This is a genomic window from Thalassospira sp. Z349TD_5 (genome assembly GCF_056173045.1).
The window spans coordinates 2,907,191-3,022,533 of sequence record NZ_CM149654.1 but is presented as its reverse complement, the minus strand read 5'-3'; the positions used below and the strand labels follow the sequence as shown (position 1 = coordinate 3,022,533).

The 115,343-nt window shown below is 52.6% G+C and carries 106 protein-coding genes, 2 tRNA genes, 1 other RNA gene and 2 pseudogenes (2 of these 111 running past the window's edge); 59 read left to right on the top strand and 52 right to left on the bottom strand.

The genetic code is table 11. The features are described 5' to 3' along the window. Together AC0VXT_RS14045 and AC0VXT_RS14040 are read left to right on the top strand one after the other, a co-directional pair. Window positions 1-293 carry the final stretch of an SDR family NAD(P)-dependent oxidoreductase gene (locus AC0VXT_RS14045; RefSeq protein ID WP_101304121.1) on the top strand. It extends 469 nt beyond the left edge of the window, so 293 of the gene's 762 nt are visible here — the last part of the coding sequence; its start codon lies off the left edge, out of view; the stop codon is at window positions 291-293. A 68-nt stretch (window positions 294-361) separates the two neighbouring features. Beyond that, window positions 362-2,524, top strand: coding sequence for a dihydroxy-acid dehydratase domain-containing protein (locus AC0VXT_RS14040; protein ID WP_475545918.1), 2,163 nt, complete (start codon window positions 362-364; stop codon window positions 2,522-2,524). 75 nt (window positions 2,525-2,599) lie between these two features. On the opposite strand, the gene purU is transcribed toward AC0VXT_RS14040, so the two are convergent. Beyond that, window positions 2,600-3,484 carry a formyltetrahydrofolate deformylase gene (gene purU / locus AC0VXT_RS14035; RefSeq protein WP_475545917.1) on the bottom strand — a complete coding sequence of 295 codons (885 nt, stop codon included), beginning with the start codon at window positions 3,482-3,484 and terminating at the stop codon, window positions 2,600-2,602. Between the two features lie 390 nt (window positions 3,485-3,874). On the opposite strand from purU, the gene AC0VXT_RS14030 reads away from it, so the two are divergent. Beyond that, window positions 3,875-4,567, top strand: a complete 693-nt coding sequence (locus tag AC0VXT_RS14030) for a dienelactone hydrolase family protein (RefSeq protein ID WP_475545916.1) — start codon at window positions 3,875-3,877, stop codon at window positions 4,565-4,567. 74 nt (window positions 4,568-4,641) lie between these two features. Here the strand turns inward: AC0VXT_RS14030 and argE are convergent, their stop codons facing one another. Both argE and AC0VXT_RS14020 read right to left on the bottom strand, forming a co-directional pair. Beyond that, the gene (argE, locus tag AC0VXT_RS14025) at window positions 4,642-5,826 is read right to left on the bottom strand and encodes an acetylornithine deacetylase (protein ID WP_475545915.1); all 1,185 of its coding nucleotides are present in this window, start codon (window positions 5,824-5,826) and stop codon (window positions 4,642-4,644) included. Next, window positions 5,823-6,590: an NAD kinase gene (locus tag AC0VXT_RS14020; protein WP_028791691.1), complete on the bottom strand. Its 768-nt coding sequence runs from the start codon at window positions 6,588-6,590 to the stop codon at window positions 5,823-5,825. The genes argE and AC0VXT_RS14020 overlap by 4 nt, the downstream gene beginning before the upstream one ends. Window positions 6,591-6,793: 203 nt before the next feature. On the opposite strand from AC0VXT_RS14020, the gene AC0VXT_RS14015 reads away from it, so the two are divergent. The 3 genes from AC0VXT_RS14015 to AC0VXT_RS14005 all read left to right on the top strand — a co-directional run bounded on the left by AC0VXT_RS14015 (window position 6,794) and on the right by AC0VXT_RS14005 (window position 9,915). Continuing rightward, a complete protein-coding gene (locus tag AC0VXT_RS14015) occupies window positions 6,794-7,516 on the top strand; it encodes a TetR/AcrR family transcriptional regulator (RefSeq protein ID WP_475545914.1) in 723 nt (240 codons plus the stop codon). 155 nt (window positions 7,517-7,671) lie between these two features. Continuing rightward, entirely contained in the window at window positions 7,672-8,595 is a 924-nt protein-coding gene (locus AC0VXT_RS14010; RefSeq protein WP_475545913.1) for a sulfurtransferase, read from the top strand. Between the two features lie 108 nt (window positions 8,596-8,703). Next, window positions 8,704-9,915, top strand: coding sequence for a YeeE/YedE family protein (locus tag AC0VXT_RS14005; protein ID WP_475545912.1), 1,212 nt, complete (start codon window positions 8,704-8,706; stop codon window positions 9,913-9,915). A 165-nt stretch (window positions 9,916-10,080) separates the two neighbouring features. Here AC0VXT_RS14005 and AC0VXT_RS14000 read toward each other — a convergent pair whose 3' ends face one another. Next, the gene (locus AC0VXT_RS14000; RefSeq protein WP_475545911.1) at window positions 10,081-10,374 is read right to left on the bottom strand and encodes a hypothetical protein; all 294 of its coding nucleotides are present in this window, start codon (window positions 10,372-10,374) and stop codon (window positions 10,081-10,083) included. 390 nt (window positions 10,375-10,764) lie between these two features. Here AC0VXT_RS14000 and AC0VXT_RS13995 point away from each other — a divergent pair, with 390 nt between their 5' ends. The 5 genes from AC0VXT_RS13995 to AC0VXT_RS13975 all read left to right on the top strand — a co-directional run bounded on the left by AC0VXT_RS13995 (window position 10,765) and on the right by AC0VXT_RS13975 (window position 14,898). Further along, the gene (locus tag AC0VXT_RS13995; RefSeq protein ID WP_475545910.1) at window positions 10,765-12,369 is read left to right on the top strand and encodes a DEAD/DEAH box helicase; all 1,605 of its coding nucleotides are present in this window, start codon (window positions 10,765-10,767) and stop codon (window positions 12,367-12,369) included. A gap of 68 nt (window positions 12,370-12,437) precedes the next feature. Continuing rightward, window positions 12,438-12,605, top strand: coding sequence for a hypothetical protein (locus AC0VXT_RS13990; protein WP_475545909.1), 168 nt, complete (start codon window positions 12,438-12,440; stop codon window positions 12,603-12,605). 58 nt (window positions 12,606-12,663) lie between these two features. Next, complete coding sequence (locus AC0VXT_RS13985) at window positions 12,664-12,873, top strand: cold-shock protein (RefSeq protein WP_008892034.1); 210 nt, start codon at window positions 12,664-12,666, stop codon at window positions 12,871-12,873. A gap of 268 nt (window positions 12,874-13,141) precedes the next feature. After that, window positions 13,142-14,380, top strand: coding sequence for an MFS transporter (locus AC0VXT_RS13980; RefSeq protein WP_475545908.1), 1,239 nt, complete (start codon window positions 13,142-13,144; stop codon window positions 14,378-14,380). A gap of 44 nt (window positions 14,381-14,424) precedes the next feature. After that, the gene (locus AC0VXT_RS13975; RefSeq protein WP_475545907.1) at window positions 14,425-14,898 is read left to right on the top strand and encodes a YaiI/YqxD family protein; all 474 of its coding nucleotides are present in this window, start codon (window positions 14,425-14,427) and stop codon (window positions 14,896-14,898) included. A gap of 170 nt (window positions 14,899-15,068) precedes the next feature. On the opposite strand, the gene AC0VXT_RS13970 is transcribed toward AC0VXT_RS13975, so the two are convergent. The 6 genes from AC0VXT_RS13970 to AC0VXT_RS13945 all read right to left on the bottom strand — a co-directional run bounded on the left by AC0VXT_RS13970 (window position 15,069) and on the right by AC0VXT_RS13945 (window position 21,162). Continuing rightward, a complete protein-coding gene (locus AC0VXT_RS13970) occupies window positions 15,069-16,526 on the bottom strand; it encodes an aldehyde dehydrogenase (RefSeq protein ID WP_475545906.1) in 1,458 nt (485 codons plus the stop codon). 54 nt (window positions 16,527-16,580) lie between these two features. Beyond that, complete coding sequence (locus tag AC0VXT_RS13965; protein ID WP_475545905.1) at window positions 16,581-17,297, bottom strand: ABC transporter ATP-binding protein; 717 nt, start codon at window positions 17,295-17,297, stop codon at window positions 16,581-16,583. Then, on the bottom strand, window positions 17,290-18,024 hold the full coding sequence (locus AC0VXT_RS13960) for an ABC transporter ATP-binding protein (RefSeq protein WP_475545904.1): 735 nt from the start codon (window positions 18,022-18,024) through the stop codon (window positions 17,290-17,292). Before AC0VXT_RS13960 ends, AC0VXT_RS13965 begins: the two co-directional genes overlap by 8 nt. Continuing rightward, window positions 18,021-18,992, bottom strand: coding sequence for a branched-chain amino acid ABC transporter permease (locus AC0VXT_RS13955; protein ID WP_475545903.1), 972 nt, complete (start codon window positions 18,990-18,992; stop codon window positions 18,021-18,023). Before AC0VXT_RS13955 ends, AC0VXT_RS13960 begins: the two co-directional genes overlap by 4 nt. Then, window positions 18,989-19,861 (bottom strand): branched-chain amino acid ABC transporter permease, encoded by an 873-nt coding sequence (locus AC0VXT_RS13950; RefSeq protein ID WP_475545902.1) that lies wholly within the window; start codon window positions 19,859-19,861, stop codon window positions 18,989-18,991. The genes AC0VXT_RS13955 and AC0VXT_RS13950 overlap by 4 nt, the downstream gene beginning before the upstream one ends. Before the next feature lie 83 nt (window positions 19,862-19,944). Then, entirely contained in the window at window positions 19,945-21,162 is a 1,218-nt protein-coding gene (locus tag AC0VXT_RS13945) for an amino acid ABC transporter substrate-binding protein (protein ID WP_475545901.1), read from the bottom strand. 317 nt (window positions 21,163-21,479) lie between these two features. Here AC0VXT_RS13945 and AC0VXT_RS13940 point away from each other — a divergent pair, with 317 nt between their 5' ends. Next, a complete protein-coding gene (locus AC0VXT_RS13940) occupies window positions 21,480-22,466 on the top strand; it encodes a helix-turn-helix domain-containing protein (protein ID WP_475545900.1) in 987 nt (328 codons plus the stop codon). Between the two features lie 148 nt (window positions 22,467-22,614). Further along, window positions 22,615-23,436: a DUF3750 domain-containing protein gene (locus AC0VXT_RS13935; protein ID WP_475545899.1), complete on the top strand. Its 822-nt coding sequence runs from the start codon at window positions 22,615-22,617 to the stop codon at window positions 23,434-23,436. An 86-nt stretch (window positions 23,437-23,522) separates the two neighbouring features. Here the strand turns inward: AC0VXT_RS13935 and AC0VXT_RS13930 are convergent, their stop codons facing one another. Then, on the bottom strand, window positions 23,523-24,032 hold the full coding sequence (locus tag AC0VXT_RS13930; protein WP_475545898.1) for a TspO/MBR family protein: 510 nt from the start codon (window positions 24,030-24,032) through the stop codon (window positions 23,523-23,525). 185 nt (window positions 24,033-24,217) lie between these two features. Between AC0VXT_RS13930 and AC0VXT_RS13925 the strand changes: the two genes are divergently transcribed. Next, window positions 24,218-25,891 carry a methyl-accepting chemotaxis protein gene (locus tag AC0VXT_RS13925; protein ID WP_475545897.1) on the top strand — a complete coding sequence of 558 codons (1,674 nt, stop codon included), beginning with the start codon at window positions 24,218-24,220 and terminating at the stop codon, window positions 25,889-25,891. 60 nt (window positions 25,892-25,951) lie between these two features. On the opposite strand, the gene zigA is transcribed toward AC0VXT_RS13925, so the two are convergent. Both zigA and AC0VXT_RS13915 read right to left on the bottom strand, forming a co-directional pair. Further along, entirely contained in the window at window positions 25,952-27,172 is a 1,221-nt protein-coding gene (zigA, locus tag AC0VXT_RS13920) for a zinc metallochaperone GTPase ZigA (protein ID WP_475545896.1), read from the bottom strand. A gap of 139 nt (window positions 27,173-27,311) precedes the next feature. Next, complete coding sequence (locus AC0VXT_RS13915; protein ID WP_475545895.1) at window positions 27,312-28,004, bottom strand: glutathione binding-like protein; 693 nt, start codon at window positions 28,002-28,004, stop codon at window positions 27,312-27,314. A 153-nt stretch (window positions 28,005-28,157) separates the two neighbouring features. Between AC0VXT_RS13915 and AC0VXT_RS13910 the strand changes: the two genes are divergently transcribed. Next, window positions 28,158-28,850 carry a glutathione S-transferase family protein gene (locus AC0VXT_RS13910; protein WP_475545894.1) on the top strand — a complete coding sequence of 231 codons (693 nt, stop codon included), beginning with the start codon at window positions 28,158-28,160 and terminating at the stop codon, window positions 28,848-28,850. An 82-nt stretch (window positions 28,851-28,932) separates the two neighbouring features. On the opposite strand, the gene AC0VXT_RS13905 is transcribed toward AC0VXT_RS13910, so the two are convergent. Next, window positions 28,933-30,147: an MFS transporter gene (locus AC0VXT_RS13905; RefSeq protein WP_475545893.1), complete on the bottom strand. Its 1,215-nt coding sequence runs from the start codon at window positions 30,145-30,147 to the stop codon at window positions 28,933-28,935. Between the two features lie 112 nt (window positions 30,148-30,259). Between AC0VXT_RS13905 and AC0VXT_RS13900 the strand changes: the two genes are divergently transcribed. Continuing rightward, on the top strand, window positions 30,260-31,180 hold the full coding sequence (locus AC0VXT_RS13900) for a LysR family transcriptional regulator (protein ID WP_475545892.1): 921 nt from the start codon (window positions 30,260-30,262) through the stop codon (window positions 31,178-31,180). A gap of 70 nt (window positions 31,181-31,250) precedes the next feature. On the opposite strand, the gene AC0VXT_RS13895 is transcribed toward AC0VXT_RS13900, so the two are convergent. Next, the gene (locus AC0VXT_RS13895; RefSeq protein ID WP_475545891.1) at window positions 31,251-32,591 is read right to left on the bottom strand and encodes an MFS transporter; all 1,341 of its coding nucleotides are present in this window, start codon (window positions 32,589-32,591) and stop codon (window positions 31,251-31,253) included. 449 nt (window positions 32,592-33,040) lie between these two features. Here AC0VXT_RS13895 and cyoA point away from each other — a divergent pair, with 449 nt between their 5' ends. From cyoA to AC0VXT_RS13865, 6 genes are all read left to right on the top strand, one after another. Beyond that, window positions 33,041-34,174, top strand: coding sequence for a ubiquinol oxidase subunit II (gene cyoA / locus AC0VXT_RS13890; protein ID WP_475545890.1), 1,134 nt, complete (start codon window positions 33,041-33,043; stop codon window positions 34,172-34,174). A gap of 91 nt (window positions 34,175-34,265) precedes the next feature. Further along, window positions 34,266-36,272: a cytochrome o ubiquinol oxidase subunit I gene (gene cyoB, locus AC0VXT_RS13885; protein ID WP_276653943.1), complete on the top strand. Its 2,007-nt coding sequence runs from the start codon at window positions 34,266-34,268 to the stop codon at window positions 36,270-36,272. A 10-nt stretch (window positions 36,273-36,282) separates the two neighbouring features. Continuing rightward, window positions 36,283-36,903 carry a cytochrome o ubiquinol oxidase subunit III gene (gene cyoC, locus AC0VXT_RS13880; RefSeq protein WP_475545889.1) on the top strand — a complete coding sequence of 207 codons (621 nt, stop codon included), beginning with the start codon at window positions 36,283-36,285 and terminating at the stop codon, window positions 36,901-36,903. Next, window positions 36,900-37,280, top strand: a complete 381-nt coding sequence (locus tag AC0VXT_RS13875) for a cytochrome o ubiquinol oxidase subunit IV (protein ID WP_276653941.1) — start codon at window positions 36,900-36,902, stop codon at window positions 37,278-37,280. Before cyoC ends, AC0VXT_RS13875 begins: the two co-directional genes overlap by 4 nt. Before the next feature lie 105 nt (window positions 37,281-37,385). After that, window positions 37,386-38,186, top strand: coding sequence for an SURF1 family protein (locus AC0VXT_RS13870; RefSeq protein ID WP_475545888.1), 801 nt, complete (start codon window positions 37,386-37,388; stop codon window positions 38,184-38,186). A gap of 159 nt (window positions 38,187-38,345) precedes the next feature. Then, window positions 38,346-38,984 (top strand): glutathione S-transferase family protein, encoded by a 639-nt coding sequence (locus AC0VXT_RS13865; protein ID WP_475545887.1) that lies wholly within the window; start codon window positions 38,346-38,348, stop codon window positions 38,982-38,984. Window positions 38,985-39,076: 92 nt separating this feature from the next. Here AC0VXT_RS13865 and AC0VXT_RS13860 read toward each other — a convergent pair whose 3' ends face one another. The 4 genes from AC0VXT_RS13860 to AC0VXT_RS13845 all read right to left on the bottom strand — a co-directional run bounded on the left by AC0VXT_RS13860 (window position 39,077) and on the right by AC0VXT_RS13845 (window position 41,912). Beyond that, complete coding sequence (locus tag AC0VXT_RS13860; protein ID WP_475545886.1) at window positions 39,077-39,634, bottom strand: peroxiredoxin-like family protein; 558 nt, start codon at window positions 39,632-39,634, stop codon at window positions 39,077-39,079. A gap of 161 nt (window positions 39,635-39,795) precedes the next feature. After that, a complete protein-coding gene (locus AC0VXT_RS13855) occupies window positions 39,796-40,377 on the bottom strand; it encodes a TetR/AcrR family transcriptional regulator (RefSeq protein WP_475545885.1) in 582 nt (193 codons plus the stop codon). A 216-nt stretch (window positions 40,378-40,593) separates the two neighbouring features. Continuing rightward, entirely contained in the window at window positions 40,594-41,118 is a 525-nt protein-coding gene (locus AC0VXT_RS13850) for a dihydrofolate reductase (RefSeq protein WP_475545884.1), read from the bottom strand. Then, complete coding sequence (locus AC0VXT_RS13845) at window positions 41,118-41,912, bottom strand: thymidylate synthase (protein ID WP_475545883.1); 795 nt, start codon at window positions 41,910-41,912, stop codon at window positions 41,118-41,120. The genes AC0VXT_RS13850 and AC0VXT_RS13845 overlap by 1 nt, the downstream gene beginning before the upstream one ends. A gap of 129 nt (window positions 41,913-42,041) precedes the next feature. Between AC0VXT_RS13845 and ssrA the strand changes: the two genes are divergently transcribed. From ssrA to AC0VXT_RS13830, 3 genes are all read left to right on the top strand, one after another. Continuing rightward, window positions 42,042-42,417: a transfer-messenger RNA gene (gene ssrA / locus AC0VXT_RS13840) on the top strand. 154 nt (window positions 42,418-42,571) lie between these two features. Continuing rightward, window positions 42,572-43,111: an SspB family protein gene (locus tag AC0VXT_RS13835; protein WP_101304173.1), complete on the top strand. Its 540-nt coding sequence runs from the start codon at window positions 42,572-42,574 to the stop codon at window positions 43,109-43,111. A 200-nt stretch (window positions 43,112-43,311) separates the two neighbouring features. Beyond that, window positions 43,312-44,928, top strand: coding sequence for a fumarate hydratase (locus AC0VXT_RS13830; protein WP_475545882.1), 1,617 nt, complete (start codon window positions 43,312-43,314; stop codon window positions 44,926-44,928). A 35-nt stretch (window positions 44,929-44,963) separates the two neighbouring features. Here AC0VXT_RS13830 and AC0VXT_RS13825 read toward each other — a convergent pair whose 3' ends face one another. Continuing rightward, a complete protein-coding gene (locus AC0VXT_RS13825; RefSeq protein WP_475545881.1) occupies window positions 44,964-45,782 on the bottom strand; it encodes a hypothetical protein in 819 nt (272 codons plus the stop codon). A gap of 168 nt (window positions 45,783-45,950) precedes the next feature. Here AC0VXT_RS13825 and AC0VXT_RS13820 point away from each other — a divergent pair, with 168 nt between their 5' ends. Beyond that, entirely contained in the window at window positions 45,951-46,871 is a 921-nt protein-coding gene (locus AC0VXT_RS13820) for a DMT family transporter (protein WP_475545880.1), read from the top strand. A gap of 243 nt (window positions 46,872-47,114) precedes the next feature. Next, entirely contained in the window at window positions 47,115-48,545 is a 1,431-nt protein-coding gene (locus AC0VXT_RS13815) for a methyl-accepting chemotaxis protein (RefSeq protein WP_475545879.1), read from the top strand. Window positions 48,546-48,577: 32 nt separating this feature from the next. Here the strand turns inward: AC0VXT_RS13815 and AC0VXT_RS13810 are convergent, their stop codons facing one another. Then, on the bottom strand, window positions 48,578-49,723 hold the full coding sequence (locus AC0VXT_RS13810; protein WP_475545878.1) for an AbrB family transcriptional regulator: 1,146 nt from the start codon (window positions 49,721-49,723) through the stop codon (window positions 48,578-48,580). A gap of 286 nt (window positions 49,724-50,009) precedes the next feature. On the opposite strand from AC0VXT_RS13810, the gene AC0VXT_RS13805 reads away from it, so the two are divergent. Beyond that, the gene (locus AC0VXT_RS13805; protein ID WP_475545877.1) at window positions 50,010-50,969 is read left to right on the top strand and encodes a glycosyltransferase family 2 protein; all 960 of its coding nucleotides are present in this window, start codon (window positions 50,010-50,012) and stop codon (window positions 50,967-50,969) included. Beyond that, window positions 50,959-51,594: an alpha/beta family hydrolase gene (locus AC0VXT_RS13800; protein ID WP_475545876.1), complete on the top strand. Its 636-nt coding sequence runs from the start codon at window positions 50,959-50,961 to the stop codon at window positions 51,592-51,594. Before AC0VXT_RS13805 ends, AC0VXT_RS13800 begins: the two co-directional genes overlap by 11 nt. A gap of 97 nt (window positions 51,595-51,691) precedes the next feature. Here the strand turns inward: AC0VXT_RS13800 and AC0VXT_RS13795 are convergent, their stop codons facing one another. Continuing rightward, entirely contained in the window at window positions 51,692-52,129 is a 438-nt protein-coding gene (locus tag AC0VXT_RS13795) for a VOC family protein (RefSeq protein WP_475545875.1), read from the bottom strand. A 123-nt stretch (window positions 52,130-52,252) separates the two neighbouring features. Between AC0VXT_RS13795 and AC0VXT_RS13790 the strand changes: the two genes are divergently transcribed. From AC0VXT_RS13790 to AC0VXT_RS13775, 4 genes are all read left to right on the top strand, one after another. Further along, window positions 52,253-52,957 (top strand): helix-turn-helix transcriptional regulator, encoded by a 705-nt coding sequence (locus AC0VXT_RS13790; RefSeq protein ID WP_022733285.1) that lies wholly within the window; start codon window positions 52,253-52,255, stop codon window positions 52,955-52,957. Further along, window positions 52,941-53,345, top strand: coding sequence for a TfoX/Sxy family protein (locus AC0VXT_RS13785; RefSeq protein ID WP_475545874.1), 405 nt, complete (start codon window positions 52,941-52,943; stop codon window positions 53,343-53,345). The genes AC0VXT_RS13790 and AC0VXT_RS13785 overlap by 17 nt, the downstream gene beginning before the upstream one ends. A 230-nt stretch (window positions 53,346-53,575) precedes the next feature. Beyond that, window positions 53,576-55,486 (top strand): putative bifunctional diguanylate cyclase/phosphodiesterase, encoded by a 1,911-nt coding sequence (locus tag AC0VXT_RS13780; protein WP_475545873.1) that lies wholly within the window; start codon window positions 53,576-53,578, stop codon window positions 55,484-55,486. 165 nt (window positions 55,487-55,651) lie between these two features. Then, window positions 55,652-56,296 (top strand): hypothetical protein, encoded by a 645-nt coding sequence (locus AC0VXT_RS13775; RefSeq protein ID WP_475545872.1) that lies wholly within the window; start codon window positions 55,652-55,654, stop codon window positions 56,294-56,296. A 54-nt stretch (window positions 56,297-56,350) separates the two neighbouring features. On the opposite strand, the gene AC0VXT_RS13770 is transcribed toward AC0VXT_RS13775, so the two are convergent. Both AC0VXT_RS13770 and AC0VXT_RS13765 read right to left on the bottom strand, forming a co-directional pair. Beyond that, entirely contained in the window at window positions 56,351-58,435 is a 2,085-nt protein-coding gene (locus AC0VXT_RS13770) for a SpoIIE family protein phosphatase (RefSeq protein WP_475545871.1), read from the bottom strand. A gap of 3 nt (window positions 58,436-58,438) precedes the next feature. Next, a complete protein-coding gene (locus AC0VXT_RS13765) occupies window positions 58,439-58,744 on the bottom strand; it encodes an STAS domain-containing protein (RefSeq protein ID WP_475545870.1) in 306 nt (101 codons plus the stop codon). A 169-nt stretch (window positions 58,745-58,913) separates the two neighbouring features. Between AC0VXT_RS13765 and AC0VXT_RS13760 the strand changes: the two genes are divergently transcribed. Beyond that, window positions 58,914-60,521 carry a sigma-54-dependent transcriptional regulator gene (locus AC0VXT_RS13760; RefSeq protein ID WP_475545869.1) on the top strand — a complete coding sequence of 536 codons (1,608 nt, stop codon included), beginning with the start codon at window positions 58,914-58,916 and terminating at the stop codon, window positions 60,519-60,521. 11 nt (window positions 60,522-60,532) lie between these two features. Here the strand turns inward: AC0VXT_RS13760 and cobD are convergent, their stop codons facing one another. Then, window positions 60,533-61,630 carry a threonine-phosphate decarboxylase CobD gene (gene cobD / locus AC0VXT_RS13755; RefSeq protein WP_475545868.1) on the bottom strand — a complete coding sequence of 366 codons (1,098 nt, stop codon included), beginning with the start codon at window positions 61,628-61,630 and terminating at the stop codon, window positions 60,533-60,535. 155 nt (window positions 61,631-61,785) lie between these two features. Here cobD and AC0VXT_RS13750 point away from each other — a divergent pair, with 155 nt between their 5' ends. Further along, window positions 61,786-62,676 carry a phytanoyl-CoA dioxygenase family protein gene (locus AC0VXT_RS13750; RefSeq protein WP_475545867.1) on the top strand — a complete coding sequence of 297 codons (891 nt, stop codon included), beginning with the start codon at window positions 61,786-61,788 and terminating at the stop codon, window positions 62,674-62,676. A 35-nt stretch (window positions 62,677-62,711) separates the two neighbouring features. Further along, complete coding sequence (locus AC0VXT_RS13745) at window positions 62,712-65,252, top strand: hybrid sensor histidine kinase/response regulator (protein WP_475545866.1); 2,541 nt, start codon at window positions 62,712-62,714, stop codon at window positions 65,250-65,252. Between the two features lie 86 nt (window positions 65,253-65,338). On the opposite strand, the gene AC0VXT_RS13740 is transcribed toward AC0VXT_RS13745, so the two are convergent. Then, window positions 65,339-66,490, bottom strand: coding sequence for a M24 family metallopeptidase (locus AC0VXT_RS13740; RefSeq protein WP_475545865.1), 1,152 nt, complete (start codon window positions 66,488-66,490; stop codon window positions 65,339-65,341). A gap of 288 nt (window positions 66,491-66,778) precedes the next feature. Between AC0VXT_RS13740 and AC0VXT_RS13735 the strand changes: the two genes are divergently transcribed. The 4 genes from AC0VXT_RS13735 (at window position 66,779) to AC0VXT_RS13720 (ending at window position 70,670) form a co-directional block, all read left to right on the top strand. Beyond that, a complete protein-coding gene (locus tag AC0VXT_RS13735; RefSeq protein ID WP_276653920.1) occupies window positions 66,779-66,979 on the top strand; it encodes a hypothetical protein in 201 nt (66 codons plus the stop codon). Window positions 66,980-67,106: 127 nt separating this feature from the next. Further along, window positions 67,107-67,832: a glycerophosphodiester phosphodiesterase gene (locus AC0VXT_RS13730; protein WP_475545864.1), complete on the top strand. Its 726-nt coding sequence runs from the start codon at window positions 67,107-67,109 to the stop codon at window positions 67,830-67,832. 201 nt (window positions 67,833-68,033) lie between these two features. Further along, window positions 68,034-69,173 carry an ABC transporter substrate-binding protein gene (locus AC0VXT_RS13725; RefSeq protein ID WP_475545863.1) on the top strand — a complete coding sequence of 380 codons (1,140 nt, stop codon included), beginning with the start codon at window positions 68,034-68,036 and terminating at the stop codon, window positions 69,171-69,173. 45 nt (window positions 69,174-69,218) lie between these two features. Next, window positions 69,219-70,670: a GGDEF domain-containing protein gene (locus AC0VXT_RS13720; protein ID WP_475545862.1), complete on the top strand. Its 1,452-nt coding sequence runs from the start codon at window positions 69,219-69,221 to the stop codon at window positions 70,668-70,670. A gap of 81 nt (window positions 70,671-70,751) precedes the next feature. Here AC0VXT_RS13720 and rodA read toward each other — a convergent pair whose 3' ends face one another. The 6 genes from rodA to AC0VXT_RS13690 form a co-directional block, all read right to left on the bottom strand. Continuing rightward, window positions 70,752-71,915 carry a rod shape-determining protein RodA gene (gene rodA, locus AC0VXT_RS13715; protein ID WP_475545861.1) on the bottom strand — a complete coding sequence of 388 codons (1,164 nt, stop codon included), beginning with the start codon at window positions 71,913-71,915 and terminating at the stop codon, window positions 70,752-70,754. Between the two features lie 4 nt (window positions 71,916-71,919). Continuing rightward, window positions 71,920-73,836 carry a penicillin-binding protein 2 gene (gene mrdA, locus AC0VXT_RS13710; protein ID WP_475545860.1) on the bottom strand — a complete coding sequence of 639 codons (1,917 nt, stop codon included), beginning with the start codon at window positions 73,834-73,836 and terminating at the stop codon, window positions 71,920-71,922. A 165-nt stretch (window positions 73,837-74,001) separates the two neighbouring features. Then, complete coding sequence (mreD, locus tag AC0VXT_RS13705) at window positions 74,002-74,517, bottom strand: rod shape-determining protein MreD (RefSeq protein ID WP_475545859.1); 516 nt, start codon at window positions 74,515-74,517, stop codon at window positions 74,002-74,004. Beyond that, entirely contained in the window at window positions 74,514-75,557 is a 1,044-nt protein-coding gene (gene mreC / locus AC0VXT_RS13700; protein WP_475545858.1) for a rod shape-determining protein MreC, read from the bottom strand. Before mreC ends, mreD begins: the two co-directional genes overlap by 4 nt. Window positions 75,558-75,640: 83 nt before the next feature. Continuing rightward, the gene (locus tag AC0VXT_RS13695) at window positions 75,641-76,681 is read right to left on the bottom strand and encodes a rod shape-determining protein (RefSeq protein ID WP_022733266.1); all 1,041 of its coding nucleotides are present in this window, start codon (window positions 76,679-76,681) and stop codon (window positions 75,641-75,643) included. Between the two features lie 182 nt (window positions 76,682-76,863). Continuing rightward, on the bottom strand, window positions 76,864-77,646 hold the full coding sequence (locus AC0VXT_RS13690) for an alpha/beta hydrolase family protein (protein ID WP_475545857.1): 783 nt from the start codon (window positions 77,644-77,646) through the stop codon (window positions 76,864-76,866). 310 nt (window positions 77,647-77,956) lie between these two features. Between AC0VXT_RS13690 and AC0VXT_RS13685 the strand changes: the two are divergent. Next, window positions 77,957-79,193: pseudogene (locus AC0VXT_RS13685) on the top strand (IS3 family transposase). A gap of 46 nt (window positions 79,194-79,239) precedes the next feature. On the opposite strand, the gene AC0VXT_RS13680 reads toward AC0VXT_RS13685, so the two are convergent. Beyond that, entirely contained in the window at window positions 79,240-80,790 is a 1,551-nt protein-coding gene (locus tag AC0VXT_RS13680; protein ID WP_475545856.1) for a 2-isopropylmalate synthase, read from the bottom strand. 602 nt (window positions 80,791-81,392) lie between these two features. On the opposite strand from AC0VXT_RS13680, the gene AC0VXT_RS13675 reads away from it, so the two are divergent. The 3 genes and pseudogenes from AC0VXT_RS13675 to AC0VXT_RS13665 all read left to right on the top strand — a co-directional run bounded on the left by AC0VXT_RS13675 (window position 81,393) and on the right by AC0VXT_RS13665 (window position 83,999). After that, the gene (locus AC0VXT_RS13675) at window positions 81,393-82,016 is read left to right on the top strand and encodes a LysE family translocator (protein ID WP_475545855.1); all 624 of its coding nucleotides are present in this window, start codon (window positions 81,393-81,395) and stop codon (window positions 82,014-82,016) included. Between the two features lie 131 nt (window positions 82,017-82,147). After that, complete coding sequence (locus AC0VXT_RS13670) at window positions 82,148-82,465, top strand: hypothetical protein (protein ID WP_475545854.1); 318 nt, start codon at window positions 82,148-82,150, stop codon at window positions 82,463-82,465. A 118-nt stretch (window positions 82,466-82,583) separates the two neighbouring features. Then, window positions 82,584-83,999 (top strand): annotated as a pseudogene (locus AC0VXT_RS13665) (IS1182 family transposase). Between the two features lie 152 nt (window positions 84,000-84,151). Here AC0VXT_RS13665 and AC0VXT_RS13660 read toward each other — a convergent pair. Together AC0VXT_RS13660 and AC0VXT_RS13655 are read right to left on the bottom strand one after the other, a co-directional pair. Further along, a complete protein-coding gene (locus AC0VXT_RS13660; RefSeq protein WP_475545853.1) occupies window positions 84,152-85,186 on the bottom strand; it encodes a hypothetical protein in 1,035 nt (344 codons plus the stop codon). 197 nt (window positions 85,187-85,383) lie between these two features. Further along, complete coding sequence (locus AC0VXT_RS13655) at window positions 85,384-86,415, bottom strand: GGDEF domain-containing protein (RefSeq protein ID WP_022733259.1); 1,032 nt, start codon at window positions 86,413-86,415, stop codon at window positions 85,384-85,386. Window positions 86,416-86,762: 347 nt separating this feature from the next. Here AC0VXT_RS13655 and AC0VXT_RS13650 point away from each other — a divergent pair, with 347 nt between their 5' ends. From AC0VXT_RS13650 to AC0VXT_RS13635, 4 genes are all read left to right on the top strand, one after another. Continuing rightward, window positions 86,763-87,458 carry a hypothetical protein gene (locus AC0VXT_RS13650; RefSeq protein WP_475545852.1) on the top strand — a complete coding sequence of 232 codons (696 nt, stop codon included), beginning with the start codon at window positions 86,763-86,765 and terminating at the stop codon, window positions 87,456-87,458. A gap of 588 nt (window positions 87,459-88,046) precedes the next feature. Then, the gene (locus tag AC0VXT_RS13645) at window positions 88,047-88,526 is read left to right on the top strand and encodes a hypothetical protein (protein ID WP_475545851.1); all 480 of its coding nucleotides are present in this window, start codon (window positions 88,047-88,049) and stop codon (window positions 88,524-88,526) included. Between the two features lie 201 nt (window positions 88,527-88,727). Next, the gene (locus AC0VXT_RS13640) at window positions 88,728-88,934 is read left to right on the top strand and encodes a cold-shock protein (RefSeq protein WP_022733220.1); all 207 of its coding nucleotides are present in this window, start codon (window positions 88,728-88,730) and stop codon (window positions 88,932-88,934) included. Between the two features lie 127 nt (window positions 88,935-89,061). Next, a complete protein-coding gene (locus AC0VXT_RS13635) occupies window positions 89,062-89,733 on the top strand; it encodes a 5-formyltetrahydrofolate cyclo-ligase (RefSeq protein WP_475545850.1) in 672 nt (223 codons plus the stop codon). A gap of 14 nt (window positions 89,734-89,747) precedes the next feature. On the opposite strand, the gene AC0VXT_RS13630 is transcribed toward AC0VXT_RS13635, so the two are convergent. From AC0VXT_RS13630 to AC0VXT_RS13615, 4 genes are all read right to left on the bottom strand, one after another. Beyond that, the gene (locus AC0VXT_RS13630) at window positions 89,748-90,140 is read right to left on the bottom strand and encodes a GFA family protein (protein WP_475545849.1); all 393 of its coding nucleotides are present in this window, start codon (window positions 90,138-90,140) and stop codon (window positions 89,748-89,750) included. 199 nt (window positions 90,141-90,339) lie between these two features. After that, window positions 90,340-90,414: transfer RNA gene (locus tag AC0VXT_RS13625), tRNA-Glu, on the bottom strand. Window positions 90,415-90,464: 50 nt separating this feature from the next. After that, window positions 90,465-90,809: a GIY-YIG nuclease family protein gene (locus AC0VXT_RS13620; protein WP_475545848.1), complete on the bottom strand. Its 345-nt coding sequence runs from the start codon at window positions 90,807-90,809 to the stop codon at window positions 90,465-90,467. Between the two features lie 118 nt (window positions 90,810-90,927). Beyond that, a tRNA-Gln gene (locus AC0VXT_RS13615) sits at window positions 90,928-91,001 on the bottom strand. A 247-nt stretch (window positions 91,002-91,248) separates the two neighbouring features. Between AC0VXT_RS13615 and AC0VXT_RS13610 the strand changes: the two genes are divergently transcribed. The 5 genes from AC0VXT_RS13610 to AC0VXT_RS13590 all read left to right on the top strand — a co-directional run bounded on the left by AC0VXT_RS13610 (window position 91,249) and on the right by AC0VXT_RS13590 (window position 97,240). Next, window positions 91,249-92,439 carry a Ppx/GppA phosphatase family protein gene (locus AC0VXT_RS13610; RefSeq protein WP_240626496.1) on the top strand — a complete coding sequence of 397 codons (1,191 nt, stop codon included), beginning with the start codon at window positions 91,249-91,251 and terminating at the stop codon, window positions 92,437-92,439. Between the two features lie 72 nt (window positions 92,440-92,511). Next, a complete protein-coding gene (locus AC0VXT_RS13605) occupies window positions 92,512-93,318 on the top strand; it encodes an RlmE family RNA methyltransferase (RefSeq protein ID WP_022733213.1) in 807 nt (268 codons plus the stop codon). Between the two features lie 207 nt (window positions 93,319-93,525). Beyond that, window positions 93,526-94,050, top strand: coding sequence for a PAS domain-containing protein (locus AC0VXT_RS13600; RefSeq protein ID WP_475545847.1), 525 nt, complete (start codon window positions 93,526-93,528; stop codon window positions 94,048-94,050). 185 nt (window positions 94,051-94,235) lie between these two features. Then, window positions 94,236-95,702: an IMP dehydrogenase gene (gene guaB, locus AC0VXT_RS13595; protein ID WP_475545846.1), complete on the top strand. Its 1,467-nt coding sequence runs from the start codon at window positions 94,236-94,238 to the stop codon at window positions 95,700-95,702. Between the two features lie 200 nt (window positions 95,703-95,902). Next, window positions 95,903-97,240: an RsmB/NOP family class I SAM-dependent RNA methyltransferase gene (locus AC0VXT_RS13590; RefSeq protein WP_102783057.1), complete on the top strand. Its 1,338-nt coding sequence runs from the start codon at window positions 95,903-95,905 to the stop codon at window positions 97,238-97,240. Window positions 97,241-97,473: 233 nt separating this feature from the next. On the opposite strand, the gene AC0VXT_RS13585 is transcribed toward AC0VXT_RS13590, so the two are convergent. Next, complete coding sequence (locus tag AC0VXT_RS13585) at window positions 97,474-97,830, bottom strand: hypothetical protein (RefSeq protein ID WP_475545845.1); 357 nt, start codon at window positions 97,828-97,830, stop codon at window positions 97,474-97,476. 290 nt (window positions 97,831-98,120) lie between these two features. On the opposite strand from AC0VXT_RS13585, the gene guaA reads away from it, so the two are divergent. Next, window positions 98,121-99,674 (top strand): glutamine-hydrolyzing GMP synthase, encoded by a 1,554-nt coding sequence (guaA, locus tag AC0VXT_RS13580; protein WP_475545844.1) that lies wholly within the window; start codon window positions 98,121-98,123, stop codon window positions 99,672-99,674. Between the two features lie 102 nt (window positions 99,675-99,776). Here the strand turns inward: guaA and AC0VXT_RS13575 are convergent, their stop codons facing one another. After that, complete coding sequence (locus AC0VXT_RS13575; RefSeq protein ID WP_475545843.1) at window positions 99,777-100,502, bottom strand: NAD(P)H-dependent oxidoreductase; 726 nt, start codon at window positions 100,500-100,502, stop codon at window positions 99,777-99,779. 123 nt (window positions 100,503-100,625) lie between these two features. Between AC0VXT_RS13575 and AC0VXT_RS13570 the strand changes: the two genes are divergently transcribed. Then, window positions 100,626-101,513 (top strand): LysR family transcriptional regulator, encoded by an 888-nt coding sequence (locus AC0VXT_RS13570; protein WP_475545842.1) that lies wholly within the window; start codon window positions 100,626-100,628, stop codon window positions 101,511-101,513. Window positions 101,514-101,544: 31 nt separating this feature from the next. Here AC0VXT_RS13570 and AC0VXT_RS13565 read toward each other — a convergent pair whose 3' ends face one another. From AC0VXT_RS13565 to AC0VXT_RS13540, 6 genes are all read right to left on the bottom strand, one after another. After that, on the bottom strand, window positions 101,545-101,697 hold the full coding sequence (locus tag AC0VXT_RS13565; RefSeq protein WP_475545841.1) for a hypothetical protein: 153 nt from the start codon (window positions 101,695-101,697) through the stop codon (window positions 101,545-101,547). A gap of 7 nt (window positions 101,698-101,704) precedes the next feature. After that, the gene (locus AC0VXT_RS13560) at window positions 101,705-102,457 is read right to left on the bottom strand and encodes an SDR family NAD(P)-dependent oxidoreductase (protein WP_475545840.1); all 753 of its coding nucleotides are present in this window, start codon (window positions 102,455-102,457) and stop codon (window positions 101,705-101,707) included. Between the two features lie 172 nt (window positions 102,458-102,629). Next, window positions 102,630-103,046 (bottom strand): MAPEG family protein, encoded by a 417-nt coding sequence (locus AC0VXT_RS13555; RefSeq protein ID WP_475545839.1) that lies wholly within the window; start codon window positions 103,044-103,046, stop codon window positions 102,630-102,632. Window positions 103,047-103,187: 141 nt separating this feature from the next. Further along, complete coding sequence (locus AC0VXT_RS13550) at window positions 103,188-103,463, bottom strand: hypothetical protein (RefSeq protein WP_475545838.1); 276 nt, start codon at window positions 103,461-103,463, stop codon at window positions 103,188-103,190. A 134-nt stretch (window positions 103,464-103,597) separates the two neighbouring features. Continuing rightward, window positions 103,598-103,804, bottom strand: coding sequence for a helix-turn-helix domain-containing protein (locus AC0VXT_RS13545; RefSeq protein WP_475545837.1), 207 nt, complete (start codon window positions 103,802-103,804; stop codon window positions 103,598-103,600). After that, complete coding sequence (locus AC0VXT_RS13540; protein WP_475545836.1) at window positions 103,804-104,358, bottom strand: DUF2975 domain-containing protein; 555 nt, start codon at window positions 104,356-104,358, stop codon at window positions 103,804-103,806. The genes AC0VXT_RS13545 and AC0VXT_RS13540 overlap by 1 nt, the downstream gene beginning before the upstream one ends. Before the next feature lie 247 nt (window positions 104,359-104,605). Between AC0VXT_RS13540 and AC0VXT_RS13535 the strand changes: the two genes are divergently transcribed. Both AC0VXT_RS13535 and AC0VXT_RS13530 read left to right on the top strand, forming a co-directional pair. Further along, window positions 104,606-105,064 carry an ArsR/SmtB family transcription factor gene (locus AC0VXT_RS13535; protein ID WP_101304253.1) on the top strand — a complete coding sequence of 153 codons (459 nt, stop codon included), beginning with the start codon at window positions 104,606-104,608 and terminating at the stop codon, window positions 105,062-105,064. A 187-nt stretch (window positions 105,065-105,251) separates the two neighbouring features. Continuing rightward, entirely contained in the window at window positions 105,252-107,657 is a 2,406-nt protein-coding gene (locus tag AC0VXT_RS13530; protein ID WP_475545835.1) for a heavy metal translocating P-type ATPase, read from the top strand. 382 nt (window positions 107,658-108,039) lie between these two features. Here the strand turns inward: AC0VXT_RS13530 and AC0VXT_RS13525 are convergent, their stop codons facing one another. From AC0VXT_RS13525 to AC0VXT_RS13510, 4 genes are all read right to left on the bottom strand, one after another. Beyond that, window positions 108,040-109,176, bottom strand: coding sequence for a DUF1513 domain-containing protein (locus AC0VXT_RS13525; protein ID WP_475545834.1), 1,137 nt, complete (start codon window positions 109,174-109,176; stop codon window positions 108,040-108,042). A gap of 59 nt (window positions 109,177-109,235) precedes the next feature. Continuing rightward, complete coding sequence (locus AC0VXT_RS13520) at window positions 109,236-110,366, bottom strand: imelysin family protein (RefSeq protein WP_475545833.1); 1,131 nt, start codon at window positions 110,364-110,366, stop codon at window positions 109,236-109,238. Window positions 110,367-110,431: 65 nt separating this feature from the next. Continuing rightward, window positions 110,432-111,895 (bottom strand): di-heme oxidoreductase family protein, encoded by a 1,464-nt coding sequence (locus AC0VXT_RS13515; RefSeq protein WP_475545832.1) that lies wholly within the window; start codon window positions 111,893-111,895, stop codon window positions 110,432-110,434. Window positions 111,896-111,995: 100 nt separating this feature from the next. Beyond that, complete coding sequence (locus AC0VXT_RS13510; RefSeq protein WP_475545831.1) at window positions 111,996-113,264, bottom strand: imelysin family protein; 1,269 nt, start codon at window positions 113,262-113,264, stop codon at window positions 111,996-111,998. Window positions 113,265-113,566: 302 nt separating this feature from the next. Here AC0VXT_RS13510 and AC0VXT_RS13505 point away from each other — a divergent pair, with 302 nt between their 5' ends. Beyond that, window positions 113,567-114,292, top strand: a complete 726-nt coding sequence (locus AC0VXT_RS13505) for a cytochrome b/b6 domain-containing protein (protein WP_475545830.1) — start codon at window positions 113,567-113,569, stop codon at window positions 114,290-114,292. Window positions 114,293-114,446: 154 nt separating this feature from the next. Here the strand turns inward: AC0VXT_RS13505 and AC0VXT_RS13500 are convergent, their stop codons facing one another. Next, the gene (locus AC0VXT_RS13500) at window positions 114,447-114,911 is read right to left on the bottom strand and encodes a c-type cytochrome (RefSeq protein ID WP_101304279.1); all 465 of its coding nucleotides are present in this window, start codon (window positions 114,909-114,911) and stop codon (window positions 114,447-114,449) included. Window positions 114,912-115,108: 197 nt separating this feature from the next. On the opposite strand from AC0VXT_RS13500, the gene AC0VXT_RS13495 reads away from it, so the two are divergent. After that, window positions 115,109-115,343: the beginning of an NAD-dependent succinate-semialdehyde dehydrogenase gene (locus tag AC0VXT_RS13495; protein ID WP_475545829.1), read on the top strand. It continues 1,295 nt past the right edge of the window; only the first 235 of its 1,530 coding nucleotides appear in the window; its start codon is at window positions 115,109-115,111; its stop codon lies off the right edge, out of view.

Here is a 115,343-nt window from a genome sequence, read left to right as displayed (position 1 = left end):
TGGTGACCTATGAAACGGCAAAGGCTGGCATTATTGGCATGACCCGAGCACTGGCCCGCGACTGGGGGGCGGATGGCATTCGGGTCAATACGGTTATTCCGGGCTGTATCATAACCCAACGGCAACTTGATCTCTGGATAACACCCGCCGACGAAGAACGCATTCAGGAACAACAGTGTGTGAAACGTCGTCTTGTCGGTGATGATGTTGCGCAGATGGTTCTGTTTTTGGCGTCTGACGTTTCATCGGCCTGTTCGTCGCAAAGCTTTATTGTCGATGGCGGTCTTGTCTGATCCGCGATAATCTGACAGCTATACATGCCAAAGTTCCGCATTCTTGCCCCGATTGAGATAGACCCACCATGTCACCGACCAATCTGCCTGCCCAGCCCGTCATTATTGACGAAAAAGCCAACCCGTACCGTGATTGTATTCAGGGGTTAGCCAATCAACCGATCACAGTGATCAGTCTTTTGCGTAGTGCGGTAAATGAAAATCCGACGGTTGCGCGCGACCGGGATTTTTCCGTGCCTGAAATAAAGGATGTGGTTGGTCGTCTGGTGGAAAACCGTCCGCGTATTGCGATCATTGCCGGTGCGCCCGACCATCCGGCCCATCTTCTGGATCGGCCACAGGCGTTGATGGCGGCCATCCGGATCTGGGAAATGGGCGGGGTGCCGTTCCTGTTTCATGTGCCGGTGATTTGTGATGGCACCGCGCAAAACAATATCGGGCAAAGCTATTCACTGGCATCGCGCAATCATACGGCTGCCGCAGTCAACATCACCTTTGAAGGTCATAGCTATCACGCAGCCTATGTCATTGCCGGTTGCGACAAATCGCCAGCCGCCGTGGTGGCCGGGCTGGCATCAGCAGATCATGCGCGTGCCTATCGTGGTGATCAGGCCCCGGTCTGGGCGGTGTTTGCGCCATCCCACGTTTTAAAGGGCGGCGAAATCCCAGATGGGACGCGCCGGTTGCTTGATAAAATTGCATCCGATGCCGATCATGCCGGGCATGATGACCTTGGCGGCGATATCCGCGAAAACATGCGTTATATCCTGCAATGCACATCGGATGAGGCCTTCGCCGGATTGCTCGAACGGGCACGTTTGCTGGGATTGATTGACGGGGCGATGGAACGGCGCGTCTTGGATGAGCTGGCAACTGCGACTTGTGATTCCAAGGGCGGTATTTGTGCCTTTAATGGCACGGGGAATTCATCGCGCACCATGCTGGCAGCGTTTGGTTTGACGCCGCCGGAACTGGAATTGCTGACCGATGTTCCGCCTTTTGCGGCGGTCGCCGCCGGAGTGGATGCACTGTTTGGTGTGTTTAACAAACCGGAATATGCGATTGGCAATTTACTTAAGGCCAATTTTGCCAATTTCGTGCGTGTTCATAATGCCACCGGGTCCAGCAGTAATATGCTGCTGCATTTGCCGTTCATGATGCGTTATGCCGGATTTGATGTGTCGATTGATGATTATCAGGATGTCCGAACCAAAACCCCGGTGCCGGAAATCTTCGCCCATAGCTTGACTGAAAATCGCGACACGTTCGTTTTGGCCCAGCAAATGGCCGAAGGCAAAAATCGCGGCATGGAAAGCATTTATCGCATACTCAGTGATCTTGGCGTGGCGATGGACCTTGACGCGCCGACGGTTCTTGGCAAGACATGGGGTGAGCGCATTGCCGGACTAGATAATCCGATTGATGTCACTCTTGGTGATGCATCGGTGATCCGGGCAACGCCGGTTCGTCAACGATCCGGCGTTGATGTGATTACCGGCAGTTTCTTTGAAAACTGTGCGGTCAAGACATCGGGAATGAGTGACCGGTTATTATCGCATTTTGACGATCATGTTTTCATCGTGCGCTATTACGAAAATGAACATGTTTGTAATGGTGATTTTGCATCACCCGATCTGGTCACCCGCCTGATGGAAACTGATGGTGTCAGCGAAGAACTGATTGCCGCAGTTGTCCGCCGTAATGGCGGCAACCGTGTTGATATGGATGCGCCCAAGGACATGTTTGAACAAGGGCATCTGTCGTTTGCCTTTGTCATTGGTGGGCAGGGTCCAGAAGCCTATGGCATGCCGGAAATGTTTTCACCGTCCCAGAACTTGCGGCATCACCGCATCCTTGAAGCATCCTCGATGCTGATTACCGATGGCCGCTATTCCGGTGTGACCAAGGGGGCCTGCATTGGGCATATGGTACCCGAAGCCTTCGCGGGCGGTGGAATTGGCTATTTGTGTGACGGGGATGTTTTGCGTCTTAATCTGACGTCGCTGACCCTTGATTGGCTTGATCCAAAGGCCTTTATTGAAGGGCGCGAATTACCAGCCGATCCCAAGCTTCAGGCTGATCGGGCTCAAATGTTTGACGCGCGGTTTAAACGCATGGAATCCCGTCAGTGCGATATTGCTGCGAGTAATGTGCTTGATGGTATTGGAAATGCCGCGCGTGGGATTGTTCCACCTGCTGTCGACCGGCGGGCTGTTAAAGACTGGCGTTGATCGGCTAACAACATCAGGCTCGGAATCCAAACATGAAAAAGCCCCGGTCTTTAGAAGGCCGGGGCTTTTTTTGAGTTATCCCATCCGCTCGGATGCGTAGCTTCCCGGGCTTGGCGGGAAGACGATGGTGCGATTGCCGTTGATGAAGGATCGATGATGGATGTGGGCATGAACCGCGCGCGCCAGCACTTGACTTTCAACATCACGTCCGATGGATACGTAGTCGGCAGAGTTTTGCGCATGGGTGATGCGGGCAAGGTCCTGTTCAATGATCGGGCCTTCGTCGAGGTCCGCGGTCACGTAATGGGCGGTGGCCCCGATTAGTTTCACACCACGTTCATAGGCCTGACGATATGGGTTCGCACCCTTAAAGCTTGGCAGGAATGAATGGTGGATATTGATGATCCGGCCACTCATTTTCTTGCAAAGATTATCGGAAAGAACCTGCATGTAGCGGGCTAGAACGATCAGTTCGACGTCTCTATCGGCAACCAGATCAAGAAGCTTCTTTTCGGCTTCGGGCTTGTTGTCCTTGGTCACCGGGATGTGGTGGAATGGAATGTCGTGGTTAACAATGACCTTTTGATAATCGAAATGGTTCGACACCACGCCGACAATATCAATTGGCAAGGCACCGATTTTCCAGCGATACAAAAGATCGTTCAGACAATGACCAAAACGCGACACCATCAGAAGAACGCGCATCTTATGATCGCTGTCGTGGAACTGATAGTTCATGCCAAGTTTGGTCGCCGCACCATCAAAGCCACGTGACAGGGTTTCCTGATCAACACCTTCTTCGCTGACGAAGGCGACCCGCATAAAGAACAGACCGGTTTCCATATCGTCGAACTGGGAGCTGTCGGTAATGTTACAGCCATGTTCAGCCAAATAGGCGGAAATAGCGGCAACGATCCCGCGCTGGGAGTCACAGGTGACTGTCAGAACGTAGCTTTTCATCTCGTTCGGCCTTCAATTAAACAGTTATTAAAATTGCCCGACCCGGTCCATCGGGGAATGTCGCAGGGGCGGGCAGAAGCATTAAATATCAAGTGTATTTTCACGTTCCCAGAGCGAGAAATGCGAAACATAAGAATTCCACTCTTTCTGCTTGAGGTGCGCTTTTGAAACATGATGCTCCGAAGTTCGCCGCAACGTCCAACAAATGGCAATCGAATTCAATTAGATAATACGAGATATCAATCTTAGTTTGCGCAATTGATTGTTGAAATGTGTTTTTTGGTGACCAAACCTTGTGGTTCCGTGATCTTGGCATACTTCATTGACCAATGATCTGCGGGCGGCTTAAGGCCTGTGGGATTTAAGATCAAATCAAGGAGCCTTATCACGATGACCAAGCTGAATGTCACCACCCCGGACGGTTCATTTGATGCCTATGTCGCCATGCCAACGACATTGCCCGCACCTGTTGTCGTTGTTATTCAGGAAATATTTGGCGTCAATGCGGTAATGCGTGACATTGCCGACGATTATGCCAAGCAGGGCTATATCGCCGTCTGTCCCGATCTGTTCTGGCGGATTGAGCCGGGCATCGACATCACTGATAAGTCCGAAGCCGAATGGAAGCGGGCATTTGGCTATTATCAGTCGTTTAATGTTGATAAGGGTGTCGAAGACATTTCGGCAACCATGAAGGCCGCCCGCAGCCTTGAGGGGGCGAATGGCAAGGTTGGTGTGGTTGGCTTCTGTCTTGGTGGGTTGTTGACGTTTCTGTCGGCAACACGCACCGATGGTGATGCGTTTGCGGCCTATTACGGTGGCGGCATGAACAATTACATGAATGAAGCGGACAACATCAAAAATCCGCTGATTGTTCATCTGGCTGGTAATGATGAATTTATCCCGGCCGAGGCACAGGACGTTATCAAGGAAGGCCTTGGGGATCATGACCTGACCGAGCTTCATTTTTATCCGGGCCGTGATCATGCCTTTGCCCGTAAGGGTGGGGCGCATTACGACAAAACCGATGCCGATATCGCCAATGCCCGGACAGCAGAATTCTTTGAAGCCAATCTGGCTTAAACACGTTACATGCAACGCAAGAAGGGCTGCGATTTTCGCAGCCCTTCTTTATGTCTGATGCCCATGGAAGCGGCTTACTTCACAAGTGCGCCGATCAGTTTATCAAGGAACACTTCGCAGCGGCCAAGCTGATCAAGTTCGATAAATTCGTCGGGTTTGTGGGCCTGTTCAATGTTGCCTGGGCCGCATACCACCGTGGGAATTTCGCCCATGGCAGAAAAGACGCCGGCTTCTGTGCCAAAGCTGACCTTGCCGGTTGTGTTCGCACCGGTTAGCGCCATGACCAGTTTGGTGACTTCTTCGTCATCGCCGGTGGCAAGGCCGGGCATGTCGGATACGACTTCGATTTCAACGCCAACATCGTCGTAGTTTTCGCGCATTTCCGGGATGAGGGTGTTGTCAAGATAATCGAAAATCTGTCCTTTAAGTTCCATGCGGTCATGGTTGGGCAGATTACGAAATTCGAAATCAACAAAGCAGTTTTGCGGGATAATGTTGAGCTGCGTACCACCGTTGATCACGCCGGAATGAAACGTGGTGTGATTGGGCACGAAATCATCATCATGCGGGCCTTCATCGCGGCATGTCCGGCCAAGCTGGCGCAGGAAAACCACGAATTGGGACGCAAACTCGACAGCATTAACGCCTTCGCCCGGAAGCGACGAATGCCCGGACCGCCCGGTGAAATGCGCACGCGCCGAATATTTTCCCTTATGCTGGGTAATGACCTTCATTTCGGTCGGTTCACCGACAATGCACATGGCAGGTTTGTGCGGCAGATTATTTATTGCCTCTACCAAGCTGGGCACACCAAGGCAGCCGACTTCTTCATCGTAGGTGAACGCCAGATGGATGGGAACGCGAAGATCGGCATTTTTAAAGGTTTCGGCCTTGGCCAAAAGACAGGCTAGAAAGCCCTTCATGTCACATGATCCACGGCCATAAAGCCGATCATCGCGGATATTGATGGTATAGGGATGGGATGCCCAATTCTGGCCTTCGGTCGGGACCACGTCGCTATGCCCAGATAGGATCACACCGCCATCAACCTTTGGCCCAATCGTCGCATAGAGATTGGCCTTGGTGTTGCTATCATCGCGCACGACAAGGCAATCATAACCAAGCGGTTCAAGATATGCTTTGACCTCTTCAATCAGGGCCATGTTTGGGGTCATGCTGACCGATGGGTGGGCAATCAGTTTGCGGCACCAGTCAAGGGTGGCTTCTGACGGGGCAAGGGTGTTGGGGGCGGTGGTCATTCGACGAATTGTTCCTTTAGGATGCGTTCTTCAAGGTTATGTTCCGGATCAAACATCAGTCTGATTTTCATGCTGCGGTCTTCGACGATCTTAACGCGCGAAACATCGCGGACCTCGGTATAGTCGGCCACGGCTGAAACCGGGCGCTTTTCCGGATTTTGAACTTCAAAAACAACTTCAGCACCATGGGGTAAAAGTGCACCGCGCCAGCGACGCGGACGAAACGGACTGATCGGGGTCAGTGCCAAAAGGCCGCTTCCCATCGGCAGGATCGGACCATGCGCCGACAGGTTATAGGCCGTACTGCCTGCGGGGGTGCACACCAAGGCACCATCACATACCAGTTCGGCCAGTCTTTCAACCCCGTCGACCTTGATGCGCAATTTTGCCGCCTGACGGGTTTCACGCAGAAGCGAGACCTCGTTAATTGCAAGCGCACACATGCTTTCACCACTGACGGTATGAGCTTCCATTTGCAAGGGGTGGAGCTCGACCGTTTGGGCTTCTGCGATGCGTTCGGGCAGATCAATTTCCCGAAATTCGTTCATCAAAAAGCCGACCGTTCCACGGTTCATGCCATAGATCGGCACCTTGCGACCCATGTAACGGTGCAGGCTTTCGAGCATGAAACCGTCGCCACCAAGGGCAACGATGACGTCTGCCTTGTCAGGCGGGATATGGCCGTAACGGTGTTTCAGCCGATACATCGCATCTTGGGCGATTTTGGTTTCGGCTGCGACAAAGGCGATGGAATCCGTTTGCATTTGCTTCCCGACGGGTAATTCACGCAAAACCCCAAGGGGCTATCGCCAACAATAGAGTACGCTTTGCTTTGAATTGCAAGGGTCTGCGTGGTGCAACGGGCCATGTGACGTGTGGTGGTTCACCTTATGAACAAGCTGGTTGATCTTGGCGGGAAAACAGAGGAACCTGAGATTCTTGTTCATTTGCCAAGTTAGTATGTCGTATGACCAAATCGCCCTTTAGCATTTCATCTGCTCTTTCGCGGATTTCCCGCCCCGACAACAGTCAGGATGACGCGGGCACGGCACTTGATCTGATGCCTGAGACGGCTCTTGTGCCAAAACGGGTGCGTAATCCCGATGAAACCCGGCAAAAGCTTTTGGATGCGGCGTTTGGTGAAATCCGTCGCGCCGGGTTTGGTGGGGCTTCAATCAATAATATTCTTGATCATAGTGGTGTAACCAAAGGTGCGCTGTACCACCACTTTTCCGGCAAGGCCAAGCTGGTAAATGCCGTGATCGAGGAATGCCTTCCGGGATATGTTGATACGGTCTGGCTGAATGAGCTTGAAAACGCCGAAGATATTTTACCCATCCTGATGGAGCAGGTTGACCGGCTTAGCGGTGATAATGCCCCAGAGCTTCTTGAAGGCGGCTGCCCGCTCGCAAGGCTGGCGTCGGGTGCGGGGGAGCTTGATGAAAGTTTACGCAAACGTATTGATGGTGTGTACCGTTATTGGCGGCGCGGGCTGGCATCTCATATCGGCAAGGCACAGTTTAACAAAACCGTGCGAACGGATGTTGAGCCGTCGTCTGTGGCAGAATTCCTGATTGCTACCCTGCATGGTTTCCTGACCCGGCCCCCGGCCTTACGAAATCTTGAAACCCAGGATGCCTTTGCGCGCGAATTTGCCCGTTATCTGAATAACCTGCGCCCGGCGGGATGATTCCCTGATTTGAATGCAGTAGGGATGGCAGGGTTTCGTTGACATCTAAATTAAACAAAAATAAAATGTATAATTAGTTTTATTGACATTTTTATCCGCGTGATTACATCTCTTCTACAGATTTATGACACTCTTGAAATATGGAGACAGGCCCCATGCGTTCTCTCATTCTTTCTGCGGTTGCCGCAGCCGCATTTGTTTTTGCCGGTAGCGCTGCTCAGGCTGAGCGTCTGACCGAAAAGCCACTGGTGGATTCCAACTGGGTTGAAGCAAACCTTGATAACCCGTCGCTGGTTGTTGTTGATATCCGTTCAATGACCAAAGAGGGTAGCCCCTATGATGCCGGCCACATTCCCGGTTCGGTTTATGCGCCCTATGGTAAATTTGGTTGGCGTGCGAAGGTCGACAATGTTGTTGGTATGCTGCCGCCCGTTGACGTGATTTCAGGTCGTATTGGCGCACTTGGCATCGATAACGACAAACAGGTTGTTGTCGTCCCTGCGGGGCAGAACAGCTCCGACTTTGGTGCTGCGACACGTGTGTATTGGACATTTAAGGTGCTTGGTCATGATGCTGTGACCATTCTTGATGGCGGCCAGCGCGCCTGGCTTGCTGCGGGGAAGGCTGTGTCCAAAGACGCTGTGGCACCGACCAAAGTTGCCTTCAATGCCAACTTCCGTCCGGAACTTCTGGCATCCGCTGATGACGTTGCCAAGGCGCAAGCCAATGGTGTTGCCCTGATTGATGCGCGACCAGAGTCACAGTTTAAAGGGGATGCAAAAAGCGGTGTTGTTGCCCGTAGTGGCGCCATTCCGGGGGCAAAAAACATTTCCCAGTCGAAGTTTTACAGCGATCAGGACGGTGCCTTTGTCGCATCTGATACGATTGCGCAACTGGTCGGTGATGCCGGTGTTTCGTCCGATGCCAAGGAAATCACCTATTGCAATACCGGGCATTGGGCATCGGTTGCATGGTTCGGTCTTTCCGAAGTGATGGGCAATAAGAACACAGCCATGTATGATGGTTCCCTGACCGAATGGGCTGCCGATCCAAGCCGTGAAATGGTGATCCCGGAATAATCGGGATTTTTCAGGCACTGCTATTGGCAAGATCATGTCGGACGGAACCGGGCAGGCCCCGGTTCCGTCCGCATTTGTGGAATTCATTTAACGTTATTGAGCGTCACCATGTCTGAAACGACACTTTCTGCGCGCCCGGCCAAACCGGGTTTTGATTTTGACAGGGGCCCCGCCTTGGTCACGGCCATCCTGTTTATCCTTGCAGGCGTTGCTATTGCGCAAGCGGTCGATCTGCATCAGGCCGTGCTTTACGGTCTTGGCGGGCTACTGGGCGTTTCGCTATACCATGCATCCTTTGGCTTTACAGGCGGTTGGCGCCGTTTTTCGGTCGAGAAGCGCGGACGTGCGATGCGCGCGCAGCTTTTGATGGTCGGTGTTGCAGCGGCGGCCTTTATCCCGATACTCGCCCTTGGAAGCCCGCTTGAAAATCCGATTGTTGGCGCGGTTGCGCCTGTTGGCACCTCGGTCTTGATCGGGGCGTTTATGTTCGGTCTTGGCATGCAGCTTGGGGGTGGTTGCGGGTCGGGCACATTGTTCACCGTGGGCGGTGGCAGTGCGCGCATGTTACTCACCCTTGTTTTCTTTATCATCGGTGCAGTGGTTGGCACCGCCCATTTGCCGATGTGGCTTGAACTGCCATCCTTGCCTCCGATCAGCCTGGGCCGTGAATTTGGTGTTGGTGGTGGGCTTGCGGTGACGTTTGCCGGTTTGGCACTGATCGCCCTTTTGACGGTGATTGTCGAAAAACGCGCACACGGGTCACTTGAAGCAACGCCAACCGCAAAGCTTAGCAATCTTACCCGCCTTTTCCATGGGCCGTGGCCGATGGTTTGGACCGGGTTGCTGTTGGCGGGGCTTAATGTTGCAACCCTTTTGATTGCCGGTCATCCGTGGTCGATCACGTTTGGTTTTGGCCTTTGGGGGGCTAAGATTGCCCAGTTCGCCGGGGTTCCGGTGGAAACATGGGAATTCTGGAATTGGGCAGGCCCGGCACAGGCGTTGGGCAATTCGGTTCTGGCCGACAACACATCGGTGATGAATTTCGGCATCGTTATCGGGGCGGCCTTTGCCGCCGCTCTTGCCGGTAAGTTTGCGCCGAAAGTCAGCGTGCCGTTGGCGTCACTTCTGGCGGCGGTCATCGGCGGGTTGCTGATGGGGTACGGTGCGCGTTTGGCGTTTGGTTGTAACATTGGTGCGTTCTTTAGCGGTATTGCATCGGGCAGCCTGCATGGCTGGTTATGGTTTGTGCTGGCGTTTGCCGGAAGTTGGGTCGGTATTGCCCTGCGTCCCGTGTTTGGAATGGATGGTTTTCGGAAATGAGCGAGAAAAACACACTTCTGTTTGGTGCGGTCTTCCTTGCTGCGACAGGTGCGGTCGCACTCGACCATTACAGCCATACAGCAAATATCCCAGCGATCGCCAACCCGGCCCCGGCCAAACATCCGGCCGCGGGGAGCAATCCGTGTGCGGTCAATCCGTGCGGCGCTAATCCTTGTGGCGCGTCGCCATGTGCTGCAAGCCCGTGTGGCGCCAATCCTTGCGGTGCGGGATATAATCCTTGTGCGGCGGCGCCGTGTGGGGCGAATCCCTGTGCCGCGTATAACCCGTGTTCGGCGGGAAATCCGTGTTCCGTGGCAAATCCATGTGCGGCTTATAATCCGTGCGGTGCGAACCCGTGCGCAGCTGGTGCGGTAAATCCTTGTGGTGCGAATCCATGCGCGGCGAGCCCGTGTGGGGCAGGGAATCCATGTGCTGCTTATAGCCCTTGTGCGCCGTCATCGGCCAATCCGTGTGCTTCTGCCAACCCATGTGGGGCATATAATCCATGCGGCGCGGCAAATCCGTGTTCGGTGAATTAGCGGTTGAATGCTATGGTTTGTGCGCCCGGCGCGCTGTTGCGCCGGGTCGAAACGCATAAAACTCTGTTCTTCCATGAATATGACGTTTGACAAGCGGTAAAAACTCTGTGCATGGTGTCTTCAATATTTGATCGCTCCAGAGGCGTAGAGAGAATGAAAGTTCTCCACTGTTGAGTGATTATCGGAAGAACGTATTGAGGTGGCCAGCTACGCGGACATCTCCTGAACTACAAGGCGCAGACCTGAATACTTTATTATACCTAACTTGGTCTCAGCTGTCTGCTGCCACCCAATTACGAGTTACCTTTATTTGACAAAGTTTTCCGAACTCGGCCTGGCCGAGCCGGTCCTTCGCGCCTTGGCGCATGAGGGCTATGATGCGCCTACCCCTATCCAGGCGCAGTCCATTCCGTCCCTGCTGCAAGGCAAGGACCTGCTTGGTATCGCTCAGACCGGTACCGGGAAGACGGCAGCTTTCGCGTTGCCGATTCTTGATCGCCTTTCAAAATCCGAAGGCCGTACTCCCAAAGGTTCCTGCCGTGTGCTGGTGCTGGCCCCGACGCGCGAACTTGCTGCGCAGATCGGTGACAGCTTCCGTGCCTATGGCCGTTTCCTCAACGTCCGCGTCGCCGTGGTCGTTGGTGGTGTGTCGCCGGGTCCGCAGCTTAAACAAATCGCACCGGGTGTCGAGGTGCTTGTCGCCACGCCGGGTCGTTTGCTTGACCACGTTGATAGCGGAAAGCTTAGCCTTTCGCATGTTGATGTGATTGTCCTTGACGAAGCGGACCATATGCTTGATCTCGGCTTCTTGCCGCCGATCAAACGCATTATCAAAATGCTCCCCAAAAAGCGTCAGAACCTGTTCTTCTCGGCAACCATGCCCGGCCAGATTGGCCAGTTGGCAGGTGATATGCTGTCAGATCCGGTGAAGGTATCGGTAACCCCGGTTTCCACCACGCAAGAGCGTGTCGAACAATCGGTTTACCTGATTGAGCGCACCCGTAAGCGTCAGCTTCTGGCCGAGCTTCTTGATAATCCCGCATTCAAACGCACGCTGGTCTTTACCCGGACCAAACGTGGTGCCGATCGTGTTGCCCGCCATCTTGAGGCAAACAAGATCAGTGCTGCTGCCATTCACGGGAATAAAAGCCAAAATCAGCGCGAACGTGCCCTGAACGCCTTTAAGGACGGTCAGATTGGTGTGTTGGTCGCAACCGATATTGCTGCACGCGGTATTGACGTTGATAGCGTTACCCACGTTGTTAACTTTGAGCTGCCGAACGTGCCGGAAAGCTATGTCCACCGTATTGGCCGTACGGCCCGCGGTGGGGCCAGTGGTTCGGCAATTGCATTCTGTGATGCCGAAGAACGTGGCTTGCTGCGTGACATCGAACGCACCACCCGTCAGTCGATCCCCGTCATTGATCGTCGCGATGCCAAGTTGGCCGCCGAACAGGCCGCCGACCCGGATGATACACGTGATGCAAATCGCGGTCGCCGTTCAAGTGGTGGTCAGTCACGTGGCAATGGTGGTCGCAATGCGGGTGCCAATGGTCGCGGAAACGGTCGTTCGAATGGTGGTGGTAACCGTCAGGCTGCTGGTGGTCGGAATGACCGTACCGAGCGTGCCGCTGCACCGCGCCGCGAACGTGATGATGCCCGACAGGATACCCGGCCGGCAAAACCACGTCGCGATGTTGAAGCCACCAGTGCGGCACAATCAGCTGACAAAGCCCCGGTTAGCCCGGCTTTGGAAAAATCAAAAAGCCGTTACAAAGGTGGGATTAAATCCCAATCTGCGAATGGTAATAGCAACGGCACTGGAAACGGTGCTGCGAAAACAGATAGCCGTAAGCGCCCAGCCAAAAAAGGTCGATTCCAACGGGAATGTCCGCGATGGCGCGCAGAACGGTAATTCGATTTCTTCTGGGTTGTCCTTTATGGGCAGTTCGGAAGAACGCCGCGCGAATGGTAACGGGGCCAATGGCCGCGGAAACGCCAATCCGCAAGGCAAGCGCGGCGGTGCGAACCGCAATCGCAATCAACGTGGCCCACAATCTGGCGGGCAGCCAGGTGGTGCAGGCCGCAATAGACCTTCCGGTGATCAGAGAAGTCGCGACCGCGCCTGATTTGATCGTCGAACAAAGATAGGCGCACCCAAGCGGGGTGTGTCAAAACGCCAATCAATACTCGATAAGGAGATTTAAAGATGGCAACAGGTACCGTTAAATGGTTCAACGCAACTAAAGGTTTTGGTTTCATTCAGCCGGACGAAGGCGGAAATGACGTATTCCTGCACATCAGCGCCGTTGAACGCGCTGGTATGGGTCACCCGCAGGAAGGCGACAAAATCAATTACGAACTGCGTACCGACTCACGTTCGGGCCGCGTTTCGGCTGACGACCTGACGGCTGCTTAATTCGGCTTGCCATTCCTTGTGAATGGCACCGTGTTAAACGAAGTTAAGTGAAACCCCCATCCGGGAAACCGGGTGGGGGTTTTGCTTTTTGTGACTTTCATGTGCGCGGGCCAAACCTTTCGAACTTTCATCCTTTCTCGATGGAGTAACCTGATCTTGACTGTTCCAGTTTTATGACATTTTCCCCGTAGTACTGTGATTATGGTAACAATTTTAAGTTGAAGCGATAAAAGCATCCTGTAAGTGACCAAAGGCGAAGGGATGTGGGATGCGCGATCATATTGCAGACGGTAATGGCACGGGCGGGCGTCAGCCTGTGTCGAGTGTCATCGCGCTTTTGGATCGTTATCCTTTCCTTGTTCTGGCATTGCTGTTGGTTGGGGCCTTCGCATCATCAAGTGCGGCGCCTTTGGCCGGTCTTTATGTCGTTGAAGGCCTTGGCGAGCCACCATGGAAGATCAGCATGGTGGCGATTGTGCAGGTCTGCGTTACCCTTCTGACCAACCGGGCTTTTGGTCGGGCGATTGATCGCGGGGTGCCGGTTAAACTGTTATTGGTGACCAGTATCCTGTGTTTTGTCAGCGGAATGGTGATTCTTGGCGCTGTTCAGGTTTACTGGGTTTATCTGTGTATCGTCTCGATCTTGCTTGGGGTGGGATCGGGCGCATTGTCGGTCATGTATTCTTTTGGCCGACTGTTTGCCGAACAGACCAACCGCGACATTGCCAAGTTTAACGGATTTCTGCGCATGCAGACCTCGCTCGGCTGGATGGTGGGACCGGCGGCGTCGCTGTCGGTGTTTGGCGCATTTGGTTTTGCGCCAACATATTATGCCATCGCAACGGTGGCGGCTGTCTGGTTTGCTGTCTGTCTTTTGATTGTGCCAGCGGCCTTTAAAACCCATCATCCGGGCCGTTTAAAGCCGGGTGAAAAGGTGCCTTTTAACGTTGGTTTGATCATGGCCTGTATCCCGGTTTTCTTTATCGGGGCAGCGAACGTTGTGTTTGTGTCGGCCATGCCAATTTACTTTTCGACGGAACTTGGCCTTGTTGCGTCAGCGGCAGGCTTTGCCCTGACGGTGAAATGCTTTGTCGAAGTGGTGGTGATTTACTTCTGTGCGTCTCTTATCCGCAAGGTGGGCGAGCGCAAAGGAATGCTGATCGCAGCGGTTTTGGCCGCGGTCTTCTTTGGCTTGATCTATCAGGCAAGCAGCCTGCGTGACGTTCTGGTTCTTGGTGCGCTTGATGGCATGTACTACGGGATTTTTGCCGGGATCAGCATGACCTTTGTGCAGAACTACGCCCCCGAACAACCCGGTGTTGCCACCAGTTATTATGTCAGCACCCTTTTTGTTGGCGGGCTGATTGGCAATCTTTTGACGGGACTTGTCGCAAGTGCCTATGACTTCCAAAGTACGGTCTTGGTTGCAGGTGGCTTTGCGCTAATGGGCGGTGTTGTCTTGCTGATGATGGGCAAGTCCGTTCGAAAAGAATCCGCAAACGCGTAAACCTGATGTCTTGACTTTGGTGGCTGTCTGCGGATGATCGCGCCATGACCGACAGTAATGAAAAGAACCGCCCGCGTTTGTTTGTTGATGCCGATGCCTGTCCGGTAAAGGCCGAATGCGAACGTGTGGCTGAACGCCATCGGATCGAGATGATTGTGGTGTCGAACGGTGGCATTCGCCCATCGCGCAATCCATTGATCCGAAATGTGATTGTGCCGCCAGAACCCGATGCGGCCGATGACTGGATCGCCGAAAATGCCCATGCGGGGGACGTGATTGTTACCAGTGATATTCCGCTGGCATCGCGCGGGCTTGAAATTGGCGCGCGGGCTCTGAAAGCCAACGGGCAGGAATTCACCGAAGCCAATATTGGCAATGCACTTGCCGGGCGCGAAATTGCCGCCCATATGCGCGAAGTCACGGGTGAGCAGGGGCGCAATGCGGCCTTCACCCAGAAAGACAGATCAAAGTTTTCCAGCGCCCTTGAAGTGATGATACAGGCCGTTTTGCGCGGTTAACTTCTCCCCTTAAAAGCTGCGGGCCGCCCAAGCACTTGGCATTGGGCGGCCCGCACACAGGTCCTGATTTGTAAAGGAACTCAGTACAAATCAGGCTTCCCCCCTGCGTAACTGAAGATGCGACGAGGTCGCCGGGCGAAGGTTCCGCCGGCGTGTTTGGATTTACCGGTTTAGAACGGGTAGTGGCGTTTGCCGCTTTGGATGGTGATCCAGCGCATTTCGGTGAATTCATCAATCGATGCTCTTGATCCGAAACGGCCATACCCCGAAGATTTAACCCCGCCAAATGGCATCTGGGCTTCGTCCTGAACGGTTGGGCTGTTGATGTGGCAAATGCCGCTTTCAATGCGTTTGGCAACGTCCATCGCACGCGGGATGTTGGTTGAAAAGACCGCAGACGACAGGCCATATTCGCTGTCATTGGCAATGCGAACTGCTTCGTCTTCGTTACCCGCACGAATGACGACACAGATCGGGCCAAAGCTTTCTTCGGAATAGATTTTCATCGCAGGCGTCACATGATCCAGAAGGGTGGCATCCATCAGTACGCCCTCTTTGGCCTTGCCAGAGCCCGCAACCAGTTTGGCGCCTTTCGATACAGCGTCTTCAACCAGTTCTTCGATGCGTTTGACCGCCTCGACGCTAACCACGCCGCCAAGGATATTTTCAGCCTTGGCCGGGTCACCCGCTGTAAGGGTTTTGGTCTTGGCAGCCAGTTTGGCAACAAAGTCATCGGCAACCGCATTGTCGACAATCAGACGTTCGGTCAACATGCAAATCTGGCCCTGATTCATATAGGCGCCAAAGGCCGCACCATTGACCGCCTCGTCAAGGTCGGCATCATCAAGGACAAGGAACGGTGCCTTACCACCAAGCTCAAGCAGAACCGGTTTAAGGTGTTCAGCGCCGAGTTTGGCAATGATGCGCCCAACACGGGTGGAGCCGGTAAAGTTGATGCGACGGACTGCTGGATGGGCAATCAGGGCTTCGACGATTTCCGGGGCATCTTCCGGGGCATTGGTGACGACGTTTACAACACCGGCCGGTGCTCCGGCTTCGACAAGGCACTGCCCGATGAGGTGATGCAGGGCCGGGCACAGCTCGGACGCCTTAAGGATCACGGTATTGCCGCAGGCCAGAGGCATGGCAATGGCACGTGTGCCCAGAATAACCGGGGCATTCCACGGGGCGATCCCCAGAACCACGCCAACTGGCTGACGGATGCCCATCGCCATCAGGCCCGGAGTGTCGGACGGAATCAAATCCCCCTGAATCTGGGTGGTCATGCCACCGGCTTCGCGGAGCATGTTGGCGGCCAGATGGGCGTTAAAGCCACCCCACATGCGTGTGCTGCCGGTTTCATCAAGAACCAACTGGGCAAATTCATCGCCCTTGGCTTCCATAATGTCAGCTGCTTTAAGCAATATCTTGCGGCGCGCACCCGGGCCCATTTTTGACCATTCAGGGAAAGCGGCGGCAGCAGCATCGGCGGCCTTGCGGGCATCAGCGGCATTGGCTGCGGCCGCAACCGTTGCAGTTTGCCCGGTGACGGGGTTTTTGCGTTCGAACGTACGGTTGTTCGATGCAGTGACGTCTTCGTTGTCGATCAACAGTTTGACATCATTCATGGCGTTACTCCTGACTTTCTCATGTTCTGCTGTGTGGTGACGAAAGGCGGTTGATTATGCCGCCCCAAGACCCAGAAAGGCCTTTTGTACAGCAGGGTCCGACTTCAGGGCCTTGGCAGTATCCTGCCCGGTGATGGCCCCGTTCTCGATCAGATATCCCCGATCGGAGATGGCAAGGGACTGGTGTGCGTTCTGTTCTACCAGAAGAATCCCAACCCCGGTTTTACGAATTGCAGCAAGGGCCTTGAACAAATCGCCAGTCATGATTGGCGATAAACCAAGCGATGGTTCATCAAGCAAAAGAATATCCGGGTTGGACATCAACGCCCGCCCGATAGCGACCATTTGCTGTTCTCCGCCGCTCATGGTGCGCGCGGCCTGTCCTAGGCGTTCGGATAGTTTGGGAAACAAATCGATGACGCGTTCAAGGTTTTGCTTTTCAGCGGCACGGGCGCGTTTGGCAAATGCGCCGAGTTCAAGGTTCTCGCGTACGGTCAGTTCGCCGAATATACCGCGACCTTCGGGCACCAGTGCCAGCCCTGCCTCGACGATCTTATGCGCGCTCAGGTCGGTTAACTTAGTGCCTGCAAGGCTGATGCGGGTGTTGTCATGGGCGGTGACCAGTCCGGCACAGGCTTTTAACAGGCTGCTTTTGCCGGCCCCATTGGCCCCAAGTATGACAACGATTTCACCGCGATCAACGGTAAGTGAAATATCACGAAGAGCGGTATGCTTGCCATAGGACACAGACAGGTTTTTAATTTCAAGCATGGCTGTCTCCCAGATAGGCGCGGATAACTTCCCCATCAGATAGCACTGCGTTGGGACTGCCATCGGCGATTTTGGCCCCGGCATTCATCACGACACAACGGTCGCAGAGGCTTCTGATGGCATCCATGACATGTTCGACCATGATGATGGTAAGCCCTTCGTGTTTGAGCTTACGCACCAAGGTAATGCCGTCCTGAAGTTCGGACGGGTTTAACCCCGCCAGCCATTCATCAAGCAATAACAGCTTGGGCTGCAAGGCCAAGGCACGCCCGAGTTCAAGGCGCTTTTGATCAATATAGGTCAGATCCTCCGCCGGAGTATGGGCATGCTTTTCAAGGCCGATCCGTTCAAGCAATTCATAGGCGGCCGTGTGGGCATCATGTCCCCAAAGCGGTTTGGTGCGGTAAGCAAGGCCCGCTTCGATGTTTTCGATACAGTCAAGATCGGGCAGGATGCGCACCAACTGGAATGTACGGGCAATTCCGGCATGGCTGATTTTATGAGCGGGCAGGTTGGTGATGTCCTTACCATCCAGAACGACTTTGCCATCATTGGGTGAAAGCGCACCGGAAATCAGGTTCATCACCGTGGTTTTTCCCGATCCGTTGGGGCCAAGCAGACCGACAATTTCGCCTTCACAGACATCAAATTGCATCTGATTGACGGCGATTAGACCGCCAAATGCCTTATGCAGACCGGAAATCGACAAAAGAACGTGCGATGTCATGCTGGTGTCTCCCCGGACCTGGTGCTGTTTGGGGTGTGTGAGCGTTTCTTGGGGGGACGGTACTTTTCGTACAGCCCGATAACGCCATTTGGCAGAAGATAAACAATCACCATGAAGACACAGCCCAGAAGAATGCTGAAATGGTTGGGGAAGTTTGCTGTCAGGACCTCAAACAACAGGGTCAGTGGAATAACTCCCAAAAGCGGCCCCAGCAAACGACGCGGTCCGCCCAGAAGCGCCATGATCACGACCTGAAACGACAACATCGGATTAAACGCAATCACCGGATCAATATAGGTCCAGCGTGGCGCCATGATGGCACCGGTCAATGTCATGAACAGAGCAGACAGGACAAACAGGGCGACCTTGATACGGGTGACATCAATACCGCAATGTTTGGCGACGGTCTCGTCCTCGCCAATGATGCGAAGCGCAAAGCCAAGCCGCGACCGGCCAAGGATAAATCCGGTCAACAGCAGGACGGCGAACAGGGCAAGAAGTTGCCAGTAAATGTCATTCTGGGTGATATCAAGAAAGACATAGCGGCCCATTTCACGGGTGACATTGACCTCGTACCAACTGACAACCTGACGGACCAGTTCGGTCAGGCCAAAGGTAAAGACCACGAAATAAACCCCGGCCAGACGCAGGGTTGAAAATCCGACCAGAAGGGCAATTAGGGTCCCGGCAAGACCAGCACAAACCAGAACAAGCGCGAAGGGCATTAGTTCGCCCAAAACAGCAACGGTATAAGCGCCAATGCCAAAGAACACCACGGTCGCAAGCGAGATATAGCGCGTCGGGCCTGAAAACATCGACCATGCGGTGGCAAGGACGGCAAAGCTCGCGACACTGATGGCAAGCGACATATAGTAGTTGTCAACCAGTGATGGCAAAAAGGCCAGGGCCGCAAAGATCACGGCACCAATGGCAATCGGTTTGAGGGTGTCGGCTGTAAGGATGCTCATGATGCGGACCTCCCGAACAGGCCGGATGGTTTGATCAAAAGAACCAAAAGGAAGATCACATAGGTTACGGCAATCGTCAGGCCTGGGTCAACATAGGTTGCGACCAGACTTTCGGCAACGCCAAGGATAAATCCGGCAACCAGTGCGCCCAGCATGTTGCCAACCCCGCCCATGATGACAACGATCAGAGCCTTCATGGTAAATACAACCCCCATCGAGGTGGAGAATGTCAGAAACATACTGACCAGAACGCCTCCAACGGCGGCCATGGCACCACCCAGCGCAAAGGCGAAACAGGATGCGAAATTGACATCAATGGCGACAAGCCGTGCCGATGTCGGATCAACTGCAACAGCGCGTAGGGCCGTGCCGATGCGTGTTCGCGTCAGAATAAGATAAAAACCAAGCCCGATGACAACCGCAAACCCCAACGCGACAAGGCGGTTGGCCGCAATGGCAGCGCCAAATACATCAACCGCGTTATTCATGAAATCATAGCTGTAATAATTGCCACCAAACCAGACCAGCAATATGCCCTGTACGATAAACAGCAGGCCAAAGGTCGCAAGGATGCTGTCAACTTCCAGCATGCCTCGGCTTTTCGCACGCGCGACCAGCGGGGTCAGCAGGATGCGGTAAATAATCCAGTTGAGCGCAAAGCTGGCCGGAATGATGATCAGAAGACCGACAACGGGGTTAATGCCAAGCGTGGTCATCAGGATATAGGCGACAAAGGATGCAACGATCACGAGTTCCCCATAGGCGAGGTTCATGATCCGCGATACCCCGTATTGCAGGGTCAGTCCCATGGCGACAAGCGCATACATGCCGCCAAGGGTGATTCCCGAAAAAACTGCGTAGCTAAACATTTATTTCTTCCAAGTGGCGTGCCGAGGTTCACCTGCGATCAATAAGATGCGGGGGAACCTCGACATGTCCAAGTTGGGAGCGCTTATTGCGCGCCCTTCCAGGCAGGTTTCGGGAAGACAAGGTCCTGTGCGCCTTCCATGCTGGTCGGGGCAACACCGACAAATTTGCCATCTTGCCACTGGCCAACCTGCCAGAAGTTCTGATCACCCGGTTTATAGGTGCCAAGAATGGTGTCAAATCCGCCTTTGCCCAGCTCGGCATTTACCGCTTCACGCTCGGTGGAACCGGCACGCTCGATAGCCTGTTGCAGCGATTGAAGCGATGCCCAGTTGACGATAGATGCCCAGCGATCGGGTTCACGGCCGGCAAACGCAACGTGGCGTTCGATATAATCGGCAATCTTCGGATCGTTCTCACTGGCTCCACCAAGGCTGATAACGCCCTGCGCATCATCGCCGAACCGGTTTTTATATAGCGGGAAGGCCGTGCCGACACCGGAATAGAATACCTTCGGATTGAATTTAAGGATGCGTGACTGTTCAGTCAAACCAAGGGTGCCCGGCGGATAGGAAAAGGCAACAAAGGTGTCAACACCAAGCGATTTAATTTCATTGACGATGGTTGCCAGGTCCTGCGATCCCAGTGGATAGGTTTTGTCATAGACCAGTTCGAAATCACGATCTTCAAAGGCCTCGCGACCGGCTTTGGACAGCTCAATGCCAAAACCGTCGGCAACGGCGATCATGGCGACCTTGTCATTGATTTTACCGTCGTCTTTCAGGCCTTTGAGGAACTCGGCCAATTCAACCGCATATTGTTCACCCGTGCCAAGCAACCAGTAAGAATTGGTCCAGCGTTTGGCAAGTTGCGGAGCCTTATCTGTTACTGCCGTCCCTGCGATATGGGCATAGCCAGCACGATCAAGGATCGGTGCAACGGCAAGGTTAATGCCCGTGCCCCATGGGGAGAGGATAAAATCAACCTTGTCCTGATTGATCAGGCGCTCAATCGCGCGCACGGCTTCTTCGGAACTCGAACGGTCATCATATTCGACAACTTCAATCGGGATCTGTTTGTCACCGACCTTAAGGCCGCCGGCATCGTTGATTTCCTTGACCCACATTTCATAGTTGGGCGTGGTGCTGGTGGCTGCCCCCGGTGCGCCAGGTCCGGTTTTCGAAATGGCATAGCCAATGCGATAGGTTTCCTGGGCGTTGGCACCAAACAGCGTCGCGGTACTCATGAGCGCGGTGGTGGCCGCAGTCAGGGTCGCGATGCGCAGTCTTTTTGAAATTTGCATGCTTTTCCTCCTGATCTCTTTTTCAGAGACGGTTTTCCCGTTAGTGCGTTGTTTTCAGGAGAGTAGACAAAGAGATATTGTTATCTACTTTGAATTCAAAGTAGATCTCCGGCGTATCCTCCCGCCCATTAGTTCGCAGTTGCAAAACAATGGAAACGCAAATTCGATTTGTATTGTTGTTTTTGCGGTTCTTCTGACCGTCAGACTAGTAAGCGACGGAAGCTTTCTAATGTAAAGGCAGCTAAATTGACATTTTAAGACGAAAAATTGTACATTTATACATATAACTATTTGGAATATCACCGGGCGAAAATGGCATGAATAACGGTTCTACCCAATTTGCACCTGTTTCCAGTGTTGTAGATCTGGTCGCGGCACCTTTTGTCGATCCCGTGCCGGTGACAAGTCAGGCCATGATAGACAGGTTTGATCGTAGTCTGTCCGCCCAGCAATGGGTGATGAATGATCCGGGCCGTCGGGACCGGTGCTATGGCGTGTTACTCCTGTCCGGGCGCGCGCAAATCCAATTGCGCCAAGGCACAATTGAGGCAAAAGCACCTGCATTAATCTGGTTGCCGCTTGGCGAGACGCAGGCAGTTTTGGTGACGGCGGGGGCCGATGGGTATGTGCTATCGGTCGCGGATGACCTTGTCGCGCGTTCTTGTGGGGCTCCGGGTGGGGGTGTCGCAGGGGGCATGGGATCAGTCGGCGGCGGATTGCCGTTGCGGTTTGCCGCCGATACCGTCCATGTGGTTACCCCGACTGACGTCAAACGTGACCTTGCACTTTTAAGCAGTAGCTTTGAGGCGATCAGATCCGAACTGATGCATAATGCGTTAGGGGCCGGTGTGGTGGTCGGAGCACAGCTTCAGGTTATTCTGACGATGGTGGTACGTCTTGCGCAGGGGGTGATGGAACGACAACGTCATCAGCATGGTCCGGGCTCCATTACCTTTCAGCGGTTTTTGCAGGTTCTGGAATTGCATTTTCGCGAACACTGGAATGTTGCCGATTATGCTCGCGCCCTTGGCATCAGTGAAAGACGACTTGGATCGGCGGTTCTGCGTGCGACGGGCAAGCCGCCACTTACGATCGTGCATGAGCGGGTCATTCGTGATGCCTGCATGCGGCTGGAACAGTCCCCGCTGGGCGTGGCGCAGATTGCATATGGTTTGGGGTTTCGTGATCCGGCCTATTTCAGTCGGTTTTTCAAGCGCTACATCGGGGAGGCACCAGGGGCATATCGCCGCCTACGCCGGGCCGAAGAACGGGTGCCCGATAATACCTTTGCTGCTTGGCCATAAGGTGTTTGTCGTGAAAATGTATCGGCGTCTCACAGGGTTTTGAACGACCTGCTGACTTGCTATGCCATTTTTTGATCTTATTTCTCGTCTGTCATCGTACCAGTAAAGACAAAACGTAATCGCAGTTGAATTCAGACAGGATTATTTGGTGAAAAAAGGCAGAACCCTACTTCTTGGCCTTCTGGCAGTACTTGTGTTGCCGTTCGGGATCAGTTTGGCTGAAGACCCGCCGGGCGAGAAAACCAAAGAAAAATACACATGGCGCACGGCACCGCGCCACTCATCAGGCGTGGCACCAGATCCGGTAGCCCTTAAAAATCAGGCCGTCATCATGGTTATGGCGGCCAATACATTCGGGTGGCGTGGATATTTTGCCGTTCATCCGTGGGTGATTTTCAAACGCGCCGGTGAAACCAGTTATAGCCGCTATGACGTGGTGGGCTGGGGCGGCGGCAATGTGGTGCGCAAGAATTATGCGCTGCCTGATGGGCTTTGGTTTGGTTCCAAACCGCAAGTGCTGGTTGATCAACGCGGCGAGGCGGCCGCGCAATTGATCCCACAGATCGAAGCCGCCATTCAAAGCTATCCGTTCCCAAGCACCTATCGCAGTTATCCAGGCCCCAACAGCAACACCTTTGTTGCCCATATTGGTCGTGAAGTGCCCGATCTGGACCTTGATATGCCAGCCAATGCAATTGGCAAGGACTACCGACGGATCACAAACCCAGTCGGGATGTCATCAAGCGGTCAGGGTTTTCAGGCAAATCTTCTGGGTGTGTTTGGGTTTTCTGTCGGGTTGGAAGAAGGGATCGAACTTAATCTTCTTGGATTGAATGTCGGGATTGATTTTAACCGACCTGCCTTTCGCCTGCCTTCTATTGGCCGTCTTGGCATGGACAATGTTGCCCAACCTGAACTCGATGCTGGCGCGGAGACAGCTGAGGCTGACGGGACGAAGGTCGTGCAATAATTGCGATCATGCGTGGACACAAAAAAGCCCGTAGGCCGAAAGGTGCTACGGGCTTTTTTGTGTGCGCTTGTCAGTGCATTTAAACGTCAGGCATTTAGAAAATAAATCGATCCGTTCAAAAGCATGGCAAAGCTCACCCAGAGTGTATAGGGCACCATAAGTATACCGGCCAACCGATCTATTTTCCAAAATATTACAGTGTTAGTAATGATCAGGATCAAAAGTGGAATGATGTCAATCAGGCCAAGAAGCGGGGATTGAGCCCCAAAGAACAGGAATGACCAGGCAAGGTTCAGCAAAAGCTGAGCACCATAAATCCCAAAGGCGACCTTGGCATTCGCAATCCCGCCTTTAAGCCATACCCGCCAGCCACTAAAGGCAATCATGAAATAGACAACTGTCCAGACCGGGGCAAACAGCCAATTGGGCGGGTTGAAAAACGGCTTTTCAAGTGTCGTGTACCAGCCTTGCACGCTGGTTGCCGTTGCCGCACCACCCGCAGCGGAAATGATCAGGCACAGCACCATAAATGCAATCAGGGCAAAGATTTTACTGCGTTGATTTGGCGCACAGCCCGATGGGTCCGATTGGGTCATTTGTATTCCTGGTTGTGTTTTGGGTGATGTTGCTGTCTATGATCTTGTTTGGAAACACGTTTTTCTAGGGAGTGGGGTAAAAATAACTTTTTACCCCACTTGTAAGGGCAGTTTTCGATCAAACATATGCACTTCAATAATAGCAACTATTTAGGGTTGGGAACAGAATGCTTAGATTAAGTTCCATGAAAATCGGTACACGCCTGATGATAATCGTGGCGGGCGCTATTCTTGCTGCTTTGCTGGTTGGGGCGTTCGGTTTAACCGAACTGCGCTATAACATGCTCGAAGATCGCAAGGCGAAAACGCAAAACCTTGTTGATTCGACAATTTCCCTCATCAATCACTTTCATGAGCTTGAGAAATCCGGTGCTCTAACAAAAGAGCAGGCGCAGGATGCGGCCAAGGGTGCCGTTGCGGCATTGCGCTACGATGAAACCAACTATTTCTTCGTATTCGATTATACGCCGGTGGTTCTCATTCATGACATTAAACCCGATCTTGTGGGTAAGAACCTTATCGACGCCAAAGATGGTGCAGGCAAATTCCATTACCGCGAGTTTGCACGCGTTGCCAAAGAAGATGGTCAGGGCTTTGTCGATTATACCTACAAGGTTCCCAATGGGGACGCCACCCGTCCAAAGCTTTCGTTCGTAAAGGCGTTTAAGCCTTGGGGATGGATTGTTGCAACCGGCATTTATATCGATGACGTCAACGCGGTCTTTATGAAAAGCCTGATGGTGATGGCCGGTGTTGCCGCGGCTGTTTTGATTGCAGTCGTTGGGGTTTCACTGATGATCAGTCGCGGGATCACGGTCCCTCTGTTTGCCATTTCCGACAACATGATCCGTCTGTCTGGCGGGGATCATAAGATCGACGTTCTGTATACCGATCAGAAAAGTGAAATCGGTGATCTGGCAAGGTCGATGGAAATCTTCCGTGACAAGACCATTGAAATGGAAGAAATGCGCGTTCAGCGTGAAGAACAGGAACGCCGGTCCGAGATCGAGAAACGCGAAGCCTTGCGTAAAATGGCAGACAATTTTGAAGCCAGTGTCGGTCAGGTTGTTGCCAAAGTGATTGATGCATCGGCAAACATGCAATCTTCTGCCGGTGCGATGTCAGAAACAGCAAAGCAGGTTGGTCAGCGTTCATCGGTGGTGTCGGCCGCATCACAAGAAATGTCGAGCAATGTGGAAACGGTGTCGGCTGCTGCAGAAGAACTGAGCGCATCTATTGCTGAAATCAGCAATCAGGTCGCGCATTCAGCCGAGATTGCAAATGGCGCTGTGCGGACGTCCGAGGATACGCATCAGAAAATCGAACTGCTGGCAGAAGCCGCAAACCAGATCGGCGAGGTGGTCTCCCTGATTACCAACATCGCCGAGCAAACCAACCTTCTGGCCTTGAACGCGACGATCGAAGCCGCGCGTGCCGGTGACGCAGGTAAAGGCTTTGCTGTTGTTGCCAACGAAGTTAAAAACCTTGCCAATCAAACGGCGAAGGCAACCGATGATATCCGAACACAGGTTGAGGGTATTCAGGTTGCAACATCCAATGCGGTTGATGCGATTGCCGAAATTGCCGAAACCATTCGTCAATTGGATGGATCAAGCACAACCATTTCAGCCGCGGTTGAAGAACAGGGTGCCGCCACTCAGGAAATCGCCCGAAATGTTGAACAGGCATCCCATGGTACACGGGATGTTTCGGAAAACATTACCGGCGTGTCGAGTGCCGCTGATGAGTCTGAAAAGCTTTCTGGCGAAGTGCTGGGTCTTGCAAAGGGCCTGGGACAGCAAGCCAATGAGCTGAACGAGGCTGTTGAGGCGTTCCTAAAAGAAGTTCGCAGCGCCTAAGTACGAATGGATGCAACGCAAAGAGCCGCCAGCTGATTGTATCGGCTGGTGGCTCTTTTGTTATGTGCCCCAGTGAGGAAATGGATCGGGCAGGCCCTGATAGCGGTCGGGTATAAACTCTCCGCCGATCACTGTTTCGTCTTCATCAATCAGGCAGGAGGCAAGTCGCGCGCGCAGGGCCGCTTCATTCATGTGATCTGAAAGACCAATAAAGACAATTTCCTGTCTTCTGTCGCCAAAGACCGGATCCCAGTTTGATAAGACCCGGTCACGCCATTCATTGTTGTCAGGCCATCGTTCACGCGGCACCGCACTCCACCATGTGCCCAATGCCTCGTTCTTTACTGCGGAACCAGCTTGGCTGATTTCACCAATCCAGCTTGGGCGCGTTGCGATCCAGAAATGACCTTTGGCGCGAACAACGCCTGGCCACTCACTGTTTATAAAGTCATGAAAGCGTTGGGGGTGAAACGGAAACGGCGTGCGAAACGTGAAACTTGTGATGCCGTATTCTTCGGTTTCGGGAACATGATCAGCAAAACCATAAAGTTCCTTTGCCCACAGGGGATGGTCCTGAGCGCGTTCGAAATCAAACAAACCAGTGTTCAGGATATGTTTCGGATCAACCTTGCCATGTTCTGCTTCGAGGATACGCGCATCTGCATTTAGCGCGCGAATAATGCCAAGAACAGTTTTGCGCTCCGATGGATCAATCAGATCCGTTTTGTTCAAAACAATGACATCGGCAAATTCGATTTGATCGACCAGAAGGTCAACGATGCTGCGGTCATCTTCTTCGCCCAGACTTTCGCCACGATCATTGAGAAAATCGGTCGAACTGTAGTCGGCGATCATGCGTGCGCCATCAACAACCGTGACCATGGTATCAAGTTTTGAAATATCGCCCAATGATTTGCCGTTTTCATCACGAAAATCGAAGGTGGCAGCGACGGGAAGCGGCTCTGATATGCCTGTTGATTCAATCAGCAGGTAATCAAACCGCCCTGTTTCGGCAAGACGGCGTACTTCCGCCAATAAGTCATCACGTAATGTGCAACAGATACAGCCATTGGTCATTTCGACAAGTTTCTCATCCATCGCCGAAAGTTCCGCACCACCCTCGCGTATGAGGTCAGCATCAATATTGACCTCGCTCATGTCATTTACGATCACCGCGACCTTAAGACCGTCGCGATTGTTTAAAACATGGTTTAGCAATGTGGTTTTGCCTGCACCCAAAAAACCAGACAGCACCGTGACCGGAAGGCGGTTGTGCGTCATGCTGCGATCTCCTCAGTATATGTTATGTTATAACGTAACACATATTTGGTTCGTGTTTCTGATGCAATCAGTTTTCTGCAAAAGAAAACCCCGCCGGTGGGGCGGGGTTAACATTAGAACGGTTTGCCGGATGTGTTGGTTAAGTCGTTTTTGACGTTTGGCCAAACAGAACCTTTTTGTCTGCGTCGCTCATTTCGCCGGACCGCAATCCTTCTCCGGCTTTATAGGCCGCAATGGTCGCTGGGCGCGACCCGATGTTTTCAAACCAGTGTTTTAGGTTCGGGAAATCATTGAGGTCCTGTTGCTGTTTTTCGTGGCTGACGATCCACGGATAAGATGCCATATCGGCAATGGTGTAATCGTCGCCAGCAATGAAATCACGGCCTTCAAGGCGCTTGTTCAGCACCCCATAAAGGCGGTTGGTCTCATTGACATACCGTGTGATCGCATAGGGGATTTTTTCTGGCGCATAGCTGCCGAAATGATGGTTCTGTCCGGCCATCGGGCCAAGGCCACCCATCTGCCAAAACAGCCATTCCATCACTGTTTTTTTCGCGCGCACGTCGGTTGGCAGGAACTTGCCGGTCTTTTCCGCCAGATACTGCAAGATTGCGCCGGATTCAAATACCGTAATCGCGTCACCGCCATCGGCAGGATCATTGTCAATAATGGCGGGCATACGGTTATTGGGTGAGAAGGCGAGGAATTCGGGTTTGAACTGGTCACCCGCACCGATATTGATCGGGTGGATTTTATAGTCCAGCCCGGCTTCCTCAAGAAACAGCGTGATTTTATGACCGTTTGGGGTCGGCCAGTAATAAAGATCAATCATGGAAGGTGGCTCCTTCAATTCTTTGTTTGGGGGCAATTTCGATAATCAGAGCTTGCCAATTACGAACCTTTCGGTCAATTTAAAACGATCATTCCATAATGCAATATCCGGTCACAGCTTTGTGTAAACAAGCTGGCCTGTCAGGAGACTTTGATGATCCGCTTTTATTTTCACCCGACGCCGAACCCACAGAAAATCTCGATGATGCTCGAGGCTTCCGGCCTTGCATACGAGGTGCTGCCGGTTGATACCCGCAAAGGTCAGCAACATGATCAGGCGTTTCGCGCGATCAACCCAAATGGCAAAGTTCCCGCCATTGTTGATACCGACGGTCCGGGTGGCAAGGAAGTCCGGGTTTTTGACTCGAACGCTATCCTGCTGTATCTCGCCGAAAAATCCGGCAAGTTCCTTGGCAAAGCCGAAGATCGCGGCGAGTTCCTGTCGTGGCTGATGTTCATTGCCACCGGTATTGGTCCGTTTTCCGGGCAAGCAGTTCATTTTCAACATGTCGCTCCAGAAGGCAGCGATTATGGTGTGAACCGCTATCGCAACGAAATTGCGCGCCATTATCAAGTTTTAGAAGATCACCTGAAAGGCCGTGACTTCATCGTTGGTGATGAGATGACGATTGTTGATATCTCAGCTTGGGGCTGGATCGATAAGGCACCGTTCGTTCACAAGAACCCGGATGTGATGGATAAATATCCAAACATCAAGCGCTGGTTCGACAAGATAAATACACTGCCTGCAGCGATTAGCGCGCGCGACGTTGGCAAAGGCCACAGCTTTAAAACTGAAATGGACGAAGACGCCAAGCGCGCGATGTTCCCGTCGAACTACAACTGATTTCGGCTCATCACGCCAGAAACACTTTAAAATAAAAAAGCACCCCGGCAGGAAATTGCCGGGGTGTTCTTGTCTGATGATATTACTGGCTGCTATGTGCCCGAAAACGAATGATCAGACTTATAAGCCCGGCGACGATGCCCAATCCAATGACTGCCTGATACCCGGCCATGGCAAACAGTTGGGTGCCAAGTGCCGACCCCGATGCCATGCCGATGAACATGACTGTGAATAGTACGGCATTTAGACGGCTGCGCGCTTCTGGTGCAATTCGATACACGATGGTTTGGTGTGACACCAAAGCTGCCTGCATGCCAAGGTCAAAGCCAATCGTCCCAATTGCCAAAAGGATCAACTGGGCGGTCGTGCCGGGCAGGAACGGAACAAAGCCCATTGCAACGAATGATGCGATCAGAAGGCTGGCCCCCAGTCTGGTGACCATTGCTGGGCCATGGTGGTCTGAGAGAACGCCTGCATAGCGTGCCATGAGTGCACCGGCAGCGCCGAGAAGGCCAAAGGCACCTGCAACATCACTGCCCAACTGGTAATGCTTATCAAGGATCATCGACAGCGTTGACCAGAATGCGCTGAATGCGACGGCCAGGAAGGCTTGCGCAAGTGCGGCACTCCTTAGTTCGGCGTGCTGTTTCCAAAGATGGGCAAGCGACAGCAAAAGTCCGCCATAGCTCATCTGCGCGTGGATTTTGAACTTTGGCAAAATTTTCCACAAGGCAAGTGCAACAATCAGGATATCAACAGCGGCAAGTTGAAAAACCAAACGCCAGCCAAATTGATCAGCAATAAAGCCACTAATGGTCCGTGACAGCAAAATGCCAACAAGCAAACCCGTCATTACCGTGCCGATGGTTTTTCCTTGCCGTTCTTTAGGGGCAAGGATCGCAGCCGCCGGAACGATATCCTGCGCCAGAGTTGCAGCAACCCCGATCATCAAACCCGTTAGCAATAATGAGTTGAGGCTGTTCGATAAGCTGCCAAGAAACAACATCGCGGCGAGAAAAATGCTTTTGAGGACAATCAGCAGGCGTCTGTCGTAACGGTCACCCAGCGGAGACAGAAACAGGATGCCAAGCGCATATCCCGTCATGGTCAGGGTTGGGATCAACCCTGTTGTGCCAAGGCCGATATTAAGCTCTGAGCTGATAAGGTTCAAAACGGGTTGTGTGTAATAAATCGATGCAACCGCCGAACCTGCACCAAAGGCAAGGGCGAAAACAATTGTCCGCGATGGTGTCGGTGTCTCGTCGGCTTGCGCGATAATTTTCTGTGCAACAGACATTGTAAACTCCGGTGAAACGAAATGTATGATGCACAAAATACCCACTACGAACTGGCGCGGTAGACGGTTGTCAGGTACAACAGTCATACGTAATGCGTATGAAAGGTGATAAATGTCTGCCGTTGATCGTATGGAGTTGATGCAGACCTTTGTGCGGATTGTCGATAGCGGTAGCCTGTCCGCAGCCGCTGCACATCTTGGGACAACTCAGCCCACCGTCAGCCGACGGTTGCGATCGCTTGAAAATTTGCTGGGGGTTGAGCTTCTTTTGCGAAGTACCCATGCGCTTAAGCTGACCGACGATGGTGAGCGGTGCTATGGGCATGCACGCCGTCTGATGGAAGGCTGGGCCGCGCTCGAAGAAGAGATCAAGGGAGCCGGTGCCGAACCCGTTGGGCGATTGCGGGTTAAAGTGCCGCACGCCTTTGGTCAGGACCAACTGGTTGGTCCCCTGGTGTCATATTTGAAACGTTACAACCAGGTCAGCGTTGACTGGATTCTGAATGATCGTCCACCCGATTTTATTACCGAAAACATCGATTGTGCCATTCATGTCGGGCCGGTAACCGGGCCATCCCATGTTGCGGTCCTGCTTGCCGAAATACCGCGTATTGTTGTGGCTGCTCCTGAGCTTGTTGACCACACAAAGCTGACCCGGGTTGAACAACTTGCGGATCTGCCTTGGGTGGCGCTTAGTACGTTTTACATGCATGAAATCGCCTTGCAGAGTACGGATTTCAAATCAACAGTCAGGTTCCCGGTTTCACCCAGGATGAGTTCCGACAGTCTGTTCGCCATTCATAGAGCGGCACTTGATGGTTTGGGTGCTGCTATTGTCTCAAGCTGGATTGCCGATGATGATCTGAAAAACGGACGCTTGGTTAATCTTTTTCCTGAATGGCAAGCTCCGTCACTTCCGGTTTATCTTGTCTATCCCTATGCCAGCCATTATCCGGTCCGAATGCAAAAGTTCTTTGAGGCCATGCGTGACTTTATGCCGGGGTTGGTTGGTGTTCGACCCCGGCATCGGTAATAGACGTGAAAAAAAAACACCCCCGACCGTTGGCTCGGGGGTGTTTTGTCTGCCAGATATTTTTTCGCAATCAGTCGGTGGTTTTGGCACCAAACTGTTTGTTGAACTGCAGAACCAGCAGGGTCACAACTGCACCGGACATCAGATACGCACCGACACCCGGCAGACCAAACTTGTCACACAGATAAAGTGCAATCAGTGGGGCAAAACCCGCACCGAGTAGCCATGCCAGATCCGATGTAAGGGCTGATCCGGTATAGCGGTATTCGCGCTTGAAGTTTGATGCCAGTGTTCCTGCCGCCTGACCAAAGCACAGGCCAAGAACCGCAAATCCACCCAGAACAATCATGCCTTCATTGATGATGTTATAGGTATAAAGAAGCGGTGTGAGGATCGCACCAGCCAGGATGATCCCGGCACTGTAGCCCAGCAGGCGACGGCGACCGAGCTGATCGGCGATGAAACCCGATGCAATGATGCCAAAGGCACAAAGTACCGCACCCACACCCTGGGTCAGCAGGAACTGGCCTGCATTGCCTTCGGAATAAAGATACACCCAGGTAAGCGCAAAGACAGTGACCAGATGGAACAGCGCGTAGCTAACCATCGGCACAAGCGCGCCGAGCAAAACGGTACGACCGTTATGTTTGAGCGTATCCATGACACGGGCAGCATGCAATTCGTTCTGTTCAAGAAGATGACCAAATTCGGAGGTTGCCACCAGACGCAGGCGGGCAAACAGTGCGACGACGTTAATGGCAAAGGCAACGAAGAACGCATACCGCCAGCCAAAGGCCAGGAAATCATCAGGATGCAAGGTCAGGATCAGATAGGCAAACAGCGAAGATGCCAGCATAAAGCCAAGCGGCGCGCCCAATTGCGGGATCATCGCATACCAGCCCTTGCGGTTATCAGGGGAGTTGAGTGCAAGAAGCGACGAAAGTCCATCCCATGCACCACCCCAGGCAAGTCCCTGTAAGAAGCGGAAAGTACACAAAAGATAAATGGCAAAGACACCGACTGAGTCAAAGCTCGGTAAAAAAGCCATTGCAGCAGTGGAACCACCGAGCATGAACATGGCAATTGTCAGTTTAACCCCGCGACCATAGGTGCGGTCGACGGTCATAAAGACAAGCGATCCGACAGGTCGGGCGATAAACGCCAAAGAGAAAATGGCAAACGAATACATCGTCCCCGTAAGTGCCGATTCAGCAGGGAACAGCAACTGCGGGAACACCAGTACCGATGCAATGCAGTAAACAAAGAAGTCGAAAAATTCCGACGTACGGCCAATGATCACGCCAAGCGCGATCTGACCAGGGTCATGTGCATCGCCGGCAGATTGCTGGCGTGCGTCGCGTTCCAAACCTGACGAGGTGGCGGTCGCGTAGTTTTCTGTTGTTTGGTTCACGCCTGTCTCCCTTATTCTATTGTCGGGCCTTGTGGGGCCTAAGCACTTTATAATTGGATCAAAAAACGCCGCTCTGATGACGGAAGAATTCTGGATCGAGTTTAGTATAGACATGTGAATTGTAAACGTCAGTGTCAATTATTGTACTGCATCGCACAACGCACAGTTTACGCGGGCATGACAATTGTCATTAAGACCCTGCTATGCATGGCGGGTAGCTTGACATTGCTGCGATGCAGCTATAGCAATTGCGCCAACTTCCCAGCTTGGCAGGTTTTGTAAAAAATTTGCTGTTTTTGTGCTCTTTTCGTGGATGTTTAGGATGATACTTCCTATATGCCGTTGCGGAGGGGTACGACGTGTGACGATCTTCACTGGATCGTTATGCGGCTTGCAGGCATATGGTTGTCTGTGAGAACAATTTCCAGAAACTGACAAAGTACAAGCGCATGCTTTCAAAACTTGCACGCGGCGTCGCAATGGCTTCTGTGGTTATGTTGCTTACCGGATGTAATCTGGTGGTGATGAACCCGTCTGGTGATATTGCGTCTCAGCAAGCCGATCTTATTGTTGTTTCCACGATCCTTATGCTGATCATCATCCTTCCGGTGATGGCATTGATTGTTTTCTTTGCCTGGAAATATCGCCAATCCAACAAAGATGCCGAGTACGATCCTGAATGGCACCATTCCACCAAGCTGGAAATTGTCATCTGGTCTGCGCCACTGGCGATTATTATCGCATTGGGCGCGATCACCTGGGTCAGTACGCACACGTTGGATCCTTACCGCCCGCTTGATCGCATTGACGCGGATCGCCCGCTGGCAAAAGGTCATAAGCCGATGGTGGTCGAAGTCGTTTCCCTCGATTGGAAATGGCTGTTCCTGTATCCTGAGCAAGGGATCGCGACCGTCAATGAGCTGGCGGCCCCGCTTGATACGCCGATCCAGTTCAAGATCACGTCTTCGGGCATCATGAACTCGTTCTTTATCCCCGCACTGGCAGGTCAGATTTACTCAATGGCCGGTATGGAAACGAAACTCCATGCTGTGATCAACGAAGAAGGCATCTATGATGGCTTCTCGGGGAACTATAGCGGTGAGGGTTTCTCTCATATGCGCTTTAAGTTCCACGGTCTGAGCCAAGAAGGCTTTGATGATTGGGTTTCGAAGGTTAAATCCAACGAAAACTTACTGGGCCGTCCTGAGTATCTTCAGCTTGAAAAGCCAAGCATTGATGAGCCGATCCACTATTTCAGTGACGTGGACCCGGAACTGTACAATGCGATCCTCAACATGTGCGTTGACCAGTCGAAAATGTGCATGAACGAGATGATGGCGATTGATGAAAGTGGCGGTGGCGGTCTGGCTGGCATCTATAACGTTATGTCATTGACCTATGATGTTCCGCAGATGCGCGGCAGTCAGCCAATGCCCGATAGAAAGTCATATGTGGCGACTCTTTGCACGACCCCGGAAGGTGGTTTTGCAGGTGATTTGAATGCATTGCCGTTGTTTAGCAACGAGCAGACATCGGATCGGGCCATGAGTTTTGCGCCGTCTGGCGTTTCGACAGGGTTCTGAAGCAGTGCCGGTTGGATGAAACCAACCGGCCCTTCGCAGTTTTAGCACCGGCCAGCCGGTGTCTTGCTGCTTTTAAAAGAAGAGTAATCCGATGTTCTCCAATCCGGACCTTTTGAATTTCATATTTGGCCGGCTGTCACTTGATTCACTCCCGTTCCACGAACCGATCCTGGTGGTGACGTTCGCGGCCGTGGCTTTGGGTGGTATTGCTGTTGTTGGCGGTATTACTTATTTCCGCCTCTGGGGATATCTCTGGAACGAGTGGATCACGTCGATTGACCACAAAAAAATCGGCATCATGTACATCATTCTGGCAATCATCATGCTGCTGCGTGGTTTTTCCGATGCCCTTATGATGCGTGCCCAGCAAGCGATGGCCTTTGGCGGGTCGGAAGGTTTTCTTCCGCCGCACCATTATGATCAGATCTTTACCGCCCACGGCGTGATCATGATCTTCTTTGTGGCGATGCCGCTGGTGACCGGTCTAATGAACTTTGTTGTGCCGTTGCAGATCGGTGCACGTGACGTTGCCTTCCCGTTCCTGAATAATTTCAGCTTCTGGATGACTACATGCGGTGCAGCACTGGTGATGGTGTCATTGTTTGTCGGTGAGTTTGCGACGACCGGCTGGCTGGCGTATCCGCCGCTGTCTGACATCGTGTACAGTCCGGGGGTCGGGGTCGACTATTATATCTGGGCCCTGCAGATTGCCGGTGTCGGGACGTTGCTGTCGGGTGTGAACCTGATTGTGACCATTGTTAAGATGCGTGCACCGGGCATGAGCATGATGAAAATGCCGGTCTTTACCTGGACCTCGCTTTGCACCAACATTCTGATTGTTGCCGCGTTCCCGGTTCTGACGGCTGTTCTGGTTCTGCTCGGACTTGATCGCTACGCCGATACCAACTTCTTCACCAACGACCTTGGCGGCAACGCCATGATGTATATCAACTTGATCTGGATCTGGGGTCACCCAGAAGTTTACATCCTGATCCTGCCGGCGTTTGGTGTGTTTTCCGAAGTTGTGTCAACCTTCTGCCGTAAACGTTTGTTTGGCTATAGCTCGATGGTGTATGCCACCGTGGTTATTACCATCCTGTCTTACATCGTTTGGCTGCACCACTTCTTCACCATGGGTTCAGGTGCCAGTGTGAATGCCTTCTTTGGCATTACCACCATGATCATTTCGATCCCGACCGGTGCAAAAGTCTTCAACTGGTTGTTCACCATGTACAAGGGCCGCATCAGCTTTGATGTGCCGATGCTGTGGACAATCGGGTTTATGCTGACGTTTGTGATCGGTGGCATGACCGGCGTGATGCTCGCGGTTCCGCCTGCTGACTTCGTCCTGCATAACAGCCTGTTCTTGATTGCGCATTTCCACAACGTCATCATCGGTGGCGTGGTATTTGGGATGTTTGCAGGGATCGTTTATTGGTTCCCCAAAGCGTTCGGCTTCAAGCTCGATGAATTCTGGGGTAAGATGTCGTTCTGGCTGTGGACCATTGGTTTCTACTTTGCCTTCATGCCGCTATACGTTCTTGGCCTGATGGGGATTACCCGCCGTATGAGCCAGTTTGACGATCCGTCGCTTCAGATCTGGTTCATCATTGCCGCTTTTGGTGCGCTTTTGATTGCCGGTGGTATCGGTTCGTTCATCATGTCGATTGTTGTTGCGGTAATCAAACGTGACAAGCTTCGCGATGAAACCGGTGACCCGTGGGGTGGGCGTACGTTGGAGTGGTCGACGTCGTCACCGCCTCCGGCTTACAACTTCGCCTTTACACCGGTTGTCCATGACCTCGATGCATGGGCCGACATGAAAAAACGCGGTTATGTCCGTCCGACGGATGGCTTCCTGGATATCCATATGCCGAAAAACACCGGCGCTGGATTTATTCTGGCTGCGATTTCACTTGTCCTTGGTTTCGCGTTGATCTGGCATATCTGGTGGCTTGTGGTTGCAAGCTTCATTGCACTGATCGGCGGTGCAATTGCGCATACCTTCAACTACAACCGTGATTACCATATCCCGGCTGCTGAAGTTGTGGAAACCGAAGCCGAACGAACAGCCCTTCTGGCAAAGCAGCAGGCGTAAAGGAATGACAATGGCGAATAATACTGCCGCACAGACCGAAGCGCCGGTCTTTTACCTGAAGGAAGAGCATCACCCCGAAACCGGGACGATGCTTGGCTTCTGGATTTATCTGATGAGCGATTGCCTCATCTTTGCGATCCTGTTTGCAACCCATGGCGTTCTCGGTCGCAATTATGCGGCCGGGCCATCGCCGACAGACCTGTTTGATCTTGGTCTGGTGGCGATCAACACATCGATGCTGCTGTTCTCCTCGATCACCTATGGCTTTGCCATGCTGGCGATGGCGAAGGGCAAAATTGCAGGGACACAGATTTGGCTGGCAATCACCGGCCTGTTCGGTGTGGCCTTTGTCGGGTTGGAAATTTATGAGTTCCATCACTTGTGGCACTTGGGGGCAACCCCGATGCGCAGTGGTTTCCTGTCGTCCTTCTACACGCTGGTTGCGACCCATGGTCTGCACGTGACGTTCGGTATTATCTGGCTCGTGACCCTGATGGTTCAGGTGTCCAAGCATGGTTTGATCCCGGCAAACAGACGTCGCCTGATGTGCCTGTCGATGTTCTGGCACTTCCTTGACGTGATCTGGATCGGTGTCTTCTCTGTTGTATATCTTCTGGGAGTTCTGGGATGAGTGCACATACCCAAGCACATGACGATCACCACGGCGACGGGGCTTCTCACGGCTCTTTCAAAAGCTATCTGATTGGGTTCATCCTGTCGGTTATTTTGACCGCTGTCCCATTCTGGCTGGTGATGGACGGTGTTCTTGACAGCAAGATGGCGACCGCCCTTTGGATCATGGGACTTGGTGTGATCCAGATCGTGGTCCACATGGTCTGTTTCCTGCACATGAACACCAAATCCGAAGGTGGCTGGAACGTGCTGGCGTTGATCTTTACCCTTGTGATCGTTGCGATTGCCATCGCCGGGTCGCTGTGGGTGATGCATCACCTTAATACCAACATGATGCCGCAGATGGATCATGACATGATCAAAAGCTTCGGCTAGATCAAAGCTTGATATCAATAGGGGGCGCGATACTTTAACTGGTATCGCGCCCTTTTTTGTTCGCACCGGATGCCAGTTTACACCACCGTTCTGAAAGACAGCGCCATGACGCAAAGCCACGTTTCTGAAAACCGGCATGACCGATCCACAAAGGGTCCGTCGATGGTCACACGTGCGGTGGTGGTATTGCTTGCGGTGGTCCTGTTTTCAGGTTTCTTTGGCCTTGGCTACTGGCAGGTTGAACGCCGGGCGTGGAAGCTTGATCTGATTGAGCGGGTTGATGCCCGTGTGCAGGGTGATCCGGTGACCGCTCCGGATCAGGACGACTGGGGAAATGTCACGCGTGATCGCGATGAATATCGCAAGGTCATGGTGCTTGGAACCTATCGCAATGACCTTGAAAGTCATGTCTACGCCGCAACCGATTATGGGGCTGGATATTGGGTGATTACGCCGATGGCGCGTGTGGACGGGACAATCATTATGATCAACCGTGGCTTTGTTCCCTCGGACCACCGTGATCGCGCCACGCGACCTGAAGGCATGATTGAAGGTCAAACCCGCGTCACCGGTCTTTTGCGTCTGGACGAGCCGGGCGGTACCTTTATCCGTGATAATGTGCCGCAGGAAGATCGGTGGTATTCGCGCGATGTGCGGGCAATGGCGATCAAGCGCGGCCTTGATCCGGACCGTGTGGCACCTTACTTCATCGACGCCGATGGCAAGAATAATCCAGGAAAACTGCCGGTAGGGGGCTTAACCAAAATCAGTTTCCCGAACAACCATTTGATGTATGCCCTGACATGGTTTGGCATGGCTGCCCTAACATTGGTTGGGGCATGGCTGGTGTTACGCCACCGTAAAGGCGATGGTGATGACATGGATTTGGACGCCCGAAAGAACTGATTATTTGTTGGTGCGCAATCTTATGCGTTTCTGATGGCGTCCTGACATACTGCTGTCAGGAGCCTGCGTAGCACACTGTTTACATTGCGTTTAAACGGGCTGCACTATGCGGCCAGCAAGCCACGTTTGAACCCGACAATATGAGCAGGAGCCTCAGGAATGATATCAGACCGCAAGCTGACATTTTATCATGCTGTCCCGTCACGCAGCAGCACGGTGCACTGGATGTTACTCGAGCTTGGCATTGAGTTTGATGTCAAAATGCTCGACCTCCGTAAGGGCGAAGGACAGACGTCAGAATACCTTGCGATCAACCCGCTGGGCAAAGTGCCAACCATCGTGCATGGCGATACGGTCGTGACCGAGGCGGCGGCAATTTGCTGTTATCTGGCGGATGCATATCCAGAGGCCGGATTGGCCCCGGCGGTTGATGATCCGATCCGTGGGGACTATCTGCGTTGGTTGTTCTTTTCACCCGCCACCATTGAACCGGCCTTTATCGACCGGGTCCGTCAGTATGAAGCAGAAGATTGCAGTCAGAATTCCTATCGGAACTGGGAAACGCTGATGCCGATCCTGCTTGATGTTGTGGGCAAAGCCGATCCGTGGGTGCTTGGTCAAAAATTCACGACAGTTGATGTTGTGTTAGGCGCAACGATCCGGTTTGGGTGCATGTTTGGTATTCTGCCAAAGGATCCTGTCTTTGAGGCCTATATCGCCCGGATTGATGCCCGCCCGGCATACCAGCGCGCGCAGGAACTGGACGCGCCATATTTTGCGGCAGCGATGGCGGGATAATCATTTCAACGTAATTGTATGATGAATAAAAGGGCCGGTTCCTGCGACATGGAACCGGCTCTTTGTGTTTTTAAGACCGTTTTGGTGCGCGATCAGGGATTAGTATGATCAATAACTTCGCCGCGTGCCGGATAATTTTTGGCAATGACGAAATCAAGTGCGCCAAGAATTTCGGCAAAGGCCGGACGGGCGAATGGCATGGTCTGGACCGTGCCGAAATAAAGCGTTCCATCCGGGCGGACGAGGAAAAGGCCCGGCTCGGAAAACAATGCGGGTTCTTCAAAACCCGAAGACGTCACACCGTTTGAGGTCGAGATGTAAAGACCCCATTCCCGTGCTTTCTCAAGGCTTAGACCATATCCAAGATCAACATTCTCAAGGCCCCATTTTTCCTTGGCTGTGATTGCGCGGTCTTCGGCGTCCGAGGACAACACCACAACATTCACGCCCCGTTTGGCAAAATCTTCGAGCTTGTTATCAAGGTCCTTAAGATATTTGCCGCAGATCGGGCAATGCAGACCACGGTAGAAGACAACCATGGTGAAATTTTCCGGGCTCTGATCCGCAAGGGACCAGGTGCCACCACCAACCAGTGGTACGGAAAGGGACGGGACTTTTTGGCGCGGAACAAGCGGTGTGATTACAGACATTTTCGGTCCTCATAACGGATATATTTGATTGATGGGGTTTATACTGGAATGATCGTTTAAAAACGGCAACCAGAATTTCTTGCCATCACTCAACCGTGATCAGTCTGATGTGAAATCACTGGGGTTTGTTATTCTGGCGTTCGCAACTTGGGCACAACAGATCAGTCGAGTACGGCCAGAATGGTATCGGTGTAATCTTCGATTGTTTCACGGTCGGCACCCCGGCGGGCCATCAAATGCACGCCTTGTATCGAGCCTGCAAAAAAGCGTGCCAGTGCGCGGACGTTTTTATCGGCTGAAATCGTGTCGGCATTTATGCCGCGCTTCAGTGCGTTGGCGAACATGTCTTCGACCCGGCGAAAAGCCTGCTGGGCGATTGCCGCCGTTTCGGCATCATGCGGGGCCAGCTCCATGCCAGAATTAACCATCAGACAGCCTTTAAGATGGCCATCTTCACAACTGTGTCTGGTGGTGTCTTTGAAGGTTGTGACAATTGCCGCCCGACCATCCTCGGTTTCACGCAGCTTGGCAAACCGCTTGGAACTGATTTTCAGGCTGTAATGATCAAGCACACGCAGGAAAAGCGCCTTCTTGTCGCCAAAGCTTGAGTACATGCTCGCACGGTTGAGCCCAGTCTCGTCGACAAGGTCCTGAACCGAGGTTGATTCAAATCCCTTGCTCCAGAAAATGTTCATGGCGTTATCAAGAACGCTTTCTTCGTCAAACGCGCGTGGGCGAGGCATGGCAGTTCCTTGGTTGCGAGCTGTCTCTGGAACAAGTGTTCTGTAATACAGAGAAAGATGTAACTTGTGGTGCTGAAAATCAACTCTGCGCTGATGGTATCAACTCAGTCGGGATAGGTTAAGCATATAGCTGGCAAAAGAAAACATGCCGCCAATCAAGCTATCGACATGTGATAATTGAAAAATTCCAGATGTCAGGGTGATGGCATGCCGTCATCAATTTGTCGTGCGATCAAGGGTGACAAAGCTGTAGTCCGGGCCATCCGGATTATTGATTTTATGTCGGCTCGATTCTTGCCACTGATCGGCAGGCAGCGGATCAAGGAAGGTGTCGCCGTCAATATCAGCATGGACCTCGGTCAGCTCAAAGCGCGTCGTATAGGGCAGGGCAAGATGATAAATCTGCGCACCCCCGGCAATGATAACTTCGTTTACACCATCGGCTTTGGCGATTTCGTCGCCCAGCTTGATGGCACTTTCGACATCGTGACAAACGCGCACGTTTTCATGATCAAATGACCAGTCAGTGTCACGCGTGACAACGATGGTGACACGTTTAGGAAGGGGACGCCCAATGGCTTCAAATGTCACACGTCCCATGATCATCGGCTTGCCAAGGGTCAGCGCCTTAAACCGTTTCAGGTCGTCGGGCAATTCCCACGGCATCCAGCCATCTTTGCCAATCGCACCATTGGCGGCCGCGGCCACCACGGCAACGCGTTCGATCTTTTGATCCGTCATCACACCGCAACCTTGCCGGCAATATGCGGGTGCGGGTCATAGCCGACCAGTTCAAAATCATCAAACTTGAAATCAAAGATCGACTTCACATCGGGATTGATCTTCATGGTCGGAAGCGGGCGCGTTTCGCGCGACAGCTGCAATTCGACCTGTTCAAGATGGTTGGTATAAAGATGCGCATCGCCCAGCGTATGGACGAAATCGCCAACTTCAAGGTCGCATACTTGCGCAATCATCATGGTCAAAAGCGCATAGGACGCGATGTTGAACGGCACGCCAAGGAAGATATCCGCACTGCGCTGATAGAGCTGGCATGAAAGCTTGCCGTCCGCGACATAGAACTGGAACAGGCAATGGCACGGCGGCAGCGCCATGTTTGGCACATCGGCAACATTCCATGCTGAGACAATCAGGCGTCGGGAATCGGGATTGTTTTTGATCTGGTCAATCAGGCCGGTGATCTGGTCAATGGTCTGTCCGTTTGCGCCCTGCCATGACCGCCACTGTCCCCCATAAACCGGGCCAAGATCGCCGTTTTTATCGGCCCATTCGTTCCAGATGCGCACCCCATTGTCTTGCAGGTATTTGACATTGGTATCGCCGTCAAGGAACCACAGTAATTCGTGAACAATGGATTTGAGATGCAGCTTCTTGGTGGTGACCATCGGGAAACCTTTGGAAAGGTCAAACCGCATCTGGTGACCGAAGACCGATATCGTGCCAGTTCCGGTACGGTCTTCCTTGTGCGTGCCAGTGTCGCGCACCATCCGCATCAGATCGAGATATTGCTGCATGCTGTGTCCTGTTCTTCGGAATCGTGTTTGGGGCAGCATAGTCAGGTACAGGCAGCTCGGCAAGCCGTGCAGACACAGGTGGATCGGGCGGCCGATTTCGCGTTGTTTGCTTAAAAAAAATTGCCAATTCCCCTTGTGTGGCAAGGGGTGAATGACCTATATAGGGGCTGTCGGGGCAACCTGACTATGGCGTTACACGACTTGGCAGAATAGACATTACGGACCCGGGGGCGGTACCCGGCGGCTCCACCAACTTTCAAACTTTGACTTCGTCCGACTCAGGCGAAGATGTTGGGGCCGAAATAGGATCGACGTGTGTAGTAAAAGCCTCTGTTGGCGCTCGGCATGGTACCACCGTTATCGGGCTAATGTTTGTAAATGCAAACGACAACAATGCTCCGGTAGCTGTTGCTGCGTAAGCGGCACTAGCACCAAAGCGAAATTCCGGTTGCCGGGAGCGGTAATTTGGTGGGGGACGGGGCACCTAGCAACAGAACGCCCCACTCTTGTATTTCTTTCCCGCTTCGTTATGAATAGAGTTTAGGGATCAAACCCTGATCGAACACGTTGTGATATGTATACAGCGTGATCTAATGCTATATTATAATGACGGGATGGACCGCACTTCGGCGGTGCGCCCGCCAGATACAGGATTACTGATGCAGAAACCGGAAGAATTTCGTTACGATCTTATGGTCGATCAGGCGCTGCGCGGCGTGGTGAAAGAAATCCTTGCGCGCGTGGCCGAAGAAGGCCTTTTCGGCGAGCATCACTATTACATCACCTTCCAGACCAATCATCCCGGCGTTGCCCTTCCGGAAGGTCAGCGCAAGGCACACCCTGATAACATCACGGTTGTCTTGCAGCATCGTTTCTGGGATCTGAAGTCTGAAGACGATCATTTTTCGGTCGGCATGAGCTTTGATGGCATGCCAACGACTTTGGTTGTTCCGTTTGATGCGATGCTGGCCTTTGTCGACCCGTCCGCCAACTTCATGCTGACCTTTAGCGTCGAAGAAGAAATGGACGATGCGGATTTCGATTATGACGAAGACGATGATCTTGATGCCGACCTGATCGAAGACGATGGTGGCGCACCAACATTGGTCGCCGAACCGTCCAAATCGCGCAAAAAACCGAAACCCGACGCAAGTGAAACGGGCGAAGTCATCGCATTGGATGCGTTTCGTAAAAAATAAGAATTCCCAAAAGGGGCAGGTTCATTTCTGCTCCTTTTTTCTTTGGCGCCGTTCGGGACATATTTTCCGGTTTGATTTCCCGTAACCTGGATCCTGTGTTGTTAGGCGAATGTATCGTGGAATTTTTTCACGATTGGCGCTATGAAATGCCCAAATAAAAATAGACCCACCGTGTTTTTGAGAGAGACGAGAACCTTCCCATGAATGATTTTGTCTATAAACCCATGTTCGATCTGGGTAAGGACACCACCCCGTACCGTAAAATCGGGGATGAAGGTGTTTCGACCGTTGATGTTAATGGCGAGACCTATTTGAAAGTCGAACCCGAAGCGATTGAAAAGCTAACGCTTCAGGCATTTTTTGATTGCTCGCACCTTTTGCGTCCGGGGCACCTCGCACAGCTGCGCAAAATCCTTGATGACGACGAAGCCACCCCGAACGACAAATTCGTGGCCATGGATCTTTTGAAAAACGCGTCTATCGCATCCGGTGGTGTTTTGCCGATGTGTCAGGACACCGGTACCGCGATTGTCATGGGCAAACGTGGTGGCAAGGTCATCACCGATGGTTCTGATGAAGAAGCCCTGTCAAAGGGCATCTGGCAGGCCTATCAGAAACACAATCTGCGTTTCTCGCAGGTGTCCCCGCTTAATATGTTCGAAGAAAAGAACACCGGGTCGAACCTTCCGGCACAGATCGACCTTTATGCGACCACGGGCGATGAATATAAATTCATGTTCATGGCAAAGGGCGGCGGTTCGGCCAACAAGACCTTCCTGTTTCAGCAGACCAAGGCACTTTTGAACCCGGAAGGCCTGCGGAAGTTTTTGGACGAAAAAATCCGCACTTTGGGCACGTCAGCCTGTCCGCCGTATCACCTGTCGATTGTGATTGGCGGAACCTCGGCTGAGGCCTGCCTTAAGACCGTGAAAATGGGTTCGGCACGCTATTACGACAGCCTTCCGACCGAGGGCGGCGACCATGGTCAGGCCTATCGCGATCTTGAGTGGGAACAGAAGGTTCTTGAGATGACCCGCGAAATGGGCATTGGCGCACAGTTCGGCGGCAAGTATTTTTGCCATGATGTGCGCGTCATCCGCCTGCCGCGCCATGGTGCAAGCTGCCCGGTCGGGCTTGGGGTTTCGTGCTCTGCCGACCGTCAGATTTTGGGTAAAATCACCAAGGACGGTATCTTTATCGAGGATCTGGAACATGATCCGGCGAAATATCTTCCGCATGTGACGGACGAACATCTTGAAGACGAAGTGGTCAAGGTTGACCTGAACCGTCCGATGGATGCAATCCGTAAACAGCTTTCGGGTTATTCGGTTAAAACCCGTCTGTCGCTCAGCGGTACCGTGATTGTTGCGCGTGACATCGCGCATGCCAAAATCAAGGAACGCCTTGATGCCGGTGAGGAAATGCCAGAATACCTCAAAAACCATCCGGTTTATTATGCAGGTCCGGCCAAAACGCCCGAAGGCATGCCATCCGGATCGTTCGGTCCGACCACGGCGGGTCGTATGGACGCCTATGTCGAACAGTTCCAGGCTGCGGGTGGTTCGTTCGTTATGCTGGCAAAGGGGAACCGGTCCAAGCAGGTTAAAGATGCCTGCAACAAATATGGCGGGTTCTACCTTGGCTCCATCGGTGGTCCGGCGGCCCGGTTGGCACAAGACTGCATTAAAAAGGTCGAGGTCCACGAGTATCCCGAACTGGGTATGGAAGCCGTTTGGAAAATAGAAGTCGAAGATTTCCCGGCCTTCATTGTGATTGATGATAAAGGCAATGACTTCTTTGCCGAATTTGGCATATAGGATTGTTGAAGGATCACTGAGTTTCTTGAAGAATTTCAGTGATCCTTGTCTCGCAGAAGCGGAAATCTATTAAATGCTTCTTCCCGAATCTGTTTTTCTTGAGCGACGTCGCAACTGTAAAGTGCTTCATGGATGTGTTCTGCTGTTGGCGTAAGAGGTTCACCATTTTCTAATGGGGCGCCGCGCGCAACTTCAAAAAGTGCAATGCATCTGCTTTGCAGTATCACATAGTCTGTGACTAGACTCTTGAGCATTCCTAGCTTTCGCGTGTTATCGTTGTTATTGGCACTTTCAGTTCTCATCGCTAGCAGATCAACGAGGCGCTGCAATCGCGCGGCTGTAACCTGAATTTCGGAACCAATCTGAAGGACTGCGGTTTGTATGGTTGGTGGCTGGTGAAGAATAATTTTCCCAAGACGTTCCGGTAGTTCGAAGGACAATTCTTTGGGACGATCTATAGATATTGGTTTCTCAAAGTCATATTGCAGATGGTGTAGTAGAGGCTTTAATTCATAGACTACTTCACTGCAATGTCGGGTTAGTTCGGATAGAGCTAAGGGAAGGTTTATCAGATCAACCTTTGCGCGAACATTCCGGTCAGTTTTCTCTCGCTCGATCTCTTCTTCTCTTTGGCGACTTTGTTGCGCCAAGGTCCGGTCAACATTGCGGATAGCAATCATAATACCAGCCAACGCAATCAAAGGTGTTGATGCTTGCATTGCTAGGGCAACCAGTTGTTCGGTTTCTATCTGGCTTGACCAAATCAAAGTAGCTGTCGCGCCACAAATTGTTCCGGTCAACAGAAGTATGAACGGATTGAGGTGATCTTTACCAAGTTTTTCAATAGGTGACATAAGCGTTCCAAAAAGAATTTGAACAACACGCGTAACTATAACTGTTTCATCGACACATAAGAAGTGTACGCAACTGTGCATAGCTGACCCGTGGTCAAAGGGACTTGCAGATATTGGGGGTGCGTGGTCTGATTTGGTCAAAATCAACCCCCTATCGGGAACAGTGATATGTCTGAAACTTCTGCGCTTTCTGCTTCTGGCGCGACAGAAAGCCGTATGGTCGGTGTAACGTCTGCATTGGCGACGGTGTTTATCTGGGCCGGTTGGCTGATTGCGACACGTTATGCAATGACGTCAAGCTTTACTGCCGTTGATATTGGGCTTTTACGCTTTGTCGTACCTTTTGTCCTGCTCTGCCCAATCTGGATCAGAAAGGGCATCTGGCCAAAGGGATTGTCCTTGATCAATGGGCTGTTGATGTTGATCGGGTCTGGTGCATTTTACACCCTGATGGTTGCCAGTGCATTACAGTTCGTTCCGGCAAGTCATGTCGGGATTTTGTTGCCCGGTGTGATGGCGATCTGGGCGGTTTTAATCGCGATTGTCCTGTTTGGCGAACGGCCCGGCCGTGTCCGACTTGCCGGATATGGTGCGGTGATTGTCGGGGTTATGTTGCTTGTGGCTCTTAAGCCGGGCGGCGATGCCAGTACTGATATGCTGTATGGCTATGGCCTTGTGTCTGCCGGGGCATTGATGTGGGCATCTTATACCCATGCGATGCGCCAAAGTGGCCTTGGTGCGCTTGAAGCGGCAAGTTTTGTCGGCTTTTGGTCCTTTGTCATTATTGCGGTGATCGCCCTTTTCACTGGCACACATATTCCCGATGCGCCAATGGGCGATGTTTTGATGTTGCTGGTGACACAGGGGCTTCTGGCCGGCTGTGTTGCCGTTATTACCTATGGCCTTGCTGTACGTCACATCGGATCGACCGGGGCATCGGCATTTGGGGCCATGACTCCGGCACTCACCGCCCTTGGCGGCGTGTTTCTTCTGGGTGAAGAAAGCAACCTTGCCTTGGTGGCTGCCGTCGCATTGGTGATCTTTGGCGTGATGGTGGCATCTGGTGTGTTTCGCCGGGTGTTGCGGTAATCCGTATTGTCCGGACAGCCAAACAGTTGTGCTGTGGTGATACTTGGCTGCAATTGAAGATTGAATAAATTTTGCTGCATGCGCGAATTGCCCTTTTCGCGTATGCAGTATTACGCTAATGTAACAGTGGATGACGGCAACGGCGCCGTATCTTTCCCATCTTGATCGGCAGGCAACGAGGCTTGCGCAACCTTCTGGTTCTTTCGTTTGAAAGGCCAGCTTGTTTTGCCTCGGAGTTTTGTCATGTTTGCCGGTTTCATCCGTTCCATATCCCCAGAAAATGACCAAGGTCTTTCGCCGCACAAAGATGCGGGACTTGCTGATGTTTTGCGACTTCTACGCAAAGTTGGGGCTGTCGCAGACGAGGCATCCGAACGTGATGGTGCGATCTTGGCAATCCTTACGGCGGTATGTGATTACTGCGCATGGCCGATTGGGCATGCCTATGTGCGCGATGGCGATCATTTGTCATCTGCTGGTATCTGGTCGATTGATGGAAACATTTCGACGGCTGATCTTGCTGAATTTCGCACGCAGTCAGAAGAAACGGTATTTGCACTGGGCCAAGGACTTATTGGAACGGTCGCGGTGCGCGGTGAACCTGTTTGCATTGAAGATGTCACGCAAAAGGATGGATTTCTGCGCGCTACAAGCGCGGCCCGAAACGGATTGCGCGGCTGTTTTGCCTTGCCGGTGAAACTGGGTGGTCAGACCGTTGCCGTGATCGAGTTTTTCAGCCCCGAGATTGCCAAACTTGATGCCGAACTTCTTGAACTTTTGGGGTTCGTCGGTGGGCAGGTTGCCCGGGTGATAGAGCGCGATGATGTTTTGAAATCGCGCGAAAAACTGGCATCGGACTTTGAAAGTCAGGTGCAGGGCACAGTTGGGATGCTGGGGGCTGCCGTCAGTCAGATGCGCAGTGCGCTTGATGTTCTTGGCAATAGTAACAAAAGAACTGAATTCTGCGGAACGGCAATCGATCAATCCGCAAGCAGTGCGTTGTCCAACATCGAAAATGTCGCCGATCACATGGAAACCTTGCAGGGTGAATTGGCCAACGTTGGTCGCGACGCCGGGGAAACGGTGAAAACCACCCATGTCATTGGTCAGCAAGCACGCGATATGCGTGATGGTTTTGCCGCCTTGCAGGACCGCGCAGCTGATGCCGGAAAAATGCTGTCGAGCATTGCGGCCATTGCAGCCCAGATCAAAATGCTTGGACTAAATGCCTCCATCGAGGCGGCCCGTGTGGGCGAAGCAGGCAAGGGGTTTTCCATTGTCGCCAAAGAGGTCAAGGCGCTGGCCGGGCAATCGGCCACTGCAACAGAGGAAATCGCCCATTGGATGCATGGCATGACAGATGCCATTTCCAAAGCCGGGGGTGATATTGAACATATCGCCATTGCCATGGACGGGTTGCAGCACCGCGCCGAAGCAACAGCTATTCAGACCGACAAGCAGGCAGAAATCTGCATGTCGGTTGCACGTGATGCCGATGCTGCCGTGGCAGAAGCACGCAAGGTCGGCGACAGTGTTGTGGAAATTAACCAAGCCATCCATCACGCGACCACGGTTTCGACCGAGCTTGGTGAGGCTGCGATCAATCTCGAAGGGCAGGGAGCCGAACTTAGTGCGCGGGTCGAAGGGTTTGTTGGCAAGATCCTTGTGATGTGAGACTTCATCCGCTGTTTGTGCTGGGTTGTTGTTTAGGACAGCGGTACATCCGGGCCGGGGGTGAATTTGGCGGTGCGCCGCGCAATCAACCGCGCAAGCGGTGGGCCAAGTGCAAGCACCATGAAGAAACGTGTGGCTTGCAGGACCAGAATAAATGACAGATCGACATTGGTGCTGGCGGCGATAATCGCTACCGAATCAAGTCCGCCGGGACTGGTTGCCAGATACGCCGTGAGCGGATCGACATCCATAAACAGCACCAACAGGACTGAAATACTTGCACAGAACGCAATCAGGACAGTGATTGACAGCAGGATTTTGGGCAGGGCATATGCCGCATGTCGGATTACTGCGGGCGTGAATTTCAATCCGACAGCCCAGCCGATGGCGGCATAGGCCAACCCAAGAAACCATTCGGGCAGAACGATATCGACCCATCCGTTGATGTGAAGGATGGTCGTTATAATGATCGGAAGCAAAAGCGGACCCGATGGCAGCCGTGAATAGATGCCAGCCACACACAGGCCAACAACCAGTGCAAGGGTAATGGCAAACTGGCCGTAATCAATGGCCGGAAACCAGTCATAGGTGCCTGCTGCGGCAGCGAGTTCCGGATCGACCCAAAGGTTGGCAATCGATGACGCAACTGCAACCACAATCACCACCCGAACATATTGCATGAAGGCAACAAGCCGGGCATCGGCACCAAACGCTTCGGCCATGATCACCATTGCGGAAGCCGCACCGGGGGATGATCCCCAAATGCCGGCGGTTCCCGGAAGAACCTGACGCACACAGAGTATCCAGCCAAGCAGACTGCTTGCGATCATGGTTAAGGCCGTGACCCCAAGGATCAGCGGCCAGTCATGGGTAAAGGATGTCAGGATGCCGATGGACATTGATCCACCAATCATGACGCCCAGGACCGATTGGGCACCAAGATAAATTGGTTTTGGCGTAGCAATGGTCGCACCATTGGTTCCCATAATGATGCCAATGATCATCGGGCCAAGCAGCAAGGCCGCAGGCACATGGAATTCATGTAGAAGAACCGAGAACCCCAGTGAGACCGTTACCATCAATAACCATTGCAGGCTTTTGGGCAGGCGACCGATGCGTTCGTTCGGGGTAGTTTCGGGCGTGTTTGGAAAATCAGACAGATCAGAATCAGATGACACGGGCAGTCGCCTCATATGGTGGCAAAAGGCAGGTCGTCCGCGTGGTGGCGCGGATTGCATAGCTTATGGCGTTCGTGGGGGAACGCCATAAGCTGTACGCGCGCAGTATAACCCGAAAAAAGTCGAATAATCGAGGGGTTAGCAATCATATCGCAGTTGGGCGCTTGGAGGACTTGATTGTGCTTGGACAGAGCATGTGAAGTTTCGTATTAGTCATTGATTGGCCTAAAGTTAGCGGTTCGCAACATTCATGTTGCGGATTAGCGTGCGAAGTTCGGGGGAAAAATTGACCAAGATATCCTATGTCGTAACGGTCTTTAACAAGGCCCCGTTCTTGCCATCCGTGATTGACAGTTTGCGCAATCAAACCGGATCGTTTGACCGCGAATTCATTTTCATCGACGATGGGTCAACGGATAACTCAATCGATGTCATTCGCAAGGCGACGTCCGGTATGGATGATGTTCGCATTGTCACACAGCCAAACCATGGTCCGGCTATTGCGACCAATAATGCGGTTTCAATTGCAACGGGTGACTGGATCAAGCTTGTTGATTCTGACGATGTTCTTGCGCCTTATTGTTCAGAACTTCTTCTGGGTAATGCTCTGGCGCATGATCTTGATTTCATCTTCGGGTCTGCTGACTACTATGACATGGCAACCGGGCCTGTATTTCCCAAAACCGATATTGCGTCACTTAAGACCATTTTATTTGATGACCCACTTTCGACGGTGCTTGATCGTGGTTTCGCGCGCGTCAGTCATTGCCTGTTTAAAAAAGATCTATTTGATCGGGCGGGAGGTTGTGATCCACGAATTTTCTCGCAGGACCATAGCCTTTTCATTCGCCTGATGTCACACGGCAAGTTGGGGCAGATCAAGCATGTTGTCTGTTTGGGTCCCGAGGACGAGCCGGGTCGGATCATGAATAATCAGGCGCAGATCATTCATGATGCCAGTATTGCGCTTGCCTATTTCTTTGCCGATCATCCGGGAATTACAGCAGACAAGCGCAGATTGATTACGAAAAAGGTGCTGTCGCGCGTTCGTAAATGGGAAAAGAAGGAACTGGGCAAGGGCGTATTTGGGCAAGCCAATCGATACTACATACTCGCGCGCCTTGGCGTGGCGGTCAGCGGTGCGACGTTGGTATCTTTGTGTAACGTCATTGGCGATGGTCAGAAATTGCGTGTTCCAGCCAAAACGGATTTACCAGTCTTACAGGATATCTCCTATGAGCCATGAAAACATTCAGGTCATTTTTGATGGTGATGAAAATGCCCCGCTGACCATTGTTTTGGCCCATGGGGCGGGTGCCCCGATGGACAGTCCGTTTATGGATCAGATGGCGGGTGAGTTGGCCGGGCTTGGCTGTCGCATTGCGCGGTTTGAGTTTCCCTATATGGCTAAACGTCGGCTGGATGGCAAAAAGCGGGGACCTGACCGTGCACCAGTTTTATTGGAGTTCTTTGGCGATGTTGTTGATCAGTTGGGCGATCCGGACAAGTTGGTGATTGGTGGGAAATCCATGGGTGGACGCATGGCCAGTATGGTGGCAGATGATCTTGGTGTGGCCGGGTTGGTGTGCCTTGGCTATCCGTTTCACCCACCTGGAAAGCCCGAAAATCTGCGGACCGAACATCTGACCGGTTTAAAAACAGCGACCCTGATTTGTCATGGCACACGTGATTCGTTTGGCACGACCGATGAAATTGCCGCGTATGATTTGGCCGACACCATTGCCCTGCATTGGGTTGCGGATGGTGACCATGATTTCAAGCCACGCAAAAGCTCTGGCCGAACGCAATCACAAAACATCAAAGATGCTGCCATCGCCATCAACGATTTTGCCCGAGGCCTTGTGACATAACAGCCCGCCGGGTTGGCGAGCTGTTATACCGGGTATCGTATATCGTACCCCCAGTGGTCACATATTGGGTGATTTTCTTCGTTGTCGTGCCGTGCAATCAGGCCAGTGCAACGTCGGTGGCATCAAGAAAATGCTGGGCATATTCCGGGGCAACCACGCCGTTCTGGCTTGCGATATCAATCCTCACACCATTGGGATCAAGCAGTGCGAAATGTTTCTGCCCCCATGGCTCATTGCGGACTTCAAGGGCGAATTCAAATCCTGCGTCGCGCACTTCATCCGCAGCAACACCAGCATCTTCGACTTCAAGGCAGATCACACTGCCTTCGCCAAGGGTGGCGGCATGAAACAGTTCGGGTTGGGTGTCATGGCCGGGTTTCATCAGGCCCAGTTGAACCGATGGGAAGTCTGCCCAGACCAACTGGCAGTACCATTCGCCATCAAACACGGGCGTAAAGCCGAGTTTCTTATAGAAGGCGCGGCTTTGGGTGAATTTCTCGGTGATGATGATCGGATATGAATTGGTGACTTTCATCGTCATGCTCCTGACGTTGGGGTGAAATCCTGTCCCGATTTCGCAATGTTGCACATACCTCCTGACAGGAGCCTGTCAGGAGCGTTATGATAATTTTTGAGGCAGGATGACAAAGGAGCGATCATGAGAAGGGCCGACCGACTGTTTCGCCTTGTCCAAATCCTGCGCCGCCGCAAATTGTGCCGCGCACGTGATTTGGCCGAGGAACTAGAAGTTTCCGAACGCACGATTTACCGCGATATTCGCGATCTGGCCGCATCAGGTGTCCCGGTGGAAGGCGAAGCCGGTGTTGGATACATTCTGCGCGATGGCTATGACCTGCCGCCGTTGATGTTTGACGCCGATGAGATCGAAGCATTGGTGGTCGCAGCGCGCATGGTGCAAAGCTGGACCGATCCACAGATGGCGCGTGCAGCGGGAGATGCCCTGACCAAGATCGAGGCAGTCTTGCCGGAGAAACTGCGTGGGTTGATCGGCGGGGTGCCAATTGCGGTGGCCGAAATTGCACAGGAACCGATTGCGATTTCCATGCCCAATCTTCGCCGTGCCATCCGTGACCGCAGCTTCATTGAAATTGACTATACCGATGCCAAGGGCGATGAAACCAAACGCCGCGTCAGGCCACTTGGTATGCTGTTTTTTGGCAGTACGTGGCTGTTGGCGTGCTGGTGTGAATTACGTGTCGCATTCCGCGTGTTTCGCGCTGATCGTATTCGAAACATGGATATCTCGACTGAACGCTTTCGTCCGGTCGCAGGCCAGACATTGCGCGACTATCTGATTTCCGAAGGCATCGAAGGTGAAATCCTCAATGGCATCGGTCGATAACGAATTTGTTCTGACAGTCGCAGAACTTTTGGCACCGCTGGGCCATATCCGACCCAACCGAATGTTTGGCTGCTTTGGTCTTTATTGTGATGGGGTGTTCTTTGCGATCATCGCCGATGATGTTTTGTTTCTGAAAGGTGATGTGCAAACACGTGCAACATATGACGACATTGGGATGGCACAGTTTACTGTGCCCTCTGGGCGGGCAATGACGTTGTCATATTTTGAAGTGCCCGGTGAATGGATTGAAAATCCCGAGCCGTTGATTGAAATTGCCCATATGGCATTGGGCGCGGCCAACCGAGCCCAAGCGATCAAGGACACCAAAAAGAAAAAGCGCAAACCGGGCAAAGCCAGCCAAAAGCATGACAACAGAAACCGCGCTTAGTTTGACGGGCGGCACATTGGTTGGAAATTGTCTGTGTTATTGCCCAGCATATATGTCGGGTTTCTGATTTAGTCTGATGATTGTGTGATCAAGGGATGCAATTAAACAGCTTTTGCGTGTAAGCTTTTCACGACAAAAACAAAAATTGGGTATCCCGAAACGTGGCAACCGGTTCTGTTTGGCACAAAGTTGCCGAAATAATCAGAATTCATACGGACAAACCTGAGCTCATGCGCGCTCAGGTCAAGGCGTTGTCACGACAGATCCCGGTTCTTTATGGCTTGTTGTTGGCCAACGCGGTTGCCCTTGCCTATACCCATTACGGAACAGCCCCCGATTGGTTGACGATCTATGCGGTTCTTGTTCTTGGTGCGTGCTGTATTGTGCGTGGCTATGCATGGCAGCGGGCCGGGGTTGATGTCAGTGATATCAATGTTTGCATCGGACATTTGCGCCGTATCCGGGTGATGGCGGTGGTGATTTCGGTGCTGTTTACCGCCTGGGCAATTACCATGTTTGGCTATGGTGATCCCTATCAACAGGGGCACGTTGCCTATTTCATCTCGATCACGGTGGTTGGCTGTATCTTCTGTCTGGTGAATTTTCCGCCTGCTGCCTTGCTGGTTGTGGTGATCGTGCTTGGAACTTTTGTGCTTTATTTCGGCTTTAGCGGGAATGAGGTTTATGTCGCGATTGCGGTGAATATGGCCTTGGTCTCGGCAATGATTATCCAGATCATCACCAGTTATTATGCCGCGTTTTCGGGTTTGGTTACGTCGCGCATTGATCTTGAACGTCAGCATAAAACAACGCTTGAACTCTCTGAGCAGAATGAAGCCCTTGCCTTCCTTGATCCGTTGACCGGCCTGTCAAACCGCCGCGCATTCTTTGCCTATCTTGAAGATGCTGTTGCAACTGCCGCAGCCAAGGCGGATACGTCGGCTGGGCAGCATGATCGCTTTGCCGTTGCGATGATTGACCTTGATGGGTTCAAGCCCGTCAATGATGTGCACGGTCATCCCATAGGCGATGAGTTGTTAATGCACGCGGGCGAACGCCTGCGCCACATCCTGAGCGGCGATGCATTGCTGGCAAGGCTGGGTGGGGATGAATTTGGGATTGTCCTTGGCGAATATAGCGATGCGACCGAGCTGATTGCCCTTGGTAAACAGATTTGTCAGGAGCTTAATCGCCCCTATACGCTGAGCAATGTAAGCGTGCAGCTTTCAGCATCATTAGGGTTTGCGACATACCCAGCGGTGGCACGCACATCAAATGGGTTGTTTGAACGTGCTGATTTTGCGCTGTATCACGCAAAAAAGAACATGCCGGGCGAAGCGGTATTGTTTGCCGCCCATCACGAGACCCTGATCCGTCATGACTCACAGATCGAGCAAGCACTGCGCAAGGCCGATTTGTCGCAGGAGCTTTCGCTTCATTATCAGCCGGTTTTTGATGTGGAAACCGGGGCTGTCAATTCCATCGAGGCACTTGCAAGATGGGACAGTGCGCTCATGGGGCGGGTGTCGCCGGGGACATTCTTCCCGGTGGCGGAAAAAACCGGACAGGTCGGCATGCTGACCAAAATCCTGTTTGAAAAATTGCTACGTGAAATGCGCGAATGGCCCGAACATATATCGGTGTCGTTCAACCTGTCGGCCCGTGATATTGTTTTATCCGATACCACGGAATGGCTGATTGAGCACATCAAAGCCAACGGTATAGCCCCGGAACGTCTAACGTTCGAGGTGACCGAAACTGCTTTTCTGCGTGATTTTGCAGCCGCCCGAACCAGCATTCGTTATTTGCGCAGTCATGGTGCACGGGTGGCAATGGATGATTTTGGGATCGGCTATTCCAGTTTGCGATATGTGCATGAGCTGGAATTTGACTGCCTTAAGGTTGATCGCAGCTTTATCGCGCCACTGGCAAGTACCGAACGCAGCCGGCGGATTGTCAAAACGATCATTGATATGTGCACCAATCTTGAAATTGATTGCGTGATCGAAGGCATCGAAACCCAAAGCCAGCGTGACATCGTGATCGAGCTAGGTGGGCGTTTGGTGCAGGGTTATTTCTTTGCCAAACCAGCCAAGCAACCTGTTTTGAAACGTTTGCCCGCAATGCTCAAAAAACAGTAACGTTGCGTCCTTTGCCGGATGAAAACGGTACTGCACGATCAGTATTGATGCTTCGGTTAACATTCCCGCAACCAGATGACGATAAGCTGTGTCTTGCGAGATCGCAGTCATAAAGCCTTTTTATGCCAAGCGGTCACTGATTTTGGCGCAAACAGGGCATTTTTGATGTCATCGCAGACACATATTTCACAAGAATTTAGTTCGGTCATGACCGGCAAGATTGATCTTGCCCCGGAAATTCGTCTGCGCCTGCGTCAGTTGATCGACAGTTTACCCGATGAACCTGCCCGTCTTCGGGTGTTGGGGCATGTTTTGCTTGATCTTGGTCTTTGTGAGTTGGGGTTAAATGCATTTGGTCTCGCCTTGATCTTGGATGACCTTGATGCGGCGACCCACATGGGCCTGACCCGGACCTATATGCAAATCGGGCGGCGTGAAACTGCGCTTGAACATCTTGAAATCGCCATCAGCCTGCGTCCGGATTCTCGGGAATTACGCGTTCTGGCAGCCGACCTTTTGGGATGCCGCAATAAAATGCGTGCGCTTGACCAATTAGGGGCCGTTCTTGGCAATGAGCCAGATCACGCCGGTGCGCGTAAAGGATTGGCCAATCTGGTGCGCACGGTCATCGCGGGACGCCTTCAATCGGTTAAGGAACAAGGTGCGGCGGCTGTGGCAGAAGTCAGTGTTGAAACCGAGGCTTCGACACCGACGACATCTACCACGGCACCGTATTACTGGTACAATGCCGCTGAACCGTTTGGCGATGTTGTGCAGTCGTCTTTGGGGCGTGCGCGATACGTTTCGTAACCCTTGCGCGATAAGGTTTATCGCGGATTTTTCCAAACTTCATGTTTTCGGGTTTTATTGCGGCTCGTCGCGGGCAGTAAAGCCATCTGCGCCATTTGCTGATTGCAGTGAGACGACCGTAAAATCATCGGAAAGCTGCACAGGGGCCCGGTCCATGAACTGGTCGGCAATTTGGGCGGCCAAATCAACATCGCTGCTGCTTTCCATGACGGTTTCATGCACCATTGAAAGCAGTTTTTCCTCACTTAGGAACTGACCATCATCCAACGTTGTTTCGATCAGGGCGTCGCTGTAAAGCAGCAGGAAGCTGTTTTGGTCAAACGGCACTTCACGGGTTTCGTAGCGCCCGTCACGAATAACGCCCAAAGGAACACCAGATCCATCAAGATAGCGTGCCGCACCGGTTGTACTGTCTCCCAGTAGCGGCGATGTACAGGCCGCACTGGCGTAGGAGAATGTTGCCTTGTTTCGATCAATGATCCCATAGAGCATGGTGGCATATTGCCCGATTGGCAAAAGCCCCTTGAGATGCCGGTTAAGATTGCTGAGATACGCACCGGGATCAGGGTCGCGTATCTGGTCTGACCATATCAGGGAGTGCAGTCGAAACGTATTTAACGCTGCCCCCAATCCATGCCCCGCAAAATCAACGATATAGACCCCCAACCGCTGCGCATCAATTGGCACAAGACCCCACATGTCCCCGCCAAGCTCTGATGACATCTGGAAGGTCGCACTGATCCGCATACCGTAATCAAATCCGGTCCCGCGATATTGTTCGGGGGCAGGGTTAAGGTTTTCCTGCATGTCACGGGCAAGGTCGAGTTCCGATTGTGTCCGTTCACGATAAGCGCGAAGCTGTTTAACCAGAAGCCGATTTTCCAGATGGATTTTGGTCCGTGCGATCAGCTCAGCCTTATTGAGCGGCTTAAGGATAAGATCCGTTGCACCGTCATCGAAAATCCTTGTGCGACCTTCATTTTCTTCGAGTGCAGTCTGGGCAATGATTGGCGTTTCGGCAAATTGCGGATCGGCGCGCAGGGCTTTGCAAACCTCATACCCATCAAGTTTCGGCATGATGATGTCGAGAATTATAAGATCCGGGTTATGGGCTTTTGCCTGGGACAGGGCATCTTCACCGTCCTTGGCAAACACAAGGTTCGTAAAGCCGTCCGACCGCAGGTAAGACGCGATGATTTCACGTGATAGCATTGTGTCATCGGCGATCAGGATGGTTGCGTTTTGTGGGGTGCGCAGCCCGGTGTCTGGCTCGGCATTACCTTGTTCACCAAATTCTCGGGCAAAGGCCGGATCGGCTGGAAGAACATCTGATTCGATCTGATCAAAGGTCAATGTGATGGTTCGGCCACCGCGTGCAAATGTTACGGAATGGCATAGGCTTTTAATCAGAGGAAGACCACGGCCAAAAGTGGAATCCTGACCTGGCATTGCGGTCTCGTCTGTTTCCTTGCGCGGTGTGAAGCCAGAACCCTGATCGTTGATTGATACAACAATGTGGCCATTCTTGCGCTTTTTGGCTGTCAATACGATTGCTCGGTTACCATAGGTCGCCGATGCAAGCCGTTTGTTGGTTTCGTCACCAAGCTCGTTGAAGCGGTCCATTGTCAGGTGGCCGCTGGTTTCAAGGGCGAGATTTCCGTGAATCAGGGAATTGGCAAATGCTTCCTGAACCGCCATTTCAACGGCCGGTGCAGTTGCCTCGGTGATCAGGCCGCGGTGACGCAAAGCGGTAACGAATTTTCGCGCAACCGGCAGGTGATAGGCACTGCGTGTTGAAAGACAAACAAGCAGGTTATGTTTGGATTTAGGATCGTTTCCGATGAGAGGGCAAAGATCGCCAAGATCCATCCCGTCAAAACACTCTATGAAGTTGTCGGAATTTAACCGGATCAGGCTTCCTAGCCATTCGCGACCGAGATCACTTGGCAGCAGGCAGCAGGAAAAACGTGCGGAGTTTGAAAGGTCTTCTGGGCTGTTGCCGATAGCATATTCAAAGGGTGTCGGATCGGACCGGTCCCAAATATTTGCACCCGTCAGCAGGCATCCAACGTCATCAGATGAAAGCGATTGCGGAACTGCGACAATAAGGGAGGAGTGGTCATCAATATCCGACTCCATGAATTAGTCTTCCAGTTTGAAAAGCGTGTCAAAGCGGGCTACTTCAAGCATCCGTTTGACCTGACCCTGCGCCCCGCGAAGGATGACAGTTGCACGGGATTTTTCGCCTTCGTCGCGGGCCAGCAACAGCATGCCTAAACCAGCAGAATCGATAAACTCGATGCCGGATACGTCAAGTACGTGTGTTTCGGACTGATGCGCACGCATTTCCTCGACCAATTTGCGAAAACTGGAGTGGTCCCCAAATGTGAACCTACCATTTAATTCTACGGTAGTTGTTTTGTTGGTTTGCTCGGTAGTGTAGTTCAAACCCTGATACTCCTGGTGGCGGGCAATCTAGTTAAAAATATGTTTTTTTTAACCTTAGTCTGATTGTGTATCGTTTAGATTGACACTGCAAGAATGTTAGCAGTTGTGGCAGCCATGCCACAATCGGTATGATTAACCATAATGGCTATATCGGGGCACAACAGAGAAAATGCCAGAGCAGGCACGTATTGTAATTGTGGAGGATACCCTGTCGCTTGCGCGGGTGTATCAGGACTACCTACGTGCCGATGGTCATTTGGTCGAGCATGTACTCAATGGTTCTGACGCCATTGAAGGCCTGCGCCAGAACCCGCCAGACGTTCTGGTTCTTGATCTGGTGCTGCCCGATATGGATGGCCGCGAAGTTTTGCGAAGTGCTTCGCATATTTGTCCCGAATGTAAAATCGTGGTGATTACCGCCCATGGATCGGTCAATGTTGCGGTTGAGGCCATGCGCGAAGGGGCTTGGGATTTTCTGCTCAAACCTTTCGCCGCGGACAAATTACGCGAAACGGTCAAAAATGCGTTGGCGGGGCCATCGGTCCTACCGCTTAAGAATGTTGAAGAATTCGGGGATCACGACACCGACCAGATGTATTTTGACATCATCGGCGGGTCGGAAAATATGCGCGACATCTATCGCATTATTGAAAATGCAGCCCCAAGTCGTGCGACCGTCTTTATCACCGGTGAATCCGGGACTGGTAAGGAACTGGCCGCCGAGGCCATCCACAGTCGTTCCGAACGATCAAGCGATCCGTTCATCCCGCTAAACTGCGGTGCGATTCCCAAAGATTTGATGGAAAGCGAGATTTTTGGTCACGTCAAAGGGGCGTTTACCGGGGCGGTTGCTGATCGCGAAGGGGCTGCACACCGTGCGGCGGATGGTACACTGTTTCTCGACGAAATCTGCGAGATGGATCTCGACCTTCAGACAAAGTTACTTCGGTTTATTCAAACCGGGACGTTCCAGAAAGTGGGCGGTAGTTCGCTTGAAACAGTTGATGTCAGGTTTGTCTGTGCGACGAACCGTGACCCGCTTGAAGAAGTGCGCACCGGTCGGTTCCGCGAAGATTTATATTACCGCCTGCATGTCATTCCGTTGCATATGCCGCCGTTGCGTGATCGTGACAAAGACATTCTGCAAATCGCGAATTTCTATCTGCAGCGCTACAACCGCGAAGAAGGCCGTGATTTCGAAAGGTTCACGCCGGAAGTATCTGCATTGTTTGCCAGCTATTCGTGGCCGGGCAACATTCGTCAGTTGCAAAACATCATCCGCAACATTGTTGTTCTGAATAACGGCACGGAAGTAACCCTTGCGATGGTGCCGCGTCCGGTCAACAGCAGCACCGATGGTGACCAGTTTACGTCGGCAACAATCGAAGCACCGCCACCCCATCCGGGCGTCTCCAATGATGCGGGAAACTCTGCGCGTTTGTGGGAAGGTGATCCCGAAGCACTGGCGTTTCTGGCTGGTGCACGTCAAATGCGCAAAGTTGTCGAAAATCGCCAGTCGCAAAATGCGGATAATCTTGTCGGAATGTCGGTGGGGGCCAATGCAAACGATCCGATGGCAATTCCGTCAATACCGCAAACCTCAGGTGGATTGGGATATTCGGAAATCCGGCCCCTTTGGCTTGTTGAAAAACAGGCTATTGAGGAGGCGATTGAGCGGTGTGGTGGATCAATCCCGCGCGCCGCCGACGCACTTGGCGTCAGTCCATCAACGATATATCGTAAAAAGCAGGCATGGGAAGACGGCAGCATTCATTAAAGCCCGTCTGTCTATATCGCCAAGGCCTGAAAGGCCACTTCTAGCCGGTTCCAGTCGTCCTCTGTGCCGGGAAGGCCAAAGCGTACCTTTGTTTCATCATGTTCAAACAGCCGAACCAAAATACCCTTGCGGGCCAAATGATCGGCAATGTTGCCTGCCAATGGCCCGTCAAACAGCAAAAAAAGCGGCGTTGCCGCAACGCATTTTAACGGGCTGTGATCTGTCACCAGAGCTTCAAGTCGGTCGCGATCTTTTCTAAGACGATCACGTGTTGCCTGTTGCCAATCGTGATCGGCAAAGGCAAGGGTCGCGACTTCCATTGAGGGGCCGGGAATGGCCCATGGCCCAATGCGTTCTTCAAGGTCACGCGTCAGCGGGGGTGAAAGGACCACACAGCCAATTCTGACCCCGGCTAGGCCAAAGAACTTGCCAAAAGATCGCAGCACAAGGGTCTTGGGCAGTTTATCAATGTTCGGACAAACCGATTGGTCCGGTTCGCAATCGATAAAGGCCTCATCAACAATCAGCCAATTGTTCGACTGATTGGCCAAATTGGATAGGTCGGTGATATCGGATGCAGGGATCAGGGCGCCGTCGGGGTTGTTCGGGTTAACCAGAATGACAACCGTGCCAGAAATGCCCGTTTCAAACAGCGACCGGGCCAATTCCAATCGTTCCATCGCAGGGATGTTATGGTGTGTACAGGCATGACCTGCACGTTGCCAGCACCGACCATGCTCGGCATAGGTTGGGCCAAGAATATGCACGGCGCTGATGCGGCTGTGATCGCGCAGCCAAAACGGAATGGTTTGAATAAGCGACTGGGTGCCTGCTGTGCAGACAAGGTGATCGGGCGACGGCAGTTGATAGTATTGGCTGGCAGCGTTTTTGAGCGCCGCCAATTCGCTGCCAAGTGGCAGGCGCTGCCAGTGATGAGCGGCAATTTGGGGAACAGGATATCCAACCGGATTGATGCCGGTTGACAGATCAAGCCAGTTTTCGACCGCGATGCCGTATTTTTGCGCGGCAAGATCAATCGACCCACCATGATTGATGGGCGTTGTATCTGTCGGGGTCGTTTGGGTTTTATGCATTGTCTTGTCTGTCATCTACTCTGTCATCGTCAGCGATGACCCCAGTTTCGTGATGATGTCATTTTCCGATCAACCTTGGATCACCATAACCAAAAGGCAGGCAAGACGCACTTGCCTTGGTTGTGTTGACTGCGTATCGTCCGGCCACTCTCAATACCGGACATTGACCGATGATCACACCGAAAAACGCCACACAGCCAGATGAATGGCAAAAGATCAACCCGCAGCTTTCGATCACCAATTCGCAAAACGGATGTGTCGATATCGCGACGATTGGGGCGTTAAAGGATGGTTTCGATGCTTCGGAATTGTCTGAGCGATTTTGGGACGAGGGATACTTCCTGATAGAGGACATCCTGCCAACCGATGCGCTGGCGACATTGCGCGAGGGGATCGAAACTCTTGTGCGCCATGATTTGCCGCCCGCCATGATTTATCTTTATGACGAGGCGTGGCAGATCTTTATGCGTTTGCGTCCATTGCTTAGTCATTTTCTTGGCGACCGGTTGGCACTTTTACCGCATTTTTGGGCGTGGCACGTTGACCCGCGTGAGGATGGACGTGGATGGCCACCACATCGCGATTATCAGGGCGAAAGCGCCCTTGGCGATGACATGGTGATCAGTTTGTCGCTTTGGGTGCCACTTAGCGTTGCAACACCACAGAACGGTTGCATGTATGTATTGCCGCGTTCTTTTGAGAGGTGTTATGGTCGCAATGTTACTAAACCAAAAGATGTGAATTTGCAGGACGTTCGGGCATTGCCAGCCAGTCCCGGTGCGGTGATGGGGTGGCGACAGGACTTGTATCACTGGGGCGGGCGCGCATCCAGACATGCGACAGAACCCAGAATAAGTCTTTCGCTGGAATTTCAGAATGCCGCCTTTGACCCACTTGCAGAACAGCTTTTGGAACTGGATCGGCCTCCGGAATTTCTGCAACGTCTGGAATTGATTGCGTCACAGTTTGAAAAATACAAACACATGCAATCGATTGCCCCGGAAACCGTTAAATGGGCAAGGGCCGTTCTTGAGCAATGCGCGATTGTCCGGGGTGTTTGATCGCCAGTGACGCAATGGGGAAAAAGGGTGCCTAAATGCTTCGGATACTGACCTTTGCCGGTATCACTCTGGCAGTCTTTTTGGCCATCACGCCGATTTTTCTTTTTTACTCATCGCTGTCTGACGCGACCGTTGGCACGTTCACTTTTTCGATGCTTGCCATGGTGGAAACCATTGCCTTGCTGACGCTTGCAATCAGCTGGATGGTTTACGAACTGACCAAACGCAAACAGTATGTTTTTGTCGTTTTGATCATGCTGTTCTTATTGATTGGCGACATTCTGGGCATACCGCATTTGCTAGGGGACCAGTTTGTTCTTGGCCGTGAACAGGCCATTGGAACATTCGTCGGACTTTTGGTTTTGGTCATGCGGTTTGCCGCGGCATTTATGATGGTGATGAGCTGGCATGCCGCGAATAAAAGCGATCAGATTTTTGTTCAGGATCGCGTCGTCGTTGCAACGATTGTTATTCTGGTTGTCGGCGGCTTGGCCATGATGGTTCCCATTTCGCTGCATCCTGACATCAACTTCGGTATGCAGCATGTGCTGTATGATGTCGGGACCCTGATACTGGCGCCGACGGCCATGTTGATGGCGATCGGTGCCGCGGGTTATATGGTGCGCTGTTCTGTACGCTTTTCGCTGGCTGAGGCGATGCTCTGTACTAGTATGTTAATCGGCACATTCAATCATTTGGCCTTGTTTGTCTTCGAAGCTGATAGCGTGGAGCTGATTGCCCGGTTCATTATCCCGTCACGGATCATAAGCTATAGCTTTGCCTTGGGTTTTGTTCTGCTGTCCTTGCGCAACCATTATCGCCAGTCATATCTTGCCAGTTCGGCAAAAAGTGAATTTCTGGCAACCATGAGCCATGAAATTCGCACACCGCTCAATGGTGTTCTCGGGCTTGCACAATTGCTCCATGACACGCGCCTTGATAACGATCAGCGCGAACGGGTTGATGGTATTTTGTCATCGGGCAGGGCGTTGATGGCTTTGCTTAATGATATTCTCGATATGAGCAAGATCGAGTCTGGTCGGGTAGAACTGGAGAACCGGTCATTTTACCCGTCCGACGTGACCTCCGATTTGAAAAACTTTGTCGGAACCATTGCGGCGGAAAAGAACCTGTCGGTGATTTGCAAAGATGAGGTCCTTCAGAACCTTGTCTTTTGGGGAGATGAAGTCCGGCTGCGTCAGATTTTGTGGAACCTGTTGTCCAATGCGGTGAAATTTACCCGCAAAGGTTCGGTTCGCCTTGAAATCAATAAAATAGATCCGAATCAAAAGCCTGAAGAGGGTGTGCGCAGCCTTCGGGACGGGGAAGTGCTGTATCATTTCGCGGTGATCGACACCGGTATCGGAATAGCGCAGGAACGGCTGACCCAGATTTTTGCACCTTTCACTCAGGCCGATAATTCGACAATGCGTCAATATGGTGGAACCGGACTCGGGCTGTCGATTGCCTTTAGCCTGACGGAGCTTATGGGAGGTAAAATGACGGTTAGCAGTGTTGAACGGCATGGGACGCGGTTTGACCTCTGGCTTCCATTCAAGACTGAAATCGAAAGCACTGAACACCATCCACATTACGAAAAAACTGTCGATGACGGCGGTACTGTCTTGGCCGGTGCGCGGGTTCTTGTCGTCGAAGACAACGAAATCAATGCCAAGGTAATTGCGGCAATGATCAAGCGGCATGATTTGATCGTTGAAGTCGTACCCAACGGTCGCGAAGCTGTTCAGGCATTTCGTAATAATGACTATGACATCATCCTGATGGATGCACATATGCCGGTTCTTGATGGCGAGGGTGCGACCCGCCATATCCGTGAACTCGAACGGTTTTCAGGAGGTTTGCGCATTCCGATTATTTGTGTGACGGCAGATGCCTTTAACGACCGGCATCGCGATTTTCTTGCGGCGGGGATGGATGATGTCCTGACCAAGCCGGTGGAAGAACGTAAGCTTTACAGCACACTTTTGAGGTTCCTGCGCAATCGTCCACGTATTTCTCCTCGTTTGGAAAGCGATCAGGTTGATGTGGTTCCCTTGGAACTGGCATTGCAGCCCAAGGCGCCGACTGCACGAGCAACTGATACCAAGACACCGGATGTATCCGATGATGCTGCTTTGGGTGACATGTCATCGCTAAAGGACCATATACCGAACTCGGATGGCGAAACTGCTGATAATGTTGATGATGACCAACGCAGTGCAGACAAAGAGACAATAATGAATTTGATTGATAACAGCCGGTTCGATGAAATGTGTTCAGCGCTTGGAAAAGATCAATTTTCGATGCTGATTAATCTGTTGCCTGCATCCTATCAGGAAGAACGCGTCAAGATCGTTGAGGCGATCAATAGCGGCGATCGCGCAGCTCTGCGCCGGGCCGCACACACCATTAAGGGCATGGCGGGAAACCTTGCCGCGCAGAAGCTGGCAGACGATGCGCGTGAACTTGAAAAATATGACGGTGCATTTGATGATGCAATTCATGCCCGTATTGCCGAGCTTGATAAACTGGCCGAAGACACGATTGCTGAAATGCATGCAGCATTACGCGTTTGACGCGCTTTGCCAGAAATACGGATATGAATGCTGTTGCAGGACTTAGGAGGGCGGATCATTGCCACCCTCCTTTTTGGGTGTCTGGCCTAGCGGGTGATCAGGTCATGGCCGTGGCGTGAGACGCTTTCATTGCCGGTTTCCGTCACGATGACCGAATGACCGGGGCACATCGCAATCCCGCTGTCGCTGTCCATCAGGATCATGTGCAGGAAGAAAACCATGCCCGGTTCGGCAATGACCGGGTTGCCGTGATAAAACATCGGCCAATCCATCCAGTTTGGGGCAAATGTCGTTCCCATTGAATAGCCGCAGGCATTCAGGCGATGATCCTTCATGCCGCCAGCATCGCAAACACGCGCATAGGCATCAAAAACCTTGCCAATGGGCTCGCCGGGTCGCAATGCCTCGCGGCAGGCGGCCAAGGCATCGGTTGCGACCTTATGCATTTCGATATGACGAGGCAGGGCATCGCCGACCGGAATGGTGCGCATCATGGCTGCGTGATAGTGGCGATAGGCCCCTGCCCATTCGAGCGTGATTTGATCGGTGTTGGCAATATGTTTGCGGCCGGTGAAATAGCGGCACAAAAGTGCATCGCGACCTGCACCGATGATAAATTCATTGCCCGGATAATCTCCGCCACCGGCAAATACCGCACCTTGCATGGCAGCAAGAATATCGCCTTCGAATGCGCCGGCATGAACGGTCGAAAGGGCCGCGTCCCATGCGTCATCAGCAAGGCTGGCTGCGGTGCGAATATAGTCAAGTTCTGCCGGGCTTTTGACAACGCGCAATTCCGAAACAAGCCGCGATGCATCTTCAAGCTGGCAGAAGCCATCAAGTGCTGATTCCAGTTTCTTGCCATTGGCCGCAGTCAGGCCGTACGCCTCATACTCAACGCCAAGCTTTTTGCCAGAACAGCCAAACTCGGCAAGCATGTCGCGCAATTGCACTGCCGGGTTTACGTCCGGTCCGTCAACCCAGATACGAATGTCTTCGATGTCGGATGTGTGTTGTGCCTGACGAAGGTCTGGTGCACGGGTGATCAGGGCAACCTTTCCATCCGCGCCAAGATACAGACATTGAAAGAAAACATAGCCGAAGGTGTCATATCCGGTCAGATAGAACATGCTTTCCTGACGAAACATCAGGATCCCATCAAGCCCCGATTTTTCAAGTTTTTCAATGGTACGCGCACGACGGGTTGCGAGTTCCTGACGTTCAAAATGCAATGCCATAGACTGAGCCCCTGATGATCTCTTTGCCAAAAGCTAACAGAGAATTCGCACCTCAAATAGAAAAATAAACGTTTCAACGATAAAATAATGACAAATCGTTTCTGTTGATGGGAAGTAACTTTTTTGTTGTTTTTCATCTGATGCTTAAGCTGCTTGGCACCAAAAACTAAGATGCGGGCAATAGACATTCCTGTACAGTTGCCTACATGAAAGATAACGGCACGTTTTCTATCGTGGGAAAAAGCTCGTGCCGCCTACGCTCAGGACCATCCCATAAAGGAGGTTAAAGTGGCGAGCTTGAAAAAATTCTCAGGCGAGAGTGACGTGCATACGCCAGCCTATCGACGCAGGAATGCCCCCGCCTATGAGAACTGGCGACGCGACGATTTGTATCATTTGGCACAGAAGCGTGGCATCGAAAACCGTGCGGACATGAGCAATGAAGAACTCGCACGCGCATTAAGCAGCGTACAAAACAGTCTGTCCTAAAGCCTGTGAGCATCTGGTTTCAGTCGGGGCTTTTATAACGCTTTGATGAAATTGTCCGGTTGACCTTGTCGGGGTTGTATGGCGTGACTTACCTTTCAGTAGTCTTGGTTTTTGAAAGGTGACAGCTGTGAAACCGGTATTGGTCGTATCACATCGGGGTGACAATTTAAGTGCGCCGGAGAATACGCTTGCCAGCGCACAAAAGGCGGTGGCGGCCGGGGCCGATTATGTCGAGTTTGACGTACGCCAATCTGCCGATGGCGTTTTGTATGTCATGCACGATGACACTGTTGACCGGACCACCAATGGCACCGGCCTAATTGCCGAAATGACCAGTGAGCAGATTGATGGCCTTGATGCAGGGAGTTGGTTTTCACCGGATTTCGCGGGCGAGAGGGTGCCGCGTCTGGACGATTTTCTTGGCCGCATCAAAGGGCTTTGCAAAATCTATTGCGAGATCAAACAAGCCGATGTTGCTGCGGTGATCAAAATGCTGCGGAACTTCGGGTCGCCAGATGATGCCTTCCTGGGATCATTTTCAGCCGAAATTCGCCAAGAATACCGAACCATTGCGCCGGAAGTTCGCCGCAACATCCAGTTGCATGTCGCAGGATCACTTGAAAAAGCCATCCATCATGAGCAAGGCCATATATTCGAGTTTCTTGAAAGCAACATCACGCGGGACGATGTTCTAGAGGCCAAAAAACGTGGCCTTGAAACGATGATTTTTATCGATACCCCAAATACCGAACTGTTTGCTGAACTGGTGCGATGGCAGGTTGACTATGTTAATCTTGATCATGCCGCGCTTTTTCGGGCTGTACAGCAAGAAGTTCTGCTGGAAATGCAATAAATCAGCAGTTTGAACTGCTGTATTCCGAAGCCATGGAATGATTTCCCGAGCTCAAACTGTGAAATGCACAGTACCACGCGTTACAATCGACAGTTAACACGCTGGCGGGTTTGACCTGCTGGCGGGAATTGTCTATTGGATGCCCAATCGGATGGCGTGGTCTTGTGCGTGCTGTTGATCTGTTTGTTCTGGGGGTGAGACGTGCGGTTTTCTCTGCTGTGCCTGATGTGTGGGGTTGTGTTGTCATGGGGTATGCCAGCTTTTGCGCAGGCCAATGATACTGTTCAAACATCTGATCGGGTGCGTGTTGCCTTTATCAATCCGGGCTATGGTGATCGTGGCTTCTGGAAGGATGTCCGCGATACAATGCAGGTTGCCGCAGATCAGTTTGGATTTGATCTGTTCGTCTTTGACAGTAACCGTGACCAGAAAAAGATGATCGATAGTGCTCAGAGCGCTTTCGATATGAACCCACCCGCCGATTACATCATTGCCGTCAACGAACATCAGCAAGGCTCACGCATTGTTCTGGAAGCCGAGAAACGCAGCATTCCGGTCATCATGCTGCTCAATGGTCTGACCAAGCAGCAGAAAGAAAACATCGCTCAGGTAACCGGGGATGTGTCGGGACTGATTTTCACCTTGACGCCTGACAATGAGCGGGCAGGGTTTGAAATAGCACAGTCTTTGATCGATGGGGTGCGCTTATCGCATACCGGTGGCCTGCCAAGAACAATTTGCCTGCTGTCGATTGCCGGGGATCGGCACACGCCGGCATCCCTTCAACGGCTTGAAGGCCTTGATCTTGCTCTCAAGCAATTTCCTGTTTTGAATGAAAAACGTCGTTTGGTGGCCAATTGGTCTTTTGATGAGGCGTATCGGCAAACGGCGGCCTGGATTGCTGGTGGCCAATGTCTGGACGCTGTCTGGGCGGCAAATGACGATATTGCACTTGGCGCGATTGCCGCGATTGAACAGGCTGGTATGACGGCGGGCACAGATGTGTTTGTTGGTGGCCTGAATTGGTCGGAAAAGGGCATGCAAAATGTTGCCAATGGGAAAATGACCATGACCCATGGCGGGCACTTTCTTGCCGGCGCGTGGGTCATGGTTTTGCTAAATGATTATATCGCAGGCGTTGAAGTGCTCCATGATCATCCAGAGATATCGTTTGGGATGGAAGCGATTAATCAAGGAAACCTTGCGCATTTCGAACGCATCTTTGGCACACGAGACTGGAAAAATATCGATTTTTCCCAGTTCAGCCTTGAACATCAGACCTCGGGACGTGACTATTACTTTGGTGTAGAAGGTTTGGCTCGCACTCTTTCTAAAGACTAAATAACCTATCCCAAGATATATGGCAGGAAAGAAAAGGATACTGAAGTGGTGCTTCAACCCGATGACAAGCATGATGATGCGCTGGCCGGATTGAAGCTGGGCAGCACCATTGCGGCGCGTCAGTTGAAGTATTCCTTATTTCTCGCCGCGATCCTTGGCCTTTTGATCACGGCGTTTCAGGCCTATAACGACTATAGGTGGCTTTACGGCGTATATACGCAGGCCAATCAGCGGACAATCGCCAGCAACGTGCCTGTTGCAACGGAAGTTCTTAATAAGAGTGATCGCGAACTTGCCGATGTGATGGCGCGCGGAATGCTCAACCAAAGATCGATTGCGCGGATTACGCTTACGGACGCAGAGCACGGTATTTTCTTTGAGAAAAAGCGCCCATTGGGACAGATACCGGCATCGCGGTGGGCAGAAAAGCTATTTGGTGGGCTTCAGACTGTTGTCATTCCCGTGCGCGATCCAGATGCGCAATCTGCAACAGTCAGCGGCGAAATGATCATTGAGCTGAACCCGCAGGTCTATGTTTCAAGCTTTATGTCGCGTGTCGCTTGGTCATTCCTAAGCAATATGATCCTTGCTGTCATGATGGCCATGGCCTTTGCTGCGATGAGCTATTACGTGTTTTCCCGGCCGCTTGTGCATCTTGGTGATTATATCATCAAGGCAGACCCAACCGATTACGACCGTCCGATGGAAATGCCCCCGCATCATCGCCACGACGATGAAATTCAATTGTTGGGGTCGGTTACGGTTGGCTTGTTTGGCATGATCCGTGGGCAAGTTGGCCAGTTGCGCCGTGCACGCGACGAATTGCAGGACGCCAACGTCAATCTTGAAGCCAGAGTACAGCAACGCACAGAGGAACTAAAAGATGCGATGCAAAAACTTGAAGTTCTGGCATCGACCGATCCGCTGACGGGGCTTCCAAACCGGCGGGCTTATCTTGTGCGTCTTGAAGAAGCCATCTCTGTCTGGCGCCGTCGTGATACACCGATGTCGGTTATCCTGCTTGATATTGACCGGTTCAAGAATTTCAATGACACCCACGGCCATCAGGCTGGTGATGCTGTACTTGTTGCCTTGGCAACATCAATGAAGGCGACATTGCGCGATATTGATCTGCCTGCCCGGATGGGCGGCGAGGAGTTTGCCGTTCTTTTGCCCGGTGAAGAACTTGATGGTGCGATGAAGCTTGCCGAACGCTTGCGTGCGGAGTTTGAGAAGTCATACGTCAGTTATGGTGGGAACAAACTTTCATATACCGCGAGTTTTGGTGTGGCGGGGCTTCCATCCAGTTCCAGTGCGGCAACACTTGATGCCAAGGTTGTTCGCAATCTTGACGCGCTCAAATCCCGCGAGAACAGCGATATCTCAGCTCTGATTTATTCGCTGGCGGATCGTGCGCTGTACAATGCCAAAGAAACCGGTCGTAATCGCTGTGTCCTGACCGATTTCGAGATGCTTTTCGAACAAATCAACGTATGACCTGTCTGGATACCTAAGCACCGTTGAAATCATAATTTCTGAAATGCTTGGCGTGGCACTTGGGGAGCTGATGCCTCCGGGTTACTGACGTCCGTCGTCATTACCTTGCCGCGAGATGCGAATGTCGCGGTGGATGGACACACTCATCAAAAGGCCAAAGCTGACCAGAATGGTCATCATTACGGTGCCACCATAAGATACCAACGGTAAAGGCACGCCAACAACCGGGATCAGCCCCATGACCATCGCGATGTTGATAAAGACATACAAAAAGAATGTCGATGTCACTCCAATGGCAACCATGCGGCCAAATTGATTACGACAACGAAGCGCAATCACATAGCCATAGGTAATGACCAGGGCATAAAGCATTAGCAACGCAAGGCCACCAACAAGACCGAATTCTTCGCCAAGCATGGTAAAGATAAAGTCCGTCTGCTTTTCGGGTAGAAAGTTAAGGTGGCTTTGTGATCCAAGCATGAACCCTTTGCCAAACAGACCACCTGAGCCCAAAGCAATCTTTGATTGGGTAATGTGATACCCCGCACCCAACGGATCATTTTCCGGGTTCATAAACGTCAGGACACGGTTCTTTTGATAGTCACGCAGGAATTGCCAACCAATTGGAATAGCGGCAAGCGCACTGCCCAGAATGAGGCCAAATTTCCACATCCGAACCCCGGCAAGCCAGAAGATCACGCCGCCGCCAGCAACCAGCAGCAACGCTGTTCCAAGGTCAGGTTGGCGCAGGACAAGAGTCGCCGGGGCCAGAACCATCAAAAGAGGGGGAAGCAGCAATGTAATGCGCCCGGTTTCCTCAACTGTGAGGCCATGGAAATAACGTGCCAAGGCCAACACCAAAGAGATTTTCATCAATTCGGATGGTTGCAGCTGGAAAAAGCCAAGGTTGATCCAGCGCTGTGCCCCCATGCCGATATCGCCTTTGATTTCGACCCCGACAAGGAGCACAAGGGCGACGAAATACGAAAGATAGGCCAGCTTGAGCCAGATGCGGATATCGGTTATCGCGATGATGATCATCAAGGTCGCACCAATGCCAAAGCGCATCATCTGACGTTCTGCCCATGGCTCAAGCGATCCGTTTGCCGCCGAATACAGCATGGCAAACCCGATCCCCGAAAGCACCGTGATCAAGGCAACCAGTGTCCAGTTCAGGAGTAAGAGACGGCGTCCGATTGGAACGTAGTCTGGGTCTTCACCAATGCGATATTTGCTAAACGGCATGTGACTAACCCTCGCCTTCTTCGGACTGTGGGGGCTTTGGACGGAGCTGAGCGCTGGCAGGCAGATCGGCTGCTGATATCCCCGGTCGGGCAGATTGTAGTTCCTGCGCCTTGATTAAAAGGTCACGGACAATCGGGGCTGCGACCGACGACCCACCGCCACCATGATCGACCACAACCGCACATGCATAGCGTGGATTTTCAATCGGGGCGAAGGCAACAAACAGAGCGTGATCGCGATATTTCCATGGCAATTCATCATTGTCCAGAACACCGGTAGTCTGGCGTTCGCGCATGGTGATTCGGCGGACCTGGCTGGTGCCGCTTTTCCCTGCCAGTTCCATGCCTTTGATGTCAATGCGCGCTCGATATCCTGTTCCGTGTAGTTCGTTACTGACCCCGTTCATGCCGTCGCGTACGCGGGCAAGACTGGCGCGGCTGATCTGGAGGTCAGGGAATTCTTCGTTCTGTCGGCTTGAAATGCCATCCGGTGCCACATGATCACGCGTCAGATGGGGTTTAACGGCTTTGCCCGATGCAATACGCGCCGTCATGGTGCAAAGCTGAAGCGGGGTGGTTAAAACATATCCCTGTCCAATGGATGCAATCAGGGTTTCGCCCCCTTGCCAGCGTTGGCCGAGCTGGATCTCTTTCCAATCTTTGGTCGGGATCAGGCCGCTGCGTTCATTGGGAAGGTCAATGCCGGTTTCCGTACCCAGGCCAAGCTTATTGGCCATCGCAGCAATCCGATCAATGCCGATTTTCTGAGAAATTTCATAGTAATAGACATCGCAGGAATGCTTGAGCGAGTTATGCATGTTGACCCAACCATGCCCACCGCGTTTCCAGCAATGGAAACGGGCATTACCCAAATCAAGATGCCCGTTACAGAAGAACCTCTGGTCCGGTGAAATGATGCCGGATTCTAGCCCCGCCAAGGCAACGCACATCTTAAATGTTGAACCGGGGGCATAGGTACCGTTCACAGCCTTGTTTGACAGCGGTGAATAGGGATTGTTGACCAGAGAGTTCCAAAGTCTGTGCGAAATACCAGTGGTAAAAGCGTTGGGGTCATAGGCCGGGTGCGACGCCATGGCGAGCACCTCACCATTATGGATGTCCATAACGACCGCAGATGCGCTTTTCTGTTTTGAAAGCCGCTGATTGGCATAGCGCTGCAATTCAAGATCAAGCGTCATGACAACGGTGTTACCGCTTTCGCCTTCTTCGCGTTCAAGTTCGCGGATGACGCGGCCCAGGGCATTGACTTCGACCTGACTTGTTCCTGCTTTGCCGCGCAGTGCGAGATCGTAAACCTTTTCAACGCCACTTTTACCGATGGTAAAGCCCGGCAATTCCAAAAGCGGATCGCCGTTCAGTTCCTTTTCGGAAACAGCGGCAACATACCCCAGCGTGTGGGCAAGGTGCGGTCCTTCGGGATAATCACGTGATCGACCGGCATCAATGATAAGGCCGGGCAGGTCGGGTGCGTTAACACCAACCCGTGCGACTTCATCCCATGTCAGATTGTCGCGAACGGTTACTGGAACAAAGGACCGTCGCTTTGCAACGTCGCGTTCAACCCGTTCGATGATACCCGGGCCAAGATCAATAATCTGGTTAAGGATTTCAAGTGTACGGCGCACGTCAGGTGTTTGTTCGCGCACAATCATGATGTGATAATTCTGACGGTTCACTGCCAACTGCGCGCCGAACCGGTCGGTAATCAGGCCGCGTGGCGGTGGCAGCAAGCGATGAGAAATACGGTTTTCATCGGCTAGTGTCCGGTACCGGTCACTTTCAAGCACCTGAAGGTAGTACATGCGCGCAGCCAGACCGGTAAGCAATAATCCCTTGCCCGCACCCAGCATCAGGGCGCGTCGGGTGAATAGTTTGTATCTGTCTGAATCGCGGTGCCACATGGGCGAAGATTACCTGTCTATGCTCGATAATGTGGGACAAAACCCGGTCGTTTGAGCCGTTCTATCTGGCTTGTCGCTGCTTGGAAACCATCTTGTTACATCATAACGGATCACTGTTGCCAAAACATCAACTTCGCCAGATTTTTCTATGCATGATGCTGTTGCTTAGATATAGCGCAGCAAGCTGTTTTGGGCACGGGCCAGCCCCCATGCCACAAGCGGGAAAAGTAACGACGTGAGCACATAACTGATCAATGTCGCCTTGATCGGCAAAAGGCCCCCGATCAGGGCTGAGCTTAGCAGCCATTGCACCAGTAAGGCTGGAATGGCCACCAGCGCAAAGCCCCACCACATCACGCTGAACGACTTATTGTGGAAAAAGCGACCCTGACTGGCCGAGCCGGTCTGGACAAGCAGCAGCACGAGTGAGCTGACCCCCAAAGGCAATCCCATTAGAAGGTCCTGCAAAAAACCAAGGAAAAAGGCGGACAGGGCTGTTAGCAGATCAGGGCGGTTCACAGACCAGTAAAATACCGCCATCAACGCCAAAGAAGGTGAGGCCGTCGAGAGCAGGGGCAGGCTGACAGGCAGCAGATTGATCAGAAGCAGGACGAAAACACTAAACGCCGGGAGAAGACCGCGTGCAATAACGTCCAGTCTATGCCAGACGCCGGGTTTCACGGACGATCCCCTTCTGGGGCCGGTGGTTTGAACATCGGTTTGTGGGCATCGATCTCGGATTCTTTGGGCACGACACCAACACCGGCCGGGATGTCAGGTGCAAGGTTGGTGGCATCGGTGTTTGATGGCGCCTGACTTTGGCGAATGCGTTGCTCACTCAGGATGCCATGCAGGCCATAATTGGCAACACGCAGGTATTCAAGCTGATGACGGCGGAACAGTGGGGCAATACGCACCGCATTTTCCGAAACCGACGATACAACGCCAACCGGAATACCGGGCGGGAATGCGCCACCATGGCCGGACGTCAGGATGCGGTCACCCGGTGCGACAGTTGCATCCGCCGTCAGGAAGGTCAGAAGCGGGCGGGTGGTGTTGTCGCCGGATACAAATGCGCGATCGCGCGAATTCTCAACAATGACCGGAACGCGCGAATTGATGTCGGTAATCAAAAGCACGCGCGATGCCTGATATCCGGCTTCGGCAATGCGTCCGACAAGACCTTCGTCGGCAATAACCGCCTGTCCCTTAATCACCCCGTCGCGCGATCCTGCCGAAATCATCAGGCTGTGGGCATATGCACCGCCCATATCCGCAATCACGCGGGAAGTCACAAGATTTAGGGAAGGTGGGGTTGTGTAGTGCGCCAGATCACGCAGACGGTTGTTTTCGTGCGACAAATTACGCGCGGCTTGCTGCCATGCCAGAAGTTGCAGGTTTTCACGGCGCAGGCGTTCGTTTTCCTCGTACAGATGTGCGAGGTTGTAAACTGTGTCGGTAATTTCGTTGATACTGGATGCGGGACGGGACACGATATTCATCACCGGCGACACAAGGTCGGCCGATGCGGCCCGAATGCGTTCAATCAGGACTGTATCGGCCTTGCCCAAAAGCATTAGTCCAAAGGCCGAGAAGATCAACAGAATGAAAGCGAAGCGGTGAAGCGCCGTACGTAACGGCGAAAAGATACGCTGCTGCGGACCGCCATGCTGTGCCAAGAGTATTCCTCGCATTTCGAGAAAGGTTATCGAATATCCCATCAGGATATCCAACCTTAACGAAATCACCGAGTCGCGTCCAGTGTGGATACGACCCGGTGAAAAGTTTTTCGATCAGATCTGGCTTAGTACGCTGTGTGCAGAACGTTGCGCAGCATCTTTTTCTCTTCGAGTGCGCGACCGGTACCGAGCGCAACACAGGAAAGAGGATCATCCGCAATCGAAACCGGAAGTCCGGTTGCATGACGCAAGACATAATCAAGATTGCCAAGCATTGCGCCACCACCGGTAAGCACGATGCCCTTGTCAACGATATCAGCTGCCAGTTCCGGTGGCGTCTGCTCAAGCGCGACCTTGACGGCCTCGATAATTGCAGAAACCGGTTCGGCCAGGCTTTCAGCGATCTGACGTTCGGAAATCATCAGTTCTTTTGGCACACCATTCATCAGGTCACGGCCACGGATTTCAACCGTTGCACCATCACCGTCATCGGGTGCGCATGCAGAACCGATTTCTTTTTTAATGCGCTCAGCAGTGCTTTCGCCAACCAGCAGGTTATGGGTGCGACGGATGTAGGCGATGATTGCCTCATCCATTTTGTCGCCACCAACACGTACTGAGCGGGCATAAACAATACCACCAAGCGACAAAACGGCGACTTCGGTCGTACCACCACCGATATCAACAACCATCGAGCCGGTCGGTTCGGTAACCGGAAGACCGGCACCAATAGCCGCAGCCATCGGTTCGTCAATCAGCCAGACCTTACGCGCGCCAGCACTTTCAGCACTTTCCTGAATTGCACGGCGTTCAACAGCGGTCGAACCAGATGGAACGCAGATGATGACTTCCGGGCTCGCGAAGTTACGACGACCATGCACTTTGCGGATAAAGTGTTTGATCATTTCTTCGGCGATATGGAACTCGGCGATGACACCGTCACGAAGAGGACGGATCGCCTGAATATACCCCGGAGTACGACCGAGCATTTGTTTGGCTTCTTCACCAACCGCAAGAACTTGTTTCTTGCCTTTTTCGTCGGTAATGGCCACCACGGATGGTTCGTTAAGGACAATGCCTCGCCCTTTGACGTAAACCAGTGTGTTAGCGGTGCCCAAATCCACCGCCATGTCGGAGGATAAAACCCCAAGAAGCTTGGAAAACATTCCTGCCCTATGCCCCGGTTAATAGTAAAATCTTGAATACGAATGTACCGGCTTTGATAGCGCAAGGATTAAGCCGATGCACGAATAATCTGCTCAGGGGATTGAGGAATAATTAAGGCGCGTCAAATTCTTGAATTAAAGCAACAAAAACATGATCAGGAATATGGTCTTGGCGGTTTAATTCAATTTTGACCGCTTTTGTCTTCAATCTCATTATCAGACAGGAAGTCCGTGATGAGGGATACGACTGTTGGACTGTTTTCAACAGGAAGCCATTCCCGAGTCGCTTGTTTTTCAACTGTTTCGTCACTGTTCACCAGTTCCAACTGCACCGGCTTCCGGTTGGGGCCAAGGTCGCGGTCGATGCGCCATTGACACCATGCAGGGGGATTGAACGGATCATTCCTGATCCCGACCAATAAGCTTGGAACAAAATTATCCATCTCCGACATGCATTGCGGACGAAGCCCGACCAGTGCCCGGAACCGTTCGGGGATGCGTTTGGCCAGTCCATGACGGTAAATGGTGAATTGGGCCGCGGCGGCCCCATACCCATAGCCAAACACGGCAATGCGTTTCGCGTCGATGTCTGGTTGCTGTGCAAGGTAGGAAAGTGCGCTTAGGGCATCAAATGCCCAATAGGTGACCCCGTGTTTGGGTTTGTCGAGTGAACCTTCTGTGCAATAGGCCTGCGACGGATGGGCCTGATACGGGGAAATCAGCAAAACGCCAAGGCCGATATCTTGCAGAATGGTAATCCAGTTTTCGGGAAACTGGTCATTGCAATCGGGCAGGGCGACAACAGCGGCATGTTTGCGGCCTTGGGCCAGATCGGAGTTCTTTGGCGGGAAATAGCGGGCCGGGATATCTGATTGCATGCTGTCGTCAACGTCGGGAATTGTTTTCCCTTCTGCGATCAATCGTTGGCGCAGACCACTTACCGGATAAGGCTGGGCAGGGACCATAATCGACTGCGCCGGCTCTGCCTTCGCGGCGTGTGAAATTCCCGCAATTGAATAGAAGGTACTCACGTAAAGCAGGCAACCAACCAGCAGAAATCTCAGGCGACAGTGTCCGGAACTATGCAATCCAAGCATGTCATCACCCCGTTCATGGTTTCATTAAGATGATACCACAAAGGGCGACCGCACGATATTTACATCAGACATAACGGGTGACGTGCGATAGAGAGCGCAAAAAAAAGGCGGCGAAACCGCCACCTTTTTCAAAGCTTTGTCACGTCCTGAAATACGTTGTCACCTACAGGAGATGACAATGTCTACTTCAGGCAAAGTGCGTCGTAAACGCACACAACGAGATTACAACATGGGCTTTAAACTGGCTGTTGTTGATCAGGTTGAAAAAGGCGAACTGACCTATAAGCTAGCGCAGGACCGCTATGGCATTCAGGGACGAAGTACGGTCCTGAACTGGTTGCGCAAACATGGTAAGCTCGACTGGTCCACAGCGAGGCATACTGCCATGTCCAAATCAGAAGAAACCCCGGAACAGAAGATCAAGCGCCTTGAAAAGGAACTTGAGGATGAGCGTATCCGCGTCATGGTCCTTGATGGCATGATCACGATCATGGATCAGGAATATGGAGCGGGCTTGCGAAACAAGTATTTATCCGAACTGCAAGAACATTACAGGCGCAAGGCAAAGTCAGTCTGAGCAGAAGCTGCCGTTGCTTTGGTTTGTCACGGCAATCGGTTTACCAATTACTGCACCGTCGTCGACAGCGACAGGTGCAGCTTGAACCGCTGCATGCATGCATGCATGTGTGATGCGCTTGCGTCAACACATGCCCCGTCTCGGCACACGCAAACTCTATCACCTGCTTGCCGGGGATCTGCGCCGACTTGGCATCAAGCTGGGGCGAGACGGTTTGTTTGACTGGTTGCGTGAACAACGCCTTCTGGTCAGGCCGCGCAAGAACTTCACCAAAACAACCAACAGTCGCCACTGGATGCGCAAACACCCAAACCTGTTGATCGAACGCAAGGCGGTTGGCCCCGAGGAGATTCTTGTCAGCGACATCACCTATATCGAGAGTGACCAGGGCATCCATTATCTGTCTCTGGTAACGGATGCCTTCTCACGTAAAATCATGGGGCATGTTCTCAGCCATGAAATGAAAGCATCGGATGTGGTTGGCGCCCTGAAACAGGCGGTGCGCAATCGACTGCCGACACATCCCCTGATCCATCATTCTGACCGGGGATTACAGTACTGCTCTGGCTGCTATCAATCTGTCTTGCGCAAACACAGGATCACTCCGTCGATGACAGATGGATATGATTGCTATCAGAACGCGCTGGCCGAACGCATCAACGGCATTCTCAAACAGGAATTCCTGTTTCACCGCTGCAAGACATTCGAAGATCTCAGGCAACTGGTCAAGGAGGCTATACAGACATACAATACCATGCGACCGCACCTCGCACTGGCGATGCAAACCCCAGAACAAGTGCATCAAAAAGCCAGCGGACGATATCCGCTGGCTCCTTGAAAACCGTCAACGTATTTTAGGACGGCACACTTGTGAAAAGTACCGATCAGGACGCCATGGCATCCGGTGCGGTTCTTTTGCTTTTTTCAATCAGCTTGTTAACCGCGGTCACATAGGCAACACAGGACGCGACAACCGTGTCGGTGTCTGATGCATTGCCAACCACAGTGCGGTCTTCACCGTCGAGTTTAACTGTCACAGTACCTTGTGCGTCGGTACCCTCGGTCACGGCGTGCACCTGATAGAGTTTCAGGCGCCAGTCATGGGGATAGATTTCCTTGATCGCGTTAAACGTCGCATCAATTGGACCATCACCAGTGGTTTTCGCCGTGCGGCTTTCGCCATCCACAGTCAGTTCGAGTTCTGCCGTCTGCGGGCCGCGTGAGCCACATGTCACGGTCAGGCCAACGAACTTGATGTGTTCGTTGTCACGCATGCCGTCATCGACCAAGGCGACGATGTCGTCGTCGTAGACTTCTTTTTTCTTGTCGGCCAGTTCCTTGAAGCGTGCGAAGGCATCTTCGATGGCGTTGTCACCCAATTCGGGAAAGCCCAGTTCCTTGAGCTTTTCCTTAAAGGCGTGGCGACCGGAATGCTTGCCCATCACCAGACTGGATTTATTCAAGCCGATGCTTTCGGGCTTCATGATTTCATAGGTTTCAGCATTTTTCAGGAAGCCGTCCTGATGAATGCCGCTTTCATGGGCAAATGCGTTCGCGCCAACAATCGCCTTGTTTGGCTGAACAACAAAGCCGGAAACAGCCGAAACCAAACGCGATGCGTTCATGATTTTGGTTGAATCAATGCCGGTTTCATATGGGAAGGCATCGTTGCGGGTTTTCAGCGCCATGATGATTTCTTCGAGTGCGGCATTCCCGGCACGTTCACCCAAACCATTGATGGTGCATTCGATCTGACGTGCACCGGCATGAACAGCTGCCAGCGAGTTCGATACAGCCATGCCCAGATCATTGTGGCAATGAACCGACAGGATCGCCTTGTCGATGTTTGGCACGCGGTTAAACAGCATGGTCATCAGATCGGCATATTCGGTCGGGGTGGTATAGCCAACGGTATCGGGGATGTTGATCGTGGTTGCGCCCGCGTCAATTGCCGCTTCAACGCAGCGGCACAGGAAGTCGTGCTCGGTCCGTGAGCCGTCTTCTGCCGACCATTCAACATCGTCGGTGAATTTACGCGCCAGCGTCACACTTTCGATGACCTTTTCCAGAACGCGTTCTGGTTCCATCTGCAGTTTGTATTTCATGTGCAGCGGGCTTGTGGAGATAAAGGTGTGAATACGTTTGTTTTCCGCAGGTTCCAGTGCCTCGGCAGCGCGTTCAATGTCACCCTTGGCCGCACGGGACAGCGAACAGATGGTCGGGCCCTTGATTTGCTTGGCGATTTCATTGACGGATCGGAAGTCGCCATTCGAAGCGATGGCAAAGCCTGCTTCGATGACGTCAACTTTCAGTTCCGCCAGAGCATGTGCCACACGCAGTTTTTCATCGAGCGTCATCGACGCACCCGGGGACTGTTCCCCATCACGCAGGGTGGTGTCAAAAATGATGACGCGATTGTCGTTTGCACTAGCCATTGTCTTGTTTCCTGATCAAACGGGCCTTGCCCGGTATATATAAATTCTGTCTGGAAGGAGTGCGGGCCATCTGGCGCGACTTTTTCCCCTGAGCTGCGGCACCGTGATCAACATCGTCTGCGTGATCTGGTCCGTCGTCTTTCGCTCAGGGGCGTGTAAGTCGTAGCGCGCCTAGGGCAGCGAGACCAAGTAGACCGAAAAATAGGTTGAGAGCAGACAGCACAAAGGCGCCCGAAGCGGTGGCTTCGGCGCGATCGGCAAATGCATCAATGTTGCAATTGTCTGCGGTCATCGGTCTTCATCAAATGGTTTTCTAGGCCAGACGGTGCTGGCGACGTCCCCAATTTCGTTTGAGCGTCCACGAAGGTCAAGTAATTTTTGTATCTTTTGTTGGCTTTTTTGAGTGGAATTTAGCGAGCTACGCCAATCCGCAGGCTTATCTTTGGCTTTGTCGGGGCATTTTTTACCTTCAGATATGCCGTTATCTTGAAAAAGACGCTGGCTGCGTTTCACGTTATCGGGTAGTGGTTTTGCCGTGATTTTGCGAATTGCAAGATTTGCGCATTACAGTTGCGCGCCACCCACCGTCACAGGAATATTCTATGGTCAGTTTGTCCTTGATCGGGGCCTTTATCCCGACGGCCTTTTTTGTCTCGATTACGCCGGGCATGTGCATGACGCTTGCGTTGACACTTGGCATGACCATTGGTCTTCGCCGTACCTTGTGGATGATGATGGGCGAACTGGTCGGCGTTGGGATCGTTGTTGTGGCATCGGCACTTGGTGTGGCAGCCGTAATGTTGCAGTACCCGGCGATATTTGCCGTTTTTAAATATATCGGCGGCGGCTATCTTGCTTGGTTGGGTATTCAGTTGTGGCTATCGCGCGGACGCATGGCAATTTCATCCGAAGTCGAGGGTGCCAAGACGGCAACCCCCTATGGCTTGATAACCCAGGGGTTCGTGACGGCCATTGCCAATCCAAAAGGCTGGGCTTTCATGATTTCATTGCTGCCCCCCTTTATCAGTCTGGAACATGCGATGGCGCCACAGCTTTCGGTGCTGGTTGTAATCATCCTGATGACCGAACTGATTTGCATGACGCTGTATGCGACAGGTGGCCGTTCGTTACGTCGGTTCCTTGAAAAAAGTGGCAATGTCCGGATACTCAATCGGATCGCAGGAACCTTGATGGTGGCTGTTGGCGTTTGGTTGGCATCAAGCTGAGTGGACTGCTGGAACCGGTATGTGGCCTCGTTTGAAAAAGCCCTAAGTCGTTATTCTTTCGTGCGTTAATGTTTGTTTTGTTACTTGGCACTACCATATGCAATTAAGGAAAAATTGCAGGGTGAGCAGTCATGCGCGAGATGCGCTGTATCGTTTTTGAAGACGCTGAACTGGTCAAGGCGCTGATGGCGTATCGCCGTCGTTCGGGAAAGCCTCTTCCGTCCGGGCAGATTAGCGGTCTTGAGATCGAAAAAAAGCCCGAAGTCATTGTGCGGATGACAATCACATCGGATGCTGACGAAAAAGTTGTCGTGCCAATGGCTGGGGCGGAGCTTGCTGCGGCAATGATCGCGCATTGCATTGATACAAGAGTACCTGTGCCAGCATCCTCGAACAAATCCATCACGACGATTGATGGTCACATCGCACTTAAAATTATGCTGAGCTGATGTATTCAGAACGGGTCAGAATAAAGACCTAGAATTAAAAAAAAATCGCGGAGTAAACCGCGATTCAGATTGCTGACAAAGTCCTCGCCATTGGCGGGGACTTTTGATTCAATAGGGTATGCTTAAGAAGAAGACATCGCATCAGGAAGAACTTGAGATGGTGACCTTGTCATCTCTGGTGCCATCGGATCATCTGCTGCGCAAGATCGACGCGGTGATCGATTTCAGTTTCATTCATGACCGTGTCGCGCATTTGTATTGCGCCGATAACGGGCGTCCGGCACTTGATCCTGTGATGTTGTTCAAGATGCTGTTTGTCGGTTATCTGTTTGGCATTCGCTCGGAACGCCAGTTAATGCGCGAGATCGAGGTCAATGTCGCCTATCGCTGGTTCCTGCAGCTTCGCCTGACCGACAAGGTGCCCGATGCCAGCACGATCAGCCAGAACCGGCGGCGACGGTTCAATGACAGCGATATCTGTCAGGAGATTTTCGACGAGATTGTCGAACAGGGGATCCGGGCGGGGCTTGTCGATGGCACAGTCCTCTATAGCGACAGTACCCATCTCAAGGCCAATGCCAACAAGAACCGTTTCGACCGTCAGGTGGTCGAGAAGTCACGTGCCGACTACCTTGCCGCCCTTGATGCTGATATTGCCCGGGACCGAGCCGGTCACGGCAAGAAGAGAAGGACCGTCAGCCTGTTACCAAAGAGACGAAGGTCAGCCGCACCGATCCCGACAGCGGCTATATGGTGCGCGATGGCAAGCCCAAGGGCTTTTTCTATCTCGATCACCGAACTGTGGACAGCGCCCATGCCCTGATCACGGATATCCATGTCACGCCGGGCAATGTCCATGACAGTATTCCCTATCTGACGCGCCTGGACAGGCAGCGCGCCCGGTTCGGCTTCGATGTACGGGCAGTCGGCCTGGATGCGGGATATGCCACAGCAGGGATCGCCAGAGGATTGGAAGACAGGGAGATTGAGGGGGTGATCGGCTATCGCCGTCCGACCCATCGCAAGGGCTATCTGCGCAAGCGAGACTTTGAATATCTGCCCGGGATCGATGGTTATCAATGCCCGCAAGGAGAAATCCTCAAATACAGCACCACCAACAGAACCGGATATCGGGAATACAAAAGCAGCCCGAAGGTCTGCAAAACCTGTCCGTTGCGTGATGCCTGCACGCAAAGCCGCAATCACACCAAGGTCGTCACACGCCATATCTGGCAGAAGAGTTCTTGAGAAGATCAACGCCAACCGGCTCAGCCCGTGGGGCAAGCGGATATATGAGCGCCGCAAGGAAACGGTAGAGCGCAGTTTTGCAGATGCCAAGCAACTGCATGGCCACCGTTACGCACGCCTGCGCGGCCTCAAGGTACGCGAGCAGTGCCTGCTGGCCGCAACCGCCCAGAACATCAAGAAGATCGCCGTGATACTGACGCGCAACGGGGCCTTTTGTGACGTTATTTTACTGGCAGTCGCATATATTGCCCTCAGACCCCGGTTCTGGCGGGCATCACCCGCATAAATCCGGCGCTATCCTGCGGTCCCCAAAAAAACATCTCTCGCCTCTAAAATAAAACCCCGCCTCAAAAAGGCGGGGTTCGTCAACAGTCTGAATCGCGGAGTAAACCGCGATTTTTTTTGTGATTTAGCTGTCGTGTTCTGTGCAGGTCTCTATTACCACTGCATCATCTTGCCCTTGAGCGCACCCATGCGTTCGTCTTCGTCTTTGAAGGTTTGCCCGGATGCGATGCCATCTTGCATCTTGGTCATCAAAAGCCACTGTTTGACCTTCATGAAGCGCGGTGCAAGGAACTGGTAAGTGTCTCGCACAAGTCGAACGGCCACCGGGCCACGCTCAACCTCAAGATCTTCCCACTGAACAATAAGCGGTTCCCACGCGCGCAGGCGCCGATGCAGGTCATCGCGTTTGGTGCGGATATATTGCCGTTGGGACGAAAAGTTTTTCAGGACGGACATGATTTCGCCGGTATTGGCGTCAATCTCTTCAAACGTCGTTTCGAACTTCTTCTTGGCATCATCAAGCAGGCGAATGGCTTGGGTAACAGTTTCCAGAACGCCTTTTTCATGCGCGTAAATGCGGCGAAGCTCCTGCATCTTGCGGTCAACCATCTTGATGCTTCGATATTTCTCGCGCAAGGTCTCGACATAGGAAAGTTCGTCTGCAACCTGATGAACCAGATTGACGACTTCTTCGCGGTTTTCCTTGCCCAATCCAAGCTTCTCAGCGACTTCGTCAAAAGCCTGATTGATCTTCTTTTTGGTGCCGGGATCTTCCGCGATCTGCATGAGCTGATCAGGATCCGTGATCAGTTCTTCGTTGCCTGACATCCATGTCACGAGCTGCATCGTGATACGGTTATAGGCAATCGCCTGATGTGCTTCGTCGACATCCCACGATGCTTCACCAGTCAGAACCTCAAGCGGAAGGTCATCGCCCGGCCGCAAGATGTTAATGAAATTAAGTGCTGTATCGATCAGACTGATCAGCTCACCATCCTTGGAATTCACATCAATATCGAATTCACGGCAGATAGCACGCAGCGGCAGCGAAACAACCGATCCCTCGGCCATTTGCAGCACAAACAGAGCTTCATCTGAAATATCAGACTTTTGAAAGTGGCATTCTTCGAACGTTTTGAAAATCTTGTGTTCAAGTTCAATTTTACGTTCGGATTTCTTGCGCGTCATATGGTCGCTCCGCCCCGCAAAGCCATTGGATTCTTATGTTGTATGGCACAAGACCGAATATAAGAGGTTCGGCCTGTTCATTTTGGCTTGGCGAGACACAATCGGGTTTGCTCGAAGTCAAATTCGCATCACACCACTTATGGCATAGATAGGCCCAAAGATGGTCTTATTTTCCGGTAGACCCGGTATGTGTTTTTTTATTGAGACATACAGGTATTTCGCCCACCTTGTTTTGCCTCGTATAGGGCATTGTCTGCACGATCAACAAATTCCAGTATATTCTCGCCAAGTCGATAGGACGTCAAGCCGATTGAAACAGTTAACTTACCGAAACTCTTTCCTGTTTTTTTATTGATAATCTGTTGCATGGAAACATTGTTGCGAAGTTTATCTGCCAGCTTTTTAGCATTTTCCAGCGACGTGTCGGGCAGGATAATGGCAAATTCCTCGCCGCCATAACGCGCAACAGTATCCGCACCCTTGGTCGAATTTACCAGAACCCGCGCCACTGCTTTTAAGACGCCATCGCCAGTGCGGTGACCGAAATTATCGTTGAAGGCCTTAAAGTGATCAATGTCGATCATTAGCAACGACAGCTCGACACCAGTTTCCATGGTCGAGGTAACAGCATCGCGCAGCGACGTGTCAAAGTTCTTACGGTTGGCGATCCCGGTTAGGGTGTCTGTCAGGGCATCACGACGCACCAGTTCCAGTTCGCTGCGCACGCGACGGACTTCCTGATGGTACTCACCAAGGTTACTGTTGAAATCACCATAACGATTTCGCGCCGTGTGGGTGGCCTTTGACAGGTTTTGTGTCACGCAATGCACATCTTCAGGCGAAATTCCGTCTTCGGTCAGCCGGTTTGATGCGGTGTCAATTTCATCACAGAATATTTCGGTGTCGCGGATAACGGAATGAACCGCCTCTTCAACGCGTTCTACCGCTGCCTGCAATCCCTCGACGCCCTGATCGATTTTCTGCTGAAGCGCGTTGCTTCCAAGATACTTGTGATAAATCCGAAAGACGGTTTCTTCATCAAGTTCCTGGGTGTTGCGGATCAACACCTTGATCAATTGGCTGAGTTCGGGAACTTCGTCGGTCAGATAGCTGTAAAATACATGATAGACCTGCGGGGTTGGCTGCAGGTTCAGTTCATTAATCAGCGTCATCACGTTTTGCGCAATGTCACGAGGATTTGCGATCTTGGTTGTCGCTGTTGCTGTCACGGTCTGCTTTTCCGATCAGATAACCAAATTCCCACGTTGTTTTACCTGTGTCCCACCATGGTCACGTTGAGACAGTATCGTGTGACCTTGCTCGTTTTTTTCGCATCGTTTAAGCCGTGCGCGTTTTACATATTTGGTCATCATCGTTCGAATACTAGTCAAAAGTCACGAGAAACTATCAACCAAATCATGACAAATTCAGTCATTGTGGATGCCTTCGATATGATGGCCGGCAAACAGCGGCTTCTTGAACCCTTAAAGTCGCAGCGCCACATGCCCGCAAGAGAACTTTTTTCTATCAGGGTGACGACATGATGTTACGGGCGGCGAATGTCAGAAATTGGTGTGTGCTTTTCTTGATAGTTTTGGGCGGGGTTGTTTGGCTCCGCGATGCACGTGCGCAAGACGATAGCGTTGAAAGTGTTCGGGTTGGCAGTGTCGTCACGGTCACCGATCAGTGGCTTTTATCACTTACATCGGGGCAACAGAATTTCTACAAAACGTTGCGCGCAATGTCGGGACGGCAATGGGCCGATGGTCTTCCGTTTGACCGATTGTATGGTTTGTTTGCAAGTCGGCAAGTTGATTGCATCGTTGCCGAGGCTCCAGTCGAGCCTGCTGAGACGATTGCATCCGTTCATAAGGTAAGGTTTGAAATGGTGATGTTCGCCCGGACGGGTGAGAGTTTGGTGCGGAATGATAGCGTGACGGTCGGTTATCTTGCGACATTGCCACGCATGAAACTTCCCTTGGCGCAAGACGTTGAATGGTATGGTCTGCGGACAATCAAGCAAGGGATCGACCTGATCGGTGCAGGGCGAATTGATGTGCTGATTGCGCATGCAAGTCTGTTTGATAACGATCCATCTATTGTGAGACTACCGTTCCCGCCTGTGCACGTCATTGAACTGGCTTTGGTATGCCACGATACCCTGAAAAATCGCGACTTTATTGCGGCATTTGATGTCCGGCTGAGGTCAGTGCACGACGGTTCTGGAAATACAGGAACCGCAATCCCAACAAGCCGGGTAGGTGTCTCTTAACGTTCGTTCTTCGTTTCGTCTTCTTATGCTCAATAGTTGCATGTAGGGACCTATCCGTAAAACAAACAAGCCTACCTTCGACATCATGATCAGTGTGCTTTGTTGCCCGCTTCAGCGCGTTCAGCCGGTGTGGGACGATTGTATTGTTGAAGTGCCCTGAAGTCGTCGCCACATAATAGTTTGCGCAAAGTTTTCGTCACGTTTTACTGATCATTGATTTATGACCAGAATGTAGAATGGGTTGATGGGATCCCGATCATCGAAGTGGGAATAAATACTTGGCAGTTTGACGATAGAAGCTTGGGCCATGTTGGCCGTTTTCATTCATCGTAATGGAAATTTTTAAGGCAGAAATAAATGCAGTTTGGGCGGCGCGGGATTTATCTCTTTGGGGGGCTGTTTTGCCTGTTCTGCATATCGGTTTCTGCATATGGTCAAGAACCTGTTCGGATTGCCAGTAACATCTAGATTGCGGCGAAATGGATCGATCATGCCCCTTTTGAGCAGCGAAAGTTCCTGACCCGACTTGGCACTCAAAGCCGCCCGGTTTTGTTTGAGGTCATCCCCTACAATCGATTTCGTCAGCTTATGGACAACGAACAAATTGACTGTGTGTTGAGTTCACAGCCAGCGGCGTTTGGCAACACCATCGCCGCTGTCAGTAGGGTTCGCTTCGAATTGCGGCTGTTTAATCTTGCTGGTGTTGATCTGACATCTATGCCAAATGTCGAAATTGGCATCTTAGCGAATTTGCCACGGCCAGATGTGCCTTTGACGGCCGAGATCATTTGGCATGATCTGAGCAGTCTTGAACAATCTGTGGATTTGCTCTCGGCGGGGCGTCTTGATGCAATCATAGGTGATATTGCCCATATTCGAATGTATGACAATATCAGTATTGTTCAGGCCGACCTTCCCCCTGTGATAACCGTAAAGTTGGCTCTTATTTGTCGAGATACAGAACCCTTGCGTGAATTCGTTGGCGAATTTGATTCATCTATGGGTGTGTCAGGTTTTCGGCATTCACAGTCAGATGAAAACCGTTATACGGTTTTGAATGCCTGGTAGCGAAAAAAGAACTTCATACATGAATCCATTGCACTAAGGCCAAAATTCGGTAATTATTGAAACAGTGCAGTACATCTTGTCGGGGCATGGTTGCCTTCTGGTTGGGGGAAGTTATGCTCTTTCCGGGTGTGGTGCAGGGACTGTTTTCTAGCACTTCCTCAAAAGGGAAATGCGCTTACTAAACTAAGGACGACGACGGATATGGCTACCGGAACGGTTAAGTGGTTTAATGCGACCAAGGGTTATGGCTTCATCACCCCTGACGAAGGCGGCAAAGATGCATTCGTGCATATCACCGCTGTTCAGCGTGCTGGTCTGCAGGGACTTGATGAGGGTCAAAAGGTTGAATTCGAGCTGATTGAAGGTCGTAACGGCCGCATGTCGGCAGAAGAACTCTCCATCGGGTAATTGATTTTGGATTGCAGCTTTTGCTGACAACCGTTAACGCGCCGGGCTTCCGGCGCGTTATGCGTTTAAAGGGTTTTGTTGTAGGGTGTTTGACCAAAGACACAACATACGGCAAGTACCCATTCTCATGAGCCTCGATCTTCCCAGTGCACCGGTCGCAAAAGATGCCAATAGCCAGGCCGAATGGCGCCATGCCGTCAGGCGTGCTCTGCTGGGATGGCGCTCCGCACTTGATGCGGCCACACACCAGCATTTATCACATCAGGTTCAGGCGCATTTTTCCGAATTTCTGAAAAGTCGGACCGGGGCTACTGTCGGGTTTTACTGGCCGATCCAAAACGAAGTTGATCTGCGTCCGGTGATGGCGCGTCATCTTGAGGCGGGCGGCAAGGCTGCCTTGCCAGTTGTACCGGGCAGGGATCAGCCCATGGTCTTTCACGATTGGACCCCCAAAACAAAAATGGCGCCCGGTTTCGCCCGGATTCCCGAACCGCAAGGTACTGAGGCGGTTGCTGTACATGTTTTGCTTGCACCCTTGGTGGGCTTTGACGGGGCAGGGTATCGGTTGGGCTATGGCGGTGGATTTTTTGACCGCACGCTTGCGGATCTGAAACGCCGACCCTTGGTTGTCGGGATCGGGTTTGAGGCCACCAGACTTGGCAATATCATGCCCCATCAATATGACGTGCCGGTTGATGTTTTAATTACGGACCGCGGTATTCAGACCGTCAGCGATCAGGCGCTGCCGGTCGAGGACAAGGCCGATCAGTCATCGCCACCGTGTCATCTGAGTACCTGACGCTCAGGCAGATTCTACTCTTCTGAACGGTCTGTGTTGCCGCGATCACGGTCATAGTGCCGATGGATTGGAAAGGCTGGCAACCAAGCCTCGCGGCGGATGGTCCAAAGTTCATAGGTTGGTTTTAAAAGGTCCGGGTCATCAAGCGATCCAAGGTTGACCTCGATCTCATCGTCACTGCGCGAAAAAACGGACGATCCGCAGGCTGGACAGAAATGCCGCTCCTCGTAATCGCGTGTTTCACCTTCGACCCTCACCGCATCCTCTGGAAAAACCGCCGAAGCATGAAAAAGCGCACCATGATGCTTGCGACAATCCATACAGTGACAGAGCCCGACCCGATAGGGGGCACCTATAGCCACAATTTGCACCTTGCCACACAGGCAACCACCGGTGAAACGGTCCATGCGGGTTCTCCTCTTGGATCAAGCGAGCGGTACCATTTTGATCAACAAAACCGCAACGATGACTTTTCGCTAACCTTGGTCTATTTCCAATCTGGTCATTGGCCTGTCGATCATTGCTTTAAGACAAGCAGTCGTCAACGCAACAAAGGAAAGCGCGGCTTTAAACTGATAATGGGGGGAGTTGGTGGGGCAAGAAAGTTGGCTGGGGAACCTGGATTCGAACCAGGACTGACGGAGTCGAGAGTTCGTAGGTCTACCGTTAACCTATTCCCCAGCAGACGAACAAAAAGTTCGACACGGCCTTGGCCGTTGGTGGCGTGTGAATTAATGGATCAGATATGGGTTGTCAAGGCAATGAGTGGGCAGCTTGAGAAGGAAATGCCGATTTTGATAAATTATCGCGTTCGTTTGCCTGTTTTGGCACTTAAATAAGAAGTGCTTTTTGCAAAAAGCGCGGCCTGAGCCGGATTTGAGATGTTTTTCAAAATCTTCTGCTTTTGCGGGATCGTCAAAGTTTACAGTTGTTCTGACTTTCCACGGCTTGAACTTGTTCGTATGGATGGACGCACCGTTATTGTGCTGCACCAGACGTCTGTTCAGGTCCGTCGTTAAGCCAACGTAAAAATGTTCAGGATGATTGATGCTTTGTAAAATATAAACGCAGTACACAAAGCCCGCCTTCGTTGCGCTTCGCTCAACTACGGCGAGGCATTCCGTTTCGCACGCGTCGCCTCGATAAATCTCGTCGAAGCTAAATTTTGCCGCAGGCAAAATTAGCGAAGACGGATGGCTGGGGAACCTGGATTCGAACCAGGACTGACGGAGTCAGAGTTCGTAGGTCTACCGTTAACCTATTCCCCAACAGAAGTCTTGCACACCGTAACACGCGATGTGCCCTAGCGTGGAGCGGTATTTATAAAACCGGATAGGCTTTGGCAACCCCTTTTTTGTCAGAAGCGGCTCATCCATGTGTTTCTTGCATAGGGCATTTGCCTTGTCAGCGATTGTCGTTACACTCATATAGCTGATTCGCAAACGTGTCATATAATTGACGCGTTGATGCGCGACATAGATAGATCATTGGTCACAGAAAGCAGGTTTTGGAAAGGTGAAGCAGGTTCATCCTCATAGCAATTCGCAAGGGGCCGTAAGCTCCGATGGCGGCGCTGCGATGGGCGAGCATGCCGTGCTTGAAGTGCGCGAAAAACCTGTGTTGCCAAAACCTGGCACCACGGTTCACACCGGAACACCGGTGGGAACATCGTCGCGCATGATCGATTGCATTACCGCCCCGCTGTATGCCGCCATTGATCTGGGCAGTTCAAACTGTCGGCTTTTGGTTGCGCGTCCGTGCAATGATGGTTTTAAGGTCATTGATGCGTTTTCGCGGGTTGTGCGCCTTGGCGAAGGGGTACGCGAAAAAGGCTATCTTTGTGAGGCGGCAATGGATCGGGCGATTGATGCATTGAGGGTGTGCGCCAAAAAACTGCGCAAACACCCCGGCGCAAGTTTACGCGCTGTCGCCACAGAAGCCTGCCGTTCGGCAAACAATCGCGACGACTTTATTCAGCGTGTGCGCGATGAAACCGGCATTTCGCTTGATATCATCAATCCGGACGAAGAAAGCCGTTTGGCGCTTCAGGCTTGCTCGGCACTTCTCGATGAACGTCCCTATGCCGTGGTCTTCGATATCGGTGGCGGCAGTACCGAGATTTGCTGGATCAAGGTGGATAACACCGGTAAGACCCAGTGTATTGAAACATTGTCGATGCCGTGTGGGGTGTTGTGCCTGACCGAACGTTATGCCTCGGTCGAGGAACGCCGCCAACGGTTTGAGGCAATGCGCACCGAAATTCGCGAGCGGCTTGAAGAATTCGCCAGTCGAAATTGCTGTTCGGATATGCTTGATGACGACAAGGTACAAATGGTCGGCACATCGGGCACGGTGACGACCTTCTGCGGCATTGCACTTGGTCTGGAACGCTATGAACGTCACAAGGTTGACGGATCAGATTTGCGATTTGATGACGCTGAACGCGTGACCGAATTGTTGCTGCGCATGGAATCAGACAAGCGCAAAGGCCATCCTTGCATTGGCAATCAACGTGCCGAGCTGATGGATGCCGGGGCGGCGATATTTGCTGCGATTCGTGATATCTGGCCGCTGGCGACGCTTAAAGTTGCCGATCGGGGCCTGCGAGAAGGAATTCTCGTCGATTTGATGCGTGCAGACGGCCATGCTATTGACCCGTGCGATGCACGCCGTCATACAGTGTCGCATATTAAAGCCAACTCCTGACCGGACATCGTCGATTTGTTCGATGACACCGACAGGACGCTGGTCAACACAGAATTCAGTGCAGGAAATATCATGAGCGACAATAGCAGCGGAAAAGGCGGTTCACGCCGTCGCAAGGGTTCGGCCATTGCCGCAATTGATACCGGCGCACGCCGTGGCCTGCGTACACGTGTCAAAAGTGCCAAGGGGCGCAAGATTTCATCAACCCGCTGGCTCGACCGGCAGCTCAATGACCCCTATGTGCAAGAAGCAAAACGTCTTGGCTATCGGTCGCGCGCGGCGTTTAAGCTGATTGAAATCAACAACCAGTTCGATTTGCTCCGCCCCGGAATGCGCATTGTCGATTTGGGCGCTGCACCGGGCGGTTGGACGCAGGTTGTGGTCGATATGGTCGGCTCAAAGCAAGGCAAAGGTCAGGTCGTTGGCCTTGATATCCTTGAATGGGAAGGTCTGTCAGGTGCGACCTGTCTTCAGGCCGATTTCCTTGATCCGGCAGCACCCGACATGATCAAACACGCCCTGCAGGGCCCGGTTGATGCCGTGATTTCCGATATGTCACCGGAAACCACCGGACACCGCCAAACCGATCACATTCGTATCATTGATCTGGTCGAACATGCATTGCTGTTTGCCGAGGAAGTTCTCGCACCGGGCGGTATTTTTATCGCCAAGGTGTTTAAGGGCGGTACGGAAAACGATCTGTTGAATCGGGTGAAAAAGAACTTCCGCGTTTCCAAGCACGCCAAACCACCGGCATCGCGCCCGGAAAGCCCGGAAGCCTATTTGATCGCGACTGGTTTCCGTGGGCAGAACAATGCCGAAAATGACATCAATAGCGCAGAAATCCCCGAAGACGACAATTGGTCGCCGGTTGAATAGTACGGACTAATTCACCGGTTTCCGGCGTGGCGGCGTCGTCACGCACATCGTGATTAATCGCAAATGACGTTGCGCTATATCAAATAGTTTCGTGTCGATTGTGGGTTACACTTCTTCCAAAGTGGGTACGCTTGGTCACAGAACGTCCAAGCGTTTTGACGATGTTTTGGTTGGTTCCATCTGACCAGAATTCGCGGGGGCTATTGGATGAAGCACGATCAGTTGTTTCTTACGGGTGTCGAACGTTATTTCGATGATACCGAAATCATCGTCTCAAAAACCGATACCAAGGGGCGTATCACCTACGCCAACGATGTTTTTCTGCGTGTCGCAGGCTACAGCGAAAAGCAGTTGTTGGGCCAACCCCACAGTATTATTCGTCATCCCGATATGCCGCGATGTGTTTTTTCATTGCTGTGGGAAACAGTTGCGGCGGGGCGCGAGATCTTTGCCTATGTGATTAATCGCTGTGCCAACGGGGATCATTACTGGGTTCTGGCCAATGTAACGCCGACCATCGGCCGGGATGGCAAGATCATCGGATATCATTCCAATCGCCGGGTGCCGCGTCGTGATGCGCTAAAACAGGTGATCCCGCTGTATGCAGCCCTGTGCGAGGAAGAAGAAAAAGAACGCAACCGTAAGGAAGGCATGGCGCGTAGTACGGCAAAGCTGGGGGCGCTTTTGGCGGATGCGGGTGTCGATTACGATCAGTTTGTTTTTACCCTGTAAGCCATTTGTGCCGGGAAAACAAAAAAGGGGGCTTGCCTGACGGCAGCCCCATCGACCAGTTTCTAACGCAACGCACAAAATATTGCAGCAATAAATTCGCAGGGCTGTTATGGGCGCAGAAAACTTGGCATATAGGTCATAACGTGTATAAGTTCCGCGCCAACTCAGATTAACGAGGTGGCCAGATGACCCGCATAGCAGAAGCCCTGACGTTTGACGACGTATTGATCAAACCCGCCGCATCCGAAGTGTTGCCGGCTCAGGTGCAGACAAATACCCGCATTACCAAAAAGATTGACCTGAAAATCCCGCTGCTTTCCTCGGCTATGGATACCGTAACCGAAAGTGCAATGGCGATTGTGATGGCACAGCATGGCGGCATGGGGGTCATTCACAAGAACCTCGATATTGTCCAGCAGGCCGAAGAAGTTCGCCGTGTGAAGAAGTTCGAATCGGGCATGGTGGTGAACCCAATTACCATTCATCCGGATCAGACGCTGGCTGATGCGCTTGATCTTATGGACGTCAATCACATTTCCGGTATTCCGGTTGTCGAACGCAGCACAAACAAGTTGGTTGGCATCCTGACCAACCGCGATGTGCGTTTTGCCTCCAATCGCGCGCAGCCGGTTTCCGAACTGATGACCTTTGAAGGTCTGGTCACGGTCACCGAAAACGTAAATACCGAAGAAGCCAAAAAGCTTTTGCACCAACACCGCATTGAAAAGCTGCTGGTGGTTGATGATGCCTATCGCTGTACCGGCCTGATCACGGTCAAGGACATCGAAAAAGCCAAACTGCACCCGAACGCCTGTAAGGACGACAGTGGTCGTCTTCGCGCAGCAGCGGCAACCGGTGTTGGCGAAGCCGGTTTTGAACGTGCAACGGCCCTTATCGAAGCGGGCGTTGACGTTCTGGTGATTGATACCGCACACGGTCATTCGTCTGGTGTGATCAAGGCTGTCGAGCAGATCAAAGCAAAATTTGGCGATATCCAGATCATTGCCGGTAACGTTGCCACCGCCGATGCGGTTAAGGCATTGTCCGAGGCTGGTGCTGATGCGGTGAAGGTTGGTATTGGCCCCGGGTCGATTTGTACGACCCGTATTGTTGCAGGCGTTGGCGTTCCACAGCTTACCGCTGTTTTGGAATGCGGTGAGATGGCGCACAAGCTTGATATCCCGATCATTGCCGATGGTGGCATCAAGTTTTCCGGTGATATCGCCAAGGCCATGGCCGCAGGTGCAAGTACCTGCATGGTGGGCTCACTTCTGGCTGGGACCGATGAGGCACCGGGCGAAGTTATCCTGTATCAGGGCCGTTCGTATAAATCCTATCGCGGGATGGGCTCGGTCGGTGCGATGGCACGTGGTTCAGCGGATCGCTATTTCCAGGAAGACGTTCGCGACAACCTGAAACTGGTGCCCGAAGGCATCGAAGGGCGCGTTCCGTACAAAGGCCCGGCCGGTCAGATTATCCATCAGCTGGTGGGCGGCCTTAAGGCGTCGATGGGTTATACCGGTTCGGCAACCTTGGCCGACTTCCGCGCACGTGCAGAATTTGTTCGCATCACCAATGCAGGCCTGCGCGAAAGCCATGCTCACGATGTGACCATCACCCGCGAAGCCCCGAACTACCGTCCGGGCAGCTAATGCGGGCTGCTTTTTGATTGGCTGGTCTGCCCTGCATTTTGATGTGGTTGGCGAATGGTTAAAGCCATGATATGAGCGGCAGACAATTTTAGGTGACGGCAGGCTTTCCTGCCGTCATCAGCTTTTTTATCGTAAGGTGAACATTCCGGTCCCATATAGGGATCGTTGATCTCACCTCGCAAACAGGTTGGAAAATCGTTTTGAAACCCGGTGCTCGTATCGCGGCCGTCATTGAACTTTATGACGGTTGGACCCATACCAGAGACGACGCAGATCGCGTTGTATCAGGCTATTTCGGATCACGCCGTTATATTGGCGGTGGCGATCGCCGTGAAATCAGCGAACGTTTTTATAACCTGATCCGGCATCAGGCCCGTCTGGGCTGGTGGCTGGCAGAATGCGGTTATGAATTCCAGGACGGCCGGGCGCGCATGATTGCCGATCTGGTGCTTCATGATAATTTGAAGCCCGCCGATCTCGAAGACCGATTCACCGGCGAACAATTCTGCCCAGATCCGCTTCATCCCAATGAAAAGCACCTGATCAACAAACTGTCGGGCAAGACGCTTGATCATGATGGGCAGCCTGGGGCTGTGAAAACCGAACTGCCAAAATGGCTGTATTCGGAACTTCTCAAGCTCCATCATGAAAACCTGCCCGAAGAAATGGCGGCTTATAATAAGCCTGCCAAGCTTGATCTTCGGGTGAACCGCCTACGCGGGACGGTTGATGATGCCATTAAGTCGCTTGAGGCGGACGGCATCAAGAACATCAAGAAAACCCCCTATGCGCCAAACGGTCTTCGGTTGCCGCTGGGGCTGAATATGCTGGTGACGGCGGCCTATAAGGATGGCCTGATCGAAATTCAGGACGAAGCATCCCAGATTTGCGTCAATATCGTCGATGCCAAGCCGGGCATGACCATCCTTGATATGTGTGCGGGGGGTGGTGGCAAAACCCTTGGTATTGCTGCTGACATGCGCGGTAAGGGCCGTATCCTTGCCTGTGATACCCATGCGGCCCGTCTTGATAATGCACGTAAGCGTGCGCGCCGTGCCGGGGCAGGCGACTGCATCCAGCAGCGGATTATTTCCGATGAACGCGACACATGGTTGCGCAGCAAATCCGGGTTCTTTGATCGTGTCTTGCTTGACGTTCCGTGTTCGGGCCTTGGCACGTTGCGCCGTAATCCGGCACTGCGCTGGCGGATTGGTCAGCGCGATGTCCGTGCGATGATGGCCGAACAAAGCAAAATCCTCAAAGCCGGTGCCGCACGTGTGACACGTGGTGGTCGTTTGATCTATGCGACCTGTTCGATCATGCCCGAGGAAAACGAACGTCTGATCGAAACCTTTATGCGCGATCGTAAGGACTTCAAACCGGTTCCGATCAGTGACATTTGGCCCGATGCGCCAAAATCCGTGCCGGTACCGGGCGGTAAAGACAAGCCATGGCTGCGTCTGTCACCCAACGTGCATGGTACCGACGGTTTCTTTGTCGCGGTGTTTGAGCGCACGGCAAAAGGCAAGGCAAAGTAATGATGCTTGTGGTTGCGGCATACCCCCAACGATCCTTGCCCGCTACCGCCCTTACTCTGCCCGCTCTGACCGGCCTTATGACTTTGGCTCTGACACATATAAAAAAGGCCCTGCGTGCATTTGCCGCAGGGCCAGTTTTATTTTACCGTGAACGCAAAGTTGCGTTGAAGATATCTTCTACAGTCTGCTCAGGCCACCAAACCAAACCCGTCTCTGAAAATCAGACAGAGAGCTTATTCTGTCTTCTGGGCCGGTTCTTTGGTTGCGCCGTCTTTGGTCATGGCATCGTTGTTAAGCAAGTTGTTCATGCCCGGAACCGCACTGCCGTCTTCTTCGGTCTGTGGGCTGGCCTCAGTCTTGCTGTCTGTCATCGGATCGGACTTGGGCTGTGCTTCACCGATTTCCGCATCCGGTGCCGGGATTTTCGGGATTTTGACCGCACCGGTCGCATTGCTGGTTTCTTCGGCGCCGATAATCGCAAGCGGATTGTCGCCTTTGGACTGGGTCATGGCAATGGCGGTGGCGGCACCGGCCACAAGAATAAGACCCGCGACGGCAAGTGCGACTTTACTACCCTTGGAATTGCTCATGGTTATGTGTCCCTATTTCTAATCAGTGTTGATGTGCTCATACGTGGACGCGTTTTTGACCGCGTTCCGTTAAAGGCGAATGTGCCTGCCCATTGCGCTTTAAAAAGGGACCAATTGTGTATTTTTCAGGGGACGAAGTGCTCAAAAAGGTCGCAATTATCCCCAAACACCCGGTTTATGGGGGAAAGTTTTTTGAATGCATCGGTGGGTGACGGTTTGCGCCGGGTTGCCCATAACGATGGTTTGGCGTATGTACGGCGCAACCCCATCTTCGACGGAGATACGGCCCGATGACTGATCGCGTGCTGATTATTGATTTCGGATCCCAGGTCACCCAGCTTATTGCACGTCGCGTACGTGAAAGCGGTGTCTATAGCGAGATCCACCCTTTTAATAACATCTCGGATGAATTCCTGGATGAATATGCTCCCAAGGCGGTCATCCTTTCGGGTGGTCCGGCGTCTGTCCATTGGGACAAGGCACCATCTGCCCCGGCCCGCGTGTTTGATCTTGGCGTGCCAGTTCTCGGTATTTGCTATGGTCAGCAAACCATGGTCAATCAGCTGGGCGGCAAGGTTGCCACATCTGATCACCGTGAATTTGGCCGCGCCTTTGTCGATGTGATCGAAGATTGCGCGCTGTTTACCGGCACTTGGGCCGAAGGTGCACGCGAACAGGTCTGGATGAGCCACGGCGACCGCGTTGATGCGCTGCCTGATGGCTTCCGCGTTGTTGGCAAATCCGATGGTGCCCCGTTTGCCGCCATCGCCAATGATGACAAGAAATTCTATGCCGTGCAGTTCCACCCCGAAGTGGTTCACACCCCGCATGGCGCGCAGTTGCTCAAAAACTTCACCCACGGCGTTGCCGGGTGCTCAGGCGACTGGACGATGAATGCCTATAAAGACGATGCGATTGATAAAATCCGCAAACAGGTCGGTGATGGCAAAGTCATCTGTGGCCTGTCGGGTGGCGTTGATAGCTCCGTCACCGCGGTTCTGATCCACGAGGCCATTGGCGATCAACTGACCTGCGTGTTTGTTGATCACGGTTTCATGCGTTCGGGCGAGGCCGATCAGGTCGTCACCCTATTCCGCGATCATTACAACATTCCGCTGGTCCATGTGGATGCCACTGACACCTTTATCGGTGCCATTGAAGGCGAAATTGATCCGGAAACCAAACGCAAAACCATCGGTCGTCTCTTCATCGAAACATTCGAAGAAGAAGCCAAGAAAATTGGTGGTGCTGATTTTCTTGCACAGGGAACGCTCTATCCCGACGTGATCGAAAGCGTTTCGTTTACCGGCGGGCCGTCCGTCACGATCAAGTCACACCACAATGTCGGTGGTTTGCCAGAACGCATGAACATGCAACTGGTGGAGCCGCTGCGTGAATTGTTTAAGGACGAAGTCCGTGACCTTGGCCGTGAACTCGGCCTGCCCGATAGCTTCGTCGGGCGTCATCCATTTCCCGGACCGGGCCTTGCGATCCGCATTCCCGGACAGCCGATCACACGTGAAAAACTTGATATCCTGCGCAAGGCCGATGCGATCTATCTCGAAGAAATCCGCAATGCGGGTCTGTATGACGCGATCTGGCAGGCTTTTGCTGTGCTGCTACCGGTACGCACTGTTGGCGTGATGGGCGATGGGCGGACCTATGATTACGCCTGTGCGCTGCGCGCGGTGACCTCAACCGATGGCATGACCGCAGACTTCTATCCGTATCCGCCGGAACTTCTGGGCCGCATCGCCAACCGGATCATCAATGAAGTCAACGGCATTAACCGTGTCACATACGACTTCACCTCCAAACCACCCGGAACGATCGAGTGGGAATAAGTTTTCCGAAATCGTAAATTGCAAACGGCGCGTCCCAAGGGGCGCGCCGTTTTGTTTTGATACTTTAAGCCCACTCACGGTGGGCGATGGGGGCGGAAAGGCTTAACGCAGTGCTCGCCCATCAACATCCCAGTCCTGCCACCCCGGAAAGCTTAGCGGCTTTGCATTGTCAATCTGCGTCACATGTTCGGCCCAACCATCAAGCAAAGCTTGCAGGTGGCTTTCAAGCGCATCGCTTGATTGATAGCTGTAACCATGGCCTTGGACGCCGTACGCGGTAAACGGTGGCAGAACGGAAAATCCCATGTAGTGCAGTGAATAATGCACCGGCCACAGCAGCGTGTCGGGATCGCCGCCACGTGCGCCGGGGCCAAAGGCTTGCGCAGGCGCACCACTTGTCATGGAAACAAGGGCGCGTTTGCCTCGGAAATATCCGGTGTCATAGCGCATCTTGCTGCTGTAAAGGCCGCCACTGACAAACACCCGGTCCATCCATCCTTTCAAAATGGCGGGCATGCCATGCCACCAAAGCGGGAATTGCAGAATAAGCAAATCGGCCTGCTCAAGACGGTCAATTTCTCGGGTTACATCCGGGGCAAGTGTTCCGCCCTTATAGGCATGTCGCTGTTCGCCAAGCGGGGCGAAAACATCCCGATTTTCACGGTCTTGGTAATGGCGGGGAGCCTCGACAGGATCAAAACCCTCGGCATAAAGGTCGGACACTGTGACCTGGTGCCCGGCACGGCGCAGGGCATCACCGGCTTTCTGCGTCATGCTGGCGTTAAAAGAGTGTGGTTCCGGGTGGGCATGAACAATCAGGATTTTCATGATACGCCTTTCAATGTTAGGCCGTTGTTGGCTTTCTTCCGGCTTTACGGCGGGTTGGCGATATCCTATGATTGTTTATCTGTGTCGGTAAATTCGATGAATTTGGCAAATGAGTTTGCAAAAATGAACAGTGACCTTAACTGGGATGATCTGAAAATTGTGCTGGCGATTGCCGAAAAGGGATCGTTATCAGGGGCGGCACGCCAGTTGGGGGTGAGCCATGCCACGGTGTTTCGGCGTCTAAATGATCTTGAAGACCATCTTGGTGTTGAGCTGTTCCTTCGTGACCGTCGCGGATATCAGGTCACGACCGCCGGACAGGAAGTTGCTGATAAGGCACACGACATTGCCGACACAATTTCTGCTGTCGAACGTCGGGTGATTGGCCGGGATCTGAAACCATCGGGCACAGTTCGGCTGACCACAACCGATACGTTGCTCTGGGGTGTCCTCAGCCCAATACTGTCACAGTTTCGGAGCACATTTCCCGATATCGCGCTTGAGGTTATTGCATCGAATGATCTTTTTGACCTGTCGCGGCGTGAGGCCGATATCGCCCTTCGTCCCGCGACAAACCCGCCAGAAATTCTTGTCGGTAAAAAGGTTGGCGTGATCACACAGACCATTTATCGCCATCGCGACTTGCCCGTCGATGAGGCGACCAACTGGGTCGGCCCGGATGACGCCATGGGCTATCCACCGTTACGTAACTGGATGGATCAAAACGGGGTTCTCGCACAGTGCGATTATCGCTGCGATACAATCATGGGCATGTTCGCCGCCCTTTGCCATAAAGCTGGCCAGGGCGTTTTGCCCTGTTATCTTGGCGATGGCGCACATGAGCTAATGCGTGTCGGTCCCCCGATTGACCCACTTGCCACAGACCTGTGGCTTCTCACCCATCCTGATTTACAACGAACTGCGCGTATCCGTGCGGTACTGGATTTCATCCAAGAGGCGATGCGCCATTTGGCGCCGAAATTGGGCGGGACGGCGATGGAAACCGATTAATAGACAGATATGGTTTCGCCCGCCGAAACCCTTAGTTGGGCGGAGGCCCATCCGACCCGCAATCATCCGTCGAATTGCACGCATTAGATAGCGCCTGTTGCACACTGCGCTGCCAGTTAAAGGTCAGGCAGGATGACAGCGACACTGTTGCAACGATAAGAATGATCAGGCGAAGCGGGCGCATTTAAAACTTAGCTCCTCAGCGCAGGCAAACCTACACCGACATTTTCAAAGCCGCCATCTGCGGCAATGATCTGGCCGGTGACAAAGCTTGTCTTGTCCGAGCACAGAAACGTAATCACCTCGCCGATTTCGGTTTCATTGCCATAGCGGTTTAGCGGCATGGCGTCGAGATAGGCCGAAATGATTTCAGGGGAATGCACCGCCATCGCCAGTTTGGTTTTGACCGGTCCAGGGCAGACGCAGTTGGAACGGATGCCATATTCGCCAAGCTCGGCCGCCTGTTGCTTGGTCATGTGAATAACGGCGGCCTTTGATGTGCCGTATGCCACACGAAGGGTCGATGCCCTAAGGCCGGAAATCGAGCCGATATTAACAATCGCGCCCTTGGTTTCCTTGAGTGCCGGAATGGCCGCCTGTGAGACAAGAAACACCCCGTCAAGGTTGGTGTCCATAATCCGGCGCCAGGCCGCAAAATCGGTTTCTTCAATCGGGAGGAAGTCGGCAACCCCGGCATTGTTGACCACTGCATCAATACGCCCGAATGCGGACAGCACCGCATCAACCATCTGGTCAACCTGCTTTGGGACTGAAACGTCACACACAAACGGTTTGGCGCCGGACATATCAGCAGACGCAGATTTTAGCTCATCCCCGTCACGATCAATCATCGCCACGCACCAGCCCTGTTCAATAAACAGTTTGGTAGTTGCAAGTCCGATCCCGCGTGCGGAACCCGTGACCAAGGCTACTTTCTGCGTCATTCCAAACGTCCTTTCCTGAAACATTCCCATATCACCGCAGCATTTGGCCATCGGTGTCGGTGCTGTTATCTCGAGCGCACCTGTCATTGCCCCATTTAGTCAAATCAAACAGGGCACGGCAAGCATCAGATCAGGGGTGGTTGCGCAAATCTGTTATTCCGTGCGGGTGGCTTTAGTAAATGAACAACTGAGCCGCATAAACCAGCATCGAAATCACGCAAATGAAATAGACGATCGACCGCACACCGTTGATGCCCGAAAGCCTGCTGATGCCTGCGATGTAAAAAGTGGCATGCGCCAGACGGCAAAGCAGGAAGACCACTGCACAGGTAATCGTTACCGTGTTTGATATGCCTGTGACATGTGCGGTCAGGACAATGATCGCAAAGGGTAAAAGGTTTTCCAGATGGTTTTGATGGGCCCGCAACCCACGCGCGGAGACGCCGCTGCGCTCAGGCAGGTTATCGCGATTGCCCATCAAGCGTTTGCCTCCGACACCGGGTTGATTGGCATAGGCATAATTATAGACCCACGGAAACGTCAGGCAGAGTATTGCATTGAGCACAAGAATTGAAAGTTCGTAGGTCACTGGAAATCCAAATTTTACGGGTGATAAATGCCCTACGTAATATGCCCGGCAACTGGATCAGTTTTAGGGGATCTAAGTCGCATGCCTCGGAGCACGCTCCGTCCGATATTAAGTGGATCAGAAGCGTTATATGGGCGCTGGTTAGCGCGGATGTTTGTTTGAGATCATGTCTTCCCAAACCTGTTGCAGGCGACGGTTGGCTGCGTGAAACCGGGTAACTTCGGCCTCGGACGGATTAGGCGCGTGATCCTTTATCGCATTCCACGCGACTTCCATATCATCCCATGCCTGAACCACTTCGCTGGGCAGCGGTTCAATACCAGTTTCCGAGTTCTTGCAATGTGCAGACAGACCAAACTCCCAGTCCTTGAAAGTCTGTTGCAGTTTTGCGTGCTCCGGGATCGGGCGCGGCGTCATGGATACCTCCTTTGAAAATGGCTGTCACCTATGACATAGAAATCAATGATGACAGCCAATGTCGGATCAAAGGCAATTTCATGGCATGAGGGATGCCGCACTCGTCTTCAGTGCTTGAAGGTGCTTGGTGTTTGTCAGGGTTTCTCAAATTCAAGAAGATCACCGGGCTGGCACTCAAGTTCTTTGCATATGGCGGCCAGCGTTTCAAACCGCACACCGCGCACTTTCCCCGATTTCAAAAGCGACAGGTTCTGTTCGCTAATGCCGATTTTTGCCGCAAGGTCCTTGGACTTCATTTTGCGTGTTGCCAGCATCACATCCAGCCGGACAATGATGGCCATCAGGCAAAACTCCGGTTTTCGGCATCAATGCGAACCGCTTCGCCCAAGACCCACGCAATGACGATGATCAGCCCGCCAAGGAAAAGTGTGTTGGCCTCGGCATTGCTAAGCCCGATGGATAAAACGCGTTCGCCTTCCGGGCGGAGGAAAGTGGCAAGAACCGATGTGAGTGCCCCCGTCATGGGTTTGATCAGGGTTTGCGCCAAAAGCGCGATTCCAAACGCCTTTAAATGCAGGATCGGTTCAGGGGCGAATATGACGTCATGGGCAAAGGCGACAAACATTTTGCGCAGACGATAAAGCCCATAGGCCATCACCAGCGACGGGATCATCATCACTGTCATCGTGACATATTTCTGCCAGCCCGACAGGGCGTGAAGTTCGGCAAGGCTAACCGTCATCTGACTGGTGCTGACCTCGGCCCAGCCCGGCGCGTACCAGATAAGTGGAACGACGCAAATCTGAAAAAGAATTGCTACAGCACAGGCCCAGTGCAGGAGTGTGCTGACCATGCGGACACGTTTAAACGTGTTGGACGTTGACGGGGTTGGCATAGGTGGGGCTCCTGATAGGGCGATTTCAGAATATCACGATTTAATTAATGTAAAACATGAATAAATTATTGAAAAGAGTCAATCAGGATTTTTGGGAGACCAATTTATAAATGCCAAGAAATACTCGTTGAATGGCGTGCTACCGTGGAAAACAGGTATTTCAAATCGGCTATTCTTGGGCCGCAATTTTTTGTCTTGCTGTATCGTTCCCCTTGCCACCGGGGGATGGACGTGGAAAATAGGGGGTATGTCAGAAAGCAAAGCCGCACCCCGTAAATCCGATGCTGCACCTACGTCTGCGACCACAAAAGATGGCGCGGATGTAAATTGTGATGAATGCGATACTGCGGCCCGTCTTGGCCTGAGTACCGAGCAAGGGGCGGCTGTCACGCGCGATGCATCGCGGGCCATGGGAACGGATTTATCCTTGCCCCATATTGAAGCGGCGGCGAAAATCTTTTCGTTGTTGGGTGATGCTGGGCGTTTGCAGCTTGTTCTGCGCTGCATTGAAAAGCCCCAGACCGTTGGCGAACTGGCCGACGCAACCAATATGTCGCAATCGCTGTGCAGCCATCATTTGCGCCATTTGCGCGATCAACGGGTTCTCGCATCCGAGCGCCGTGGTCGGCATATTTTCTATCAGATCGATGATGAGCATATCTCGCGCGTGGTGCGCGATGTTTTTGCGCACGTGACCCACGACTGATCTGCGACACATATTTCTGGTTTGATTTTTGGATTGTTTTGCCTGTCACCCGTTCGGTGGATGGCACGGTTTGATGTGTCAGATGAGAATATTCAAATGCCTGTTTGAATGTTATTGACAGATCAATACATGAAGCATAGTTTGAATATAACATATGAATGAAATTTTGATCTTTGTGAGGTAAGTGATGTCTTTCATCGCGAAATGGGAAGATGTTCCGGCGATTGGAAACTGCGCACAGTGCCAAACGGCACTTGTTGATGCCTTGCGTACGGCCTTGCCCAATCAAAAATTTGAAAGCGATGGGCAGGGCGTAACGTCACAGCATCCCCTTGATGCCGATGCGTCGGCGGTTGCCAACGATGTTCTCAGCACCCATGCCAAGCACGTATCGCATTATCACTGGCAGGTATCGGGCATGGATTGCGGATCCTGTGTGTCAAAGATCGAAACTGCCTTGGGTAAAACCGCCGGTGTTACCTGCGTCGATGTTTCGATGATGCGTGAAACCGTCACACTTGGTCTTGATGACGGAACGCCTGAAACGCGCAACACGGTGACCCAGACCTTGAATAAGCTTGGTTACCCGGCACAGGAAAAATCGACCAAGGGCGATAAGGCTTCGGCGACCAAAGGTTGCTGCGCGGATAAATCGAGCACAGATGCTCCGACAAATGCAGATGCGCATGACGATGCAACGGGTCAAAGCCTAATGCGCCGCCTGATCCCGTGGTCCTCGGAAAATGATGAAATTGCCTTTGCGGTGCTTTGCCTTGTGATCGGTGGGCTTATTGGTGCCGTGATCCCGGTAACTGCACCCTATGCCATATCGGTAGCCTCTGTGCTTGCGGCTGTCCCAGTGATGAAAAAGGCCTTCCGTCTGGCACAAAGCGGTGCGATTTTCTCGATTGAACTTTTGATGTCAGTCGCAGTCCTCGGTGCGGTTGCCATTGGTGAAAGCCTTGAGGCCGGGATGGTGGTCGTGCTGTTTGCCATTGGTGAACGGCTTGAAGGTGTTGCTGCCGGGCAGGCGCGCAAGGGAGTGAAATCCCTGATGAAGCTGACACCCGAACAGGCGCGCCGTGTCGTGCAAGGTGGCTTTGAAGACATCACACCGGGCGACCTTGCCCTTGAGGATGTTGTCGAAGTGCGACCGGGCGAGCGTGTCCCGGCCGATGGTGTTGTTGATAACGGTGCGGCCGAGATTGATAACAGCCACCTGACGGGCGAGTCTGTTCCGGTCTATAGCTATGTCGGTGCCGAGGTCTTTGCCGGGGCGATTGTTACTGACCGTCCGGTGCAAATTCGTGTCACCCGTGCCGCGGGCCAGACGATGCTGGACCGGGTGATTGAGCTGGTCGAACAAAGCGAAAAGCACAAGGCACCTGTTGAACGGTTCGTGGCTAAATTCGCCCGCATCTACACCCCGATCATTATGGCGATGGCGGCATTAACGGTCATTATTCCGCCGGTCTTGTTCGGGCAAGCGTGGGAAGAATGGATTTATCGTGGGTTGGCGTTGCTTTTAATCGGCTGCCCCTGTGCGCTGGTGATTTCAACCCCGGCGGCGGTGACTTCCGCACTGGCACGTGCCACCAAAATTGGTCTGCTGGTTAAAGGTGGTGCTGCGCTTGAGCTGATTGGTGCCGTGCGCACCATGGCGTTTGATAAAACTGGCACGCTGACTGAAGGCAAACCGAAACTGGCTGCGATCAAGACTGCCAACGGGTACGGCGAAAACGGCGTTCTGACGATTGCCGCCGGCCTTGAAACGGTCACATCCCACCCCTTGGCCCGTGCCGTGGTTGCCGCCGCCAAAAGCCGTAATCTTGATCTGCCGGTGATTGAAGACGCCCGCACCATCGCAGGTGCCGGGGTCGAAGGCCGGATTGATGGCGCGCTGTATCGGGTTGGTGCGGCCAAACGTTTGGATGTGACCCCGGATGAGGAAACCGCCAAATGGCTGTCGGATCAGGAAGAAGACGGCAGTACCGCCGTTATTGTTCTAAAAGAAAATCAGATTATTGGCGCATTGGCGCTGCGTGATACGGCGCGCAGCGACGCCAAATCCGCCTTGGCCGAACTTAACAGCCTTAACATTACCCCGGTGATGTTAACCGGGGATGCCGCCCGCGTTGCCAAACGCATGGCCGCAGATCTTGGCATCGACTACCGTGCGGAGTTGCTGCCAGAGGATAAGCTGAATGTTCTGGCCGACTTGCGTGATGACCCGAAACGATCCGGTCCGGTGGCGATGGTGGGCGATGGCATCAATGATGCCCCCGCCCTGAAATCGGCCGATGTGGGGATTGCTATTGGTGGCGGGACGGACATCGCGCTTGAAGCCGCCGATGCGGTGGCGGTGCGTGATCGTCTTGGCGATGTGGTTAATCTGGTGAAACTGTCACGTGCCGCACGGCGTGTCATTCGTGAAAACATCACGATTGCCTTGGGTCTTAAAGCAGTCTTCTTGCTGACATCCATTACCGGCCTGACGGGCCTGTGGCTGGCGGTTCTGGCCGATACGGGGGCGACTGTGCTGGTGACGATCAATAGCCTTCGGCTGTTGATGGCGCTACGTGGGTCTAAATAATCAGGAAGTTTTGTTCTGTCCCTAAAAGAAGAAGCGGCGGTTATCGTTTCCCGCATCGATAACCACCGCTTACCACCTTGAGAGACCTACGGGGAGAGAGGACCCGTAGGTGAGAGACAAGCCATTTTGGGGACAAAATGCGAATGGGTTGCATTCGCGGGCTGTGTCGAGACCTGTTATAGGTGAGGAAAAACCACGGCGCAAGTGAAAATCGTTATCAATTGCATAAAAGTTTTAGTTGAGTATTCGATGATGTAAATATCCCGACAAAAGCAGTCGGGTAAACATAAGGTTTTCCGGGCCGTGCAGCCTGAAAAACGATGGAAAACCTTATGTTTTGTGCGGCTTTTATGATGTTGTCTTATGCCGAGATATGGCGACATCAAATCGCAACACGCTGCAAATGATTGTCCCAGCGCAGGCTTTTGTGCGAATCGTCAGGCAGTTCAACCCGTTTGCGGCGAATCGCATCCATCCGCCAACCATTGCCAAGGCCGCTGGTGTTGACGAACTCGCCCGCACGATCGGTTGCCGACAGGCCACAGCCATCTGGCGCGGCAATATGGGTCAGGAAGTCAGATGTTTTTGCATCCCAGAACGTCACGATCCCACCGCGTGGGCAGGAAATGCCAAACACCTGACCGGATGCATCAAACCGGACTGACCCGCAATATTGGCGCATGCGCACCTGAACCGTATCGGGGGCTTCTATTGCCCGGATTTCTTTTCCTGGATTGTACGTGCCGACAAGTGGAACCTCGTCGGTCAGCCCGCCATGATACTGGAAGCCAACTGCAATCGTGCCGTTCGTTGCAACATCAATGTGACGAATGGAAAGCTGGTGCCAATCCTGTTTTAGCGACGCCTGATGGACAAGCGCGCCGGTTTTGCGATCAATCACCGACAGGTTCGGTTCCATGGTGGCAATGTTAAGCGGCGTGCGGCCATCGTGATCGGGATGGGTGTGTAACCCGCCATTGGCAACCGCAATTTGATCACCACCGGGCATCAGATGCAGCTCATGCGGTCCCATGCCGTAGCTGTCAAATTCTGCGACCCGGCGATAGCCATCATTGGCATCCCAAACAGAAATCACACCGCGCTGATGCGCAAAATCGTTTTCACTGACATACAGAAACCGGCCGTCGTTGGAATAGATTGAATGGCCATAAAACCGGCGGTCTTCCGGGCAATGCAGTTTGGCCCGCACATTCCCGGTATGACGGTCAAGGATCAGTGCATAAAGCCCCGGGCGGCGCTCAACCGCGGCCACATCAACATGGTTGGGGCGCAGGCCAAGGTCATGACCACGGCCGGGGAGGGGCTGTTCAAACAGGATCTTGCCCGCAGCATTAAACGCGCTGACGTAATAGTCATCATGATCCCCGGCACTGGCCGAAATATACGTCGCCCGGTCTTGTGCTGCGGGTGTCGCTGCACGCGCCAGATCAAGCGGCAACAGGGTAAAGGCCCCGCCAACCCCCATGAGCTTTAAGAACTCGCGCCGTTGATGTCTCATGTCAGTGTCTCCAATCCAAGAATGCCCTGTTCGCCAGATGTATTAAGTCCAACGGGGCGTCAATCACCATCAAGGGCGTTAAATCCGCCGCCAAGATTGGTGTTGCCGCCAACATCGTTTTCAACAAGGGTCGTCAGGAAATCGATCTGGCCCTGAAGGTCGACCAGTTTCTGATAGCCATCTGGCTGATCAAGAAGTTCCGAAAGTGACGGCGGCAGGTCGGCAAGCGCGTCTTGCACAGTTTGCCAATTCAGGCGGAAAGATCGATCCAGAAGGCTGCTGTCAATTAATGCGGCCAAACCTTTTCCTTCTTGTCCGGCATCCCCCCACTTTCCATCATAAATGGCAAGAAGTCCGATCAGGTTATGGTGGATGTTGCGAAGCGACCGCTTGGATGTTTCGCTCTCACCCCGGCTGGCTTTGGCGTCTTTGTCCCCGTCACCAAGCGGACGGCCAAGTTTCTGGGTCGAGATGATCAAAAGCCCTTCGTGCAGGGCACGATAAAGATCGGTGGCAGCAAATTTTGCTGTCGGGTAGTCCATGCTGTCGGCGCCAGCCGTACTCATGGCCTCGGCAAAGGTGGGCCATTCATCGCGTAATTCACCGGTGATGGTGACAAGATTGGTGGCAATTGCCGATCCATACTGGCACAGGAAAACGCCGTCTTCGCTGGCGGAGGTCAATGCGTTGCTATGCGCGTCATCAAACAAAACCTCTTCAAGGGCAGGAAAGCCCTGTAACGCAGCGCTGGCTTCGGAAAGTTTGACCGGATCGGTAAAGGCGACGGGCTTGTTAAACATCAATTTGCGGAACTGACGCGTTGCCGTGCCATGTTTGTCCGGCCAGTATTCGATGTGCTGATCCCGGCCATTGGCGACCAGCGGCCCCATGCGCCACGGCTGAATTTCCTGCCAGATGTCCATGGCAGCGTGAAAGTCACCCCGGACATCCGAAAGCCCGTCCACATCCGGATCAGAACAAAAATCCGTGAGGCCATCGGCCAAATCCGAGGTTGCGCTGTTTAGGGCATCAAGCTTGGGCGGCATCACCGTGCCCAGGAGGTGTTCGAGGATCGGTCGATAGTCTTCATCGGGAATGTCGGCATATGCCTTTGGGGCGGCGGTACTGATGATCAAGGCGGTCGCCGTCGTCAGCAAGCTTGTGGTGCGCCAGCAGAATTTTAAGGACATGTGTCTTTTCCGAATATTCGCGTGATTTACAAGGCGAGGACAGGCTTACACCGCCTCATATTAGCTCAAAGTGAGTTTAAAAACGCCAGCAGTTTGCTGCGATCAGATGGTGGCAATTTTGTGACCGCGTCGCGCGCAGGCGTGGCTTCGCCCCCATGCCATAGCACCGCTTCAAGAATGGTTGTTGCCCGCCCATCATGGAGGAACTGCGCACGATCATCAATTTCCTTTGCGCGGCCAATTCCCCAAAGTGGCGGGGTGCGCCATTCGCGGCCCGATGCCTGTGATTCTGGTCGATGGTCAGCCAATCCATCCCCCATATCATGGAGCAACAGGTCACTATACGGCCAGATTACCTGCCCGGATTGTTCCGGTAAATCAGCGCGTTCGGGCAATTCATAGCGTGGCGTGTGGCACGCGGCACACCCAATGGCGTTAAAGATGTCTTTTCCGGCAATTACGTCCGAATCACCGGCATTTATCCGCACGGGCGGGGCAATGTTGCGCGCATAATACAGCACAAGATCCGTGATCTGACTATGTGCTTCAAGGTTTTCAAATTCCGGGCTGTTGCCATTTGGCGCATTGCGGCAAAGTGTTTGTGCCTCGGTACAATCGCCCGATCCATTGGGATAAAGCGGGGTCGAAAGCCCGATATCAAACTGAAACGCATTCTGGTTTTGCTGATCAAGGGTCGGCATGCCGGCCTTCCAGCCAAACCGCCCAATTGCCAGGTCATCCTTGGCAAGATCCCAAACGTAATTCACCCGACCTGAAATACCATCATTGTCGGCATCCTGTGGGTCGGCGCTGGCAAGCAAGGTGTCATCAGAAATGGCTTCAAGCAGCCCCAATCCAATCATTGGCGGCGCAAGGCGCGGCGATACCATGATATCGGCATGCAGTGGGCCATAGGGCAAGTTGGTCATGCCATAGATTGGCTTTCGCAAAGCGACAGTCTGACCACCCTCAAGGGCAACCGACACAGTTTCATAGGTAACCGTAACCCGTCCTTCGGCCGGGATGCCGGGGACGGAGAAATCCTGAAACTGCCCGCCGTAAACCGGATCGGGAATGGTGGCGGTCTTGCCATTCAAATGGTCGCGCAACTGATCGGTATTTTGGGGCGGGATAGACAGGCGCAGCAACATCGATGTTGCCCCCGAACCTGGATCATCTTCATCCACCGGATGACCCCGACCATTACGGATATGACATCCGTTACAGGCGCGCGAGTTAAACAGTGGGCCAAGACCGTCTGCTGCCTTGGTTCGGGTCGGTGCGGTGACCCAAAGCCTTTGAAAAAGGGCTTCGCCAAGCTTGAAATCAAGCCGCTTTTCAAAGGCCATATTGGCCGAATAATGGGTAAAGGCATTGCGCCCATCGGGTTTGAGCCATGTGGTCGCACCACCCGGATAGGCATCATCGCCGGTTTGCTGCGCCAATGCGTCACGGGGGATGATGCTGGCTGCACCGCAGGCAAGACCAAGAAGTATTGCAAGGGCATGGTTTAAAACGGGACGTTTCATATATCTGTTCTAATTCTTGTTCTTATACAAAGCAAAGCGGCGGGAGAAACCATTCCCCCGCCGCTTGGTGCCGTAAAAGGCAGGTATCAGGACATCAGGCTTAGTTGACAGCCGTCGGATTGTCGAGGCTGTCGGAACCTTCGAACTCGATGCCATCAATGCCAACTGCCGCAATGATCTGTTCGATTGATTTGGTCTGATCGACCAATGCATCAACAAAGGTCTGAACAACAGCATTGCCATCATCATTGCCCATTGCGATCAGCTGATCAAATGCTTCACCGCCTTCTGCACGGGTGACCATGGCTTTACCGGCCAGAACCGAGCTTGCGAGCTTGCCGCGCAGTTCGGTATCAAGTGCCGCGTCATTGGCTGCGACCAGATCGGAAAGTGATGCACCTTCGACAACGGATCCGTCAACGCGGGTGTAACGGCCAAGGTAAACGTTCTGGATGCCCAGCGCGTCGTAATAGTGGCTGTTATGGGTGTTGTCAGAGAAGCAATCATGCTCTTCTTCCGGATCATGGAGCAACAGACCAAGCTTGGTGCGCTCGCCGCCCAACTCACCGTACGAAAGCGATCCCATGCCGGTGACCATTGCGGTCAGGCCCGGAACGCCGTCGCCTTCAAGAACGGTTGCGCGTGCATCGCCGTCATCAATCCACTGTGCGGTCATCCATTCAAGATCGGATACCATCAGATCGGTTGCGGCTTTAAGGTACGCACCACGACGGTCGCAATTACCATTGGTGCAGGTGTCACCCTTGGCATAATCGGTCCATGCACGATCCCCATTTCCGGCGTCGGTACCATGAAGGTCCTGACCCCAAAGCAGGAATTCAATCGCGTGATAGCCGGTTGCAACGTTGCTTTCGACGTCGTCAATCTCATGCAGGCTTTCGATCAGGCCGGTATCAATGATCGATGCATCAATCGTCTCGCCGGAAATCGACAGGCTCGGATTGGCGATGACATTGGCGGCATAGGCCGGGTTTTCTTCGCTTTCTTCGCCGTAAAGGTCGGTTTCGACATAGTCGATCAGACCTTCGTCAAGCGGCCACGCGTTAACCTTGCCTTCCCAGTCATCAACGATGGCATTGCCAAAACGATATACTTCGGTCTGCTGGTAAGGGGCGCGTGCTGCCAACCAGGCCGATTTTGCAGCATCAAAACTGGTTGCGGACGGATCGGCAATCAGTGTGTTAACGGCGGTTTGCAGTTTCTGTGCGGTGATGACCGAGTCTTCGTAACCGGCATGTGCAATGTCGGCATAGGTGGTCAAAACGTCTTTTGCGGCCGGTGCGGCATAAGCCTGCGCACCAAGGGTCGAAACCAGTACGGCCGTCCCCAGAATTTTAGCGATTTTCATCGGAGTTCCCATCTATCCCTGAAAGGTGAGCCAAGGGCAAAGCCCCGGGGACCGCAAAGACACATATGACGTGCACAATAAAACAATTACACGGCCAAATATGTGCTTCGATCCCTATGCTTCCATCCAATTGATACTGCTTGTGATAATGATTTTCAATTGAAGAATGACTTTAGGTCGAATTTTTTAATGTTTTTGAAGGCAAATCCTCGATTTGAACTGTTCATCAAGGTGGAACGCGGCATTATGATTACAGTGTCCACGCGCGATGCATTCAATGCCGGTATATGAAAGAGGGTCGTATGGTTGAGCCGATAACCGATGACAAGTCTGGCGAAACGCCAGCTGAGAAAAAGGTCAAGATTTGGGACTTTCCGGTGCGGTTGTTCCATTGGGCACTTGTTGTTGCCATCGTAACGTCATGGTGGACCAACCAACAGGTGATGATCGATCTTCATGCGATTGCCGGATACACCATTCTTGCGTTGGTGCTGTTTCGGATCATCTGGGGATTTGTCGGCAGCTCGAATGCACGGTTTTCATCTTTCTTGACCGGACCAAAGCGGGTTCTGGGTTATGCATCGAAGGTGCCCAAAGGCTCTGTCGCGGAACTAACCTATGCCGGACACAATCCGGCCGGGGGCTGGATGGTGGTGGTTTTGTTGCTGCTGGTCGGTATTCAGGCTGTCAGCGGGCTTTTTGCCAGCGAGGATACCTTCCTGTTCTTTGACGGGCCGCTTGTGGCCTATGTCAGTTCTGATGTGGCTGGCACCATGAACTGGATCCACCACACTAATATCAATCTGATTTATGTTGCCGTTGGCCTGCATGTTTTCGCCGCCCTGTTCTATCTGGTGGTCAAACGCGAAAACCTGATCGTTGCCATGGTGACGGGCGTGCGGAAAGTTCCAGCAGAACTGGCCAGCACCTTTGCGCAGATCAGATTTGCCTCACCGGTTTTGGGGATTGGCCTTTTGGGACTGTGTGGAGTGCTTGTTTGGGTGGGGATCACGCTCGCGCGTGGCTAGACCTAATCTGATGAAGCGCACATCATCATCTTTATCGGCCTTTTGGGGCTAAAAATCCCCGGTCAGAATTTCCTTGATGCTGTTGGGGGACAGCAGAGGGAGATGAAATTACTGACCGGGGCGCTCGCCCAGAGGAGGGGGAGCCTAACTTTTCTTATTTCGTACGATATTCGTCGTGGCAGCCTTTGCAGTTTTTGCCAAGGTCACCCATGGCTGCCCCCATGGCCGCTTTGTCACCGGCAACAGATGCCATTGCCAATGCAGCTTTCTTAAGCTCGGGGAAGCGGTTGGCAAAGCCATCCCAGTCAGACCAGATTTTTTCATCTGCCGTGGTTTTGACCGATGCATCCATGGTTTTGGGCTCAAACGCATTTGGTGCTGCCGTGGCGGCAAAGGCGATACCATTTGCAAGGTTGCGTACGACCGGATCGGGAAGGTCGCACTGTCCCTTTAAATAGCAGCCAAGTGTGCCCATCGCGCCGCCAATGCCATCCATCAGCATTTGCCGGGTTTCAACGGTTTCGTTATCCATCATCTCGTCAGCGTTGGCTGCCATCGGCATAACGGACCCTGCCGCGATCATCGCGCCGAGCAGGCCTGCAGTAACAAGGTGCTTCATGGGGTTCTCTCTACGTTGGTTTTGCATGTCTCTCTGATCACCAGACAGGCCTTCTATTGTTATCTATAAAGCAAGCATCTTGTTGCTTCTGGACTGCCGGTCGGCTTAGTGTCCCAGTTGTGCCCCAAAAACTGGAATCACAAGCGCGTGAAATCGACGACTTTTTTCAACGCGTGCGTTCAAAGGAACTGCCCCGAATGTCTTCTGTCGCCCCCAAATCTGCCAATGGTACCCCGTCAAATGCCAATGAAACCGCCATTCGCGAAGGCCGCGCACGCGCACGTTCTGTCATTCGTGATTGGGATTTGACGCGCGCCTATATCAATGGCGAATGGCGCGAAGCAGACAGCCGTGAAAAGCTTGATGTGATTGATCCGGCCAAGGGCGATGTGATTGGCGGTGTTCCGTTCATGCGCACATCCGAGGCGCGCC

Bases quoted from the DNA above. Each gene is read 5' to 3' on its own strand.
- AC0VXT_RS14040 (WP_475545918.1), top strand. From the start codon at position 362: ATGTCACCGACCAATCTGCCTGCCCAGCCCGTCATTATTGACGAAAAA.
- purU (WP_475545917.1), bottom strand. From the start codon at position 3,484: ATGAAAAGCTACGTTCTGACAGTCACCTGTGACTCCCAGCGCGGGATC.
- AC0VXT_RS14030 (WP_475545916.1), top strand. From the start codon at position 3,875: ATGACCAAGCTGAATGTCACCACCCCGGACGGTTCATTTGATGCCTAT.
- argE (WP_475545915.1), bottom strand. From the start codon at position 5,826: ATGACCACCGCCCCCAACACCCTTGCCCCGTCAGAAGCCACCCTTGAC.
- AC0VXT_RS14020 (WP_028791691.1), bottom strand. From the start codon at position 6,590: ATGCAAACGGATTCCATCGCCTTTGTCGCAGCCGAAACCAAAATCGCC.
- AC0VXT_RS14015 (WP_475545914.1), top strand. From the start codon at position 6,794: ATGACCAAATCGCCCTTTAGCATTTCATCTGCTCTTTCGCGGATTTCC.
- AC0VXT_RS14010 (WP_475545913.1), top strand. From the start codon at position 7,672: ATGCGTTCTCTCATTCTTTCTGCGGTTGCCGCAGCCGCATTTGTTTTT.
- AC0VXT_RS14005 (WP_475545912.1), top strand. From the start codon at position 8,704: ATGTCTGAAACGACACTTTCTGCGCGCCCGGCCAAACCGGGTTTTGAT.
- AC0VXT_RS14000 (WP_475545911.1), bottom strand. From the start codon at position 10,374: ATGACGGCGCACAAGGGCTATAAGCAGCACATGGATTCCCTGCCCCAC.
- AC0VXT_RS13990 (WP_475545909.1), top strand. From the start codon at position 12,438: ATGGCCGCGGAAACGCCAATCCGCAAGGCAAGCGCGGCGGTGCGAACC.
- AC0VXT_RS13985 (WP_008892034.1), top strand. From the start codon at position 12,664: ATGGCAACAGGTACCGTTAAATGGTTCAACGCAACTAAAGGTTTTGGT.
- AC0VXT_RS13980 (WP_475545908.1), top strand. From the start codon at position 13,142: ATGCGCGATCATATTGCAGACGGTAATGGCACGGGCGGGCGTCAGCCT.
- AC0VXT_RS13975 (WP_475545907.1), top strand. From the start codon at position 14,425: ATGACCGACAGTAATGAAAAGAACCGCCCGCGTTTGTTTGTTGATGCC.
- AC0VXT_RS13970 (WP_475545906.1), bottom strand. From the start codon at position 16,526: ATGAATGATGTCAAACTGTTGATCGACAACGAAGACGTCACTGCATCG.
- AC0VXT_RS13965 (WP_475545905.1), bottom strand. From the start codon at position 17,297: ATGCTTGAAATTAAAAACCTGTCTGTGTCCTATGGCAAGCATACCGCT.
- AC0VXT_RS13960 (WP_475545904.1), bottom strand. From the start codon at position 18,024: ATGACATCGCACGTTCTTTTGTCGATTTCCGGTCTGCATAAGGCATTT.
- AC0VXT_RS13955 (WP_475545903.1), bottom strand. From the start codon at position 18,992: ATGAGCATCCTTACAGCCGACACCCTCAAACCGATTGCCATTGGTGCC.
- AC0VXT_RS13950 (WP_475545902.1), bottom strand. From the start codon at position 19,861: ATGTTTAGCTACGCAGTTTTTTCGGGAATCACCCTTGGCGGCATGTAT.
- AC0VXT_RS13945 (WP_475545901.1), bottom strand. From the start codon at position 21,162: ATGCAAATTTCAAAAAGACTGCGCATCGCGACCCTGACTGCGGCCACC.
- AC0VXT_RS13940 (WP_475545900.1), top strand. From the start codon at position 21,480: ATGAATAACGGTTCTACCCAATTTGCACCTGTTTCCAGTGTTGTAGAT.
- AC0VXT_RS13930 (WP_475545898.1), bottom strand. From the start codon at position 24,032: ATGACCCAATCGGACCCATCGGGCTGTGCGCCAAATCAACGCAGTAAA.
- AC0VXT_RS13925 (WP_475545897.1), top strand. From the start codon at position 24,218: ATGAAAATCGGTACACGCCTGATGATAATCGTGGCGGGCGCTATTCTT.
- zigA (WP_475545896.1), bottom strand. From the start codon at position 27,172: ATGACGCACAACCGCCTTCCGGTCACGGTGCTGTCTGGTTTTTTGGGT.
- AC0VXT_RS13915 (WP_475545895.1), bottom strand. From the start codon at position 28,004: ATGATTGATCTTTATTACTGGCCGACCCCAAACGGTCATAAAATCACG.
- AC0VXT_RS13910 (WP_475545894.1), top strand. From the start codon at position 28,158: ATGATCCGCTTTTATTTTCACCCGACGCCGAACCCACAGAAAATCTCG.
- AC0VXT_RS13905 (WP_475545893.1), bottom strand. From the start codon at position 30,147: ATGTCTGTTGCACAGAAAATTATCGCGCAAGCCGACGAGACACCGACA.
- AC0VXT_RS13900 (WP_475545892.1), top strand. From the start codon at position 30,260: ATGTCTGCCGTTGATCGTATGGAGTTGATGCAGACCTTTGTGCGGATT.
- cyoA (WP_475545890.1), top strand. From the start codon at position 33,041: ATGCTTTCAAAACTTGCACGCGGCGTCGCAATGGCTTCTGTGGTTATG.
- cyoB (WP_276653943.1), top strand. From the start codon at position 34,266: ATGTTCTCCAATCCGGACCTTTTGAATTTCATATTTGGCCGGCTGTCA.
- cyoC (WP_475545889.1), top strand. From the start codon at position 36,283: ATGGCGAATAATACTGCCGCACAGACCGAAGCGCCGGTCTTTTACCTG.
- AC0VXT_RS13875 (WP_276653941.1), top strand. From the start codon at position 36,900: ATGAGTGCACATACCCAAGCACATGACGATCACCACGGCGACGGGGCT.
- AC0VXT_RS13870 (WP_475545888.1), top strand. From the start codon at position 37,386: ATGACGCAAAGCCACGTTTCTGAAAACCGGCATGACCGATCCACAAAG.
- AC0VXT_RS13865 (WP_475545887.1), top strand. From the start codon at position 38,346: ATGATATCAGACCGCAAGCTGACATTTTATCATGCTGTCCCGTCACGC.
- AC0VXT_RS13860 (WP_475545886.1), bottom strand. From the start codon at position 39,634: ATGTCTGTAATCACACCGCTTGTTCCGCGCCAAAAAGTCCCGTCCCTT.
- AC0VXT_RS13855 (WP_475545885.1), bottom strand. From the start codon at position 40,377: ATGCCTCGCCCACGCGCGTTTGACGAAGAAAGCGTTCTTGATAACGCC.
- AC0VXT_RS13850 (WP_475545884.1), bottom strand. From the start codon at position 41,118: ATGACGGATCAAAAGATCGAACGCGTTGCCGTGGTGGCCGCGGCCGCC.
- AC0VXT_RS13845 (WP_475545883.1), bottom strand. From the start codon at position 41,912: ATGCAGCAATATCTCGATCTGATGCGGATGGTGCGCGACACTGGCACG.
- AC0VXT_RS13835 (WP_101304173.1), top strand. From the start codon at position 42,572: ATGCAGAAACCGGAAGAATTTCGTTACGATCTTATGGTCGATCAGGCG.
- AC0VXT_RS13830 (WP_475545882.1), top strand. From the start codon at position 43,312: ATGAATGATTTTGTCTATAAACCCATGTTCGATCTGGGTAAGGACACC.
- AC0VXT_RS13825 (WP_475545881.1), bottom strand. From the start codon at position 45,782: ATGTCACCTATTGAAAAACTTGGTAAAGATCACCTCAATCCGTTCATA.
- AC0VXT_RS13820 (WP_475545880.1), top strand. From the start codon at position 45,951: ATGTCTGAAACTTCTGCGCTTTCTGCTTCTGGCGCGACAGAAAGCCGT.
- AC0VXT_RS13815 (WP_475545879.1), top strand. From the start codon at position 47,115: ATGTTTGCCGGTTTCATCCGTTCCATATCCCCAGAAAATGACCAAGGT.
- AC0VXT_RS13800 (WP_475545876.1), top strand. From the start codon at position 50,959: ATGAGCCATGAAAACATTCAGGTCATTTTTGATGGTGATGAAAATGCC.
- AC0VXT_RS13795 (WP_475545875.1), bottom strand. From the start codon at position 52,129: ATGAAAGTCACCAATTCATATCCGATCATCATCACCGAGAAATTCACC.
- AC0VXT_RS13790 (WP_022733285.1), top strand. From the start codon at position 52,253: ATGAGAAGGGCCGACCGACTGTTTCGCCTTGTCCAAATCCTGCGCCGC.
- AC0VXT_RS13785 (WP_475545874.1), top strand. From the start codon at position 52,941: ATGGCATCGGTCGATAACGAATTTGTTCTGACAGTCGCAGAACTTTTG.
- AC0VXT_RS13780 (WP_475545873.1), top strand. From the start codon at position 53,576: ATGCGCGCTCAGGTCAAGGCGTTGTCACGACAGATCCCGGTTCTTTAT.
- AC0VXT_RS13775 (WP_475545872.1), top strand. From the start codon at position 55,652: ATGTCATCGCAGACACATATTTCACAAGAATTTAGTTCGGTCATGACC.
- AC0VXT_RS13770 (WP_475545871.1), bottom strand. From the start codon at position 58,435: ATGGAGTCGGATATTGATGACCACTCCTCCCTTATTGTCGCAGTTCCG.
- AC0VXT_RS13760 (WP_475545869.1), top strand. From the start codon at position 58,914: ATGCCAGAGCAGGCACGTATTGTAATTGTGGAGGATACCCTGTCGCTT.
- cobD (WP_475545868.1), bottom strand. From the start codon at position 61,630: ATGACAGACAAGACAATGCATAAAACCCAAACGACCCCGACAGATACA.
- AC0VXT_RS13750 (WP_475545867.1), top strand. From the start codon at position 61,786: ATGATCACACCGAAAAACGCCACACAGCCAGATGAATGGCAAAAGATC.
- AC0VXT_RS13745 (WP_475545866.1), top strand. From the start codon at position 62,712: ATGCTTCGGATACTGACCTTTGCCGGTATCACTCTGGCAGTCTTTTTG.
- AC0VXT_RS13740 (WP_475545865.1), bottom strand. From the start codon at position 66,490: ATGGCATTGCATTTTGAACGTCAGGAACTCGCAACCCGTCGTGCGCGT.
- rodA (WP_475545861.1), bottom strand. From the start codon at position 71,915: ATGCCGTTTAGCAAATATCGCATTGGTGAAGACCCAGACTACGTTCCA.
- mrdA (WP_475545860.1), bottom strand. From the start codon at position 73,836: ATGTGGCACCGCGATTCAGACAGATACAAACTATTCACCCGACGCGCC.
- mreC (WP_475545858.1), bottom strand. From the start codon at position 75,557: ATGGGATATTCGATAACCTTTCTCGAAATGCGAGGAATACTCTTGGCA.
- AC0VXT_RS13695 (WP_022733266.1), bottom strand. From the start codon at position 76,681: ATGTTTTCCAAGCTTCTTGGGGTTTTATCCTCCGACATGGCGGTGGAT.
- AC0VXT_RS13690 (WP_475545857.1), bottom strand. From the start codon at position 77,646: ATGGTCCCTGCCCAGCCTTATCCGGTAAGTGGTCTGCGCCAACGATTG.
- AC0VXT_RS13680 (WP_475545856.1), bottom strand. From the start codon at position 80,790: ATGGCTAGTGCAAACGACAATCGCGTCATCATTTTTGACACCACCCTG.
- AC0VXT_RS13675 (WP_475545855.1), top strand. From the start codon at position 81,393: ATGGTCAGTTTGTCCTTGATCGGGGCCTTTATCCCGACGGCCTTTTTT.
- AC0VXT_RS13670 (WP_475545854.1), top strand. From the start codon at position 82,148: ATGCGCGAGATGCGCTGTATCGTTTTTGAAGACGCTGAACTGGTCAAG.
- AC0VXT_RS13660 (WP_475545853.1), bottom strand. From the start codon at position 85,186: ATGACGCGCAAGAAATCCGAACGTAAAATTGAACTTGAACACAAGATT.
- AC0VXT_RS13645 (WP_475545851.1), top strand. From the start codon at position 88,047: ATGGACAACGAACAAATTGACTGTGTGTTGAGTTCACAGCCAGCGGCG.
- AC0VXT_RS13640 (WP_022733220.1), top strand. From the start codon at position 88,728: ATGGCTACCGGAACGGTTAAGTGGTTTAATGCGACCAAGGGTTATGGC.
- AC0VXT_RS13635 (WP_475545850.1), top strand. From the start codon at position 89,062: ATGAGCCTCGATCTTCCCAGTGCACCGGTCGCAAAAGATGCCAATAGC.
- AC0VXT_RS13630 (WP_475545849.1), bottom strand. From the start codon at position 90,140: ATGGACCGTTTCACCGGTGGTTGCCTGTGTGGCAAGGTGCAAATTGTG.
- AC0VXT_RS13605 (WP_022733213.1), top strand. From the start codon at position 92,512: ATGAGCGACAATAGCAGCGGAAAAGGCGGTTCACGCCGTCGCAAGGGT.
- AC0VXT_RS13600 (WP_475545847.1), top strand. From the start codon at position 93,526: ATGAAGCACGATCAGTTGTTTCTTACGGGTGTCGAACGTTATTTCGAT.
- guaB (WP_475545846.1), top strand. From the start codon at position 94,236: ATGACCCGCATAGCAGAAGCCCTGACGTTTGACGACGTATTGATCAAA.
- AC0VXT_RS13585 (WP_475545845.1), bottom strand. From the start codon at position 97,830: ATGAGCAATTCCAAGGGTAGTAAAGTCGCACTTGCCGTCGCGGGTCTT.
- guaA (WP_475545844.1), top strand. From the start codon at position 98,121: ATGACTGATCGCGTGCTGATTATTGATTTCGGATCCCAGGTCACCCAG.
- AC0VXT_RS13575 (WP_475545843.1), bottom strand. From the start codon at position 100,502: ATGAAAATCCTGATTGTTCATGCCCACCCGGAACCACACTCTTTTAAC.
- AC0VXT_RS13570 (WP_475545842.1), top strand. From the start codon at position 100,626: ATGAACAGTGACCTTAACTGGGATGATCTGAAAATTGTGCTGGCGATT.
- AC0VXT_RS13565 (WP_475545841.1), bottom strand. From the start codon at position 101,697: ATGCGCCCGCTTCGCCTGATCATTCTTATCGTTGCAACAGTGTCGCTG.
- AC0VXT_RS13560 (WP_475545840.1), bottom strand. From the start codon at position 102,457: ATGACGCAGAAAGTAGCCTTGGTCACGGGTTCCGCACGCGGGATCGGA.
- AC0VXT_RS13550 (WP_475545838.1), bottom strand. From the start codon at position 103,463: ATGACGCCGCGCCCGATCCCGGAGCACGCAAAACTGCAACAGACTTTC.
- AC0VXT_RS13545 (WP_475545837.1), bottom strand. From the start codon at position 103,804: ATGGCCATCATTGTCCGGCTGGATGTGATGCTGGCAACACGCAAAATG.
- AC0VXT_RS13540 (WP_475545836.1), bottom strand. From the start codon at position 104,358: ATGCCAACCCCGTCAACGTCCAACACGTTTAAACGTGTCCGCATGGTC.
- AC0VXT_RS13535 (WP_101304253.1), top strand. From the start codon at position 104,606: ATGTCAGAAAGCAAAGCCGCACCCCGTAAATCCGATGCTGCACCTACG.
- AC0VXT_RS13530 (WP_475545835.1), top strand. From the start codon at position 105,252: ATGTCTTTCATCGCGAAATGGGAAGATGTTCCGGCGATTGGAAACTGC.
- AC0VXT_RS13525 (WP_475545834.1), bottom strand. From the start codon at position 109,176: ATGAGACATCAACGGCGCGAGTTCTTAAAGCTCATGGGGGTTGGCGGG.
- AC0VXT_RS13520 (WP_475545833.1), bottom strand. From the start codon at position 110,366: ATGTCCTTAAAATTCTGCTGGCGCACCACAAGCTTGCTGACGACGGCG.
- AC0VXT_RS13515 (WP_475545832.1), bottom strand. From the start codon at position 111,895: ATGAAACGTCCCGTTTTAAACCATGCCCTTGCAATACTTCTTGGTCTT.
- AC0VXT_RS13510 (WP_475545831.1), bottom strand. From the start codon at position 113,264: ATGAAAATCGCTAAAATTCTGGGGACGGCCGTACTGGTTTCGACCCTT.
- AC0VXT_RS13505 (WP_475545830.1), top strand. From the start codon at position 113,567: ATGGTTGAGCCGATAACCGATGACAAGTCTGGCGAAACGCCAGCTGAG.
- AC0VXT_RS13500 (WP_101304279.1), bottom strand. From the start codon at position 114,911: ATGAAGCACCTTGTTACTGCAGGCCTGCTCGGCGCGATGATCGCGGCA.